General features: G+C 62.9%; 99 protein-coding genes and 1 tRNA gene (2 of these 100 cut by a window edge). 53 read left to right on the forward strand and 47 right to left on the reverse strand.

Annotation, left to right across the window (positions count from 1 at the left end; translation table 11 throughout):
• The 10 genes from glpR to ACK56M_RS23400 all read left to right on the forward strand — a co-directional run.
• Window positions 1-357: the final stretch of a DNA-binding transcriptional repressor GlpR gene (glpR, locus tag ACK56M_RS23355; RefSeq protein ID WP_015271570.1), read on the forward strand. The gene continues 399 nt to the left of window position 1, outside the view; the window shows 357 of its 756 coding nt (coding positions 400-756); its start codon lies beyond the left edge, outside the window; its stop codon occupies window positions 355-357.
• 252 nt (window positions 358-609) lie between these two features.
• Window positions 610-2,142 (forward strand): glycerol-3-phosphate dehydrogenase, encoded by a 1,533-nt coding sequence (gene glpD, locus ACK56M_RS23360; protein WP_100412734.1) that lies wholly within the window; start codon window positions 610-612, stop codon window positions 2,140-2,142.
• 98 nt (window positions 2,143-2,240) lie between these two features.
• Window positions 2,241-6,422, forward strand: a complete 4,182-nt coding sequence (locus ACK56M_RS23365) for an NEL-type E3 ubiquitin ligase domain-containing protein (protein WP_411959095.1) — start codon at window positions 2,241-2,243, stop codon at window positions 6,420-6,422.
• Window positions 6,423-6,743: 321 nt separating this feature from the next.
• Window positions 6,744-7,661 carry a glutamate/aspartate ABC transporter substrate-binding protein gene (locus ACK56M_RS23370; protein ID WP_015271573.1) on the forward strand — a complete coding sequence of 306 codons (918 nt, stop codon included), beginning with the start codon at window positions 6,744-6,746 and terminating at the stop codon, window positions 7,659-7,661.
• A gap of 141 nt (window positions 7,662-7,802) precedes the next feature.
• Window positions 7,803-8,549, forward strand: coding sequence for an amino acid ABC transporter permease (locus ACK56M_RS23375; protein ID WP_015271574.1), 747 nt, complete (start codon window positions 7,803-7,805; stop codon window positions 8,547-8,549).
• The gene (locus tag ACK56M_RS23380) at window positions 8,550-9,221 is read left to right on the forward strand and encodes an amino acid ABC transporter permease (RefSeq protein ID WP_013973970.1); all 672 of its coding nucleotides are present in this window, start codon (window positions 8,550-8,552) and stop codon (window positions 9,219-9,221) included.
• Window positions 9,218-9,952 carry an amino acid ABC transporter ATP-binding protein gene (locus ACK56M_RS23385; protein ID WP_015271575.1) on the forward strand — a complete coding sequence of 245 codons (735 nt, stop codon included), beginning with the start codon at window positions 9,218-9,220 and terminating at the stop codon, window positions 9,950-9,952. The genes ACK56M_RS23380 and ACK56M_RS23385 overlap by 4 nt, the downstream gene beginning before the upstream one ends.
• Before the next feature lie 72 nt (window positions 9,953-10,024).
• Window positions 10,025-11,929: a sensor histidine kinase gene (locus ACK56M_RS23390; RefSeq protein WP_015271576.1), complete on the forward strand. Its 1,905-nt coding sequence runs from the start codon at window positions 10,025-10,027 to the stop codon at window positions 11,927-11,929.
• Window positions 11,930-11,976: 47 nt separating this feature from the next.
• Window positions 11,977-13,254: a sigma-54-dependent transcriptional regulator gene (locus ACK56M_RS23395; RefSeq protein WP_243897564.1), complete on the forward strand. Its 1,278-nt coding sequence runs from the start codon at window positions 11,977-11,979 to the stop codon at window positions 13,252-13,254.
• Window positions 13,255-13,279: 25 nt separating this feature from the next.
• Complete coding sequence (locus tag ACK56M_RS23400) at window positions 13,280-13,615, forward strand: GlpM family protein (protein WP_015271577.1); 336 nt, start codon at window positions 13,280-13,282, stop codon at window positions 13,613-13,615.
• A 168-nt stretch (window positions 13,616-13,783) separates the two neighbouring features.
• Here the strand turns inward: ACK56M_RS23400 and ACK56M_RS23405 are convergent, their stop codons facing one another.
• A complete protein-coding gene (locus ACK56M_RS23405; RefSeq protein WP_024087669.1) occupies window positions 13,784-14,779 on the reverse strand; it encodes an alpha/beta fold hydrolase in 996 nt (331 codons plus the stop codon).
• Window positions 14,780-14,975: 196 nt separating this feature from the next.
• On the opposite strand from ACK56M_RS23405, the gene metR reads away from it, so the two are divergent.
• Window positions 14,976-15,893, forward strand: coding sequence for a transcriptional regulator MetR (metR, locus tag ACK56M_RS23410; RefSeq protein WP_003258025.1), 918 nt, complete (start codon window positions 14,976-14,978; stop codon window positions 15,891-15,893).
• Here the strand turns inward: metR and ACK56M_RS23415 are convergent.
• Complete coding sequence (locus ACK56M_RS23415; protein ID WP_054573736.1) at window positions 15,877-16,290, reverse strand: NUDIX hydrolase; 414 nt, start codon at window positions 16,288-16,290, stop codon at window positions 15,877-15,879. The genes metR and ACK56M_RS23415 overlap by 17 nt on opposite strands.
• Before the next feature lie 226 nt (window positions 16,291-16,516).
• On the opposite strand from ACK56M_RS23415, the gene ACK56M_RS23420 reads away from it, so the two are divergent.
• Together ACK56M_RS23420 and ACK56M_RS23425 are read left to right on the forward strand one after the other, a co-directional pair.
• Complete coding sequence (locus ACK56M_RS23420) at window positions 16,517-20,785, forward strand: DEAD/DEAH box helicase (RefSeq protein WP_411959096.1); 4,269 nt, start codon at window positions 16,517-16,519, stop codon at window positions 20,783-20,785.
• A gap of 277 nt (window positions 20,786-21,062) precedes the next feature.
• Window positions 21,063-22,682, forward strand: coding sequence for an FMN-binding glutamate synthase family protein (locus ACK56M_RS23425; protein ID WP_191472204.1), 1,620 nt, complete (start codon window positions 21,063-21,065; stop codon window positions 22,680-22,682).
• A 143-nt stretch (window positions 22,683-22,825) separates the two neighbouring features.
• Here ACK56M_RS23425 and ACK56M_RS23430 read toward each other — a convergent pair whose 3' ends face one another.
• Window positions 22,826-24,244 (reverse strand): amino acid permease, encoded by a 1,419-nt coding sequence (locus ACK56M_RS23430; protein WP_411959097.1) that lies wholly within the window; start codon window positions 24,242-24,244, stop codon window positions 22,826-22,828.
• Between the two features lie 476 nt (window positions 24,245-24,720).
• Here ACK56M_RS23430 and ACK56M_RS23435 point away from each other — a divergent pair, with 476 nt between their 5' ends.
• From ACK56M_RS23435 to ACK56M_RS23445, 3 genes are all read left to right on the forward strand, one after another.
• The gene (locus tag ACK56M_RS23435; RefSeq protein ID WP_054573738.1) at window positions 24,721-27,870 is read left to right on the forward strand and encodes a transglycosylase domain-containing protein; all 3,150 of its coding nucleotides are present in this window, start codon (window positions 24,721-24,723) and stop codon (window positions 27,868-27,870) included.
• Window positions 27,871-27,959: 89 nt separating this feature from the next.
• Window positions 27,960-28,505, forward strand: coding sequence for a PadR family transcriptional regulator (locus ACK56M_RS23440; RefSeq protein WP_054573739.1), 546 nt, complete (start codon window positions 27,960-27,962; stop codon window positions 28,503-28,505).
• A complete protein-coding gene (locus tag ACK56M_RS23445) occupies window positions 28,498-29,259 on the forward strand; it encodes a siderophore-interacting protein (protein WP_015271584.1) in 762 nt (253 codons plus the stop codon). Before ACK56M_RS23440 ends, ACK56M_RS23445 begins: the two co-directional genes overlap by 8 nt.
• 243 nt (window positions 29,260-29,502) lie before the next feature.
• Here the strand turns inward: ACK56M_RS23445 and ACK56M_RS23450 are convergent, their stop codons facing one another.
• Together ACK56M_RS23450 and ACK56M_RS23455 are read right to left on the reverse strand one after the other, a co-directional pair.
• Window positions 29,503-30,138 (reverse strand): Pr6Pr family membrane protein, encoded by a 636-nt coding sequence (locus ACK56M_RS23450; protein WP_015271585.1) that lies wholly within the window; start codon window positions 30,136-30,138, stop codon window positions 29,503-29,505.
• Window position 30,139: 1 nt separating this feature from the next.
• Entirely contained in the window at window positions 30,140-30,361 is a 222-nt protein-coding gene (locus ACK56M_RS23455) for a VF530 family DNA-binding protein (RefSeq protein WP_003252112.1), read from the reverse strand.
• A gap of 165 nt (window positions 30,362-30,526) precedes the next feature.
• Here ACK56M_RS23455 and ACK56M_RS23460 point away from each other — a divergent pair, with 165 nt between their 5' ends.
• The 7 genes from ACK56M_RS23460 (at window position 30,527) to cmoB (ending at window position 41,724) form a co-directional block, all read left to right on the forward strand.
• Complete coding sequence (locus ACK56M_RS23460; protein WP_100412742.1) at window positions 30,527-32,578, forward strand: TonB-dependent receptor; 2,052 nt, start codon at window positions 30,527-30,529, stop codon at window positions 32,576-32,578.
• Window positions 32,579-32,893: 315 nt separating this feature from the next.
• Entirely contained in the window at window positions 32,894-34,228 is a 1,335-nt protein-coding gene (locus ACK56M_RS23465) for a carbohydrate porin (protein ID WP_100412743.1), read from the forward strand.
• Between the two features lie 30 nt (window positions 34,229-34,258).
• On the forward strand, window positions 34,259-36,670 hold the full coding sequence (locus ACK56M_RS23470; RefSeq protein ID WP_013973985.1) for a glucose/quinate/shikimate family membrane-bound PQQ-dependent dehydrogenase: 2,412 nt from the start codon (window positions 34,259-34,261) through the stop codon (window positions 36,668-36,670).
• A 236-nt stretch (window positions 36,671-36,906) separates the two neighbouring features.
• A complete protein-coding gene (gene lon / locus ACK56M_RS23475; protein ID WP_054573742.1) occupies window positions 36,907-39,327 on the forward strand; it encodes an endopeptidase La in 2,421 nt (806 codons plus the stop codon).
• A gap of 160 nt (window positions 39,328-39,487) precedes the next feature.
• Window positions 39,488-39,880, forward strand: coding sequence for a protease inhibitor I42 family protein (locus ACK56M_RS23480; RefSeq protein ID WP_015271588.1), 393 nt, complete (start codon window positions 39,488-39,490; stop codon window positions 39,878-39,880).
• 147 nt (window positions 39,881-40,027) lie between these two features.
• Entirely contained in the window at window positions 40,028-40,771 is a 744-nt protein-coding gene (gene cmoA / locus ACK56M_RS23485) for a carboxy-S-adenosyl-L-methionine synthase CmoA (RefSeq protein ID WP_015271589.1), read from the forward strand.
• Window positions 40,768-41,724, forward strand: coding sequence for a tRNA 5-methoxyuridine(34)/uridine 5-oxyacetic acid(34) synthase CmoB (cmoB, locus tag ACK56M_RS23490; RefSeq protein WP_013973989.1), 957 nt, complete (start codon window positions 40,768-40,770; stop codon window positions 41,722-41,724). Before cmoA ends, cmoB begins: the two co-directional genes overlap by 4 nt.
• A 69-nt stretch (window positions 41,725-41,793) precedes the next feature.
• Here the strand turns inward: cmoB and ACK56M_RS23495 are convergent, their stop codons facing one another.
• Window positions 41,794-41,997, reverse strand: coding sequence for a hypothetical protein (locus ACK56M_RS23495; protein ID WP_015271591.1), 204 nt, complete (start codon window positions 41,995-41,997; stop codon window positions 41,794-41,796).
• A gap of 349 nt (window positions 41,998-42,346) precedes the next feature.
• Here ACK56M_RS23495 and ACK56M_RS23500 point away from each other — a divergent pair, with 349 nt between their 5' ends.
• Entirely contained in the window at window positions 42,347-43,021 is a 675-nt protein-coding gene (locus tag ACK56M_RS23500) for a heavy metal response regulator transcription factor (protein ID WP_411959098.1), read from the forward strand.
• Window positions 43,018-44,400, forward strand: coding sequence for a heavy metal sensor histidine kinase (locus ACK56M_RS23505; protein WP_015271592.1), 1,383 nt, complete (start codon window positions 43,018-43,020; stop codon window positions 44,398-44,400). The genes ACK56M_RS23500 and ACK56M_RS23505 overlap by 4 nt, the downstream gene beginning before the upstream one ends.
• Window positions 44,401-44,465: 65 nt before the next feature.
• Here the strand turns inward: ACK56M_RS23505 and pdxJ are convergent, their stop codons facing one another.
• From pdxJ to lepA, 6 genes are all read right to left on the reverse strand, one after another.
• Window positions 44,466-45,188, reverse strand: coding sequence for a pyridoxine 5'-phosphate synthase (gene pdxJ, locus ACK56M_RS23510; RefSeq protein WP_153670549.1), 723 nt, complete (start codon window positions 45,186-45,188; stop codon window positions 44,466-44,468).
• Window positions 45,189-45,249: 61 nt separating this feature from the next.
• The gene (gene recO, locus ACK56M_RS23515) at window positions 45,250-45,933 is read right to left on the reverse strand and encodes a DNA repair protein RecO (protein ID WP_015271594.1); all 684 of its coding nucleotides are present in this window, start codon (window positions 45,931-45,933) and stop codon (window positions 45,250-45,252) included.
• A gap of 170 nt (window positions 45,934-46,103) precedes the next feature.
• Window positions 46,104-47,006, reverse strand: a complete 903-nt coding sequence (gene era / locus ACK56M_RS23520) for a GTPase Era (protein WP_015271595.1) — start codon at window positions 47,004-47,006, stop codon at window positions 46,104-46,106.
• Window positions 46,999-47,688, reverse strand: a complete 690-nt coding sequence (gene rnc, locus ACK56M_RS23525) for a ribonuclease III (RefSeq protein WP_003258487.1) — start codon at window positions 47,686-47,688, stop codon at window positions 46,999-47,001. The genes era and rnc overlap by 8 nt, the downstream gene beginning before the upstream one ends.
• 161 nt (window positions 47,689-47,849) lie before the next feature.
• The gene (gene lepB / locus ACK56M_RS23530) at window positions 47,850-48,704 is read right to left on the reverse strand and encodes a signal peptidase I (RefSeq protein ID WP_003258486.1); all 855 of its coding nucleotides are present in this window, start codon (window positions 48,702-48,704) and stop codon (window positions 47,850-47,852) included.
• A 5-nt stretch (window positions 48,705-48,709) separates the two neighbouring features.
• On the reverse strand, window positions 48,710-50,509 hold the full coding sequence (lepA, locus tag ACK56M_RS23535; protein WP_013973995.1) for a translation elongation factor 4: 1,800 nt from the start codon (window positions 50,507-50,509) through the stop codon (window positions 48,710-48,712).
• A gap of 202 nt (window positions 50,510-50,711) precedes the next feature.
• Here lepA and ACK56M_RS23540 point away from each other — a divergent pair, with 202 nt between their 5' ends.
• Window positions 50,712-51,905 (forward strand): hypothetical protein, encoded by a 1,194-nt coding sequence (locus ACK56M_RS23540; protein WP_137109105.1) that lies wholly within the window; start codon window positions 50,712-50,714, stop codon window positions 51,903-51,905.
• A gap of 79 nt (window positions 51,906-51,984) precedes the next feature.
• Here the strand turns inward: ACK56M_RS23540 and ACK56M_RS23545 are convergent, their stop codons facing one another.
• The 4 genes from ACK56M_RS23545 to rpoE form a co-directional block, all read right to left on the reverse strand.
• Window positions 51,985-53,385: a DegQ family serine endoprotease gene (locus ACK56M_RS23545; RefSeq protein WP_370290353.1), complete on the reverse strand. Its 1,401-nt coding sequence runs from the start codon at window positions 53,383-53,385 to the stop codon at window positions 51,985-51,987.
• 222 nt (window positions 53,386-53,607) lie between these two features.
• Window positions 53,608-54,570 (reverse strand): MucB/RseB C-terminal domain-containing protein, encoded by a 963-nt coding sequence (locus ACK56M_RS23550; protein ID WP_015271599.1) that lies wholly within the window; start codon window positions 54,568-54,570, stop codon window positions 53,608-53,610.
• A 12-nt stretch (window positions 54,571-54,582) separates the two neighbouring features.
• Window positions 54,583-55,173, reverse strand: coding sequence for a sigma-E factor negative regulatory protein (locus tag ACK56M_RS23555; RefSeq protein ID WP_015271600.1), 591 nt, complete (start codon window positions 55,171-55,173; stop codon window positions 54,583-54,585).
• A 31-nt stretch (window positions 55,174-55,204) separates the two neighbouring features.
• Entirely contained in the window at window positions 55,205-55,786 is a 582-nt protein-coding gene (gene rpoE / locus ACK56M_RS23560; protein ID WP_003252049.1) for an RNA polymerase sigma factor RpoE, read from the reverse strand.
• Window positions 55,787-56,220: 434 nt separating this feature from the next.
• Between rpoE and nadB the strand changes: the two genes are divergently transcribed.
• Window positions 56,221-57,825 (forward strand): L-aspartate oxidase, encoded by a 1,605-nt coding sequence (gene nadB / locus ACK56M_RS23565; RefSeq protein ID WP_013974000.1) that lies wholly within the window; start codon window positions 56,221-56,223, stop codon window positions 57,823-57,825.
• Window positions 57,826-58,083: 258 nt separating this feature from the next.
• Here nadB and ACK56M_RS23570 read toward each other — a convergent pair whose 3' ends face one another.
• Entirely contained in the window at window positions 58,084-58,548 is a 465-nt protein-coding gene (locus ACK56M_RS23570; protein WP_015271601.1) for a protein YgfX, read from the reverse strand.
• Window positions 58,532-58,786, reverse strand: coding sequence for a succinate dehydrogenase assembly factor 2 (locus ACK56M_RS23575; protein WP_003252043.1), 255 nt, complete (start codon window positions 58,784-58,786; stop codon window positions 58,532-58,534). The genes ACK56M_RS23570 and ACK56M_RS23575 overlap by 17 nt, the downstream gene beginning before the upstream one ends.
• A gap of 133 nt (window positions 58,787-58,919) precedes the next feature.
• Between ACK56M_RS23575 and ACK56M_RS23580 the strand changes: the two genes are divergently transcribed.
• Both ACK56M_RS23580 and ACK56M_RS23585 read left to right on the forward strand, forming a co-directional pair.
• Window positions 58,920-59,861, forward strand: a complete 942-nt coding sequence (locus tag ACK56M_RS23580; RefSeq protein WP_054573505.1) for a YgfZ/GcvT domain-containing protein — start codon at window positions 58,920-58,922, stop codon at window positions 59,859-59,861.
• Between the two features lie 55 nt (window positions 59,862-59,916).
• Window positions 59,917-60,723, forward strand: coding sequence for an HDOD domain-containing protein (locus ACK56M_RS23585; RefSeq protein ID WP_015271603.1), 807 nt, complete (start codon window positions 59,917-59,919; stop codon window positions 60,721-60,723).
• Between the two features lie 126 nt (window positions 60,724-60,849).
• On the opposite strand, the gene ACK56M_RS23590 is transcribed toward ACK56M_RS23585, so the two are convergent.
• On the reverse strand, window positions 60,850-62,229 hold the full coding sequence (locus tag ACK56M_RS23590) for a sensor histidine kinase (protein WP_015271604.1): 1,380 nt from the start codon (window positions 62,227-62,229) through the stop codon (window positions 60,850-60,852).
• Window positions 62,222-62,893: a response regulator gene (locus ACK56M_RS23595; protein WP_013974005.1), complete on the reverse strand. Its 672-nt coding sequence runs from the start codon at window positions 62,891-62,893 to the stop codon at window positions 62,222-62,224. Before ACK56M_RS23595 ends, ACK56M_RS23590 begins: the two co-directional genes overlap by 8 nt.
• 200 nt (window positions 62,894-63,093) lie before the next feature.
• Between ACK56M_RS23595 and ACK56M_RS23600 the strand changes: the two genes are divergently transcribed.
• The 5 genes from ACK56M_RS23600 to ACK56M_RS23620 all read left to right on the forward strand — a co-directional run bounded on the left by ACK56M_RS23600 (window position 63,094) and on the right by ACK56M_RS23620 (window position 68,589).
• Window positions 63,094-64,383: an OprD family porin gene (locus tag ACK56M_RS23600; RefSeq protein ID WP_015271605.1), complete on the forward strand. Its 1,290-nt coding sequence runs from the start codon at window positions 63,094-63,096 to the stop codon at window positions 64,381-64,383.
• Window positions 64,384-64,429: 46 nt separating this feature from the next.
• Window positions 64,430-65,410: a Bug family tripartite tricarboxylate transporter substrate binding protein gene (locus ACK56M_RS23605; RefSeq protein ID WP_013974007.1), complete on the forward strand. Its 981-nt coding sequence runs from the start codon at window positions 64,430-64,432 to the stop codon at window positions 65,408-65,410.
• A gap of 178 nt (window positions 65,411-65,588) precedes the next feature.
• Window positions 65,589-66,047 carry a tripartite tricarboxylate transporter TctB family protein gene (locus ACK56M_RS23610; RefSeq protein ID WP_015271606.1) on the forward strand — a complete coding sequence of 153 codons (459 nt, stop codon included), beginning with the start codon at window positions 65,589-65,591 and terminating at the stop codon, window positions 66,045-66,047.
• A 3-nt stretch (window positions 66,048-66,050) separates the two neighbouring features.
• Entirely contained in the window at window positions 66,051-67,565 is a 1,515-nt protein-coding gene (locus ACK56M_RS23615) for a tripartite tricarboxylate transporter permease (RefSeq protein ID WP_013974009.1), read from the forward strand.
• A complete protein-coding gene (locus ACK56M_RS23620; RefSeq protein WP_015271607.1) occupies window positions 67,558-68,589 on the forward strand; it encodes an AbrB family transcriptional regulator in 1,032 nt (343 codons plus the stop codon). Before ACK56M_RS23615 ends, ACK56M_RS23620 begins: the two co-directional genes overlap by 8 nt.
• A gap of 120 nt (window positions 68,590-68,709) precedes the next feature.
• On the opposite strand, the gene ung is transcribed toward ACK56M_RS23620, so the two are convergent.
• Entirely contained in the window at window positions 68,710-69,402 is a 693-nt protein-coding gene (ung, locus tag ACK56M_RS23625) for a uracil-DNA glycosylase (protein WP_015271608.1), read from the reverse strand.
• Window positions 69,403-69,528: 126 nt separating this feature from the next.
• On the opposite strand from ung, the gene ACK56M_RS23630 reads away from it, so the two are divergent.
• The gene (locus ACK56M_RS23630; RefSeq protein WP_015271609.1) at window positions 69,529-70,635 is read left to right on the forward strand and encodes an enoyl-CoA hydratase/isomerase family protein; all 1,107 of its coding nucleotides are present in this window, start codon (window positions 69,529-69,531) and stop codon (window positions 70,633-70,635) included.
• Between the two features lie 147 nt (window positions 70,636-70,782).
• On the opposite strand, the gene ACK56M_RS23635 is transcribed toward ACK56M_RS23630, so the two are convergent.
• Window positions 70,783-71,235, reverse strand: a complete 453-nt coding sequence (locus tag ACK56M_RS23635) for a lipoprotein (RefSeq protein WP_015271610.1) — start codon at window positions 71,233-71,235, stop codon at window positions 70,783-70,785.
• Between the two features lie 143 nt (window positions 71,236-71,378).
• Between ACK56M_RS23635 and ACK56M_RS23640 the strand changes: the two genes are divergently transcribed.
• The 6 genes from ACK56M_RS23640 to ACK56M_RS23665 all read left to right on the forward strand — a co-directional run bounded on the left by ACK56M_RS23640 (window position 71,379) and on the right by ACK56M_RS23665 (window position 76,894).
• Window positions 71,379-71,591, forward strand: coding sequence for a cysteine-rich CWC family protein (locus ACK56M_RS23640; RefSeq protein WP_039613741.1), 213 nt, complete (start codon window positions 71,379-71,381; stop codon window positions 71,589-71,591).
• A gap of 9 nt (window positions 71,592-71,600) precedes the next feature.
• Window positions 71,601-72,293: a pseudouridine synthase gene (locus ACK56M_RS23645; RefSeq protein ID WP_015271612.1), complete on the forward strand. Its 693-nt coding sequence runs from the start codon at window positions 71,601-71,603 to the stop codon at window positions 72,291-72,293.
• 430 nt (window positions 72,294-72,723) lie between these two features.
• Window positions 72,724-73,611, forward strand: a complete 888-nt coding sequence (locus ACK56M_RS23650) for an alpha/beta fold hydrolase (protein ID WP_013974016.1) — start codon at window positions 72,724-72,726, stop codon at window positions 73,609-73,611.
• Between the two features lie 111 nt (window positions 73,612-73,722).
• Window positions 73,723-73,796: transfer RNA gene (locus ACK56M_RS23655), tRNA-Gly, on the forward strand.
• A 165-nt stretch (window positions 73,797-73,961) separates the two neighbouring features.
• Entirely contained in the window at window positions 73,962-75,668 is a 1,707-nt protein-coding gene (locus tag ACK56M_RS23660; RefSeq protein ID WP_054573857.1) for a SulP family inorganic anion transporter, read from the forward strand.
• Between the two features lie 215 nt (window positions 75,669-75,883).
• Window positions 75,884-76,894 carry a DUF4917 family protein gene (locus ACK56M_RS23665; protein ID WP_411959099.1) on the forward strand — a complete coding sequence of 337 codons (1,011 nt, stop codon included), beginning with the start codon at window positions 75,884-75,886 and terminating at the stop codon, window positions 76,892-76,894.
• A gap of 352 nt (window positions 76,895-77,246) precedes the next feature.
• Here the strand turns inward: ACK56M_RS23665 and ACK56M_RS23670 are convergent, their stop codons facing one another.
• From ACK56M_RS23670 to ACK56M_RS23735, 14 genes are all read right to left on the reverse strand, one after another.
• Window positions 77,247-78,290: a tetratricopeptide repeat protein gene (locus ACK56M_RS23670; protein WP_015271615.1), complete on the reverse strand. Its 1,044-nt coding sequence runs from the start codon at window positions 78,288-78,290 to the stop codon at window positions 77,247-77,249.
• 1 nt (window position 78,291) lies between these two features.
• The gene (locus tag ACK56M_RS23675) at window positions 78,292-79,260 is read right to left on the reverse strand and encodes a type II secretion system F family protein (protein WP_015271616.1); all 969 of its coding nucleotides are present in this window, start codon (window positions 79,258-79,260) and stop codon (window positions 78,292-78,294) included.
• A 26-nt stretch (window positions 79,261-79,286) separates the two neighbouring features.
• A complete protein-coding gene (locus tag ACK56M_RS23680) occupies window positions 79,287-80,273 on the reverse strand; it encodes a type II secretion system F family protein (RefSeq protein ID WP_015271617.1) in 987 nt (328 codons plus the stop codon).
• Window positions 80,270-81,712 carry a CpaF family protein gene (locus ACK56M_RS23685; protein WP_043935883.1) on the reverse strand — a complete coding sequence of 481 codons (1,443 nt, stop codon included), beginning with the start codon at window positions 81,710-81,712 and terminating at the stop codon, window positions 80,270-80,272. Before ACK56M_RS23685 ends, ACK56M_RS23680 begins: the two co-directional genes overlap by 4 nt.
• Before the next feature lie 3 nt (window positions 81,713-81,715).
• A complete protein-coding gene (locus ACK56M_RS23690; RefSeq protein WP_100412752.1) occupies window positions 81,716-82,933 on the reverse strand; it encodes an AAA family ATPase in 1,218 nt (405 codons plus the stop codon).
• Window positions 82,927-83,430, reverse strand: coding sequence for a TadE/TadG family type IV pilus assembly protein (locus tag ACK56M_RS23695; protein ID WP_015271620.1), 504 nt, complete (start codon window positions 83,428-83,430; stop codon window positions 82,927-82,929). Before ACK56M_RS23695 ends, ACK56M_RS23690 begins: the two co-directional genes overlap by 7 nt.
• Complete coding sequence (locus ACK56M_RS23700) at window positions 83,430-83,900, reverse strand: TadE/TadG family type IV pilus assembly protein (protein WP_015271621.1); 471 nt, start codon at window positions 83,898-83,900, stop codon at window positions 83,430-83,432. Before ACK56M_RS23700 ends, ACK56M_RS23695 begins: the two co-directional genes overlap by 1 nt.
• Before the next feature lie 9 nt (window positions 83,901-83,909).
• A complete protein-coding gene (locus ACK56M_RS23705) occupies window positions 83,910-85,232 on the reverse strand; it encodes a TadE/TadG family type IV pilus assembly protein (RefSeq protein ID WP_015271622.1) in 1,323 nt (440 codons plus the stop codon).
• A 31-nt stretch (window positions 85,233-85,263) separates the two neighbouring features.
• Complete coding sequence (locus ACK56M_RS23710) at window positions 85,264-85,539, reverse strand: hypothetical protein (RefSeq protein ID WP_043935887.1); 276 nt, start codon at window positions 85,537-85,539, stop codon at window positions 85,264-85,266.
• A gap of 15 nt (window positions 85,540-85,554) precedes the next feature.
• A complete protein-coding gene (locus ACK56M_RS23715) occupies window positions 85,555-87,042 on the reverse strand; it encodes a type II and III secretion system protein family protein (RefSeq protein ID WP_015271624.1) in 1,488 nt (495 codons plus the stop codon).
• 87 nt (window positions 87,043-87,129) lie between these two features.
• Window positions 87,130-87,942 (reverse strand): Flp pilus assembly protein CpaB, encoded by an 813-nt coding sequence (cpaB, locus tag ACK56M_RS23720; RefSeq protein WP_015271625.1) that lies wholly within the window; start codon window positions 87,940-87,942, stop codon window positions 87,130-87,132.
• A gap of 12 nt (window positions 87,943-87,954) precedes the next feature.
• Window positions 87,955-89,289: an ATP-binding protein gene (locus ACK56M_RS23725; RefSeq protein WP_015271626.1), complete on the reverse strand. Its 1,335-nt coding sequence runs from the start codon at window positions 89,287-89,289 to the stop codon at window positions 87,955-87,957.
• A 15-nt stretch (window positions 89,290-89,304) separates the two neighbouring features.
• Window positions 89,305-89,823 carry a prepilin peptidase gene (locus tag ACK56M_RS23730; RefSeq protein ID WP_015271627.1) on the reverse strand — a complete coding sequence of 173 codons (519 nt, stop codon included), beginning with the start codon at window positions 89,821-89,823 and terminating at the stop codon, window positions 89,305-89,307.
• A gap of 29 nt (window positions 89,824-89,852) precedes the next feature.
• Window positions 89,853-90,044 carry a Flp family type IVb pilin gene (locus ACK56M_RS23735; protein WP_015271628.1) on the reverse strand — a complete coding sequence of 64 codons (192 nt, stop codon included), beginning with the start codon at window positions 90,042-90,044 and terminating at the stop codon, window positions 89,853-89,855.
• An 82-nt stretch (window positions 90,045-90,126) separates the two neighbouring features.
• On the opposite strand from ACK56M_RS23735, the gene ACK56M_RS23740 reads away from it, so the two are divergent.
• Both ACK56M_RS23740 and ACK56M_RS23745 read left to right on the forward strand, forming a co-directional pair.
• A complete protein-coding gene (locus tag ACK56M_RS23740) occupies window positions 90,127-91,107 on the forward strand; it encodes an IS5-like element ISPpu18 family transposase (RefSeq protein WP_058178368.1) in 981 nt (326 codons plus the stop codon).
• Window positions 91,108-91,687: 580 nt separating this feature from the next.
• Window positions 91,688-92,566: a DNA-binding response regulator gene (locus tag ACK56M_RS23745; RefSeq protein WP_061303741.1), complete on the forward strand. Its 879-nt coding sequence runs from the start codon at window positions 91,688-91,690 to the stop codon at window positions 92,564-92,566.
• Here the strand turns inward: ACK56M_RS23745 and ACK56M_RS23750 are convergent.
• The 4 genes from ACK56M_RS23750 to ACK56M_RS23765 all read right to left on the reverse strand — a co-directional run bounded on the left by ACK56M_RS23750 (window position 92,551) and on the right by ACK56M_RS23765 (window position 95,617).
• The gene (locus ACK56M_RS23750) at window positions 92,551-93,051 is read right to left on the reverse strand and encodes a helix-turn-helix transcriptional regulator (RefSeq protein WP_015271630.1); all 501 of its coding nucleotides are present in this window, start codon (window positions 93,049-93,051) and stop codon (window positions 92,551-92,553) included. The genes ACK56M_RS23745 and ACK56M_RS23750 overlap by 16 nt on opposite strands.
• A 5-nt stretch (window positions 93,052-93,056) precedes the next feature.
• Window positions 93,057-93,332 (reverse strand): hypothetical protein, encoded by a 276-nt coding sequence (locus ACK56M_RS23755; RefSeq protein WP_080604900.1) that lies wholly within the window; start codon window positions 93,330-93,332, stop codon window positions 93,057-93,059.
• Window positions 93,333-93,526: 194 nt separating this feature from the next.
• Window positions 93,527-94,741, reverse strand: a complete 1,215-nt coding sequence (locus tag ACK56M_RS23760) for a class I SAM-dependent methyltransferase (RefSeq protein WP_015271631.1) — start codon at window positions 94,739-94,741, stop codon at window positions 93,527-93,529.
• Window positions 94,742-94,999: 258 nt separating this feature from the next.
• A complete protein-coding gene (locus ACK56M_RS23765; RefSeq protein ID WP_015271632.1) occupies window positions 95,000-95,617 on the reverse strand; it encodes a TPM domain-containing protein in 618 nt (205 codons plus the stop codon).
• A 186-nt stretch (window positions 95,618-95,803) separates the two neighbouring features.
• Here ACK56M_RS23765 and bglX point away from each other — a divergent pair, with 186 nt between their 5' ends.
• From bglX to ACK56M_RS23785, 4 genes are all read left to right on the forward strand, one after another.
• Window positions 95,804-98,095, forward strand: a complete 2,292-nt coding sequence (gene bglX / locus ACK56M_RS23770) for a beta-glucosidase BglX (protein ID WP_043935888.1) — start codon at window positions 95,804-95,806, stop codon at window positions 98,093-98,095.
• An 86-nt stretch (window positions 98,096-98,181) separates the two neighbouring features.
• Window positions 98,182-99,939, forward strand: a complete 1,758-nt coding sequence (locus tag ACK56M_RS23775; RefSeq protein WP_015271634.1) for a sensor histidine kinase — start codon at window positions 98,182-98,184, stop codon at window positions 99,937-99,939.
• Entirely contained in the window at window positions 99,933-101,267 is a 1,335-nt protein-coding gene (locus ACK56M_RS23780) for a sigma-54-dependent transcriptional regulator (RefSeq protein ID WP_054571986.1), read from the forward strand. Before ACK56M_RS23775 ends, ACK56M_RS23780 begins: the two co-directional genes overlap by 7 nt.
• 278 nt (window positions 101,268-101,545) lie before the next feature.
• Window positions 101,546-102,865 (forward strand): MFS transporter, encoded by a 1,320-nt coding sequence (locus tag ACK56M_RS23785; protein ID WP_182329017.1) that lies wholly within the window; start codon window positions 101,546-101,548, stop codon window positions 102,863-102,865.
• Between the two features lie 267 nt (window positions 102,866-103,132).
• Here ACK56M_RS23785 and ACK56M_RS23790 read toward each other — a convergent pair whose 3' ends face one another.
• Window positions 103,133-103,885, reverse strand: a complete 753-nt coding sequence (locus ACK56M_RS23790; protein WP_025340470.1) for a membrane protein — start codon at window positions 103,883-103,885, stop codon at window positions 103,133-103,135.
• 344 nt (window positions 103,886-104,229) lie between these two features.
• Here ACK56M_RS23790 and ACK56M_RS23795 point away from each other — a divergent pair, with 344 nt between their 5' ends.
• Both ACK56M_RS23795 and ACK56M_RS23800 read left to right on the forward strand, forming a co-directional pair.
• Window positions 104,230-104,634: a hypothetical protein gene (locus tag ACK56M_RS23795; protein ID WP_003258434.1), complete on the forward strand. Its 405-nt coding sequence runs from the start codon at window positions 104,230-104,232 to the stop codon at window positions 104,632-104,634.
• A 118-nt stretch (window positions 104,635-104,752) separates the two neighbouring features.
• Window positions 104,753-105,358, forward strand: coding sequence for a flavin reductase family protein (locus ACK56M_RS23800; protein WP_411959100.1), 606 nt, complete (start codon window positions 104,753-104,755; stop codon window positions 105,356-105,358).
• Here the strand turns inward: ACK56M_RS23800 and ACK56M_RS23805 are convergent, their stop codons facing one another.
• Together ACK56M_RS23805 and ACK56M_RS23810 are read right to left on the reverse strand one after the other, a co-directional pair.
• Window positions 105,359-105,625 (reverse strand): hypothetical protein, encoded by a 267-nt coding sequence (locus tag ACK56M_RS23805; protein ID WP_015271637.1) that lies wholly within the window; start codon window positions 105,623-105,625, stop codon window positions 105,359-105,361.
• Window positions 105,626-105,755: 130 nt separating this feature from the next.
• Entirely contained in the window at window positions 105,756-106,049 is a 294-nt protein-coding gene (locus ACK56M_RS23810; RefSeq protein WP_015271638.1) for a putative quinol monooxygenase, read from the reverse strand.
• Window positions 106,050-106,251: 202 nt separating this feature from the next.
• Between ACK56M_RS23810 and ACK56M_RS23815 the strand changes: the two genes are divergently transcribed.
• The gene (locus ACK56M_RS23815; RefSeq protein WP_003258430.1) at window positions 106,252-107,172 is read left to right on the forward strand and encodes an AraC family transcriptional regulator; all 921 of its coding nucleotides are present in this window, start codon (window positions 106,252-106,254) and stop codon (window positions 107,170-107,172) included.
• Window positions 107,173-107,307: 135 nt separating this feature from the next.
• On the opposite strand, the gene ACK56M_RS23820 is transcribed toward ACK56M_RS23815, so the two are convergent.
• Window positions 107,308-108,945 (reverse strand): 5-guanidino-2-oxopentanoate decarboxylase, encoded by a 1,638-nt coding sequence (locus tag ACK56M_RS23820; protein ID WP_100412759.1) that lies wholly within the window; start codon window positions 108,943-108,945, stop codon window positions 107,308-107,310.
• A 114-nt stretch (window positions 108,946-109,059) separates the two neighbouring features.
• On the opposite strand from ACK56M_RS23820, the gene ACK56M_RS23825 reads away from it, so the two are divergent.
• Window positions 109,060-109,935: a LysR substrate-binding domain-containing protein gene (locus tag ACK56M_RS23825; RefSeq protein WP_015271640.1), complete on the forward strand. Its 876-nt coding sequence runs from the start codon at window positions 109,060-109,062 to the stop codon at window positions 109,933-109,935.
• A 98-nt stretch (window positions 109,936-110,033) separates the two neighbouring features.
• Here ACK56M_RS23825 and ACK56M_RS23830 read toward each other — a convergent pair whose 3' ends face one another.
• Both ACK56M_RS23830 and ACK56M_RS23835 read right to left on the reverse strand, forming a co-directional pair.
• A complete protein-coding gene (locus tag ACK56M_RS23830; RefSeq protein ID WP_015271641.1) occupies window positions 110,034-110,648 on the reverse strand; it encodes an NAD(P)-dependent oxidoreductase in 615 nt (204 codons plus the stop codon).
• A 27-nt stretch (window positions 110,649-110,675) separates the two neighbouring features.
• On the reverse strand, window positions 110,676-111,551 hold the full coding sequence (locus ACK56M_RS23835) for an MBL fold metallo-hydrolase (RefSeq protein ID WP_054571989.1): 876 nt from the start codon (window positions 111,549-111,551) through the stop codon (window positions 110,676-110,678).
• Between the two features lie 103 nt (window positions 111,552-111,654).
• Between ACK56M_RS23835 and ACK56M_RS23840 the strand changes: the two genes are divergently transcribed.
• Window positions 111,655-112,560, forward strand: a complete 906-nt coding sequence (locus ACK56M_RS23840) for a LysR family transcriptional regulator (RefSeq protein ID WP_015271643.1) — start codon at window positions 111,655-111,657, stop codon at window positions 112,558-112,560.
• Window positions 112,561-112,585: 25 nt separating this feature from the next.
• Here the strand turns inward: ACK56M_RS23840 and ACK56M_RS23845 are convergent, their stop codons facing one another.
• Window positions 112,586-113,455, reverse strand: coding sequence for an oxaloacetate decarboxylase (locus ACK56M_RS23845; protein WP_411959101.1), 870 nt, complete (start codon window positions 113,453-113,455; stop codon window positions 112,586-112,588).
• A 440-nt stretch (window positions 113,456-113,895) separates the two neighbouring features.
• Here ACK56M_RS23845 and ACK56M_RS23850 point away from each other — a divergent pair, with 440 nt between their 5' ends.
• A protein-coding gene (locus ACK56M_RS23850; RefSeq protein ID WP_054571990.1) for an MDR family MFS transporter crosses the window boundary here: on the forward strand, window positions 113,896-115,343 show its 5' portion. The gene runs 4 nt beyond the window's last position; only the first 1,448 of its 1,452 coding nucleotides appear in the window; its start codon is at window positions 113,896-113,898; its stop codon lies beyond the right edge, outside the window.

The raw sequence follows: 115,343 nt of genomic DNA on the forward strand, positions 1-115,343 counted from the left end.
GATTTCGAAGTGCTGGTGGCAGGTGGCACGGTTCGCCGTGATGGCGGCGTCGTCGGCCAGGCCAGTGTCGACTTCATCAACCAGTTCAAGGTCGACTTCGCCCTGGTGGGCATCAGCGGCATCGACGAAGATGGCAGCCTGCTCGATTTCGATTACCAGGAAGTGCGGGTATCCCAGGCAATCATCGCCAATGCCCGACAAGTGATCCTTGCCGCCGACTCCAGCAAGTTCGGGCGCAACGCCATGGTGCGCATGGGCTCGATCAGCCTGGTCGACTGCCTGGTGACCGACCAGGCGCCAACTCCCACCCTCACCCAGCTGCTGAACCAGTACAAGATCCGGCTTGAGGTGGTTTGAGGGCTGACAGGCGCATGCCGCAAGGTTTGTCGCGCCTGTGAGATCGAGCGTCGCCCGCGCCGCGCTCGATCTCACAGGCGCGATACCTTTCAAACCGATCATCCAAAACTTTCGTAAATGTTCATTTCATTGTCATCTGATCAGTTTTTTCTATGAAGACTGACTGGCGACCAGCTTTCTGTTGCGCTAGTATTTTCGAAAACGAACATCAATGTTCATATTCGATGTGAACAGCCCCAGGAGGCCTTGCCCGTGTCCCAGCCCGTTTCGTCCCAGCCCCAAGTCGCCGACTGCTATGACCTCGCCGTGATCGGCGGCGGCATCAATGGCGTGGGCATCGCTGCCGACGCCGCCGGGCGTGGCCTCAAGGTATTCCTCTGCGAAAAGGACGACCTGGCCCAGCACACCTCGTCGGCCAGCAGCAAACTGATCCACGGCGGCCTGCGCTACCTGGAGCACTACGAGTTCCGCCTGGTGCGTGAAGCGCTGGCCGAGCGCGAAGTGCTGCTGGCCAAAGCCCCGCACATCGTCAAGCCGATGCGCTTCGTGCTGCCGCACCGCCCGCACTTGCGCCCTGCCTGGATGATTCGCGCTGGCCTGTTCCTCTACGATCACCTGGGCAAGCGCAAGCGCCTGGGTGCTTCGCGCAGCCTGCGCTTCGGCCCGGGATACCCGCTCAAGCCTGCGATCAGCCGTGGTTTCGAATACGCCGACTGCGCGGTGGACGATGCCCGCCTGGTAGTGCTGAATGCGATGGCCGCACGGGAAAAAGGTGCCCATATCCATACCCGCACCCGCTGCCTGCGCGCGGAGCGTGTGGATGGCCTGTGGCAAGTGGAGTTGCAGCACGCTGACGGCCGCCTGCAGACCATTCGCGCCCGTGCCCTGGTCAATGCCGCCGGGCCGTGGGTGGCCAGCTTCATCAAGGACGACCTCAAGCTCGATGCCCCCTACGGCATCCGCCTGATCCAGGGCAGCCACATCATTGTGCCGCGCATGTACGAAGGCGAACACGCTTACATCCTGCAGAACGAGGACCAGCGTATCGTCTTCTGCATCCCGTACCTGGAGCGTTTCACGCTGATCGGCACCACCGATCGCGAGTACAGCGGCGACCCCGCCAAAGTCGCGATCACCGAGCAGGAAACCGATTATCTGCTCAAAGTGGTCAACGCCCATTTCAACCACCAGATCAGCCGCAGCGACATCGTGCACACCTATTCCGGCGTGCGCCCACTGTGCAACGACGAATCGGACAATCCGTCCGCGGTCACCCGCGACTACACCCTGGCGCTGTCCGCCAGTGAAGGGCAAGCGCCGTTGCTGTCGGTATTCGGTGGCAAGCTGACCACCTACCGCAAACTGGCCGAATCGGCGATGGCCGAGCTCAAGCCGCACTTCCCACAGATGCGCGGCAGCTGGACCGCTGGCGCGCCGCTACCTGGTGGTGAGCAAATGACCACGGTGCAGGCTCTGGTAGATGCGGTGCTGGCGCGCTGTGGCTGGTTGCCGGTCGATATCGCCAGGCGCTGGGTGCTGACCTATGGCAGCCGTGTATGGCAGTTGCTGGAGGGCGTGCAAGGGCCGGAAGACCTGGGCCAGGCAATTGGTGGTGGGTTGTTCGCTCGAGAGGTGGACTACCTCGCCAGCAACGAATGGGCCTGCAGCGCTGAAGACATTCTCTGGCGCCGCACCAAGCTGGGCCTGTTCACCAGCGCGGGCGAACAACAGGTGCTTGCAGACTACCTGCAACAAGAGCAGCAGGCGCGCACCCAGGCAGCGTGACTCCCTGGCCCGCCCACACGCGCCAGGCGCAAGCGCCTGGCTGTCAAGCGGGCCATTCGGCGCAGCAGTAACTACCGCCAAACCACATTATCGGCGTGATGCTCTGGGGTCTTTCTAACCCCGGAGAACATCACGTGCCACCCACCGAATACAACCCGTCCTATTCAGTCGACGCCCTGATCGCCCAGCAACTGCCAGACTGGTTGACCGGCGCCGACACAACGCACCTGCAAGCCTACGGCAAGGCCTTGGGTGCACAACAACAGGCAGCGGACAGGCTTCGCCATCTGCTCGAAAGAATCCCTCGCCTCGAAGACTTCGCCCTGCCCCTGCTCGAACGCGCGCTACGTGAGCAGAGAGTGGGGCATATCGACGCGCGACGGGGTCACGTGGTCGTGAGCGAAGAGTTCCAACTACCTTCGGCCGCAGAGCATTTCTACAAGCCGACTGTAATCCATAGCACACGACAAACCCTGCTGGCTGCCGCCCTGCATAACTTCGAAGCACACGAAGCTGAACCGTGGCTGTTGCGTAAAGCGCATCTGGAAAACGAGAAAGGCGAAAAGCTGGCCATGACCTTCGAGCAATTCGTTCGCCTGTGCCGCTCGCTGGATCTGGGCGGCAAGTATCAGGTGCTGCTCAAGACAGTGCTCGAACCCAAGGCTGGGCGTGGCCAGCCGGGCGATCAGGCGCGCACGACAATAAGGCACCTGTTTGAAACCGGCGTACGAACGCGCATGCAAGCAGCGGTTTACGAGGCCAGGTTCAAGCGGCAACTGGATGAGCGGGATCTGCTTCGGCTGCGGTCGATGCTGGAAACCCCTGCGCTCACACCCTATGGCAAAGGCACGCTGACACCTCGCCAACTCTATCTGCTCGGCAAGTGCGTGACGGGGGTCATCACTCTCGAATGGCGCCCTGCCTTGGCTGCCGACATCGACGAGATCATCGTCTGGATACCCGATGCCCCCGGGCAAAGCCTGTGCTTTTACGACAGTTGGAACGATGTGTACAGCGACCTGGCCACTCGCCTCAAACAGCAGCCATTCCGCAGGTTTTTCAAGCGTTTCATCAAGGCGCGGGACACCAGCGCTTTCGACAAGGAACTTGCACAACGGCTGGTAGCGTCGCCTGGAAAGAAACTGCAGCTCGACGGGCGAAACCTGCCCATAGAGGGGGATGTGTTCGCACATGTACGAGCGCTTTTGCTCGGACGAATGTTCGATGATGCAGCCTACCTGGCTGTGCCCACGGACGTCGAAGACCGCCTGAGCAGACATCAGCGCTTGCAGGGCATGCTCAGCGCCGGGTTGGACCTGCTGGGGCTGGCAGCTCTGGTCGTACCGGTATTGGGAGACCTGCTGCTGGTCGTCAGCGCGGCGCAATTGCTCGATGAAGTCTACGAAGGCTACCAGGACTGGCAGCTAGGTGATCGCCAAGGTGCACTGGACCACTTGTTCAACGTAGCCCAGGGCCTGGCGACCACAGGCCTGACTGCAGGTGCGCTGCATACGCTGCGACGAATACCTTTTGTCGACAGGCTTGCGCCAACGGTGTTGCCCGGCCGCGGCGTAAGGCTGACCAGAAACCTCCGCTACCTGCCTGCCGAGGAAAATGTCTCGGTATTATTGGAAGGCCTGCAAGGGGAGCACTTTGCCGACACGTTGTCAGACCATGGCCGGATGCTTCTGCAGGTCACAGGCCTGTCCGTGGACCAACTGCGCCGACTTTGCCTGGAGAACGCTCCACCACCCGCGCGGCTGCTAGACATCCACGACCGGATCAAGCTGCACCAGCAGGATCCGACCCTGAAAGGGCTGGCCTTCGAGCAAAAACTTCAGGCATGGCAAACACCGCTATCCATCGACCAGGCCAAGCTGATCGGCGCCTTTCGGGGGCTGTCGCCAAGGGGCGCCCAGGAAGTCATCGACCATTGCAGTAGCGCCCAGATAGAACAGTTGCATGCTTCCGGGCGGATACCACTGAGCATGGCGCAACATGCACGATGGTATGAACATGCCAGCCGTATTGACCGAGCTTGTCTCGGCTTGCGCCTACAGAACCTGACCAACACCGATAGCGAAATACTGGCGCTACGCCTCATCGAGCGGGAAGCCCCGTGGCCAGACTCAGTACGGGTCGAATTACGCCACGGGGGCCTGGAGGGATTACAGATATTCGCCAGCCAGAGCGAGACCGCGCAGAAGGTGCGCACCATTGTCAAAAATGAGCAAGGCTACGCCTTGGCTGGCGAAGAAACCCAGGGCAAGTCCTTGCTGGCAGCGCTCCTGCGGTGCCTGGACGACGAGCAGAAAACCCGGTTGGGGAACCGCAACCTGCAGCTCAGGGAACTGCGCGACAAACTGGCCATGGCAGCCGAACAGGATCGCGACTCCACGGCTAGCCTGCTCGACCTGCCCGGCATCCGCGCAACTATCAGGCCGCCCCGGCGTTTCGCCGACGGCAGGCTGGCCTATACACTCAGCGGCGGTGGTGAAAGCAGCCAAAGCGCTATTCGCCGAGGGATCCATCAAATATTCCCCACACTCTCCGAACTGCAACTGGACGCTTACCTCGAAGCAGTCCGCCAGCGCGGGGAGAGCTTGTGGGACCATTACCAGGCGCTGCAACGCCAGCTTGCCGACCTGCGCGAAACACTTCGGGTCTGGCAGGCCGGTTGGCAATCTCCGATCGACGCCATTCGCAGACGCCGGGTAGCCGATACCCTTCGCCGCAGTTGGCGGCGCAAACTGGTGGACGGCAACGACCAATATGAACTGACCATAGACGGCGAGCACATCGATGCCTTGCCAGACCTGCCGGAGGGTGTGGAATACCGACACGTGCGCCGGCTGACGTTACGCAACATGCGCCTGCAGCAGATCGATGCGCGCTTCCTAAGGCTGTTCCCCAACGTCGTGGACCTGGACCTGAGCGGCAACCAGCTGACATTGGTTCCCGAGGGCATCGAGGGCCTCAGCCAGCTACGGCGCTTGAACCTGAGCAACAACCTGATTGCGATGGACGCAGCAGGTAGCAGCCGCCTGGCTCAGTTGCAGCGGCTGGATACCCTGATACTCAATTACAACCCCCTCAACGGCATGCCCGACCTCTCGGCCTTGCCACATGTGCGGGACCTGCGCCTGCGAGCAACGGGCCAGGCGGATATTGGCCTGGTCCACCAGAGCGTAGCGCTACGCACCCATATCGACTTGCGCGACAACAGAATCAGCGAGTTGCAGCGCGAGATGCGCGGCTTGCGCCTGCGCCTGCAAAGGCTGAACCTGCATGACAATCCATTGAGCGAAGGCAGCATCGAGTATCTGGACGAAGCACAGGGTGCCAGCGAAACAGGCGCCCGAGGCAGCGCGTCGTATGCCCACGAGCCAATAGATGAAGAAACCCGTGCAACCTGGGTAGCGTCCAGAAACGAGCTCCTCCGTGCAGAACGGGAGGCAGCCTGGGACCGCCTGAGCGAGGAGCCGGGCTCTGGAGGCCTGTTCAGATTCCTGGCCGACTTTGCCCAGAGCGAAGACTTCGAGGCCCATCCGCGGCATTTTCGACGCCGTCTCTGGCACATCCTCGAAGCCTGCGAAAACAATGAAGCGTTACGCGAGCAGTTGTTTCGCGAGGCCGACGGGCCGCGTACCTGCGAGGATCGCCTGTTGCTGCTGCTCAATCAGATGGAAGTGGGCGTGCTGGCCTTCCAGGGCATCGAAGGAGTACCAGCGGAAATGAGAGAGAGCCGCCTGCTGTATCTGGGCGGCCAGCTGCACCGCCTGGACCTGCTTGACGATATTGCCAACCGGCACATCCAGGCCCTGCGCGAAGCAGGACGCAGAGTAGATGAAATCGAAGTTCGGCTTTTCTATCGCCTGCGGCTGACAGGGCCACTTGACTTGCCAGCACCACCGGATGAGATGCACTTCGCATCATTCGCCCACGTGACAACGCGGGATCTGAATGCAGCAGAAATAGAAGTACTGCAAAGCTACAGCACCTTGTCGATGCTGGACGCGCTTGCAGGCCGCCCTTACTGGCAGAACTACCTGCGAGAAACCTATGCTGACCGTTTCGAGGCGACCGCAAGGCCTTATCACGAGCGAATGGAAGCGCTCGAGGCACGGGCCGTGGCCGGCCAGGAAGCGGGCTATGAAGACCAGGCCAGGGTTTTGATGCGCGAACTTGCCGCCGAGGAGTCAGTGCTGATACGCACCCTCACTACCGAGGCCTGGGCGCGCTGGAACCAGACGCCGAAAGAGCGGCTCATGCCCCACTGACCAGGCTGGCAGCACTGCGATCAGGCTCAGCATGGCAGCGGTCCTGATCGCTCGTGCATTGCGATGCAGGGCTGGCAATCCGTTCGGATTTCCGAACGATTAACCGCTATTCATTCGGTATGGCGAATGAAACTTACCGTCACACGATGAGTGCGAAAGGTTGATTCCCAATGAATTCGAGGCGTTATGATCAATGCCAGAGCTTGGCACGACTCATGCTCTACACTTGGTAGCCGAATGCAATCGTTTATTTCTGTATTCGTTGAACGAAGAGTCCGCCAACGGCTCCATAAAAAAAACAAACACGTCGAGGAAAATTTGATGCGCATCGTTCGTCAATTGCTGGGCGCCGCCATCGCGGCCGCCGTGATCGCTTCGCCGGCCATGGCCGAAGAACTGACCGGCACCCTGAAGAAGATCAAGGAGTCGGGCACCATCACCCTGGGCCACCGCGACTCCTCCATCCCGTTTTCCTACCTGGCCGGCAAGCCAGAGCCCGTGGGCTACTCGCATGACATCCAGCTGGCTGTCGTCGACGCCCTGAAGAAGCAGCTGGGCACGGACATCAAGGTCCGCTACAACCTCGTCACCTCCCAGACCCGCATCCCGCTGGTGCAGAACGGCACCGTAGACCTCGAGTGCGGCTCCACCACCAACAACGTCGAGCGCCAGCAGCAAGTCGGCTTCTCGGTCGGTATCTTCGAAGTCGGTACCCGCCTGCTGACCAAGGTCAAGGACGGTCAGCCGGCATACAAGGACTTCCCGGACCTGGCCGGCAAGAACGTGGTAACCACCGCAGGTACCACCTCCGAGCGCATCCTCAAGGCGATGAACGCCGACAAGCAGATGAAGATGAACGTGATTTCCGCCAAGGACCACGGTGAAGCCTTCAACATGCTCGAAAGCGGCCGCGCCGTGGCCTTCATGATGGACGACGCCCTGCTCGCCGGCGAAATGGCCAAGGCTCGCAAGCCGTCGGACTGGGTCATCACCGGTACCCCGCAGTCCTACGAGATCTACGGCTGCATGGTGCGCAAGGATGACGCGGCCTTCAAGAAAGCAGTCGATGACGCCATCGTCGGCTACTTCAAGTCGGGCGAAGTCAACAAGAGCTACGATAAATGGTTCCAACAGCCAATCCCGCCGAAGGGTCTGAACCTGCAGTTCCCGATGAGCGACGAGCTGAAGAAACTGATCGCCGAGCCGACCGACAAGGCTGCGGACGAGAAAAAGTCCTGACCACCAGCCCATGGCCTGTTGCGCTGCAAAGCGCGAATTAAACCTGCAGGCCACCCGTTAGTGTCTAACCTTTCATCCGAGGGCTTATGCCCTCGGATGTTGGAAGGTGCCCGTGAAACAACCGTCTGAGGGGAAATCCCGATGAATTACAACTGGGACTGGGGCGTGTTCTTCAAGTCCACCGGCGTGGGCAGCGAAACCTATCTGGACTGGTACGTCACCGGCCTGGGCTGGACCATCGCCATCGCCATCTCCGCCTGGGTCATCGCCTTGCTGCTGGGCTCGGTCCTCGGTGTCATGCGCACCGTGCCGAACCGTTTGGTATCGGGTATCGCCACCGCCTATGTGGAGCTGTTCCGCAACGTACCGCTGCTGGTGCAGCTGTTCATCTGGTACTTCCTGGTGCCAGACCTGCTGCCAGAAGGCCTGCAGGAATGGTTCAAGCAGGACCTCAACCCGACCACCTCGGCGCTGATCAGCGTGGTCATCTGCCTGGGCCTGTTCACTGCCGCCCGCGTGTGCGAGCAGGTGCGTACCGGCATCCAGGCGCTGCCCCGCGGCCAGGAAGCCGCCGCCCGCGCCATGGGCTTCAGCCTGTCGCAGATCTACACCAACGTGCTGCTGCCACAAGCCTACCGGATCATCATTCCGCCGCTCACCTCGGAATTCCTGAACGTGTTCAAGAACTCGTCGGTGGCGTCGCTGATCGGCCTGATGGAACTGCTGGCACAAACCAAGCAGACCGCTGAGTTCTCGGCGAACCTGTTCGAGGCCTTCACCTTGGCCACGCTGATCTACTTCACCCTGAACATGGGCCTGATGCTGCTGATGCGCATGGTCGAGAAAAAAGTCTCGGTGCCCGGCCTGATTTCCGTAGGGGGCAAATAAATGGACATGGATTTCAGCGAAATCATCCCGGCCCTGCCTGCCCTTTGGGAAGGCATGGTCATGACCCTGCAGCTGATGATAATGGGCGTGGTTGGCGGGATTGTACTGGGGACCATCCTGGCCCTGATGCGCCTGTCGTCGAGCAAGCTGCTGTCGAACGTGGCCGGCGCCTACGTCAACTACTTCCGCTCGATCCCGCTGCTGCTGGTAATCACCTGGTTCTACCTGGCAGTACCATTCGTGCTGCGCTGGATTACCGGCGAGGACACCCCGGTAGGTGCTTTCACCTCCTGCGTGGTGGCATTCATGATGTTCGAGGCCGCGTACTTCTGCGAAATCGTCCGCGCCGGCGTGCAGTCGATCTCCAAAGGCCAGATGGGCGCCGCCCAGGCCCTGGGCATGACCTACGGCCAGACCATGCGCCTGATCATCTTGCCCCAGGCCTTCCGCAAGATGACGCCGCTGCTTTTGCAGCAGAGCATCATCCTGTTCCAGGACACCTCGCTGGTCTACACCGTGGGCCTGGTGGACTTCCTCAACTCGGCACGCTCCAACGGCGACATCATCGGGCGCTCCCATGAGTTCCTGATCTTCGCCGGTGTCGTGTACTTCCTCATCAGCTTCTCCGCTTCGTGGCTGGTCAAGCGCCTGCAAAAAAGGATCGCCGTATGATTTCCATCAAGAACGTAAACAAGTGGTACGGGGACTTCCAGGTACTGACCGACTGCAGCACCGAGGTCAAGAAGGGTGAAGTGGTGGTGGTCTGCGGCCCGTCGGGCTCGGGCAAGTCCACCCTGATCAAGTGCGTCAACGCCCTGGAGCCGTTCCAGAAAGGTGACATCGTGGTCGACGGCACCTCCATCGCCGACCCCAAGACCAACCTGCCCAAGCTGCGTTCACGCGTTGGCATGGTGTTCCAGCACTTCGAGCTGTTCCCGCACCTGACCATCACCGAGAACCTGACCATTGCCCAGCGCAAGGTGCTTGGCCGTAGCGAAGCAGAAGCGACCAAGAAGGGCCTGGCCCTGCTCGACCGCGTCGGCCTCGGTGCCCACGCCAAGAAGCACCCCGGCCAGCTGTCCGGCGGCCAGCAGCAGCGCGTGGCCATCGCCCGCGCCCTGTCGATGGACCCGATCGTCATGCTGTTCGACGAACCGACCTCGGCCCTGGACCCGGAAATGGTCAACGAAGTACTGGACGTGATGGTCGAGCTGGCCCACGAAGGCATGACCATGATGTGCGTGACCCACGAAATGGGCTTCGCCCGCAAGGTGGCCAACCGCGTGATCTTCATGGACAAAGGCAACATCATCGAGGATTGCCAGAAGGAAGACTTCTTCGGCAACCCGAGTGCCCGCCACGAACGTACCCAGCACTTCCTCAGCAAGATCCTGCAACACTGATTTTGCTTCACTGAAGCGGTCGGCGCCGCTGCCCTTCGGGCAGCAGGCGCTGGCCGTGACAAGGCCACTGTGATGAAATGCGATCCTTCGCTTCTTCTCCCTGCCAAGCCTGCCGTGAAATCCCGCCTGCTCCGCCAATTGCTGTTACCGCCACTGATCATCCTGCTGATGGTCGGCCTGGGAATGGCTGGCTACCTGATCAGCGAGAGCAGCGGCATCCGCACCCTCAGCGAAAACGGCGAGCGCCAGCTGGAGCTGCACGCGCGCACGGTCGAGAGCGAAATCAGCAAGTACACCTACCTGCCGAGCCTGCTGGAGCTGGAAGACAGCGTCTCGCATCTGCTCACCGACCCTGACGGCGGCTCGCGGCAGACCGTCAACGAATACCTCGAAGGCCTGAACCGGCGCAGCCGCAGCCGGGCCATCTTCGTCCTCGACACCAACGGCCGTGTCCAGGCTACCAGCAACTGGCGCGATGCCGACTCGTTCCTCGGCGAGGACCTGTCGTTCCGGGCCTACTTCCAGACTGCCGTGCGCGGCGAACCCGGGCGTTTCTACGGTATCGGCAGTACAACCGGCGAGGCCGGCTATTACCTGGCCCACGGCCTGGAGGAGCATGGCAAGATCATTGGCGTGGCGGTGATCAAAGTGCGCCTGGACACCCTCGAGGAGCGCTGGCAGCGTGCCCGCCTGGAGGCGTTCGTCAGCGACGAGAACGGCATCATCATCCTCTCCAGCGACCCTGCCCGGCGCCTGAAGTCGGTACGCCCGCTGACCCCGCAGATCAAGGAGCGCCTGGCTCGCAGCCTGCAGTACTACTGGTGGCCGCTGAACGAACTGCAGCCCCTGGCACGGGAGACCCTGGCCGATGGTGTGGAAAAGCTGACCTTCCCGGCCAACAGCGAAACCGCACAGGGCAAGGCCCGCGAAATGGCCTACCTGGCCCAGACCCGGCGCCTGGTCGATACGCCCTGGCATTTCACCCTGCTGACCCCACTGCAGGACCTGCGCCGCGAATCCATGGTACAGGGCATCCTGGTGGGCGTGGCCTTCGCCTTGTTGGCGATCCTCGGCATCGCCTGGAACGAACGGCGCAAGGTCATCGCCACCCGCCTGGCAGCCCGCGAGGCCCTGCAGGAAGCCAACAGCCAGCTGGAACGACGGATTACCGAACGCACGGCCGACCTGCGTGCCAGCAACGAACGCCTGAAGGGCCAGATTCGCGAGCGCCGGCATGCCGAGCAGACCCTGCGCCACGCCCAGGACGAACTGGTACAGGCCGGCAAGCTGGCCGCCATCGGGCAGATGTCCACCAGCATTGCCCACGAACTGAACCAACCGCTGGCCGCGCTGCGTACGTTGTCCGGCAACACCGTGCGCTTCCTCGAACGCGGGGCGCTGGAAACCGCCAGCACCAACCTGCGTACCATGAACGACCTGATCGACCGCATGGGCCGAATCACCGCCAGCCTGCGCTCGTTCGCCCGACGCAGCGACGACAGTGGCCAGGCTTCGCTGGCCAAGGCGGTGGACGCTACCTTGCAGGTGCTGGCCAACCGCATCAGCGCCTGCCACCTGCAGTTGCACAATCAGTTCGAGGACCAGCAGCTTGCCATCGACCAGACCCGCCTGGAGCAGATCCTGGTCAACCTGATCGGCAACGCCCTGGATGCCATGGCCGCCCAACCGCTGCCGCAACTGTGGCTGGAGGGCGAGCTGCAGGGCGACAAGTACCGTTTGCAGGTGCGCGACAATGGCCACGGCATCGACGCCGAGGCGCGCAAGCACCTGTTCGAACCTTTCTTCACCACCAAGCCGGGCGAACACGGCCTGGGCCTGGGCCTGACCCTGTCGGCGAGCCTTGCCGCCGCCGCCAAGGGCAGCCTCAACGTCGAGCATCCCGCCAGCGGCGGTACGGCCTTCGTCCTGGCCCTGCCCCTGGTCTCACCCCCTAGCGAATCGGCAGAGCACCCATGAACCAAGCGCCTCTTACCGTCCTGATCGTCGAAGACGACCCGCATGTGCTGCTCGGCTGCCAACAGGCGCTGGCCCTGGAAGACATCGCCTGTGAAGGTGTGGGCAGCGCCGAGCAGGCGCTGGAGCGCATCGGCGACGACTTCGCCGGCATCGTCGTCAGCGATATACGCCTGCCGGGCATCGATGGCCTGGAGCTGCTCAACCGCCTCAAGGCCCGCGACCGCAGCCTGCCGGTGGTACTGATCACCGGCCACGGCGATATCGACATGGCGGTGGGCGCCATGCGCAATGGCGCCTACGACTTCATGGAAAAACCCTTCTCCCCGGAGCGCCTGGTCGACGTGGTGCGCCGCGCCCTCGAACAACGCGGGCTGTCGCGCGAAGTGGTGGCCCTGCGCCGCCAGTTGGCCGAGCAAAACAGCCTGGAGGGGCGCATCATTGGCCGTTCGCCGGCCATGGAGCATCTGCGCGAGCTGATCGCCAACGTCGCCGATACCTCGGCCAACGTGCTGATCGAAGGCGAAACCGGTACCGGCAAGGAACTGGTCGCCCGCTGCCTGCACGACTTCAGCCGTCGTCAGGGCCAGCCGTTCGTGGCACTTAACTGTGGCGGCTTGCCGGAAAACCTGTTCGAAAGCGAGATTTTCGGCCACGAGGCCAACGCCTTCACCGGTGCCGGCAAACGCCGCATCGGCAAGATCGAACACGCCAACGGCGGCACGCTGTTCCTCGACGAAGTGGAGAGCATGCCGATCAACCTGCAGATCAAGCTGTTGCGCGTGCTGCAGGAGCGCACCCTGGAGCGGCTGGGCTCGAACCAGAGCATTCCGGTGGACTGCCGGGTGATCGCCGCCACCAAGTCTGACCTGGATGCCATGGGCCAGAGTGGCCAGTTCCGCAGCGACCTGTATTACCGGCTGAACGTGGTGACACTGGAGCTGCCGCCGCTACGCGAGCGCCGCGAAGATATCCTGCAGCTGTTCGAACACTTCCTGCAGCAGTCGGCCCTGCGCTTCGACCGTGAAACACCTGCGCTGGACAGCCAGACCCTGTCGCGCCTGATGGCCCACGACTGGCCGGGCAACGTGCGTGAGCTGCGCAACGTCGCCGAACGCTATGCCCTCGGCCTGCCTGCGTTCAAGAAAGGCCCCAGCGGTGGTGCCAGCCAAGGCTTGGGCTTTGCCGAGGCGGTGGAAGCGTTCGAGCGCAACCTGCTCAGCGATGCCCTGCAACGTACTGGTGGCAACCTGAGCCAGGCCAGCCAGGAGCTGGGCATGGCCAAGACCACGTTGTTCGACAAAGTGAAGAAATACGGCCTCGGCTGACCTCAACCCAACCTGGAAAGACAACGTGGACCTGGTATTCAAAGCTGCCTTGGGTGCTGGTGTGGTGCTGCTGCTGGCGGTGCTGTCGAAGACACGCAATTACTACATCGCCGGGCTGGTGCCGCTGTTCCCCACCTTCGCCCTGATTGCCCACTACATTGTCGGCAAGGGGCGCAGCATTGCCGACCTGAAGACCACCATCCTGTTCGGCATGTGGTCGATCATTCCGTACTTCGTGTACCTGGCGACCTTGTATGTACTGGTCGACCGCATGCGCCTTGAGGCATCGCTGGCGCTGGCCACGGTGGCCTGGCTGATGGCTGCGACCGTGCTGGTGACCCTGTGGGTGCGGATGCACTGAGGCAGTCGGCTGACGCGGTCCGTGTAGGAGCGGCCTTGTGTCGCGATGGGGCGCGTAGCGGCCCCCGATTTCAGCTTCGCAACGAATATTGCCGGGGCCGCTTTGCGGCCCTTTCGCGACACAAGGCCGCTCCTACAGGGGATAGCATCAGCCTGGAAGCATGGAAATTCAGAGCCCTGCGATATGCGTGACATCCTGCCGATGTGCCTGCAGGTAGGGCAACACCGCCCCCAGCAGCGGCGCCTTGAACGGCTCCTGGAAGCGGTGCGCCAACCCCGGTATCAAACGCAGCTGGCTGCCCTGGATATGCGCCGCCAGGTGCACGCCATGCATCACCGGCAGCAACGGGTCGGCCGTGCCATGCACTACCAGGGTCGGCACCCGCAACTGGTTAAGCAACTCGACCCTGCTCGGTTCGGCCAGTATCGCCATGATCTGGCGCTTGGCCCCTTCAGGGTTGAACGCCCGGTCGTAGGCCACGGCCGCTTGCTGCAGCAAGGCCGCACGGTCGTCACGCACCTCGGGGCTACCCAGCGCCGCCAGCAGATCAGCCTGCTGCTCGATGGCCACTTCGCGGTTCGGCGCGCTGCGCCGGGCCAGCAACTGCACCAGCGCAGGATCCGGCGCCGGCAACCCCGCCGCCCCTGAACTGGACATGACCAGCGTCAGGCTGCGCACGCGCTCGGGCGCCATGGCAGCCAGGTGCTGGGCAATCATGCCGCCCATGCTCACCCCCAGCACATGAAACTGGCGCACGCCCAACGCATCCATCAAGCGCAGGCCATCGTCCGCCATGTCGGTCAGCGTATAGGGCGCAGCCACCGACAGGCCCAGCTTGTAGCGCAGCAGTTCGACCGTCAGGTTGGCCGTCGGTGGCAACTGGTTCCAGCGTGACAGGCCGACATCGCGGTTGTCATAGCGGATCACCCGAAAGCCCTGGCGGCACAACGCTTCGACCACGTCGTCCGGCCAGTGGATCAGCTGCCCTCCAAGGCCCATCACCAGCAGCAAGGCCGGGTCGCGTGGCGCACCGACGCTCTGGTAGACAAGGCTGACCGCGCCCAGCTCGGCACGCTGCACCGGCACGTGGGCGTCACAACGCTGTTCAGCGAAACTTGCAGGTACGCCGAATACAAAGAAAAGAAAAAGCCAAAAAGCCCGCATGAAAGAAACACCAGAATGCAGATCCCCAGTAGAGCGCGAGTCTGATGAATTCTGTTCGGGCGCGCTGCCACAGTTCAGTGACAGTTTGATGACTCCCGCCAGGCGGTGCGGCGGTACGCCCAGTCGACAGGCGCGGCAACATGAGGGAAACTCAACTCATTCCCTGTTTCCTCAAGTCCACTCACCGGAGTCAGCTGTGCTGGAGATCCGTCACCTGAAAACCCTTCATGCCCTGCGCGAGGCCGACAGCCTCGTGGAGGCTGCCGAGCGCCTGCACCTGACTCAGTCGGCGCTGTCGCACCAGTTCAAGGAACTGGAAGAACGCCTGGGCCTGCCGCTGTTCGTGCGCAAGACCAAGCCGATCCGCTTCACCAGCGCCGGGTTGCGTCTGCTGCAACTGGCCGATGCCACCCTGCCGCTGCTGCGCGGCGCCGAACGTGACATCGCGCGCCTGGCCGGCGGCACCGCCGGTCGTCTGCACATGGCCATCGAATGCCACAGCTGCTTCCAGTGGCTAATGCCGACCATCGACCAGTTCCGTGATGCCTGGCCGGAGGTGGAGCTGGACCTGGCCTCCGGCTTTGCCTTCGCACCACTGCCGGCCCTGGCCCGCGGCGACCTCGACCTGGTGGTGACCTCCGACCCGCTGGACCTGGCGGGCATCACCTACGTGCCGCTGTTCACCTACGAGGCAATGCTGGCGGTGGCCAACCAGCATCCGTTGGCCAGCAAGCCCTACATCGTGCCGCAGGACCTGCTCGACCAGACCCTCATCACCTACCCGGTGGAGCGCGACCGCCTGGACATCTTCACCCGCTTCCTGGAGCCAGCCGACATCGAGCCCGCCGCCGTGCGCACATCGGAGCTGACGGTGATGATGATGCAACTTGTGGCCAGTGGCCGTGGCGTGTGCGGCATGCCGCACTGGGCGCTGCACGAGTACAGTTCGCGCGGGTATGTGAAGGGCAAGCGCCTGGGTGAGAAAGGCCTGTTCGCCACGCTTTATGCCGCCGTGCGCACCGACATGCTCGATGCGCCATATATGCGCGACTTCTTGCTCACGGCCAAGGACACCTCGTTCGCCACCCTCGATGGCGTCAGCGCGGTGCGCTGACGGCCTGGCGGTATAGCGGCAGGATCAGGTCGCGGGTCAGGGGTGCAAGCTGCATGGCGGGTGCCTGGTCTGCGGCCAGCCACACCACCTCCTCGATCTCCGCGGCCGGCAGCACGGCTGCGGCGCTGTCGACACGGAACAGTTCGGCCTGTACCTCGAAGCCCGGCTCGTTGGCGGCCGGGGCGCTGAACCGGCCCAGGTGCACGGCCTGAGCTGGGTCGATGTGCAGGCCTAGTTCCTCATGCAGCTCGCGCACCAGCGCCTGCACCGGGGTTTCGCCAGCATCGATCTTGCCGCCGGGCTGCATGAAAGCCTGGGTGCCGCGCTTGCGTACCAGCAGGGTGCGGCCTTGGGAGTCGATCAACAGGGCCGCGGCTATGCGGATGGTGTTGGGCATGGGGGCTCACCTGAAACAATGGCCGGGGAGGATCCCATGGGGGTCCTTGCCCTGACAAGGCCAGTGTCTCATGTGCCGGCCTCTTCGCGGGTGAACCCGCTCCCACAGGTGCACCACAAGGCCAGAGAGCGGCGCAGTACCCGCGAAGAGGCCGACACAGGTCGTAGCCGATCCAGCAGACGAACGGCCCCTTGCCAACCCGCCCCACACCCTCCATAACCAACACATGAACCTGCCCGCCAAACACCACCCGGTGCTCGAGCTGTTCCACCCCGCCGTGCGCACCTGGTTCCGTCGCCACTTCGCTACGGTGACCGATGCCCAGGCCCAGGCCTGGCCGTTGATCCATGCGGGCCAGTCGATGCTGCTAGCCGCACCGACCGGCTCGGGCAAGACCCTCAGTGCGTTCCTGGCCGTGCTCGACGAACTGTTCCGCCAAGGCCTGGAGCACCAAGGCGAGCTACCAGCGCAAACCCAGGTGGTCTACGTTTCGCCACTCAAGGCGCTTTCCAACGATATCCGCCTGAACCTGCAAACCCCGCTCGAAGGCATCAGCCAGGCCATCGCGGACCAGGGCCTGAACGCCCCGCGCATCACCACGGCCGTGCGCAGCGGCGACACCCCGCAGAAGGAGCGTGCCGCCATGCGCAAGCTGGCGCCGCACATCCTGGTGACCACCCCCGAATCGCTCTACGTGCTGATGGGCTCGGCTTCTGGCCGTAAAGGCCTGGCCAGCGTGCACACGGTAATCGTCGACGAAATCCATGCCCTGGCAGGCAACAAGCGCGGCGCCCACCTGGCACTGACCCTGGAGCGCCTGCAGGCCCTGTGCAACCGGCCGTTGCGGCGCATCGGCCTGTCGGCCACGCAACGCCCGGTCGAGCGGGTGGCGCAATTTCTGGTCGGCAACGGCCGCCCCTGCGCAATCGTCGATGTCGGCCATGCTCGGCAGCGCGACCTGGCCATCGAGGTGCCGCCAGTGCCGCTGGGTGCAGTGATGTCCACCGATGTCTGGGGCCTGGTCTATGACCGCCTGGCCACCCTGGCGCGCGAACACCGCACCACCCTGGTGTTCGTCAACACCCGGCGCCTGGCCGAGCGCATCACCCGCCACCTCAGCGACCGGCTGGGCAAGGAGGCGGTTGCCGCGCACCACGGCAGCCTGGCCAAGGAACTACGCCTGGATGCCGAACAACGCCTGAAGAATGGCCAGTTGCAGGTGCTGGTGGCCACTGCATCGCTGGAGCTGGGCATCGATATCGGTGACATCGATCTGGTCTGCCAGATCGCCTCACCAGGTTCGATAGCGGCCTTTCTGCAGCGGGTCGGCCGCGCCAGCCACCAGGTCGATGGCGTGCCAAAGGGCCGCTTGTTCCCGACCTCGCGCGATGACCTGATCGAATGCGTGGCCCTGCTCGACTGCATACGCCGGGGGGAGCTGGACGAGCTGCACATTCCACGGGCGCCGCTGGACGTGCTGGCCCAGCAGATCGTCGCCGAAGCCAGCAACCAGCCCTGGCACGAACAAGCCCTGTTCGACTGCCTGCGCCAGGCCACGCCCTATGCCGAACTCGACCAGCAACATTACCAGGCCCTGCTGCGCATGCTCGCCGAGGGCTACAACGGCCGCCAGGGCGTGCGCAGTGCCTATCTGCACCGCGATGCGGTGAGCGGCACCCTGCGTGGCCGCCGCGGCAGCCAGCTGACCGCCCTGACCAGCGGCGGCACCATCCCCGACAACGCCGACTACGCCGTGCTGCTCGAACCGCAGGCGCTGAACATCGGCAGCGTCAACGAAGACTTCGCCGTGGAAAGCATCGCCGGCGACATCTTCCAGCTTGGCAATGCCTCCTATCGAATCCTGCGGGTCGAGCCGGGCCGGGTGCGGGTGGAGGATGCCCATGGCCTGCCACCGACCATTCCATTCTGGCTGGGCGAGGCGCCGGGGCGCAGCGACGAGCTGTCCGCCGCGGTGGCCCGGCTGCAGGCGCAGATCGACCAACAGCTGGCTGACAACAACCAGGCCGAGGTGCTGGCATGGTTGCAGGCCACCTTCGAACTGGGTGAAGACGCCGCCGGCCAGTTGCTCGACTACCTGGCCCGCACCCGCGAAGTGCTTGGTGCCCTGCCCTCGCAGGACACGCTGGTGATGGAGCGCTTCTTCGATGAGTCCGGCGGTACCCAGTTGATCATCCATTCGCCCTACGGCAGCCGCATCAACCGCGCCTGGGGCCTGGCCCTGCGCAAGCGCTTCTGCCGCACCTTCAACTTCGAGTTGCAGGCGGCGGCCAGCGAGGACGCCATCGTGCTGTCGCTGTCCTCCAGCCACAGCTTCGAACTGGACGACGTGTGGCGTTACCTGAATAGCCGCAACGCCGAGTCGATCCTTGTCCAGGCACTGCTCGATGCGCCGCTGTTCGGCGTGCGCTGGCGCTGGAACGCCAGCGTGACCATGGCCTTGCCGCGCTTTGTCGGCGGTCGCATGGTGGCGCCACAGATCCAGCGGATGAAGAGTGAAGACCTGATTGCCGCCGTGTTCCCCGACCAGATCGCCTGCCTGGAGAACATCGTCGGCGAGCGGCAGATTCCCGATCATCCGCTGGTCGAGCAAACCCTCGACGACTGCTTGCACGAGGCGATGGATAGCGAAGGCTGGCTAGCACTTTTGCGGCGCATGGAAAGCGGCACGGTACGCCTGCTGTGCCGCGATCTGCCCGCCCCTTCGCCGTTGGCGGCGGCCATCCTCAATGCACGGCCATATGCCTTCCTGGATGACGCGCCACTGGAAGAGCGTCGCACACAGGCAGTGCTCAACCGGCGCTGGAACGAGGTGCAGAACGGCGACGACCTGGGCGCGCTGGACGCCGATGCGATTGCCGCCGTGACGGCCGAGGCCTGGCCGCAACCGGGCAACGCCGACGAAATGCATGAAGCGTTGATGGGCCTGGGTGTCATCAGCCAGGACGAAGTGCAGGGCAATGCCGGCTGGGAGCTGCTGCTCAGACAATTGGCCAAGGCTGGCCGGGCCTTGCGCCTGGTGGATGAAAAACTGTGGCTGGCACGCGAGCGGTTGAGTCTGCTGCAGGTGCTGTATCCCGGCTCCCGGCTGGAACCTGCGTTGCAGGTACTGCCAGGCTTCGATCAGGCCATCGAGCCGGACATTGCGCTGGTCGAACTGTTGCGAGCCCGCCTGAGCGGCCATGGCCCGCTGACCCGTGCGCAGATTGCGGCAGCACTTGGCAAGCCGCTGCCGGCCATCGAACAGGCCCTGGCCCGCCTGGAGGCCGAAGGCTATGTGCTGCGTGGGCATTTCAGCCCCGGCGCAAGCGAACTGCAGTGGTGCGAGCGCCATTTGCTGGCGCGCATCCACCGCTACACAGTCAAACGCCTGCGCCGGGAGATCGAGCCGGTCAGCCTGCAGGACTTCGTGCGCTTTCTGTTCGACTGGCAGCACCTGGCTGACGACACGCGCCTGCGCGGCCCGCAAGCCGTGGCCGAGGTACTTGGCCAGTTGCAAGGGTTCCCGAGTGCAGCCGGAGCCTGGGAGGCCGAACTGCTGCCGGCACGTATCAAGGACTACAGCCCGCACTGGCTCGACGATGCCTGCCGTAGCGGGCAGTTTGCCTGGAGCCGGCTGGCGGCGACCGTGTCGAGCAACACCTTGTCGAGCACACCGCTGGTGCTGCTGCCACGCGAGCATCTTGGGTTGTGGCGCAGCCTTGCCCCCGTACCCGCCCTGGATAGCCTCGGCGCACGGGCGCAACGCGTCCACGAGGTGCTGAACGCACATGGCGCGCTGTTCTTCGACGAGCTGGCACACGACGCCCACCTGCTGCCCAGCGAACTGGAGACGGCGTTGCAGGAGCTGGTAGGCGCAGGGCTGGTAGGGGCCGACAGCTTCACCGGCCTGCGCAGCCTGATCACCCCGGCGGCGAAACGCACATCGCGCAACAGCCGACGCGGCCACCCACCGCTGTCCAGCAGCATGTCCCATGCCGGGCGCTGGGCGTTGCTGCGCAGGGGCGCTGTAGACGACAGCCAGCGCCTGGAGCACATCGCCCGGGCCCTGCTACGGCGCTATGGCGTGGTGTGCTGGCGCCTGCTGGAGCGCGAAAGCGATGTGTTGCCGCCCTGGCGCGAATTGCTGCGCTGCTATCACCGTCTGGAAGCGCGTGGCGAGATTCGTGGCGGGCGTTTCATTGCCGGGCTGGCTGGCGAACAGTTCGCCTTGCCGGAGGCGGTGGGGCTGCTGCGGCAGGTGCGGCGGCGTGAATTGGACGGGACTCTGGTGGTGGTGAGTGCCAGTGACCCGCTGAACCTGGTTGGGTCGTTGCTGCCGGGGGCGAAAGTGCCGGCGGTGAGTGGCAACCGCCTGCTGTACCGCGACGGGGTGCCAGTGGCGATGCGGGTGGCAGGGCACTATTCGTACCTGGTCGAAGCGCCGGCACAAGAGCAGGAAAGCTGGCGGCAGAAGCTGCTGCGCGACACTATCTGAATCCCTTGTTGCTGACTTCAGGGCATGCACAGCACCTGTAGGAGCAGCCTTGTGCTGCGAAGAGGCCATTATTGCCGAAGACAATCTGTTTCCCTACTGGCCTCTTCGCAGCATAAGGCTGCTCCTACAAAAGCCCGTGTTGGCCTGAAGACTATCGCCAGGCTCTGCGAGAATGATTTTCGCTACCCCGATTTTAATTTGCACAGCCGAGCAACTTGGCTATGGTCGGGGTTTGCCCCAGGCCCTGAGCCTGACCGCGCCATCGCAAGGACCCTGTATGAGCCTGTCACTTCTCAGTCGCTATGCCTTCTTCGCCACCTGTGTGCTGTTCACCCTGGCGAGCCTGCCGTTCACCCACCACGAATGGCTGTGGCCGTTCACCCTGAGCACCGGCATCCTCAGCCTCATCGGTCTGTTCGACCTGTTGCAGCAACGCCACGCAGTACGCCGCAACTATCCGATCCTGGGCAACATCCGCTATCTGGTCGAGGCCATTCGCCCGGAAATTCGCCAGTACCTGCTGGAGGCGGACAGCGACGCCCTGCCGTTCTCCCGCGCCCAGCGCTCGCTGGTTTACGCAAGGGCGAAGAACGAAGCCTCGGACAAACCCTTCGGCACCCTGATCGACGTGTACGAGTCCGGCTTCGAATTCATCGGCCACTCCATGCGCCCGGCGCCATTGGCCGACCCGGCAAGCTTCCGGGTCATCGTCGGCGGGCCGCAATGCAGCCAGCCATACTCGGCGTCGATCTTCAACATATCGGCGATGAGCTTTGGCTCGCTCAGCGCCAACGCCATCCGCGCCCTCAACCAGGGCGCCAAGCTGGGCAACTTCCACCATGACACCGGCGAAGGCAGCATCAGCCCCTATCACCGCGAGCATGGCGGCGACCTGGTCTGGGAACTGGGCAGCGGCTACTTCGGGTGCCGCACGCCAGACGGGCGCTTCGACCCCGAACGCTTTGCCGCCCAGGCACGCAGCCCGCAGGTGCGGATGATCGAAATCAAGATGAGCCAAGGCGCCAAGCCCGGCCATGGCGGCATCCTGCCCAAGCACAAGGTGACCCGGGAAATCGCCGAAACCCGTGGTGTGCTGATGGGCGAAGACTGCATATCGCCGTCGCGCCACAGCGCCTTCTCCACACCCATCGAGATGATGCAGTTCATCGCCCAGTTGCGTGAGCTGTCTGGCGGCAAACCGGTAGGTTTCAAGTTTTGCCTGGGCCACCCGTGGGAGTTCATGGGCATCGCCAAGGCCATGCTGGAAACCGGCATCCTGCCCGACTTCATCGTCGTCGACGGCAAGGAAGGCGGCACCGGCGCGGCGCCGGTGGAGTTCACCGACCACATTGGCGTACCGCTGCGCGAAGGGTTGCTGTTCGTGCACAACACCCTGGTTGGCCTGAACCTGCGCGACAAGATCAAGCTGGGCGCCAGCGGCAAGATCGTCAGCGCGTTCGACATTGCCAGCGTGCTGGCCATTGGCGCTGATTGGGCCAACTCGGCGCGCGGCTTCATGTTCGCCATCGGCTGCATTCAGTCGCAGAGCTGCCACACCAACAAGTGCCCGACCGGTGTGGCCACGCAAGACCCTCTGCGCCAGCGTGCGCTGGTGGTGCCGGACAAAGCCCAGCGGGTGTTGAACTTCCACCACAATACCTTGCGTGCCCTGGCCGAAATGCTTGCGGCAGCGGGCCTGGAGCACCCGGCGCAGCTGGAAGCCAAGCACCTGGTACGGCGCATCTCGGCCACCGAGATCAAACTGTTCTCGCAGATGCATGTGTTCTTGAAGCCGGGTGAACTGCTGACTGGCGAGGTGAACGGGCAGTTCTATTCGCGCATGTGGCAGCTGGCGCGGGCGGACAGCTTTGAACCGAACAGCGAAGTGGCGGCCTGATAGAACCCTGGGGCTGCTACGCAGCCCATCGCGACACAAGGCCGCTCCTACAGGCGACCGCGACCCATGCAGCTGGCTGCGGTCGCCTGTAGGAGCGGCCTTGTGTCGCGAAAGGGCCGCAAAGCGGCCCCAGCCATTTCAGATCAGAAAGCAGTACTGGCCACACCCTGCGCGTCTTTCGGCGCCAGGCGGAACGCGTAGTACAGCACCGTCAGCAGCACCAGGAACGCCGGGCCGATGTACAGCGCCACGCGGGTATCCTCGAAGTACGCCATCAGGCCGACCACCAGCACCAGGAAGGCCAGTGCCAGATACGAGCTCAACGGCCACAGCCACATGCGGTATTTCAGCGCCTTGCGTTCAGTGGAGCTCAGGCCGGCGCGGAACTTCAGTTGCGCCAGCAGGATCATCACCCAGGTCCAGATCGCGCCGAAGGTGGCGATCGAAGTCACCCAGACGAAGACCTTCTCCGGCACCAGGTAGTTGGCCAGCACGCCCAGCAGCAGCGCGCCGATCGACAGCAGCAGCGCGTTGCGCGGCACGCCGTTCTTCGACGTACGGGCGAAGGCCGCCGGGGCCTGGCCGTTCTGCGCCAGGCTGTAGAGCATGCGCCCGGTGCTGAAGATGCCGCCGTTGCACGACGACAGCGCTGCAGTGATGACCACGAAGTTGATGATGCCGGCGGCGGTCTTGATGCCCAGGCGCTCGAAGGTCATGACGAACGGGCTGCCCTGGCTGCCGATTTCGCTCCAAGGGTAGATCGACAGGATCACGAACAGCGCACCGACATAGAACAGCAGAATGCGCCAGAACACCGAGCCGATGGCCTGCGGGATGGTCTTTTGCGGGTTGCGTGCTTCGCCGGCAGTCAGGCCGATCATTTCCACGCCCAGGTAGGCGAACATGACCATTTGCAGCGACATCAGCACGCCGGTCACGCCATTGGGCATGAAGCCGCCGTTGCTCCAAAGGTTGGAAATACCCACTGCCACGCCGTCATTGCCGAAGCCAAAGGCAATGATGCCGATGCCGCCAAGGACCATGGCGATGATGGTGACGATCTTGATCAGGGCGAACCAGAACTCGAATTCACCAAAGGCCTTGACGGCCACCAGGTTGACCGCCCCCATGCTGCCCAGCGCCGCCAGGGCCCAGATCCAGCGTGGTACGTCAGGGAACCAGATACCCATGTAGATGGCCACCGCGGTGATTTCGGCAACGCAGGTCACCAGCCACAGGAACCAGTAGTTCCAGCCGGTAAGGAAGCCCGCCAGCGGGCCTAGATAGTCCTGGGCATAACGGCTGAACGAGCCAGCGACAGGGTTGTGCACGGCCATTTCGCCAAGGGCGCGCATGATCACCAGGATGGCCAGGCCGCCGATGATATAGGACAACATGATGGCGGGGCCGGCCATTTCGATGGCCTTGGCCGAACCGAGGAAAAGACCGACACCGATACAGGCGCCCAGCGCCATCAGGCGGATGTGCCGTTCGCCCAGTTCACGCTTGAGCGGGCCGCCTTCAGCGGCCTGGCCGTGGGCAGAGTGGTTGCCGACTGGCATAGCAATACAACCTCATTTTGTTATTGGATTTGACCTTCGTGCAGCTCCAGCCAGGCCGATAGGCGTGGCATTGGCTTGCCGAACTGGCCTTGTGGGCCGGCCCGAGTGCCGGAATAGAGCGCCCGGCGAGGCGAAGGGGGCGAGCAGTATAGGAAGACCCTTGCAGGTTTTTTCGCTGTATAAACAGGAATATTCAGCTAGATCTCTGGGGCCGCTTCGCACCCCATTCGCAGCACAAAGCTGCTCCTACAATGGATACGCATTCCCCTGTAGGAGCAGCCTTGTGCTGCGAATGGGGCGCGAAGCGGCCCCAAATCGCCCGGCCACCATAGCAACATCGCCGTATGAAGAAACCCACACCAAAGCCGCATAGCCCTACGCCACTCTTCTCCGTCTCTTACAAATTTTTCACCTGACCCGCTCAACGTCTAAGCTTCAGACAAGCAAGACGAAAATACCTGGCCGGATAGAAGACTATGGGCGCACTGTGGCAATCGGAACCAAGCAGAACGGAAGCACCCGAGATACCTCCGGCCGAGACGCCACAACCAAAGTCCCCCCGTCAGCGTCGGCTATGGTGGCGGCTGATCATCCTCATGCTGCTGGTGGCGCTGGTTGCCATCGGCTTCGCTGCATATGACGAATTCCGCACCTCCAACCTGCAGTCGCGGGAATTCAGCAAGCTGGCAAGCACCCTCACCTATTCGCTGCAACCAGGCCCCAGCGATGCCATCGTCTACCCCGGCGAAGGGCCGTTCGACAAACGCCTGGGCTACAGTGCCCTGGGCGAATTCCTGCCACGCCTGCTCAAGCGCGACTACCTGATCAGCGAGCAGGTGAAGTTCTCGCCGGCGTTGATGAACTACGTCGATCATGGGCTGTTCGCCCCCTATATCGAGAAAATCCAGGCTGGCCTGTCGATCACCGACTGCCGTGGCGACATGCTGTACCAGTACAACTACCCGCAACACTTGTACCCGGACTTTGCGGCGATCCCGCCGGTTATCGTCAACAGCCTGCTGTTCATCGAGAACCGCGACCTGCTCGACACCAAGGACCCGCGCAACAACCCGGCCGTGGACTGGCCGCGCTTCGCCAAGGCCGCCTACAGCCAGGTGGCCAAGTACCTGGCCCTGCCCGGCCAGTCCGCTGGCGGTAGCACCCTGGCCACGCAGCTTGAAAAGTACCGTCATTCACCGGACGGCCTGACCGTTTCCGGCGCCGAGAAGATCCGCCAGATGATTTCCGCCAGCGTGCGTGCCTATCAGGGCGGCCCTGATACAACCGAGGCGCGCCAGCGCATCGTGCGGGACTACCTCAACAGCGTGCCGCTGTCGGCAGTACCTGGGCATGGCGAAGTGCATGGCATGGCCGAAGGCCTGCGGGTGTGGTACGGCGCCGATTTCGACCAGGTCAACCAGGCCCTGAGTTCCACCGCCAGCGACCCTGAGAGCATGGCCGCACGCGGCCTGGCCCTGCGCCAGGTGCTGTCGCTGATGATTGCCCAGCGCCGGCCGTCGCACTACCTGTCCAAGGGGCGGCTCGAACTGGCCGAACTGACCGACGCGCACATCCGCGTGCTGGCCGCCAACAAGGTCATCGAGCGGCCACTGGCCGACGCTGCACTGGCCAGCAAGGCGGTATACCGCGACTGGGTGGCGCAACCGACCATCGTGCCGATCGTCACCAACAAGGGCATCAGCCTGGCACGCAACCGCCTGGCAGCCATGCTCAACCGCCCGCTGTACGATCTCGACCGGCTGGATCTGTCGGCCACCAGCACCCTGCAGTCCGACCTGCAACTGCAGGTCAGCCAGTACCTGAAAAACCTTTCCGACCCTGAATTCGCGGCGCAGATCGGCCTGATCGGCGAACGCCTGCTCACCGCCAAGACCACCGATCAGGTGAGCTACAGCTTCACCTTGTTCGAGCGCACCGCCGACGGCTCGCGGGTGCGGGTGCAGACCGACAGCACCGACCAGCCATTCGATATCAACGAAGGCAGCAAGCTGGAGCTGGGTTCAACCGCCAAGTTGCGGGTGCTCACCACCTACCTGGAGATCATCGCCGAACTGCACGACAAATACGCCGGCAAGCCAGCCGCCGAGTTGAAGAAAGTCGAAGTCGCCGAGCTAGACCGCATCAGCCAGTGGTCGCTGGAATGGCTGGCGCAGAACAGCAAGAACCAGAGCCTGGACGCCATGCTCGATGCCGCACTGGAACGCAAGTATTCGGCCAACACCGGCGAAGCCTTCTTCACCGGCGGCGGCATGCATGTGTTCAACAACTTCCGCAAGGAAGACAACAGCCGCAACCCAACCCTCAAGGATGCATTGCGCGAATCGATCAACCTGCCGTTCATCCGCCTGATGCGCGACCTGGTGCGCTACGTGACCTACCAGCAACCGTATAACCGCGTGCCGCTGCTCAAGGACGACTCCGACCCGCGCCGCCAGGAATACCTGGCCCGTTTCGCCGACAAGGAAGGCACCAACTACCTGATGCGTTTCTGGAAGAAATACCAGCGCAAGACCTCGCAGCAGCGCCTGGACACCTTCCTCGACAGCATGCGCGTGACCCCGCAACGGTTGGCGGCCGTGCACCGCTACCTGTTCCCCGAGGCTGGCCAGGAAACCTTCAACGCCTTCGTCCGCGCCCACCTCAAGGGTGACAAGATCGTCCTGGGCAAACTGACCGATGGCCGCCTGTCGGAGATGTACGACGCCTATGGCCCGGGCAAGTACGACCTACCCGACCAGGGCTATATCGCCAAGGTCCACCCGCTGGACTTGTGGCTGTTGGGTTACCTGCTGAAGAACCCCGGTTCGACCTTGACCGAAATGGTCAATGCCAGCCGCTTCGAGCGCCAGGAGGTTTACGGCTGGCTGTTCAAGAGCCGCCATCAGGGCGCCCGTGACAGCCGCATTCGCACCATGGTGGAGATCGAAGCGTTCCTCGACATTCACCAGCGCTGGAAGCGCGTGGGCTATCCATTCGACCACCTGGTACCCTCGCTGGCCACCGCCATCGGCAGCTCGGGCGACCGCCCCGCCGCCCTCTCCGAGCTGGTCGGCATCATTCAGAACGACGGTGTGCGCCTGCCGACCTTGCGGATCGACACCCTGCACTTCGCAGCCAATACGCCTTACGAGACCAAGCTGGTCACCGACCCGGACCGGGGTGTGCGGATTCTGCCGGTCGAAGTCGCGCGCGCCCTCAAAGGCGCCATGTCGCAGGTGGTGGATGCGGGCACCGCGCGGCGTATTTCCGGCAGTTTCAAGCTGCAGGACGGCACGCCACTGGTGATGGGCGGCAAAACCGGTACCGGTGACAACCGCATCGAAAGCTTTGGTGCTGGCGGCCGACTGATCGGCTCGCGCTCGCTGAACCGAACCGCCACCTTCGTGTTCTTCCTGGGCGACAACCATTTCGGCACCTTGACCGCATTCGTGCCGGGGCGCTCGGCAGAGGCCTTCAAGTTCACCTCGGCGCTGCCGGTGCAGGTGCTCAAGGGTATGGCTCCGATTCTCATGCCTTACCTGCAACCGGGCAATCCGAATGAGTGCAAAGCGCCGCAGGTGGCCATGCACACAGCCGCGCCGCAAGGGGATACATCGAACAACTAGATGATAATCATCTGCAATTAAGGGCTTGTCTTTAGATATATCTTGAGTAATATCTTACGATATATCGCAAACGACGGAGCCCTGCCCCCATGCGCGAACATACCCCCCATGACCCCTTCGAGCGGCGCCCAGGTCGTGGCGAACGCGGCCCGCGCGTCTTCGCTCCCGGCGACCTCAAGCTGCTGATGCTGGCCCTGCTCGCCGAGCAGCCAGGCCACGGCTACGACCTGATCCGCCAGATCGAAAACCTGTTCGACGGTAGCTACAGCCCAAGCCCCGGGGTGATCTACCCCACCCTCAACTTCCTTGAGGAAGCCGAACTGATCAGCGGCCAGGTGCAGGGCAGCAAACGCCTCTATGCCATCACACAAGCCGGCCGCACCGCCCTGGCCGAACAGGCCGTCGCACTGGACGGCGTGCGCATGCGCATCGAAGTCAGCAAGCGCGCCCTGCGCGGCCACGACCGCCCACCAGAGATTCATGAAGCGGTCGGCAACCTGCGCCACGCACTGCACATGCACAGCGGCCGCTGGACACCGGAAGAAATCGAGCGGGTCCGCGACCTGCTCAACCACGCCGCCAAGGCCATCGCCTCCTCGCCGGCTGAACCTGCCAGGGAGACACCCCATGAGTGACACCATTCACCGCGTCAACCACGAAATCCGCCAACGCCACCTGCAGGTGCTGCGGGTCACCGAACTGACCCCGCGCATGCGCCGCATCACTCTCGGGGGTGCCGAGCTGCAAGGTTTCACCAGCGTGGGCAGCGACGACCATATCAAGCTGTTGTTCGCCGAAACGCCGGAGCAACAGCAAGCCATCGAGGCTCGCAACCTGGGCCGAGAAGGTGGCGCACGGCCTACCATGCGCGAATACACGCCACGGCGCATCGACCTGGTGGCCAATGAACTGGATATCGACTTCGTGCTGCACGGCGATGGCCCTGCATCCACCTGGGCCGCCCAGGCGGCACCCGGGCAAACCCTGAACATCGCCGGGCCGCGGGCTTCGATGGTGGTGCCGGACATCTTCGACAGCTACCTGCTGATCGGTGACGAAACTGCCATCCCGGCCATTGGCCGCCGCCTGGAGGAGTTGCCTGCGGGCCGTCAGGTGCTGGCGGTTATCCAGATCGAAGACGAGCAGGAACGCCAGCCACTGCCGAGCAAGGCACAGGTGGAGGTGATCTGGGTACGTCGCCAACAGGAGGACTTGCTGGCACTGGTGAAGAACCTGACCTTGCCGCAGGGCCGGTTGTACGGCTGGGTGGCACTGGAAAAAGCCCTGAGCCGGCAGGCCAAGGCACTGTTGCTGGAGAAAGGCTTGCCTGAGGATGCGCTCAAGGCTGTGGCCTACTGGCGTGCCGACGGGACTGCGGACGACGAATGATTGTTTATTGCCTGCATTAGTCCTATCGGGCAAGCCAGCCACAGGAATCGCGCAGCCCCTGTGGGAGCGGCCTTGTGTCGCGAAAGGGCTGCAAAGCAGCCCCAGCAATTTCAACTATCGCGCATCAATCCTGGGGCCGCGTTGCGGCCCTATCGCGACACAAGGCCGCTCCTACAGGTACAGCGACAACCTCGAGAGTAACGCTGTACCTGTGTGGCTTGCCGGCGATAGGGCCAGTGCAGGTCAAGCCAATCTGTGCAGCCCCCGCCACCGATCCAGCCCCAGCAACACCAGCCCAATCCCCCAGAACCCCGCCAACACCCCCAGGGCATTGAGCACTACCTGCCCATACCCCAGGCTCGCCACGTCGATGAACGGGTAGGCATACACGCCAATCTCGCTCCCACGCCACAGCGCGTAGGCAAAATATGTCGCCGGGTAAACCGCCCAGACCAGCAGATGCCATAGCCGCAACCTACCTTTGGGCACCTCGCACCACCAGTACAAGGCATATAGCACGGGCATCACATCGTGCAGCAACTCGTCCGCCAGCCATTGCCAGCCCTGCGGTTGCCACAAGTGACGCAAAAGCACGCTGTAGGCCAATGCCACCAGCACGATGCTGGCAGCCACTGCGGAACTCACCGAAGGCGACAGGAAAAAGCGTTTGGCACGGCCTTCCCGGCCAAACGCCGCATAACTGAGCACCGTTGCCACCAGGGTGTTGGTCAACACGGTGAAATACCCGAACACATTGATCAGGCCACCCACCAGGCTGGCCTGCTCCTGCCAACGCGCCAGCAGCACCAGATACACCTGCACGGTCAGGCCGAACCAGCCCAGCACGGCCATGCCGGTCAGCCAGGGGCGACGCGGCATGTCAGGCCTGGCGCTGCAGCTTCACGTACAGCTGCTCGACCTTTTCCCGTGCCCACGGCGTCTTGCGCAGGAAGGTCAGGCTCGACTTGATGGTCGGGTTGCTTTTGAAGCAGCGCACATCGATGCGCTCGGCCAGGCCCTGCCATTGGTAGTGCGCCACCAGCTCGGTGAGGATCTGTTCGAGGGTCTTGCCGTGCAGCGCGTTGTGTTGGGCCGTGCTCATGCCAGTGCTCCGTAGGAAAGATGCGCACCTTACACGAGTGTAGTGGTGGGTGGGATCAGGTGAGTCAACAGAAAAACCGCTGGCCAGGCGCAAAACCTCTGTGCTGAAATAGAGATGTTATATTGTAACAATACAAAAGCATCTGCCAAGGAACGCCCCATCCCCATGCTGTACACACCGCTTCGCCTCTCTCCCCTCGCCGTCGCGCTCTGGCTTGCCACACCACCCAGCCAAGCGGTGGAGCTCGAGCCCCAGGTCATCACCGCCAACCCTTTGGGTAACAGCCAGCTGGCCGCCCCCAGCACCGTGCTCGAAGGCGACAACCTGCTGCAACAGCAGCACGGCAGCCTTGGTGAAACCCTGAACAAGCAGCCCGGAGTCGCCTCCACCTGGTTCGGCCCTGGCGCCAGTCGCCCGGTAATTCGTGGCCTGGACGGCGACCGCATTCGCATCCTGCGCAATGGCGTCGGCACCCTCGACGCTTCATCACTGTCCTACGACCACGCCGTGCCGCTGGACCCGGTGACCGTCGAGCGCGTCGAGATCGTCCGTGGCCCGGCTGCCCTGCTCTACGGCGGCAACGCCATCGGCGGCGTGGTCAATACCTTCGACAACCGCATCCCGGATGCCCCCATCGAGGGCATCCACGGTGCCGGTGAACTGCGCTACGGCGGCGCCGATACCACCCGCAGCAGCGCTGGCAAGCTGGAGGCCGGCAACGGTGCCTTCGCCCTGCACCTGGATGCCAACAGCCGCCAGTTCAACGACCTGCGCATCCCCGGTTACGCGCGCAGTTCCAAGGTGCGCGATGCCGACGAACCCGGCAGCAAGCACCGCCTGGAAAACAGCGATGGCCGCCAGGACGGTGGCGCCCTGGGTGGCGCCTACCATTGGGACCACGGTTACGCCGGCCTGTCGTACAGCCGCTACGACAGTAACTATGGCTCGGTGGCCGAGCCAGGTGTGCGCCTGGACATGAAGCAGGACCATTACGCCTTCGCCTCCGAGCTGCGTGACATGGACGGCCCGTTCACTTCGATCAAGGTCGATGCCGGCTACACCGACTACGAGCATCGTGAAATCGAAGAAGGCGAGGTCCACACCACCTTCAGGAACAAGGGCTATGAAGCACGTATCGAAGCTCGCCACCAACCGCTCGGGCCGGTAGAAGGCGTGATCGGCGCCCAGGTCAGCCGCAACGAATTCTCCGCGTTGGGCGAGGAAGCCTTCGTCCCGCACACCGACACCGACAGCCTGGCGCTGTTCATGCTGGAGCAGTGGCAAGCCACCGAGCGCCTCAACCTGAGCCTGGGTGCACGCATGGAGCACACCCGGGTCGATCCGGATGCCAAAGGCAACGAGAACTTCGCCGACGCCGACAGCGCCAGCAGTTTCAACACCTTCAGCCTGTCTTCCGGGGCGGTGTACCAGCTCGACCCGGTCTGGTCGCTGGCCGCCAACCTCGGCTACACCGAGCGCGCCCCGACCTTCTACGAGCTGTATGCCAATGGTGCCCACGTGGCCACCGGAGCCTTTGAAGTCGGCGATGCCAGCCTGAACAAGGAAAAAGCCGTTTCCGCCGACCTGGCCCTGCGTTTCGACAACGGCACCCACAAGGGCAGTTTCGGGGTGTTCTACAGCCACTTCCGCAACTACATCGGCCTGATCAGCACCGGCAACATCCGCGAGGGGCATGACCACGATCATGATGAGGATGACCACGACCATGATCACGATCATGACCACGGCGGTTTCCCGGAGTACCAGTATCAGGGCGTGCGGGCGCGATTCTATGGCATCGAGGCCCAGGATCGCTGGCAGCTGGCCGAGAACCGCTACGGCAGCTTCGCGTTGGAAGTGTCTGGTGACTACACCCGGGCCAAGAACCTGGACAGTGGCGAGCCGCTGCCCCGCATCGCCCCGCTGCGCCTGAACAGCGGCCTGGTCTGGGAGCTGGACCGCTGGCAGGCGCGGGTCGACGTGCAACACGCTGCGTCTCAGCATCGCAAACCGGCCAACGAAACCAGCACTGATGGCTATACCACGCTAGGGGCCAGCGTTGGTTACCGCTTCGAAGTTGGCCAGAGCCAGTGGCTGGCGTTTGTGCGCGGCGAAAACCTGACGGACCAGACCGTGCGCTATGCCAGCTCGATCCTGCGCGACATCGCCCCGGCGCCGGGGCGTAGTGTGGAAGTGGGTCTGCGTACCACCTTCTGAAATCGCGGGGGCGCTTCGCGCCCCTTTCGCCGGCAAGCCCCACCGGTATTGCTTCTGCCTCAAGTGCAACGCCATCCTGTGGGAGCTGGCTTGCCGGCGATTGGGCTGCAAAGCAGCCGCCTCTGCAGCCAATTATTACCTGTCGAACAACAATCCACTGCGACAATTTGTCTTTTTTTCTTACAACTTCCCCTATATCCTCCCCGCCGCAAGCTGAATCGCTTCATCGAAACCATCTTGTCGCCATTTCCATTGAAGGGCCCGCCCTTCGATGCGCTTGCCGTTTATTCAACAATCAGAAGATAGCGCTATCTCATGCTCCAACTGCCCAAAACCTGTTACATCGGCCTAGCCCTCAGCGCCCTGGCGGCTCCCAGCAGCGCCAGCGAGATGTTCGCCAGCGATTCGCCATGGATGCTCGGCGACTGGGGTGGCACCCGCAGCGAACTGCTGGAAAAAGGCTACGACTTCACCCTCGGCTACACCGGCGAGATGGGCAGCAACCTGCATGGTGGCTACGACCACGACCGCACCGCGCGCTACAGCGACCAGTTCACCTTCGGCAGCCACCTGGACCTGGAGAAGATCCTCGGCTGGAACGACACCGAATTCCAGCTGACCATTACCGAGCGCCACGGCGACAACATCAGCAACGACCGTATCAACGACCCGCGTGTCGGCGGCTTCACCTCGGCCCAGGAGGTCTGGGGCCGTGGCGAAACCTGGCGGCTGACGCAGATGTGGATCAAGCAGAAGTACTTCGATGGCGCACTGGATGTGAAATTCGGCCGTTTCGGCGAAGGCGAAGACTTCAACAGCTTCCCCTGCGACTTCCAGAACCTGGCCTTCTGCGGCTCGCAGGTAGGCAACTGGGTAGGTGGCATCTGGTACAACTGGCCGGTCAGCCAGTGGGCCCTGCGCGTCCGCTACAACCTCAGCGATGCGCTCTACGCCCAGGTCGGCGTGTACGAGCAGAACCCCTCCAACCTGGAGTCGGGCAACGGCTTCAAGCTCAGCGGCAGCGGCACCCAAGGCGCGGTAATGCCGATCGAACTGGTATGGAGCCCACAGGTCAATGGCCTGAAAGGGGAATATCGCGCCGGCTACTACTACAGTAATGCCAAGGCACAGGATGTTCTCAAGGACAGCAATGGCCAGCCGGCAGCCCTCAGCGGCGCCGCCTACCGCAGCAGTTCGAGCAAGCACGGCTTGTGGCTCGGCGCCCAGCAGCAGGTGACTTCGCTGGCGTCCGACCAGTCGCGTGGCCTGAACCTGTTCGCCAACGCCACGGTGCACGACAAGAAGACCAATGCCATCGACAACTATGTTCAGGCAGGACTGGTATACAAAGGGCCATTCGACGCCCGCGCCAAGGACGACATCGGTTTCGCCCTCGCCCGCGTGCACGTCAACCCTGCCTATCGCAAGAACGCGCGTCTGGTCAACCAGGCCGCCGGCATCGACGACTATGACAACCCCGGTTTCCTGCCGGTACAGGACACCGAGTACAGCGCCGAGCTGTATTACGGCATCCACTTGGCCGACTGGCTCACGGTACGCCCCAACCTGCAGTACATCCGCCACCCAGGCGGGGTGTCGCAAGTCGATGGCGCCCTGATCGGCGGCCTGAAGATCCAGAGCAGTTTCTAACCCCTTTCTTGACCTGACGGAGAACCTACGATGAGCACTGAAGGTGCCAACAATGGAAGCCGCTGGCTACCGCGCCTGATCGGCGCGCTGCTGTTGCTGATGGGCCTGGCCCTGCTGGCTGGCGGCATCAAGCTGAGCCAGCTGGGCGGATCGCTGTACTACCTGATCGCCGGAATCGGCTTTGCCCTGTCTGGTATCCTGCTGCTGGCCCAACGCCGCATCGCCCTGGGCCTGTACGGCCTGGTACTGCTGGGCAGCACCGCATGGGCCCTGTTCGAAGTGGGCCTGGACTGGTGGCAACTGGTGCCACGCCTGGCCATCTGGTTTGCCATCGGCGTGGTCCTGCTGCTGCCTTGGGCGCGTCGTCCACTGGTCGGCCCGGCCAGCAAGGCCAACACTGCGCTGCTCGGCGTTGCAGTGGTAGCATCTGGCGCTTGTGCCCTGGGCAGCCAGTTCACCCACCCCGGTGAAGTGTTTGGCGAACTGGGCCGCGACAGCAGCGAAATGGCCAGCGCCGCCCCGGCCATGCCCGACGGTGAATGGCAGGCCTACGGCCGCACCGAGCATGGCGACCGCTATTCGCCACTGCGCCAGATCACCCCGCAGAACGCCTACCGCCTCGAAGAAGCCTGGCGCATCCGCACCGGTGACCTGCCGACCGAAAACGACCCTGTGGAGCTGACCAACCAGAACACCCCACTGAAGGTCAACGGCATGCTCTATGCCTGCACCGCGCATAGCCGCTTGCTGGCCCTGGACCCGGACACCGGCGCGGAAATCTGGCGCTTTGATCCACAGGTCAAGAGCCCCGTCGGCACCTTCAAAGGCTTTGCCCACATGACCTGCCGTGGCGTTTCGTACTATGACGAAAACCGTTACGTCAGCCGCGACGGCAGCCCGGCACCGAAAATTACCGACGCCGGCCAAGCGGTGGCCCAGGCCTGCCCTCGCCGCCTCTACCTGCCGACTGCGGACGCCCGCCTGATCGCCATCAATGCCGACAACGGCAAGGTCTGCGAAGGCTTCGCCAACCAGGGCGTGATCGACCTCACCACCGGCATCGGCCCGTTCACCGCTGGCGGCTACTACTCCACCTCGCCAGCCGCAATCACCCGTGACCTGGTGATCATCGGTGGCCACGTCACCGACAACGAGTCGACCAACGAGCCATCCGGCGTGATCCGCGCTTACGATGTACACGATGGTCACCTGGTGTGGAACTGGGACAGCAACAACCCGGACGACACCCAGCCACTGGCCCCCGGCAAGATGTACAGCCGCAACTCGGCCAACATGTGGTCGATCGCCAGCGTCGATGAAGACCTCGGCATGATCTACCTGCCACTGGGCAACCAGACCCCGGACCAGTGGGGCGCCGACCGCACCCCGGGCGCCGAGAAGTACAGCGCCGGCGTGGTCGCACTCGACCTGGCCACCGGCAAGGCTCGCTGGAACTACCAGTTCACCCACCACGACCTGTGGGACATGGACGTCGGCAGCCAGCCGACCCTGGTCCACCTGAAGACCGACGATGGCGTGAAGCCGGCAATCATCGTGCCGACCAAGCAAGGCAGCCTGTACGTGCTCGACCGCCGCGACGGTACGCCGATCGTGCCGATCCGCGAGATCCCCACCCCTCAAGGTGCGGTGAAGGGTGACCACACCTCGCCGACCCAGGCCCGCTCCGACCTCAACCTGCTCGGCCCTGAGCTGACCGAACAGGCCATGTGGGGCGCCACGCCGTTCGACCAGATGCTGTGCCGCATCCAGTTCCGCGAACTGCGTTACGAAGGCCAATACACTCCACCGTCCGAGCAAGGCTCGCTGGTCTACCCGGGCAACGTCGGTGTGTTCAACTGGGGTAGCGTGTCGGTCGACCCGGTGCGCCAACTGCTGTTCACCTCGCCCAACTACATGGCCTTCGTGTCGAAGATGATCCCGCGTGAGCAGGTGGCCGAGGGCAGCAAGCGCGAAAGCGAGACCAGCGGCGTGCAGCCGAACACCGGCGCACCGTACGCAGTGACCATGCACCCGTTCATGTCGCCCCTGGGCGTACCGTGCCAGGCCCCGGCCTGGGGCTATGTCGCCGCCATCGACCTGTTCACCAACAAGGTGGTGTGGAAGCACAAGAACGGCACCACCCGCGACAGCACCCCGGTACCGATCGGCCTGCCGGTTGGCGTGCCGAGCATGGGCGGCTCGATCGTCACCGCTGGTGGCGTCGGTTTCCTCAGCGGCACCCTGGACCAGTACCTGCGCGCCTATGACGTGAACAACGGCAAGGAACTGTGGAAAGCCCGCCTGCCCGCGGGTGGCCAGGCCACGCCGATGACCTACACCGGCAAGGATGGCAAGCAGTACGTGCTGGTGACTGCCGGCGGGCATGGCTCGCTGGGCACCAGGATGGGCGACTACATCATCGCCTACAAACTGGCTGAGTAAAGTTGCCGAGCCCCGCCAGCGGGGCTCACTCGTTGTAGTGGCCTCATCGCCGGCAAGCCAGCTCCCACAGGTACTCCATTAGCCTTGAAAGCAGTGGGCCACCTGTGGGAGCTGGCTTGCCGGCGATAGGGCCAGAACAGGCCACCAACGATCCCCTCCCTACTGCCATCATCTACCATTGAAACCCATCCCCCCGCGCCCCATCTAAGCACCATAGTCATTCACGCAGGTGCCCCATGAGCGACCAGCAGGATTTCCCGGAACATCCCGACGAACACAGCGAAGTCGAACACACCACACCCCAGGCCGAAACCGGCCACGCCCTCGCCCTGCCCGGCCAGCAGCTGCCGGACAAGGTCTACGTGATCCCGATCCACAACCGTCCGTTCTTCCCGGCCCAGGTGCTGCCGGTCATCGTCAATGAAGACCCTTGGGCAGAAACCCTGGACCTGGTAGCCAAGTCGCCAGACCACAGCCTGGCCCTGTTCTTCATGGATACCCCGCCAGAAGACCACCGCCACTTCGATACCTCGGCGCTGCCGCAGTACGGCACGCTGGTAAAGGTGCACCACGCCAGCCGCGAAAACGGCAAGCTGCAGTTCGTCGCCCAGGGCCTGACCCGGGTACGCATCCGTACCTGGCTCAAGCACCACCGCCCGCCGTATCTTGTAGAGGTCGAATACCCGCGCCAGCACGCCGAGCCGACCGACGAGGTCAAGGCCTACGGCATGGCGCTGATCAACGCGATCAAGGAACTGCTGCCACTCAACCCGCTGTACAGCGAAGAGCTGAAGAACTACCTAAACCGCTTCAGCCCCAACGACCCGTCGCCGCTCACCGACTTCGCCGCCGCCCTCACTTCGGCCACCGGCAACCAGTTGCAGGAAGTGCTCGACTGCGTCCCCATGCTCAAACGCATGGAAAAGGTCCTGCCGATGCTGCGCAAAGAGGTCGAGGTCGCGCGCCTGCAGAACGAGATCTCGGCCGAAGTCAACCGGCAGATCGGCGAGCACCAGCGCGAGTTCTTCCTCAAGGAACAGCTCAAGGTCATCCAGCAGGAGCTGGGCCTGACCAAGGACGACCGCAGCGCCGACCTGGAGCAGTTCGAGCAGCGCCTCGAGGGCAAGACCCTGCCGGACCAGGCGCGCAAGCGCATCGACGAAGAGATGGGCAAGCTGGCCATCCTCGAAACCGGCTCGCCCGAATACGCCGTCACCCGCAACTACCTGGACTGGGCAACCGCCCTGCCCTGGGGTGTGTACGGCAAGGACAAGCTCGACCTCAACCACGCGCGCAAAGTCCTCGACCAGCACCACGCCGGCCTCGATGACATCAAGGAGCGCATTCTCGAGTTCCTTGCCGTGGGCGCCTGGAAAGGCGAGATCAGCGGCTCGATCGTGCTGCTGGTGGGCCCGCCTGGGGTAGGCAAGACCAGCATCGGCAAATCCATCGCCGAATCGCTCGGCCGGCCGTTCTACCGCTTCAGTGTCGGCGGCATGCGTGACGAGGCCGAGATCAAGGGCCATCGCCGCACCTACATCGGCGCCCAGCCCGGCAAGCTGGTGCAGGCCCTGAAGGACGTCGAAGTGATGAACCCGGTGATCATGCTCGACGAGATCGACAAGATGGGCCAGAGCTATCAGGGCGACCCGGCTTCAGCGCTGCTGGAAACCCTGGACCCAGAGCAGAACGTCGACTTCCTCGACCACTACCTCGACCTGCGCCTGGACCTGTCCAAGGTGCTGTTCGTGTGCACCGCCAACACCCTGGACTCGATCCCCGGGCCATTGCTCGACCGTATGGAAGTGATCCGCCTGTCCGGCTATATCACCGAAGAGAAACTGGCTATCGCCAAGCGCCACCTGTGGCCCAAGCAGCTGGAAAAGGCTGGCGTGGCCAAGACCAGCCTCGGCATCAGCGACAGCGCCCTGCGTGCGGTGATCGAAGGCTATGCCCGCGAAGCCGGGGTACGCCAATTGGAGAAACAACTGGGCAAGCTGGTGCGCAAGGCCGTGGTCAAGCTGCTGGACAACCCCGAAGCCAAGCTGAAGATCGGCACCAAGGACCTGGAAGCTGCGCTCGGCATGCCCGTGTTCCGCAGCGAGCAGGTGCTCGCCGGCAAAGGCGTGATCACTGGCCTGGCCTGGACCAGCATGGGCGGCGCCACGCTGCCGATCGAAGCCACCCGCATCCACAGCCTCAACCGCGGCTTCAAGCTGACCGGCAAGCTGGGTGAGGTGATGAAAGAGTCGGCCGAAATCGCCTATAGCTACGTCAGCTCCAACCTCAAGCAGTTTGGTGGTGACCCAGGTTTCTTCAACGAAGCGTTCATTCACCTGCACGTGCCCGAAGGCGCCACGCCCAAGGACGGCCCAAGTGCCGGTATCACCATGGCCAGCGCCCTGCTGTCGCTGGCCCGTGACCAGGCGCCGAAGAAAGGGGTGGCCATGACTGGCGAGCTGACCCTGACCGGGCAGGTACTGCCGATTGGCGGTGTGCGCGAGAAGGTGATTGCAGCACGGCGGCAGAAGATCTTCGAGCTGATCTTGCCGGAGCCTAACCGCGGGGACTATGAAGAACTGCCGGACTACCTGCGCGAAGGCCTGACCGTGCATTTCGCCAAGCGCTTTGCCGACGTGGCCAAAGTCCTGTTCTAGCCACTCTTCGCGGGTAAACCCGCTCCCACAGGGATAGCGCAGGGCTTGAGCTCAGTGAGATCCCCGTGGGCGGGTTTACCCGCGAAAGAGCCGGCACAGGCAACACAAATCTCCTCGATCATCGGTTATCCTCAGGCCATCGCCAGCCTCCGGAGCCAACATGACCGCCCCTCGTCTGCTCGTTCCCCTGAGCTTCGCCCTGATTTCCGCCTGCGCTCAACAGCCTACGCAACCCGTCGAACTGGACGCCGAAAGCGAATGCCCGACACGCCTGCAGGTTGGCCAGGTGCTGACACTGACCCTGCCCAGCAACCCATCCACCGGCTATCGCTGGCGCGTCGAAAAACCCGCCGCCAATGTACTGCGCAGCCTTGGCCCGGAGGTGTACAGCGCTCCCGAGGAGGAAGACCTGGTCGGCAATGCCGGTGTCTCCACCTGGCGCTACCAGGCCAGCGGTACCGGCGATGGCCAGTTGGTGCTTGTGTACCAGCAGCCGTGGGCCGCAGATATTGCGCCCGTACAAACCTTCGACTGCAAGATCATCGTCCGCTAAAGGCCGCAGCTCCGTCCCGGGCAACCTGAACGGCCACTTGTTAGGGGCAGAGGCCCCTCGGCGCCCCGCCCCTTGAGCGCCGCCATGGCAAGAATCGCGGCCTTTGGCTAAAATGCGTCTCCGTTTCACCCTGTATCGAGCCCTCCCGTGAGCAAACAACCCGACCGCCTTTTCGCCCAGCCCCTGGAGCAAGTGCCCGACTTCGCCTTCAACGAGGATGTGGTGCGCGTGTTCCCGGACATGATCAAGCGCTCGGTGCCAGGCTACCCGACCATCGTCGAGAACCTCGGCGTGCTGGCCGCGCGCTTCGCCCAGCCGCACACCGCGTTGTACGACCTCGGTGCCTCGTTGGGTGCCGTTACCCAGTCGCTGCGCCGCCATGTGCGCAGTGATGGCTGCCGGGTGATTGCCGTGGACAACTCCGCGGCGATGGTCGAGCGTTGCCGCCAATACCTCACTGCCCAGGACTCGATGTTCCAGGAACTGCTGCCGGTGCAGGTGCTGGAAGCCGACATCCTGGCCCTGCCATTCGAGCCCGCCTCGGTGGTGGCGATGAACTTCACCCTGCAATTCGTCGCCCCCGACCAGCGCCTGGAACTGCTTGGCCGCATCCGCCAGGCGCTTTTGCCCGGTGGTGCGCTGATCCTCTCGGAAAAACTGCGCTTCGCCGATGCGGAACAGCAGGACCTGCTCAATGAACTGCACCTGGACTTCAAACGTGCCAATGGCTACAGCGAACTGGAAATTGCCCAGAAGCGCAGCGCCATCGAGAACGTGATGAAGCCCGACACCCTCGAAGCCCACCAGGCGCGCCTGCGCGCAGCCGGTTTCTCGAAGGTGGTGCCCTGGTTCCAATGCCTTAACTTCGCCTCGTTGATTGCCCTGCCATGATCGATCTGTCCCCCCTAGTCCGCCGCCTGGCGGGCACGCCCCTGGCTTCCTGGTCGCAAGGCCTGCAAGCGCAACTGGAAGCCAAGCTGGAGAAGGGCCACGGTGACCTCGACCGCTGGCGCGGTGCGCTGGAAGCCCTGCCCGCCCTGCAGCCGAGCGAAGTCGACCTGGTCAACGGGCTGCGCCTGGACTGCGATTGCGACGACGCGACCCGCGCGCAGATGCATCAGGCACTAATGGGACTGTCGCCCTGGCGCAAAGGCCCCTTCGACCTGTTCGGCGTGCATGTGGACACCGAATGGCGTTCAGACTGGAAATGGTCGCGGGTTGGCCCGCACCTGGACCTCAAGGGCAAGCGCGTGCTCGACGTGGGCTGCGGCAACGGCTACTACCAGTGGCGCATGCTCGGTGCCGGTGCCGACATGGTGATTGGCGTCGATCCCAACTGGCTGTTCTTCTGCCAGTTCCAGGCCGTCCAGCAATACCTGCCAGAGCTGCCCGCCTGGCACCTGCCGTTCGCCCTGGAAGACCTGCCGGCCAACCTTGAAGGTTTCGACACGGTGTTTTCCATGGGGGTGTTCTATCACCGCCGCTCGCCCATCGAGCACCTGCTGGCGCTGAAGGACTGCCTGGTAAAAGGCGGGGAACTGGTGCTGGAAACCCTGGTGATCGAGGGTGACGAAAACCAGGTGCTGGTACCTGAGGACCGCTATGCACAGATGCGCAACGTCTGGTACCTGCCGTCGGTACCGGCCTTGGAGCGCTGGTTGCGCCGCGCCGGTTTCAGCGATGTGCGATGCGTCGACGTGAGCGTGACCAGCGTCGAGGAACAGCGCAGCACCGAGTGGATGCGCTACCAGTCGTTGGGCGACTTCCTTGACCCGAACGACCACAGCAAGACCATCGAAGGCCTGCCGGCTCCACGCCGCGCCACCCTGCTGGCACGCAAATGAAAAAGGCGCCCGGTTGGGCGCCTGAATACACCCGCGCCGAGGAGCTGTCGCGGCGCAGGTGTTGTTACCTCAATCCTTGGCCAACTCGCGGGCCTTCTCCTGTGCCTTGCGCTCACGCTCTGCGACGGCCTGTTGCTTGTCGCCGTACAGGCGCTGCTGGTCTTCGCGGAACGCTTGCCAGAATTGTTTCGAACGTTCCGCACCGCCCTCGGCGTGAACACTGGCGCTGCCCAGGGCAAGGGTGGCCAACAGCAGGAATTTGGTCAGGTTCATCGTGGTTGCCTCGTGATAGCCGATCAGATACGGCCATCCTAGCGAGGGCCAGCTAACGGCAAGGTGAGGCGGGGATTACAGTCTTGCAATGTGGCCTTGTTTTGCCTGTTCGGGCCCTATCGCCGGCAAGCCAGCTCCCACAGGATCACCACAGGTCTTGGAAACTGTGCAGTACCTGTGGGAGCTGGCTTGCCGGCGATAGGGCCCTAACAGACAGCCAGATAACGGCAGCATTACAAATCCGTTATCTGCGCCGCGCGCCCTTACTCATGCCGTAACATCCCGCTCCTTGACCCTGATGCCACTACAGGGTCGAGAATCGCCCCCTTTCATCACACCGAGCCCATCCATGCGTCTACTGATCATCGAGGACGAACTGCGCACCGCCGACTACCTGCAGCAGGGCCTGCGCGAGAACGGCTACGTGGTCGACTGCGCCCACACCGGCACCGATGGCCTGCACCTGGCCCGCCAGCAGCCCTACGACCTGGTCATTCTCGACGTCAACCTGCCCGAGCTCGATGGCTGGACCGTGCTGCAGCGGCTGCGCGCCGAATCGGCCACGCGCATCATGATGCTGACCGCCCATGGCCGCCTGGCCGACCGAGTCAAGGGCCTGGACCTGGGTGCCGACGATTACCTGCTCAAACCTTTCGAGTTCCCGGAACTGCTGGCCCGTATCCGCAGCCTGCTGCGCCGCAACGACCAGCAACTGCAGCCCAGCACCCTGCGCGTCGCCGATCTGGAGCTGGACCCCGGCCGCCACCGCGCCTACCGCGCCGGGCAGCGTATCGACCTGACCGCCAAGGAATTCGCCCTGCTGCACCTGCTGATGCGTCAGCCCGGCGAGGTGCTGTCGCGCACCCAGATCATCTCGCTGGTGTGGGACATGAATTTCGACTGCGACACCAATGTGGTCGAGGTTTCGATCCGGCGCCTGCGGGCCAAGATCGACGACCCGTTCGACAACAAGCTGATCCATACCCTGCGTGGCGTCGGCTACGTGCTCGAGGCACGCTTTTGAAAAACGCCAGTCTGTCACTGCGCCTGGGCCTGAGCGTGACGCTGATGGGCGCCGCACTGGTACTGCTGCTGGCCTGCCTGGCCGTGTTCGCCCTCGATCACGAACTGGACAGCCGCGCACGCAAGGACCTGGCGCGCAAGATGCTGCAGGTCGAGCACAACCTGCGCGTCGACCTGCGTAGCGAAGACCTGGGCAGCCGCGCCCATCCCTTGCTCGACCTGGTGATGGGGCACGATAACCTCAGCCTCAGCGTGCTGGCTCTCGAAGGCCGCCACCCGCACCTGCTCAGCCTCGGGCCGGCGCTGGAATCACAGGTAGGCGAGCTGCGCACCGATGCCCGTCTGGCCTTTCATGCGTGGCGCGACAGCAATGGCAACCAGATACTCACCGCGACCCGGCTGATGCGCCTGCGCGACGACACCCCGGTCAAGGTGATGATGTCGCTCAACCGCGCCGACGACAACGCCCTGCTGCAGGCCTATCTGCATTCCACCTTGCTCGCGCTGCCGTTGCTGCTGTTGCTGATCGGGGCCGGTGCCTGGTGGCTGATGCAGCGCGGCCTGAGGCCACTGCGGCACTTCCGGCGCATTGCCGGGCGGGTGTCGGCCCAGGACCTGCAACATCGCCTTCCCGCTACCGGCCTGCCGCTGGAGCTGGCAGAGCTGGCCAGCAGCATCAACGTGATGCTCGACCGCCTCGATCAGGGCGTCAGCCAGCTGTCGCAGTTTTCCGATGATCTGGCCCATGAACTGCGCACACCGTTGAGCAACCTGATGGGCAAGGCGCAAGTGACGCTGGCCCGCGAACGGGACAACGCGAATTACCGGGAAGTGCTGGAAGACAGCATCGAAGAACTGACCCGGCTCAACCGCATCATCAATGACATGCTGTTTCTCGCCCAGGTCAGCCAACCCCAGGCCCAGGTCGCGCTCAAGCCCATGGCATTGGCCGACGAGACGGCGCGGGTTGTCGAGCTGTTTGCGTTCAGTGCCGAGCTGAAAGGGGTTGAGTTGCGTGTGCAAGGCTGGGGGACGGCGCAGGGTGATCGGCTGATGTTTCAGCGGGCACTGTCGAACCTGTTGAGCAATGCCATTCGGCACTGTCCGGATGGCAAGCCTGTGGAACTGTGCATCGAGCGCGTGGGCAGCGAAGTCAGGCTTTCGGTGGAAAACCAGGGGCCTGGTATTGCTGAAAAGCACCAGTCGCGCTTGTTCGAGCGGTTTTACCGGGTGGGCTCGGGGCGCTCGCGGCTGGAGGGAGGGACCGGGTTGGGGCTGGCGATCGTGAAATCGATCATGCAGTTGCATGGTGGGCGGGTCGAGGTCAGCAGCAGGCCCTTGGGGCCGACCCGGTTTACCCTGGTATTTCCTGCCGAGTAATACATCGCTTGTGCCGGCCTCTTCGCGGGTTTACCCGCGAAGAGGCCGGTACAGGCGACCAGAGATTAGCGCGAAGCCGCCACGATCAGCGCCTTCATCTCGGCCACAGCGGCCTTGAAGCCGACGAACAGCGCATGCGCCACCAGCGCATGACCGATATTCAGCTCATTGATGCCCTTGATCGCCGCCACCGCCTCCACGTTGTGGTAGTGCAGCCCGTGGCCAGCATTGACGATCAACCCCTGCCCCACGCCAAACGCCACGCCATCGACGATACGCTTGAGCTCCTCGGCCACTTCGGTCGGGGTTTCGGCATCGGCGTAACGCCCGGTGTGCAGTTCGATGGCAGGCGCACCAACGCGACGCGACGCCTCGATCTGCCGCTCGTCGGCATCGATGAACAGCGACACTTCGGCACCGGTACGCGACAGCCGCTCAACCGCAGCCTTGATCCGTGCCTCCTGGCCCGCCACGTCAAGGCCGCCTTCGGTGGTCAGTTCCTGACGGGTTTCGGGTACCAGGCAGATGTGCGCCGGTCGGATCTTCTCGGCAAAGGCCATCATCTCTTCGGTGACGCCCATCTCGAAGTTCATGCGCGTCTGCAGCACGTCCTTCAGCAGCACCACATCACGCTCCTGGATGTGCCGACGGTCTTCACGCAGATGCACGGTGATGCCATCGGCGCCCGCTTCCTCGGCATCCAGGGCAGCCTTGACCGGATCGGGGTAACGCGTGCCCCGGGCCTGGCGCAGGGTCGCCACGTGGTCGATGTTTACGCCGAGAAGCATGCGGTTGCTGTGAGTCACGAAAGGCTCTCCTGAAGATTGAGCCCCACAGCATACGTCGTGATCAGCGCTTGCGAAACAGTTCCCGGCTGACCAGCGGTTTTGCCCCCAGATGAACCGCCAGTGCCTGGCGCATCAGGCGCTTGGCAGCGAGCAAGGCACCTGGCGCATCCCAGTCGGCTTCGGCCAGGGCCAGCAGTTCGGTGCCGCGGAACAGCCCGGGTTGCACCAGCTCGACCCGCTCCAGGCCGGCATCCACACGCAAGCGGTACAGGCCATCGACCGCGATCGCCTGGTCATTGACGTCGTGGTGCAACGAAAACGCGTAACCGAGCTCGTCCAGCAGCCGCCATTCGAAGGAGCGCAGCAGCGGCTCCAGCGGGCGACCGGCGGCCAAGGCCTGCAAGGTCAGGGTGTAGTGCTCGAACAGCGCCGGGAAAGGCGCTTCGGCGGGCAGCAGGCGCATGAGCAGTTCGTTGAGGTACAACCCGCTGAACAGGGCATCGCCATGCAGCCAGGCGGCGATGCCAGCGCTGTCCATGCGACCGACATTCTTCAGCTCGCCACGCCCGCGCAGCTCCAGTTCCAGCGGCACGAACGGCCGCACCAGGCTGCCACCCTTGCCACGCGCACGGCGCAGCACGGCACGCATGCGGCCCTGCGGGGTGAAGAAGTCCACCAGCGCGCTGGTTTCCTTGTAGGCACGACTGTGCAGCACGTAGGCTGGCTGGCCGACAGGTTGTTCCATGGAAGATCACTGGCTCCCTGTGGCTCGGTAAACTGCATATTGGGGCTGCTCTGCAGCCCATCGCCGGCAAGCCAGCTCCCACAGGTACGGCGCATGGCTTGAAGTCGATGCGATCGGGGTGGGAGCCGGCTTGCCGGCGATGGGCCGCACCGCGGCCCCAATAGTATTGCTTAGAGGTCGCCGTAGCCCAGCGAGCGGAGGGCGCGCTCGTCATCGGACCAGCCGCCTTTCACCTTGACCCACAGGTTGAGCATGACCTTGGAGTCGAACAGCACCTCCATGTCCTTGCGCGCCTCGGAGCCGATGCGCTTGATGCGCTCGCCCTTGTCGCCAATGATGATCTTCTTCTGGCCATCGCGCTCGACCAGGATCAGCGCGTGGATGTGCAGCACGTGGCCCTGCTGCTTGAATTCTTCAATTTCCACGGTGATCTGGTACGGCAATTCCGCACCCAGCTGGCGCATGATCTTTTCGCGCACCAGTTCGGCGGCCAGGAAGCGGCTGCTGCGGTCGGTGATCTGATCTTCGGGGAAGAAGTGCTCGTTCTCGGGCAGGTGCTTGGCGATCTGTGCTTCCAGCGCCTGCAGGTTGTGCCCCTGCTGCGCGGAAATAGGCATCACTTCGGCGTTCGGCAACTGCTCCTGGAGCCATTGCAGGTGCGGGATCAGTTCGGCCTTCTCTTCCATGCGGTCGGTCTTGTTGACCGCGATGATCAGTGGGCCCGTCACGTACTGCACGCGCTCCAGCACCAGTTGGTCCTCGTCGGTCCATTTGGTGCGGTCGACCACGAAGATCACCACGTCGACGTCCTTCAGGGCCGCCGAGGCATTGCGGTTCATGTAGCGGTTCAAGGCCTTGTCATTGGCCTTGTGCATACCGGGGGTATCGACGTAGATCGCCTGCACGTCACCCTCGGTCTTGATGCCGAGCATGTTGTGACGGGTGGTCTGCGGCTTGCGCGAGGTGATCGCCAGCTTCTGGCCGAGGATGTGGTTGAGCAGGGTCGACTTGCCCACGTTCGGGCGGCCGACAATGGCCACGTAGCCGCAGCGGGTCGGGTTGCTATCAGTCATTGCCATTCTCCACGCCCAGGGCGATCAGTGCAGACGCGGCGGCGACTTGCTCGGCGATACGCCGGCTAACGCCCTGGCCACGGCTCTTGTTGTTCAGCAGCACCACTTCGCATTCGACGAAGAAGGTCCGGCAGTGCGGTTCGCCCTGGATATCCACCACTTCGTAACGCGGCAGCTCACAGCTGCGCGACTGCAGGAACTCCTGCAGGCGGGTTTTCGGGTCCTTGTTGGTATCAACCAGGGTCAGGCCTTCGAATTCATCGGCCAGCCAGGCCAGCACGCGCTCCCGGGCCGTTTCCATGTCGGCGTCCAGGTAGATGGCGCCAATCAGCGCCTCCAGGGCGTCGGCCAGGATCGACTCGCGGCGGAAGCCACCGCTCTTGAGCTCCCCCGAGCCCAGGCGCAGGTGATCGCCCAGGTCGAAACCACGGGCCAGGCGGGCCAGGGTCTCACCCTTGACCAGGCGCGCGCGCAAGCGCGACAGCTGGCCTTCGCGGGCCTGCGGGAAGCGCTCGAACAGCGCTTCGCCGGCGACGAAGTTGAGAATGGCGTCACCGAGAAACTCCAGGCGCTCATTGTTGCGCCCGGCGTAGCTGCGATGGGTCAGTGCCAGGAGCATCTGGTCCTGGTTCTTGAAGGTATAACCGAGCTTTCGCTCCAGACGGGCAAGGGGAGCACTCATGCAGCCACCCGTTCGTTGTTCAACGCGTTGTTCAAATCAACATCCTGAAAGACTGTTTGGCTGTGGCCCGCCGCGATGTGCGACGAATCTCCCGATCCCTGAGAACACAGCCTATGTCAGAAATGCATTCGGCGCTGCCTGCAGGCCAGCGCCGATGGGTATCAATGGATCAGACCGACCCGCGACAGGTTGGGCAGGTGGCTGAGCTTGGGCTCTGGCCAGCTCATCCACACCGCGAAGGCCTTGCCGACGATGTTCCGGTCGGGAACCATGCCGTGCAGTTCCTTCGGGATGTTCGGGTCATCCCAGTAACGGCTGTCGTTGGAGTTGTCGCGGTTGTCGCCCATCATGAAGTAATGGCCTGCTGGCACGGTCCATTGCTGGTCCGGCGGCATGCGATAACGGCTCATTTCCTTGCGAATCAGGTGTTCGGCCTCGCCGAGCTTTTCCTTGTACAGCTCGGCGCTGCCCAAAGTGCCCGGCTCGGTGCCCACCAGTTGCTCGGCAATCGGCTGGCCGTTGACGAACAACCGCTTGTCGCTGGTGTAGCGCACCTGGTCGCCCGGCAGGCCGACCACACGCTTGATGTAGTTGACGTTCGGGTCGCTAGGGTAGCGGAACACCATCACATCACCGCGTTGCGGGTCACCCACCTCGATGACCTTCTTGTCGATCACCGGCAGGCGAATGCCGTACGAGAACTTGTTCACCAGGATGAAGTCGCCCACTTCCAGGGTCGGTTTCATCGACCCCGAAGGGATCTGGAACGGCTCGACCAGGAACGAACGCAGCACCAGCACGATGAACAGCACCGGGAAGAACGACTTGCCGTACTCGACCAGCAACGGCTCTTTGCCCAGGCGCTCGACCACCGCCATCTCGGGCTGGCTGACGCTGCCCTGGTAGTTGGCGATTGCCGCACGCCGGCGCGGGGCCAGGAACAGCAGGTCGATCAAGCCCAGCAGGCCGCAGACGAAGACGGCGATGACTAGCAACAGCGGGAAATTTAGCGACATAGGACCTAGCTATCCAACCTGAGCACGGCGAGGAAGGCTTCCTGTGGAATTTCCACGTTACCCACCTGTTTCATGCGTTTCTTACCGGCCTTCTGCTTCTCCAGCAGCTTCTTCTTACGGCTGACGTCGCCACCGTAGCACTTGGCCAGTACGTTCTTTCTGAGCGCCTTGACGGTTGTCCGCGCAATGATCTGGCCGCCGATAGCTGCCTGGATCGCCACGTCGAACATCTGCCGAGGGATCAGTTCCTTCATCTTTTCGGTCAACGCACGGCCCTTGTAGGCCGCGTTGTCGCGGTGCACGATCAATGCCAGGGCATCGACCTTGTCGCCGTTGATCAGTACGTCCAGCTTGACCAGATTGGCCGACTGGTAGCGATCGAAATGATAGTCCAGCGAAGCATAGCCGCGGCTGGTGGACTTGAGGCGGTCGAAGAAGTCCAGCACCACTTCGTTCATCGGCAGGTCGTAGCGCACCTGCACCTGGCTACCGAGGAACTGCATGTCGCGCTGCACGCCACGCTTCTCGATGCACAGGGTGATGACGTTGCCCAGGTGCTCCTGCGGCACCAGGATGGTGGCGGTGACGATCGGCTCGCGGAAATCGGCGACAGCCGAGACGTCTGGCAGCTTCGACGGGTTGTCGACGGTGATGGTCTCGCCGGTTTTCAGTTCCAGCTCATAGATCACGCTTGGCGCGGTGGTGATCAGGTCCAGGTCGTATTCGCGCTCCAGGCGCTCCTGGATGATCTCCATGTGCAGCATGCCGAGGAAGCCGCAACGGAAGCCGAAGCCAAGGGCGTCGGAGCTTTCCGGCATGTATTGCAGCGACGAGTCGTTCAGGGTCAGCTTCTGCAGCGCATCGCGGAAGTCCTCGAAGTCGTCGGAGCTGACCGGGAACAGGCCGGCGTAGACCTGCGGCTGAATCTTCTTGAAGCCTGGCAGCACTTCGACCTCAGGGGTCGCGGACAGGGTCAGGGTGTCACCGACCGGGGCACCGTGGATGTCCTTGATGCTGGCGATGATGAAGCCCACTTCGCCGGCCTTCAGGTCGGCGGTCTGGGTGTGCTTCGGGGTAAATACGCCCACGCTGTCGACCAGGTGCACCTTGCCGGTGGACTTGACCAGGATCTTGTCGCCTTTCTTGACGCGACCGTGTCGCACGCGCACCAGCGAGACCACACCCAGGTAGTTGTCGAACCAGGAGTCGATGATCAGCGCCTGCAGCGGCGCCTCGATATCGCCTTCCGGCGCGGGAATGGTCTGCACCAGGCGCTCGAGCACCTCGTCCACGCCCATGCCACTCTTGGCACTGCAGGCCACGGCGTCGGTGGCGTCGATGCCGATGATCTTCTCGATCTCGTCCTTGACGCGATCCGGATCGGCCTGGGGCAGGTCCATCTTGTTCAGTACCGGCATGACCTCAAGGCCCTGCTCGATGGCGGTATAGCAGTTAGCCACGGACTGGGCCTCGACGCCCTGGCCGGCATCCACCACCAGCAGCGCGCCCTCACAGGCCGCCAGCGAACGCGAGACTTCGTAGGTGAAGTCGACGTGGCCAGGAGTATCGATGAAGTTCAGCTGGTAGACCTTGCCGTCCTGCGCCTTGTAGTTGAGCGTGACGCTGTGGGCCTTGATGGTGATACCGCGCTCACGCTCCAGGTCCATGGAATCGAGCACCTGGGCTTCCATCTCGCGTGCCGACAGGCCACCGCACATCTGGATGAAACGGTCGGCCAGCGTCGACTTGCCATGGTCGATGTGGGCGATGATGGAGAAATTGCGGATATGACTCAAATCACTCACGGGTCAACACTCGAAAAGGCTGCGAGCCGGACGCCCGCCGAAAAATAGCCGGGAATTGTACCTTAAGCCGCAGCAGGCCGCCACGCCATCCGGCCGTTGGTGAACACGGTTGCCTGACAGAGGTGCTACCTGACATTTCTGCCAGTACTCACCGCATCGGGAGTCGACCATCCTTGCAAATCTCTCGACCAAGGTGACCAGCATGCCCGAACAACACATGACACCGGGGGATTACGACCCTGCATTTGGAATGAATGGCAGGGCCGAGCTCCCTTCGTTCCATGGCGCTTCAATAGGCCGAAACCTGACTGGCATGGCGCTACAAGGGAGCAGCCTGCTTGTCAGCGCGCTTGCCTTTGACTCCTCCGGGGGGCGTCATTTTGCCCTGACCCGCTTTACCGCAAACGGTTCAGTTGACAACGACTTTGCACAGGGCGGCGTAATAGTTGGCCGTTACGTGCTTGACGAGCATGCATCGACTGAAGCGCTAACGGTACTGGCTGACCAACGCTTCACAGTGCTGGGATGGAGTGCCCCTACCTCGAACCTGCTGGCAAAGCCCAGGCTCACCTGTTACGACCGCGATGGCCGAGGAGGTGAACACCAGCTCCTGAGCGTGCCGCCGGATATGGGCATGGTGATTGGTAGCGGTCGCCTTACAAGCGATGGGCCATACCTCATGGTTTCCCTGAACCTCCAAAAGGCTCAAGGCGCGCGTTCCACGATGGCCAGGGTGTACCTGCGGGAACACTCCGGCCAGCCAGCAGCAGGGCTTCAGGAATTCATCGATATTCTACCGGACGCAGGCCAAATTGCTGTCGCCGGAATCGTTCAGTTGCCTGACGGGTTCGTGGTCAGCGGAACCCGCTCGCAGCAGGGGCAGCCCGCAGAAAGCTTTCTCGCTCGCTACCGCCACGACGGCGAACTGGATTCAGCCTTCGGTGAAGGCGGCACAGTGTATTTCCGGGCTGCGGGTTTCACTACCGAACTCAACGCGCTGCTAGCCAGGCCGGAAGGACAGCTGCTGGTCGCCGGTAAAGCGACAACCGGAGACAATTCATCACAAGCATTGCTCTGGCAGTTCGATGCCAGTGGCGCGAAGGACCCGACATTTAACGGCGGTGCACCGATACTGGACGACTCAGGTCTGACAGATTGGTGTGCAGTGGCCATCGATGAGCAACATCGGCTGTTTGCGTTCGGCCTGGGCAGGAGCCTGGAAAACCGTCGCTTTCTTGCGGATGGCTCCATTGATACATCCTTCCGACCGATCAATGATCTCGTCGGCATACCCGATGCCATGACTTGCCTGGATAACGGGCAGCGCACTGTGATCGGTTTCAACTCAACCGCAGTTGCTGGATACCTCGGCACGTTGATGTCCATTTTCAACTGAGCCCCCCCTGAATGACAAAGCCCGGCGCTCACGCACCGGGCTTGTCAAGCCGGACAATGCCTGCGAAGGCAACTACACCTTATTCAGCCAGCTTGAAAGTAATGAAGCTTGCACGGCCCTGACGCAGTACGCGCATCGACACCGAACGGTTCTTCGGCAGTTCCTTGGCGATTTCGGTGAATTCCTTGGCCGAACCGATAGCCTGGTTGTTCAGGTGACTGATCACATCACCCGGACGCAGGCCGATCATCGCGGCCGGGCCATCCTGAACTTCCTTGATGACCACACCACCCTTGAGTTCGAGGGCTTTCTTCTGTTCGGCGGTCAGGTCGGCAACCGAGACGCCAAGGCGGTTGCTGCTACGCTCGGCGCTGCCTTCGGCGCCGGTACCGATGTCGGCATCTTCGTCGGGCAGTGCGCCAACGCTGATGTCGAGGTTCTGGCGCTTGCCGTTGCGGATGATCTCCAGTTTGGCCTTTTCGCCATCCTTGAGGCTGCCGACCAGATGCGGCAGGTCGGCCGACATGATGATCGGCTGGCCGTTCATGCTCAGGATCACGTCACCCACCTGCAGGCCGCCCTTGGCTGCAGGGCCGTTTTCCAGCACCTGTGCCACCAGGGCACCGGCCGGCTTGTCCAGGCCGAACGATTCAGCCAGGTCCTTGTTGACCTCCTGGATCACCACGCCCAGCCAGCCGCGGCTGACCTTGCCGTCTTTCTTCAGCTGGTTGGAGACATCGATCGCCACATCGATCGGGATGGCGAACGACAGGCCCATGAAACCGCCGGAACGGGTGAAGATCTGCGAGTTGATACCCACCACTTCGCCATTCATGTTGAACAGCGGGCCGCCGGAGTTGCCCGGATTGATGGCAACGTCCGTCTGGATGAACGGTACGTAGGTGTCGTTGGGCAGGGTGCGACCCTTGGCGCTGACGATACCTTTGGTCACCGAATGGTCGAAGCCGAACGGCGAACCGATGGCCAGTACCCACTCGCCCACCTTGAGCTTCTCGGAATCACCCAGTTTGACGGTCGGCAGGTTCTTGCCCTCGACCTTGAGCAGGGCCACGTCGGTGCGCGGGTCGGTGCCGACCAGTTTGGCCTGCAGCTCGCTGCGGTCCGACAGGCGGACGATGATCTCGTCGGCATCGGCTACCACGTGGTTGTTGGTCAGTACATAGCCATCACTGGAAATGATGAAGCCCGAACCCAGCGACTGGGCCTCGCGCTGGCGGTCGCCACGCGGTGAGCGCGGTTGCTGCGGCATGTTGCGCTCGAAGAACTCGCGGAACATCGGCGGCAGGCCTTCCAGGTCGGGCATCTGCCCGGCGGCCATGCGGCGGTCCGGCAGTTTCTGCTTGGTACTGATGTTGACCACGGCTGGCGAGGCCTGCTCGACCAGGGTAGTGAAGTCCGGCAGGGCTTCCTCGGCCTGGGCGCTGAGCACCTGGCCGAGCATCAGCACGGCGGCGAACATCGATAGGTAGGATTTCAAGCGTGGTATTGACATACGGCTCCCGTCACAACGAGCGGTAGTTTAGAAAGGCCCCTGCACAAAACAGGAAAGGCCAGACTCCTAGAAGCCTGACCTATAGAAAATTTGCCGATGGATTGCAAATGACAATGCTTTAATTTCATTTCAGCGGCATGTCCGCACGCCTTGGCATGGCCTGCACGCCATGCCCGCAAATGCACGCCATCACTGGCGCGCCTGGCCATCCTGGGGGCGCATCGACAGCGCCACACGCTCTGCGGTACCCAGCGGAATCTCGCCGACCACAGTGACCATGACCTTGCCTTTGGGCGTGTTCAGCCGACGCGAGACCGCCGAGGTCGGGCCAAGCTGGGTGCGCATGTCGGTCCCGCCCTCATCCTTTACCGGCTCGAGGAACACCGAGAAGCGCGCCAGGCCATCGTCATACATCAGGCTGCTGACCGTGCTGTCATTCTTGGGGTCGCGGCGTACCGAGCTGTTGACCAGCTCGAAGCCGGGCGGCAGCCAGTCCGAACGCCAGCCGGCGACCGTGTCATTGGCGGCAGCAGCCACATGCTGCACCGGCTTGCATGCAGCACTGGCGCGCAGGTCATCATCGCTGGGTGCGTCAGTATCGAGACGGGTCATCTGGAAGCGCTCCAGCAACTGCCCCTTGTCGTTGATCATCAACGAGCGCAGCGGCAGGCCAGTAGTGCGGTCCAGGTGCAATTCGAAGGCATAGCGGTGCTGGTCGCGCGGGGTGAGCGTCACGATCACGGCATCGCGTCCGGCGACCCGCGACCTGCCCGCCACGCTCAAGTCATACCAGCCCATCAGTTTCAGCGGATCAAGTACACGCTGCGTAGTGTTCGGGGGCGTCGTCACTCCACTGACCAAGGCCCCGCTGACGCACTCCACCTTGCCATCCACGCGCACGATCTCCTGAGCGGCACCATCGAGCTGCAACAGCCGCTCGCTGACCTTGCCGTCGTCGACCCTGTGCCAGATCTCGTGGGAAGAGAAACTGCCGTTCCGTTCGTAGACAAAAGAGCCTTGGTAGCTCTGCTTTTGCTCGGCCTGTGCCAGCTTGCTCAGCCACTCGCTCGCCTCGGGCGAAGAATTGGCCGCCAATGCTGGCACCGTCACGCAGCTGCCAATCAGCAGCGACAGGAGAGGTAGCGCGCGCATGATCCTCCTTACTTAACGGTTTTCCAGGCTGGCGGCGCGGGCATACGGCAATGCGGTTTCAGTGCCCTTGAGCGCAGATTCCTGGGCATGCTGGCGCAGGTAGCCTGGCAGACGCTGATCCCAGCCGGCCTGGTTCTGCAGCACGCCGTTGGCCATCGGCCCGGTCGGTTGCTCACTGCTCTCACTATAGCCTGCCAAAACGGCAGGGCCTTGTGCTTGTGGCACACTCAGGCCTTGCTGGGCAGGTTGCTGGGCAGCAAGCTCGGCGCCAGTGATCTCGTCCTGGTTGTACATGCGCACACCGGCCAGCACCGCTACGGTGACCGAAGCAGCTACCGCCAGGCGGCCAATGCTGCGCCATGGCCCTTTCTTGACCTTGGCCGGCACGGCTTCGTCAGCCAGCGCTGCAGACACCGCCGAGGCGATATCCAGGTTAGGCAGCAGCAGCTCCTTGTGCATGGCTGCGCGGGCTACCTGGTAACGCGACCAGGTGGCACGGGTTTCAGCATCGTCTACGGCGTTCAACACACGACGCAGTTCAAGCTCGTCCGCTTCGTTATCCATCACCGCGGACAGCGATTCCTGCAAAGCTTCACGACTCATGGCGGTTCCTCTCTTGGCTGTCGCCGCTGTCTCAGGTTTCCTGCAGCAAAGGTTGCAGGGCTTTGTCTATTGCCTCCCGAGCGCGGAAGATTCGAGAGCGCACGGTACCCACCGGACATTGCATGACACTGGCAATGTCTTCGTAACTCAGCCCGTCGAACTCGCGCAGGGTCAGCGCCGTGCGCAGGTCTTCAGGCAGTTGCTGGATGGTGCGATGGACAGTGCCTTCGATTTCATCCCGCAACAACGAGCGCTCTGGGGACTCGAGATCCTTGAGACCATGATCGCCGTCGTAAAACTCCGCATCCTCGGAGCTCACATCACTGTCTGGCGGCCGTCTTCCACGGGACACCAGGTAGTTCTTCGCCGTGTTGATGGCGATGCGGTACAGCCACGTATAGAACGCACTGTCTCCGCGGAAGTTGCCAAGCGCACGGTAGGCCTTGATGAAGGCTTCCTGTGCTACATCCTGGGCCTCGTGGGTGTCGTGAACGAACCGCACGATCAACCCGAGAATCTTGTGCTGATACTTCAGCACCAACAGATCGAACGCTCGCCTGTCACCACGCTGAACGCGCTCGACAAGCTGCTGATCCTCTTCCTGGGTTAGCATGAACACTCCTCAGTGAACTCGAAGGAGCGTTGCATCAGCCATCGTTCAGGCTTGCAACCATAGACTCGGGCTTTGCGCAAAAGTTCTCCCCTCCAAGCAAGTTTCCTGCAGCCCTTGGTCGGCTTGCACGAAAGACGCGGCACGGTCACGGCCGGCTACGTCGATAATCAGGTTTCGAGTACGCAGGGACAGCCCGGACAGGCCTGCCGCCCTGCGTCGCCGCGGCAAGTTGTGGCGCGTGGGCAGCCTTCATAGGATTTCCGGCCATGTCGGAAAGTTCCCACAAAGGTTGTCGCGACCAGGCAAGTGGCATGGAAATTGGCCACCCGGGGCTGCTATAAAGGCAACCCGGCCAGCTTTTACGATAGTTTCACAATGCCATCGGCGCGTGACTATTGTGCCGCGCCCCTTCCAAAGAATACTAGTGTCCCGACATGAGCCAACAATTCCAACATGATGTCCTGGTGATCGGCAGCGGTGCCGCCGGTCTCAGCCTGGCACTGAACCTCCCCAGCCACCTTCGAGTCGCCGTACTCAGCAAGGGCGACCTGGCCAACGGCTCGACCTTCTGGGCCCAGGGCGGTGTCGCGGCGGTGCTGGACAATACCGATACCGTGCAGTCGCATGTCGAGGACACCCTCAATGCCGGCGGCGGCCTTTGCCATGAAGACGCCGTGCGCTTTACCGTCGAGCACAGCCGCGAGGCCATCGAGTGGCTGATCGAGCAAGGCGTGCCCTTTACCCGCGACGAGCACTACAGCGTCGACGACGGCGGCTTCGAGTTCCACCTGACCCGCGAAGGCGGCCATAGCCACCGGCGCATCATCCACGCCGCCGACGCCACCGGCGCAGCCATCTTCACCACGCTGCTGGAGCAGGCCCGCAAACGCCCGAATATCCAGTTGCTGGAGCAACGCGTGGCGGTCGACCTGATCACCGAACGCCGCCTCGGCCTGCCCGGCGAGCGCTGCCTGGGTGCCTACGTGCTCGACCGCAACACCGGCGAGGTGGACACCTTCGGTGCGCGCTTCACCGTGCTGGCCACTGGCGGTGCGGCCAAGGTGTACCTGTATACCAGCAATCCCGACGGTGCCTGCGGCGACGGCATCGCCATGGCTTGGCGGGCTGGCTGCCGGGTGGCGAACCTGGAGTTCAACCAGTTTCACCCGACTTGCCTGTACCACCCACAGGCCAAGAGCTTCCTGATCACCGAAGCCCTGCGTGGCGAAGGTGCCCTGCTGCGCCTGCCCAATGGCGAACGCTTCATGCCACGCTTCGACCCGCGCGAAGAACTGGCGCCGCGCGACATCGTGGCCCGCGCCATCGACCACGAGATGAAGCGCCTGGGCGTGGACTGCGTATACCTGGATATCACCCACAAGCCGGTCGACTTCATCAAGAGCCACTTTCCCACCGTGTATGAGCGCTGCCTGGCCTTCGGCATCGACATCACCCGTCAGCCGATCCCGGTGGTGCCAGCGGCGCACTACACCTGCGGAGGGGTGATGGTCGACGACCGCGGCCACACCGACGTGCCGGGCCTGTATGCCATTGGCGAAACCAGCTTCACCGGCCTGCACGGCGCCAACCGCATGGCCAGCAACTCGCTGCTGGAATGCTTCGTCTATGGCCGTGCCGCCGCCGCCGACATCCAGGCGCACCTGGATGAGGTGACCATGCCCAAGGCCTTGCCCGGCTGGGACGCCAGCCAGGTCACCGACTCGGACGAGGACGTGATCATTGCGCACAACTGGGACGAACTGCGGCGCTTCATGTGGGACTACGTAGGCATCGTGCGAACCAGCAAGCGCCTGCAGCGAGCGCAGCATCGCATTCGCCTGCTGCTGGACGAAATCGACGAGTTCTACAGCAACTACAAGGTCAGCCGCGACCTGATCGAATTGCGCAACCTGGCGCAGGTGGCCGAGTTGATGATCCTGTCGGCCATGCAGCGCAAGGAAAGCCGCGGACTGCATTACACACTGGATTACCCGGGGATGCTGGACGAGGCCAAGGACACCATCCTTAGTCCGATCTAAGTCCGGCCCCTGGCGCGGCAATTTCAGCGCCTGCGAGATCGAGCGCCGCCCGCGCGGCGCTCCGCAGCACAAGGCTGCTCCTACATCTGTTTCGGGCCAGTAACGCCTGTGCCTGCGCACGCGACCGCCAGGGGCCGCGTGCCGCGCTCACAGGAATAACTGGCCCGAAACAAACGGTAGGAGCAGCCTTGTGCTGCGAAGCGCCGCGCGGGCGGCGCTCGATCTTGCAGGCGCTGAAGTTGCCACGACGAACACCTGTCAGCCCTGACTCGCCCCCACCCCTGCCCACCTGCGCCGGCTGAACTTCAACCGCACCCGCAAACGCCGGTGCTCATCAGCCCCCAGCGCATCACGCGGCACACATTGGCTCTCCCCCAACCAGCGCCCCGCCCGCACAAAGCGCAACACCACCAGCGCCGGCAACGCCACGCTGTCCCGGCACAAGCGCACCGGCTGCCAGCCACGGGCACGGCTGAACACCTGCCAGCCGCGCACATCACGGCGCAGGCCGACAACGGCATGCTCATGCGTCAGCAGAATACGTCGGGGAATGGCCCAGCCAGCGTGGGCAATACAGGCGGCGACAACTGCAAGGGCCGACCACCCGGGCAGCGGGCTCGCCCATACGGCGAACCACGCCAGTACCTGGCAACCCAGGTAGACCGCCAGCAGCAGGCGCGAGCCTTGCCAGCGGCACTCGAAGCACTCACTTGGGCTGGACACGATCCAGGATGATGCGGACCATGCGCTGCAGCTCCGGGTCTTCGGACTCGGTGCGCTCCATGAACCAGCCGAACATGTCCTGATCCTCGCAGCTCAACAGACGCACGTAGAGTTCGCGGTCGGTTTCGTTGAGCGTGGGGTAGACTTCCTGGGTGAAAGGCACCAGCAGTACGTCCAGTTCCAGCATGCCGCGGCGGCTGTGCCAGAAAAGCCGGTTGAGTTCAGTTTGTTCGACCATGGGGCCCTCCTCGAATGGCCCGCCAGTATACAGCCAGGCGAGCGAAGCGACACCGGGCGTTGGTCTAGTCAACTACCTATTTTGTTACCGGCGTTCTATGATGGCCGCCAGTCTTTAGCCACCGCGATGACCCATGGCCGATTCCGCTTTCTTCTGCCCCCTGTCCCACGAGGGCATCCTCGCCGTCCGCGGCTCCGATGCAGGCAAGTTCCTGCAAGGCCAGCTGACCTGCAACATCAACTACCTCAGCCCGGAACACGCCAGCCTCGGCGCCCGCTGCATGGTCAAGGGGCGCATGCAGTCGAGTTTCCGCATCCTGCCCGAAGGCAACGGCTACCTGCTGGCCATGGCCAGCGAGCTGCTCGACGCCCAGCTGGTCGACCTCAAGAAGTACGCCGTGTTCTCCAAGGCCACGCTGACCGATGAAAGCGCTGCCTGGGCACGCTTCGGCCTGCAAGGCGGCGATGCGGCGCTGCAGGCCCTGGGGCTCGATGTGCCTGCGGCAGCCGGTAGCACCGTGCGCCACGACGGGTTGATCGCCATCGCCGTGTCCGCCGACCGCGTGGAACTGTGGGTACCGGCAGACAACGCCGACCGCGTTCGCCAGGCGCTGGCCACCGCGCTGCCCGAAGGCAGCCTGGACGACTGGCTGCTGGGTCAGATTCGCGCCGGTATAGGCCAGGTCATGGGGCCGACCCGCGAGCTGTTCATCCCGCAGATGATCAACCTGCAGGCCGTCGACGGCGTCAGCTTCAAGAAAGGCTGCTACACCGGTCAGGAAATCGTTGCCCGCATGCAGTACCTGGGCAAGCTCAAGCGCCGCCAGTACCGCCTGGCACTGGACCAGCAGGCCATTCCGGCCCCGGGCGTCGAGATTTTCTCGCCCACCCATGGTTCGTCGGTCGGTGAAGTGGTCATTGCTGCCAGCAACGGCACAGGCTGCGAACTGCTCGCGGTGCTCAGCGCCGAAGCGGTGGAAGACGACAACCTGCACCTGGGCAGCCTCGATGGCCCACGCCTGCAGGTGTTGACCCTGCCCTACGAACTGGACCGCGACCGGGAAATCCAGCGCTGACCAGCCTGCCCCGCCTACATGGCGGGGCCGCACCACCACTGCGGTAGACACGCCCATGAACAAGCTGGCCGAGATGGTTCAAGCACAGTTGCTCGATGCCATCGAAAAGGATGACCTGGTCCTGCCGACCCTGCCGGAGGTTGCCTTGAGCATCCGCGAGGCGGCGGAAGACAGCGAGATCAGCGTAGCGGCCCTGAGCAAGGTGATCGGTCGCGATGCGGCCCTTTCAGCGCGCCTGATCAAAGTCGTCAACAGCCCGCTGCTGCGCGCGGCGGTCGAGGTCACCGACCTGCACACCGCCATCACGCGGCTGGGCATCAACTACAGCTGCAACCTAGCCATTGGCCTGGTGATCGAGCAGATTTTCCACGCACGGGCGCCGGCTGTGGAGCAGAAGTTACGCGATATCTGGGCCAACAGCCTGGATGTGGCGGGCATCAGCTACGAAATCTGCCGACGCTTTACACAACTCAAACCCGACCAGGCCACCCTCGGCGGGCTGGTCAACCAGATTGGCGCGCTGCCGGTACTGATCTACGCCGAAGAGCACAACGAACTGCTGTCGGACCCAGTGTGCCTGCATTATGTGATCGAGCAGATCCAGCCAGTGCTGGGCGACAAGATCCTCAAGGCCTGGGAGTTTCCGGAGCAACTGGTCAACCTGCCGAGCCAGGTGCAGGACCTGGACCGGCAGACTGACAAGATCGACTACATCGACATCGTGCAGATCGCCCGCTGCATCAGCCAGCGAGGCCGCCACCGGCCGCTGGCGGCACTGCCGGCATACCGCCACCTGGGCCTGCCGTACGGCACCGAGCTTGAAGTGGGTGAACTGATCGAGGCGCGGAGCATGTTGCGCTGACCGGTGTCAGCCTGTTCGGCCCTATCGCCGGCAAACCAGCTCCCACAGGGATAGCACATGACTTGAGGTCAATGCAGTCGAGGTGGGAGCTGGCTTGCCGGCGATAGGGCCGGTACAGGCAACACATCAATCCGCGATAAAACTCACCCGCACCCGCAACCCGCCCTTCGCACCGTCATGCAGGCTCACCTGTGCCAGGTGCGCCCGGCAGATCTCGCCGACAATCGCCAAGCCAAGCCCACTGCCCTGCGCACTGCGCCGGTAGAAGCGCTCGAACACCCGCTCACGCTCGGCCTCGGGAATCCCCGGTCCGTCATCCTCCACCTCCAGTACCGCCGGCGTCAGCACTCGCAAGATCACGTTGCCGCCAGTCGGCGTATGCGCCAAGGCATTGTCCACCAGGTTGCTCAACAGCTCGTTGAGCAGCGTCGGCTCCCCCTTCAGCCACACCGGCGCCTCGGCCTCCAGGGCCAGCGCCACCCCGCGTTTGTGCGCCAGCGGTGCCATGGCCATGCCCAGCTCACGAGCCAACTGACTCAGGTCCAGGCGCTGCGCGCCGCCTTCTGCAATCGCCCGCGCACCGTTCTCGACCCGCGCCAGCGACAGCAGCTGGTTGGCCAGATGGGTCAGCCGGTCGGTGCCCTGGGCCGCGGACTCCAGTGTCTGCCGCCACTCCTGCGGCTCGGCCGAGCGCAGGCCCAGCTCGACACGTGCCTTCAGCGCTGCCAGTGGCGTGCGCAACTCGTGGGCAGCGTCCGCGATGAACTGCGCTTGGCGCTCGAACTGGCCGCGCAAACGCTCAGTGAAATGGTTCAAAGCCCGCACCAGTGGGCCCAGCTCACGCTGCACCTGCACCACCGGCAAGGCCCTCAGGTCGTCCGGCTGGCGCTCTTCCACCGCCGTGCGCAGGCGCTCCAGCGGTCGCAACGCGGCACTCACGGCAAACCACACCATCACCAGCGCGCCCAGCGCCAGCATCCCCAGGCGCAGCAGGGTATCGGCCATCAGGCCACGGGCCATGCGCACCCGCGCTTCCTCGGTCTCGGCCACACGGATTTCCGCCATGCCGTTCATGTTCGGCTCGCTCACCGGCTTCAACAGGCTGACCACGCGCACGTCCTGGCCCAGGTAGGTGGCGTTGTAGAACCGCGCCAGCGCCGGGTAATCGTCGGTACGCGGCGTGCCCGGCGGCGGCGCTGGCAGGTTCTCGTAGCCGGAAATCAGCCGCTGCTGGATGTCCAGCACCTGGTAGTAGATTCGCCCGGCACTGTCGTAGGCGAAGGTGTCCAGGGCCACGTAGGGCACATCCGCGCTCAGCGAACCGTCACGCTGGGACAGGCCTGCGGCAATGGTCCTTGCCGAGGCCAGCAGGGTCCGATCGTAGGCGGTGTCGGCGGCCTCACGGCCGTTCCAGTAGGCGCTCAGGCCGCTGGCCAGCATCAACACCACCAGCAGCAAGGCCAGGTTGCCGAGCAAGCGCCCACGCAGGCTGCCGTTGTCACGCATCGCGGTGCTCGAGCAGGTAGCCCAGGCCACGGAAGGTGACAATCGCCACCGGGTGGCCGTCAAGCTTCTTGCGCAGGCGGTGGATGTAGATTTCGATGGCATCAGGGCTGGCTTCTTCGTCCAGGCCAAACACCTGGGCGGCCAGTTGCTCCTTGCTCATCACCCGGCCCGGCCGGGCGATCAGCGCTTCCAGTACGCTTTGTTCGCGAGAAGTCAGGGTCAGGTTGTCGCCACCCAAGGTGAAGCGCCGGGTATCCAGATCGTATACCAACGGCCCGCAGCGTTGCTGGCGCTCGCCACCGAGCACGCTGCGCCGCAACAGGGCCTTGACCCGTGCTTCCAGCTCGGTCAGCTCGAACGGCTTGGCCAGGTAGTCGTCGGCGCCCAGGTTCAGCCCATGAACCCGGTCCTTGACGTCGCTGCGCGCGGTCAGCATCAGCACCGGCAGGGTCTTGCCACGGCCGCGCAGACGCGCCAGCACCTCGAAGCCGTCCATGCGCGGCAAGCCGACATCCAGCACGGCCACGGCGTACTCCTCGCTGGCCAGGGCCAGGTCGGCGGCCACGCCGTCATGCAGCACATCCACGGTCAGGCCATGGCTTTTCAAGGCCTGGGCCACGCTTTCAGCCAGTTGCAGGTGGTCTTCGACCAGCAGCACACGCATCGGATTCTCCCTGCTCGGGTGGGACGGTGGCGCGGAGTGTACCGCTGTCGGCAGGCCTGTGAAGCCCTGTCGACAAACCTTTCACGCTGAAAGGTTAGCGAAAGGTTGGTTACCTAGCATCGCACCACGGTCGCCCTACGCGCCGAAAAAAAGCACCAGCAAGGTGCAACGAATAAGAACAATAAACGGAGCCATCAGTGATGCTGTCATCGCAGCCGCAGGCGTTCGCGCCTACCCGTTCCTTTGCCGCACGCCCTTCCGCCATCGTCAGTGCCCTTGCGCTTGCCGGTGTCGCGCCGATGAGCCAGGCCGCCTTCTTCGAAGACAGCACGGCCACCTTCGAAACCCGCAACATGTACTTCAACCGCGATTTCCGCGACGGCACCAGTGCACAGCAATCCAAGCGCGACGAGTGGGCCCAGGGCTTCATGCTCAACTTCGAGTCTGGCTACACCGATGGCACCGTGGGTTTCGGCCTGGATGCGCTGGGCATGCTCGGCATCAAGCTCGACTCCAGCCCAGACCGCACCGACACCGGCCTGCTGCCGACGCACGATGACGGCAAGGCCGCCGACGAGTACTCCAAGCTCGGCCTGACCGGCAAGGTGAAGGTGTCGCAGACCGAACTGAAGATCGGCACTCTGATCCCCGAACTGCCGACCCTGCAGCCCAACGATGGCCGCATCCTGCCGCAAACCTTCGAAGGCGGCCTGCTCACCTCGAAGGAGGTCAAGGGCCTGACCTTCACCGGAGGCCGACTGGACAAGGCCAAGGACCGCAACGACACCAACTGGGAAGACCTGGCCCTGAACAACAAGAACGGCCGCTTCGGTGGCTCGTTCAGCGCCGACAACCTGGACCTGGCCGGCCTCGACTACCAGTTCACCGATCGCATCACCGGCAGCTACCACTTTGCCCAGCTCGACGATATCTACCGCCAGCACTTCATCGGCATGGTCGCCACCCAGCCATGGGGCCCCGGCACCTTGGGCGCCGACCTGCGCCTGGCCGTGAGTGACGACGCCGGCGCCGCCAAGGCCGGCAACATCGACAACACCACCTTCAATGGCATGCTCAGCTACGCCCTGGGCGGGCACAAGGTCAGCGCCGCCTGGCAGCAATTGTCAGGCGACAGCGCCTTCCCGTACGTCGATGGTGCCGACCCGTACCTGGTCAACTTCGTCCAGATCAACGACTTCGCAGGCGCCGACGAACGCTCCTGGCAGGCGCGCTACGACTACAACTTCGCCGCGCTCGGCGTGCCCGGCCTGACCTTCATGACCCGCTACATCAGCGGCGACAACGTCAGCCGCGCCGCCGGTGGCGAGGGCAAGGAGTGGGAACGCGATACCGAGATGAAGTACGTGGTACAAAGCGGCCCGTTGAAGAACGTCGCCGTGCGCCTGCGCAACGCCACCTTCCGCTCCAACTTCGCCCGCGACGCGGACGAGGTGCGGCTGCTGGTGAGCTACAGCGTGGCGCTGTGGTAACCCCATAGCGATAACTTGATAACAACAACGCTCACGGAGAAAGACGATGACCTACTCACTGCGCCGCCTCGTCCTCGCTACCGGCTGCCTGCTGTTGGCCGGCAACGCCCTCGCTGCCGAACCGAAACGCCCCGAATGCATTGCTCCCGCCTCGCCCGGCGGCGGCTTCGACCTGACCTGCAAGCTGGTGCAGAGCGCCCTGGTGCAGGAAAAAATCCTCACCAAGCCGATGCGCGTCACCTACATGCCCGGCGGTGTCGGTGCGGTGGCCTACAACGCCGTGGTCGCCCAGCGCCCGGCCGATGCCGGCACCCTGGTGGCCTGGTCCAGCGGTTCGCTGCTGAACCTGGCCCAGGGCAAGTTCGGCCGCTTCGACGAGAACGCGGTGAAATGGCTGGCCGCCGTCGGCACCAGCTATGGCGCCATCGCAGTGAAAAGCGACTCGCCCTACAAGACCCTCGACGACCTGGTCGCAGCGTTGAAGAAAGACCCGAGCAAGGTGGTAATCGGCTCCGGCGGTACCGTCGGCAGCCAGGACTGGATGCAGACCGCCCTGATTGCCAAGGCCGCCGGCATCAACCCGCGTGACCTGCGTTACGTCGCCCTGGAAGGTGGCGGCGAGATCGCCACGGCGTTGCTGGGCGGGCATATCCAGGTAGGCTCGACCGACATCTCCGACTCCATGCCGCACATTCAGAGCGGCAACATGCGCATCCTCGCGGTGTTCTCGGAAAAGCGCCTGGACGAGCCCGAGATGAAAGACATCCCCACCGCCAAGGAACAGGGTTACGACATCGTCTGGCCAGTGGTACGCGGCTTCTACCTGGGGCCAAAGGTGAGCGACGAGGAATACGCCTGGTGGAAGCAGTCATTCGACAAGATGCTGGCTTCGGAAGACTTCGCCAAGTTGCGTGACCAGCGCGAACTGTTCCCGTTCGCCATGACCGGTGCAGAGCTGGACGGCTATGTGAAGAAGCAAGTGGCTGACTACAAGACACTGGCCAGGGAGTTTGGCCTGATCCAGTAACACGCCAACGCCGTTCGCTCCATGTAGGAGCGGCCTTGTGTCGCGAAAGGGCTGCGAAGCAGCCCCAGCGATTTGTGCAGCGATGCTGAAATCCTGGGGCCGCCTTGCGACCCATCGCGACACAAGGCCGCTCCTACAAAGGATCTGCGTCTTGCCGATGAACAACGAGGATTCCTTCATGATCCTGCAACGCATCTTCGCCCTGGCCCTGCTGGCGGTGTGCGCCGCCCTGGCCGTGATGGCCTGGCCTTACCAGGCGGCGTTTTCCTATGAACCGGTGGGCCCGCGCGCCTACCCGCTGTTGACGCTCGGCCTGCTCGGCCTGGGCCTGCTGTACCTGGTGTTCCGCCCCACCCCCATCGTGCGCAAGGACGACGAACCGGAACTGGACCGCGAGACCCTGATCAAGATCGCCGCCTGCGTCGGCCTGCTGATCGTGTTCGCCAGCACCTTCGAAGCCCTGGGCTTCATCCTCAGCGCCATCCTGGTCGGCGTGCCCATGGCCCGCCTGTACGGCGGCCGCTGGCTGCACAGCGCCATCGTGGTGGCGGGCATGAGCCTGTTTCTCTACTGGCTGTTCGACCGCGTGATGGACGTGCCCCTGCCCCTTGGCCTGCTGAGCGTACTGGAGAACTGACACATGGATACCTTGAGCTACCTGGGCCAGGGCTTCGGCGTCGCCCTGTCCCCTTACAACCTGGTCACCGCCCTCACCGGCACGCTGATCGGTACCGTGGTCGGCCTGCTGCCGGGCCTGGGCCCGATCAACGGCGTGGCCTTGCTGATCCCCATCGCCTTCGCCCTCGGCCTGCCGCCGGAATCGGCGCTGATCCTGCTGGCAGCGGTGTACCTGGGCTGCGAGTACGGCGGACGCATCAGTTCGATCCTGCTGAACATCCCCGGCGAAGCCTCGACCGTGATGACCACTCTCGATGGCTACCCGATGGCCCGCAATGGTCTGGCTGGCGTAGCGCTGTCGCTGTCGGCCTGGAGTTCGTTCATCGGTGCGCTGATCGCCACCTGCGGCATGGTGCTGTTCGCACCGCTGCTGGCGAAATGGGCAATCGCCTTCGGCCCGGCGGAGTACTTCGTGCTGATGGTGTTCGCCATCGTCGCCCTCGGCGGCATGGCCGGCGACAAGCCGCTGAAAACCTTCATTGCCGCTTTGATCGGCCTGTTCCTGTCGGCAGTCGGCATCGATGCCAACAGTGGCGTGTACCGCTTCACCGGCGACAGCGTGCACCTGGCCGACGGCATCCAGTTCGTGGTACTGGTGCTGGGCCTGTTCTCCATCAGCGAAATCCTCCTGCTGCTGGAAAAGACCCACCATGGCCACCAGGCAGTCAAAGCCACCGGCCGCATGCTGTTCAACTTCAAGGAAGCGGCCTCGGTGTTCGTGGTCAATATCCGCTGCGGCTTGCTTGGCTTCATCATGGGTGTGCTGCCTGGTGCCGGTGCAACACTGGCGAGCGCCGTGGCCTACATGACCGAAAAACGCCTGGCGGGCGACAAGGGCAAGTTCGGCAAGGGCGACGCCCGCGGCCTGGCCGCACCGGAAACCGCCATCGGCGCCTCCTGCTGTGGCGCCCTGGTACCGATGCTGACCCTGGGCGTACCTGGCTCGGGCACCACCGCGGTGATGATCGGCGCGCTGACCTTGTACAACATCACCCCAGGCCCGCTGTTGTTCGAACAGCAGCCAGACATCGTCTGGGGCCTGATCGCCTCGCTGTTCGTCGCCAACATCATGCTGGTGATCCTCAACATCCCGATGATCCGCATCTTCACCCGCATCCTCGCCGTGCCAAACTGGGCGCTGGTACCGGTGATCGCCATCATCACCGCGATCGGCGTTTACGCCGTGCATGCCACTACCTTCGACCTGTTCCTGATGGTCGGTATCGGCATCATGGGCTATATCCTGCGCAAGCTGGACTTCCCGCTGTCGCCGATCCTGCTCGGTTTCATCCTCGGTGGGTTGATGGAGCAGAACCTGCGCCGGGCGCTGTCGATCTCCAACGGCGAACTGGGCATCCTCTGGTCGAGCCCGATCAGCATGTCGGTATGGGTACTGACCATTTGCATGCTGACCCTGCCGCTGCTGCGCATCTGGCGCAAACGCAGCCTGCAGCGCCGGGCGATGGCCGATGCCTGATCGCTCGTTGCCGTTGTTTGTCGCGACCGGGCTGGTCGGCCTTGCTGGCGGTTTTGCCGCCAGCAAGGTCGGCTGGCCTTTGCCGTGGATGGTCGGCTCGTTGCTGGCGATCATCCTGGTGCGCTGCCTGACACCCTGGCAGCTGCCGGAAATCCCCAATGGCCGCAAATGCGGGCAATGCATCATCGGTATCGGCATTGGCCTGCACTTCACCCCGGCGGTGATCGAGCAGGTGGCCAGCCATTTCGCACTGATCTTCTTCGGCGCGCTGTTCACCACCTTGTCCAGCGTGATCAGCGTATGGCTGCTGCGGCGCACCGGTGAAGACCGTGCCACGGCGTTCTTCGCCAGCATGCCGGGCGGTTCGGGGGAGATGGTCAACCTTGGCGCCCGCAATGGCGCAGTGCTCAGCCAGGTGGCGGCGGCGCAAAGCCTGCGCGTACTGGCGGTGGTACTGTGCGTGCCGGCGCTGTTCAAGTTCCTGCTGGGTGACGGGGTACCGCTGAATCACACCGGCAGTGTGAGCTGGGGCTGGCTGGCGCTGACTGCACCGCTGGGCGTTGCCGTCGCCCTGCTGTGGCAGCGCTTGCGCCAGCCCAACCCGTGGTTGTTCGGGCCATTGTTGGTCGCAGCCACCGTGAGCCTGGCGGGCGACCTGCAGATAACCCTGCCCAATGGCGCCAGCCAGATCGGCCAGTGGTTGATCGGCAGCGGCCTGGCCTGCCACTTCAACCGCGCGTTCTTCCGCCGCGCACCGTCGTTCCTTTGCCGCACCCTGGTGGCCACGGCGTTGTGCATGGCGATTGCCGGCAGTGCCGCATGGGTGCTGAGCATGATGACCGCGCTGGATCTGCGTTCGCTGACATTGGGGATGATGCCGGGCGGAATTGCCGAGATGAGCCTGACGGCGGAGACCCTGCAGCTGTCGGTGCCGCTGGTGACGGCGCTGCAGGTGATGCGCTTGTTGTTTGTGCTGTTTCTGGCAGAGCCGTTGTTCCGGGTGTGGAACGCCAACCCGGAATAATCGCGTCGCCTGCTTCGCGGGCTTGCCCGCTCCCACAGGTACTGCATCGCCCTCAAGGCAGGTGCTATCCCTGTGGGAGCGGGCAAGCCCGCGAAGCAGGCGACGCGTTCTTTCAGGTGATCACAGCGGTGGCAATGCCCAGTTGATCGGCGCCAGCCCGCGCTGCTGGAGGAAACTGTTGGCCCGGCTGAAATGCCCGCACCCCAGGAACCCACGGTAAGCCGACAACGGTGATGGATGCACCGATTTCAGCACCAGGTGCTTGGTCCCGTCGATCAGCTTCTGCTTGCTTTGCGCATGCGAGCCCCACAGCAGGAACACCACGTTCGGGCACTGCTCGCTAACCACCTGGATGATCCGGTCGGTAAAGAACTCCCAGCCCTTCTTGGCATGCGACGCGGCATTGGCACGCTCCACGGTCATGGTCGTGTTGAGCAAAAGCACGCCCTGCTCGGCCCAGCTCTGCAGGTAGCCATGACTGGCAATCGGGATGTTCAGGTCGCGCTGCAGCTCCTTGTAGATGTTGACCAGCGAAGGTGGCGTGGCCACGCCCGGTTGCACCGAGAAGCACAGGCCATGCGCCTGACCCGGCCCGTGGTAAGGGTCCTGGCCAAGGATGACCACCTTCACCTGCTCCAGCGGCGTCGAGTTGAGCGCGTTGAAGATCAACGGCCCTGGCGGGTAGATCTCTTTGCCGGCGGCGTACTCGCTGCGCAGGAACTCGCGCAACTGATGCATGTAGGGCTGGTCGAATTCCGCGCGCAAGGCGGCCTTCCAGCTGGGTTCGAGTTTGATGCGATCGTCGTCAGTCATGGGGCCTTCCATAAACAATGGCGCGACACTAGGTAAGCCCTTCCCGCTTGTCAAACGATCCGACCGACGACCGGCATGTTCGGCCAGGCAAGCCATACTTGGGCGATGACTTGCGCGAGGTAGTCCATGGCCATTCATTGCGAGGTACTCACCGGCGCCGATGGCGCCCGCATCGGCATCGCCACCCTGGATGCGCCCAAGGCGCTCAATGCGCTGAGCCTGCCGATGATCGAGGTATTGGGCGAACAGTTGCACGCCTGGGCTCGCGACCCGGGAATCGTCTGCGTGCTGCTGCGCGGCAACGGTGCCAAGGCCTTCTGTGCCGGCGGTGATGTGCGTGCGCTGGTACAAGCCTGCCGCGACCACCCTGGTAGCGTGCCCCCGCTGGCCGCCACCTTCTTCGCCGCCGAATACCGCCTGGACTTTGCCCTGCACACCTATCCCAAGCCGTTGCTGTGCTGGGGGCACGGGCATGTGCTGGGTGGTGGCATGGGCCTGCTGCAGGGCGCCAATGTGCGTATTGTCACCCCCAGCAGTCGGCTGGCCATGCCGGAAATCAGCATCGGCCTGTACCCGGACGTGGGCGCCAGCTGGTTCCTTGCCCGCCTGCCGGGCAAGCTGGGGTTGTTCCTCGGCCTGACAGGCGCGCCGATCAATGCCCACGACGCCCTGGACCTGGGCCTGGCCGACCGCTTTCTGGGTGAGCACCAGCAAGAGGCGCTGATCGAGGAACTGCTGCAGCTGAACTGGCAGGAACAAACTACCCTGCAACTGAACAGCCTGCTCAAGGCCGAACAGCACCGCGCCTGCGCCGAGTTGCCCCAGGCCCAGTGGCTGCCGCGGCGACAGGTAATCGATCAGTTACTCGACGTGGCCGACGCAGCAGCCGCCTGGCGTGCGCTGGAGGGGCTCAAGCACCACGACGACCCGCTGCTGGCAGATGCCGGCCAACGGTTGCATGAAGGTTGCCCGCTGACCGCACACCTGGTGTGGGAACAGATCCGCCGGGCACGGCAGCTGTCGTTGGCGCAGGTGTTTCAGATGGAATACAGCATGAGCCTGAACTGCTGCCGCCACCCGGAATTCAGCGAAGGCGTGCGTGCGCGCTTGCTGGACAAGGACAACCAGCCGCACTGGCACTGGCCCGATGTGGCGCAAGTGCCGGCGGCGGTGGTGGAGGCGCATTTTGCCAAGGTGTGGGAGGGGCGGCATCCGCTGGCGGATCTCGGGTAGCTTCGAGAAGTTGGGGCTGCATTGCAGCCCATCGCGACACAAGGCCGCTCCCACAGGTACAGCGATGGTTTCCAATGCTGCGCCGTACCTGTGGGAGCGGCCTTGCGTCGCGAAAGGGGCGCAACGCGCCCCCGGTTTTCAATTCACCTACCGCTGCCAGTTCCCCCCTTGCCCGTGCCCACGCCGCCCGTCCCCGCGTCGGTCACTATCCCCCCGCCCGCTAGAGTGCCAACGGTCATTCTGCTGGTAGCGCTGGCTGCCACCGCGATAATCATGACGGTCCCGGTCGCGCCCATAGTCATACCGCTGGCGGTTGCCATAGTCGTTTCGTGGGTTGCCATACCATTGCTTCATCCCCGGCTGCGGATGAGACCGGTAGTGAGGCGCGGGCGCCGAGCGGTAGTAGTAGCGTGGCGCAGGCTGATAGTAATAACGGGGCTGCGGCGCTACGTAATAGCGGTCATAGCGGTAATAATCCGGTGACACATAACGGTCGGAGTAGTAGTGGTCCGATCGGTAATAGCCCCCGCTCTCGTAGTACGGAACGCAGGCGGAAGTCATCAGCCCCAGCAGGGCGATCAACAGGATTCGATAGGACATGGCGGCCTCCTGGACCGCTGGAGTGCCCGAACAGCGGCGCTGGCGAGCATCGATGCGAAATGCGATCATCGACGTTGAATAAGACAGTGCCGCCAAGGTGCAGTGCCATTTCTGCAACAATTTGATACAGGTGAGCGGCAGCCATGCCCGACAACCAGCACTGCCCCGCTTGTGGCGCCCTCAACCAGTGCAGCTTGGCCGATCCGCGCCGGGCCACCCAGGCCTGCTGGTGTTACAGCGTGACCATCGACCCTGCCGTGCTCAAGGCCCTGCCCGCCGAGCTGCGCGACAAAGCCTGCCTGTGCCCGCGCTGCGCCGCCGTCGAAGAACAACTTCGCTCCCCCGCTTCCGACTGACCGTTTGCCATGCGCCTCGACCGTTTCCTCGCCAACCTGCCCAGCCACAACCGCCAGCAAGTCCGTCTGATGCTGGCGCAACGCCGCGTGCGGGTGGATGGCCAAGTGGTCAGCGACCCACTGGCCGAAGTGCGCGAATTCAGCCGCGTGGAGCTGGACGACCAACTGCTGCAGGCTGGCCGCCCGGCACGCTACCTGATGTTGCACAAGCCCGCAGGCTGCGTCAGCGCCACCCAGGACCCGCAACACCGCACCGTGCTCGACTTGCTGCCAGCCGGTTTGCGTGAGGACCTGCATATTGCCGGGCGCCTGGACTTCAACACCACGGGCTTGATGATCCTGACCAACGATGGCCAATGGTCACGCCGGCTTACCCAGCCCGCGACCAAGCTGCCCAAGCACTACCTGGTGCAAACCGAGGACGAGATTGGCGAGCACTATGTGGCCAAGTTCCTCGAGGGCTTCTACTTCGCTTTCGAAGACCTCACCACCCTGCCCGCCCAGCTGGACATCCTCGGGCCGCGCCAGGCACGGCTGTCGATCGTCGAAGGGCGCTATCACCAGGTGAAGCGCATGTTCGGCCATTTCGACAACAAGGTGGTGGGGTTGCATCGGGAGAGCATGGGGGCGATCCGGCTGGACCCGGGGTTGGCGCCAGGGGCGTTTCGTGAGCTGACGGCGGATGAAATAGCGACGGTCTAGGTTGGCTGTTCCGGCCTCTTCGCGGGCTCGCCCGCTCCCACAGGGGCCGCGTAGCACGCAAAGCCTGACTCGAAACGTGGAAAGGGCCGGACCAGACAGATCAGGGTCGTCATACGACCGCTCAGCGACAAAAGTCACATTTTCCCCCGAACGGCACTTGCGGGATTCCCGACCCACTGCTTGAATCCAAATCGTCAGTCTGCATGTGACTACCAAGTCACGACCGCAGTCGCAGACACTTTTTGCCGGCCACCCAAGGCCTCGATGCCTTGGGGCACGGCGAATTGCCCGCCAAAAACAATACCGTCGACGCACGTGCCAAGGATCGACACAGGGCCCCCCGGTTTCTCTTCAGGCAAATGCCTACCTGTCATAAAGAACGTGCACCCTAGGTGACGCGAATACCCTTTTTGCGCCAGGAGTCGATGACATGAGGCCAGAAATCGCTGTACTTGATATCCAAGGTCAGTATCGGGTTTACACGGAGTTCTATCGCGCGGATGCGGCCGAGAATACGATCATCCTGATCAATGGCTCGCTTGCCACCACGGCCTCGTTCGCCCAGACGGTACGTAACCTGCACCCGCAGTTCAACGTTGTACTGTTCGACCAGCCATACGCGGGCAAATCCAAGCCGCACAATCGCCAGGAACGCTTTATCAGCAAGGAGACCGAAGCGCATATTCTCCTCGAGCTGATCGAGCACTTCCAGGCAGACCACGTGATGTCGTTCTCGTGGGGTGGCGCAAGTACGCTGCTGGCGCTGGCGCACCAGCCGCGGGGCGTGAAGAAGGCAGTGGTGAGTTCGTTCTCACCGGTGATCAACGAACCGATGCGCGACTACCTGGACCGTGGTTGCCAGTACCTGGCCGCCTGCGACCGTTATCAGGTCGGCAACCTGATCAACGACACCATCGGCAAGCACCTGCCGTCACTGTTCAAGCGCTTCAACTACCGCCATGTCAGCAGCCTGGACAGCCACGAGTATGCGCAGATGCACTTCCACATCAACGAGGTGCTGCAACATGACCTGGGGCGGGCGCTGGATGGTGCACGCAATATCGACATCCCGGTACTTTTCATCAATGGTGACCGCGACGAGTACACCACGGTCGAAGATGCGCGGCAGTTCAGCAAGCACGTGGGACGCAGCCACTTCAGCGTGATCCGCGATGCAGGCCACTTCCTGGATATGGAACACAAGGCCGCTTGCGAGGACACTCGCAGTGTCATGCTGGGGTTCCTGAAGCCAACCGTGCGTGAACCTCGTCAACGTTACCAGCCTGTAAAACAGGAGCAGCATGCATTGGCCATCTGAGCAACTCGGCGTCGTGTGGCTCAAACCCGCAAACCATGGGGCGCCGACAAGCTTTTTAATAACTTGGGCTTCTAATTCGTTGAGGGTTCTGGTAAAAAGTGCTGCGCAAACGCGGGTATAGTTTAGTGGTAAAACGAAAGCTTCCCAAGCTTTAGTTGAGGGTTCGATTCCCTCTACCCGCTCCACATCGCATTCCCGCATGGCGTTCCAGCAACGTCATCGCTGTCAAAAGGAGCCCAGGCTCCTTTTTTCGTTTCTCCCCCCTCCCTTTGACCTGCCCCATGGCCATTTGCCTGCCGATCCGCTTCAATGCGTGGATGGATTCGTGAAGCATTTCGAAAGGACGACGCATGTTTCTCTCCCGCTGGCTACCGGGCCTTGCCAACCTGCTGCACTACCGCCGCGAGTGGTTCCACGCCGACCTGCAGGCCGGCCTCTCGGTGGCGGCGATCCAGATTCCCATTGCCATCGCCTACGCGCAGATCGTCGGCCTACCGCCGCAGTACGGCCTGTATGCCTGTGTGCTGCCGATGATGGTCTATGCCCTGATCGGAAGCTCGCGCCAGCTGATGGTCGGCCCAGACGCCGCCACTTGCGCGATGATCGCCGGCGCCGTGGCGCCGTTGGCCATGGGCGAACCGCACCGGATTGCCGAGCTGTCGGTGATCGTCACCTTGCTGGTCGGGGTAATGCTGATCGCGGCCGGGGTGGCCCGGGCCGGGTTCATCGCCAGCTTCTTCTCGCGGCCGATCCTGATCGGCTATCTCAACGGTATCGGCCTGAGCCTGATCGCCGGGCAGTTGTCCAAGGTGGTGGGGTTCAAGATCGAGGGCGACGGTTTCATCCTCAGCCTGATCAACTTCTTCCAGCGCCTGGGCGAAATCCACTGGGTGACGCTGCTCATCGGCATCGCCGCACTGGGCCTGCTGATCTGGCTGCCACGACGCTACCCCCATCTGCCTGCGGCGCTAACTGTAGTGGCGCTGTTCATGCTGCTGGTCGGCCTGCTCGGCCTCGACCGCTTTGGCGTCGCCATTCTCGGCCCGGTACCTGCCGGCATCCCGCAGCTGGCCTGGCCACACAGTAACCTGGCAGAAATGAAAAGCCTGCTGCGCGACGCCCTGGGTATCGCCACCGTCAGCTTCTGCAGCGCCATGCTCACCGCACGCAGCTTTGCCGCCCGGCACGGCTACGCGATCAACGCCAACCACGAATTCGTCGCCCTGGGCGTAAGCAATCTGGCTGCCGGGGTTTCCCAGGGCTTTGCCATCAGCGGTGCAGACTCGCGCACTGCGGTCAACGACATGGTCGGTGGCAAGAGCCAACTGGTGGGCATCATCGCAGCACTGGTCATCGCCCTGATCCTGCTGTTCTTCACCGCGCCGATGGCGTGGATCCCGCAGGCCGCGCTGGGTGCCGTGCTGCTGATGGCAGGCTGGGGGCTGATCGACATCAAGTCGCTGAAGCATATCCGCCGCCTGAGCCGCTTCGAGTTCTGGCTGTGCCTGCTGACCACGGTCGGTGTGCTGAGCCTGGGCGTGCTTCCCGGCATCGTGTTTGCCGTGACCCTGGCGATCCTGCGCCTGCTGTACAGCATCTATCAGCCCACCGACGCGGTGCTTGGCTGGCTGCCCGGCACCGAAGGCCAGGTGGACATCCGCAAACACAAGGATGCCCGCACCGTGCCAGGCCTTGTGGTGTACCGCTTCGACGACGCGATCCTGTTCTTCAACGCCGACTACTTCAAGATGCGCCTGCTCGAAGCGGTGCAGAGCCAGGAACGGCCCAGGGCCGTGCTGTTCGATGCCGAAGCGGTAACCAGCATCGACGTCAGCGGCATCGCCGCCCTGCGCGAAGTGCGCGACACCCTGGCCGCGCAGGGCATCTTCTTCGCCATCGCCCGCGCCCGCGGCACATTCCTGCGCATGCTGGTGCGTTCGGGGATGGCCCGGGAGATGGAAGACAAACTGCTGTTCGGCTCGGTGCGGGCGGGCATTCGCGCCTATCGGGTTTGGCGTAACAGGAGTCGCGTTGAGCAACGGGCTGAACAAGGTTGAAGCATTGCGTCGTTGCTACTGGCCATATCGCCAGCAAGCCGGCTCCCACAGGTACTGCACTGCTCTCAAGGCCTGTGGCGAACCGTGGGAGCTGGCTTGCCGGCGATAGGGCCAGTACAGGCTGCACAAAGCAGTTGCCTGGACACCAACCCTCGCACACTTTGCATGACATGCTAAAGTCGCCCCCGTTCCCGCTCCACCCAACGGACCCCAGCATGCCCGCACTAGACGCCACCCTCCCCCCCTGGCCGGAACTCGCCGCCCGCCACCCTTGCGACGCCCTGCTGCTGGGCAACGGCGCCAGCCGCGTGCTGTGGAAGCCGTTCGGCTACTTCTCGCTGTTCGAGGAAGCGCAACGTGCCGGGCGCAAGAAAGGCCTGGCCGTCAGCGACCAGGCACTGTTCAAGTCACTGGGTACGGAACTGTTCGAGCCGGTGCTCAGCGCCCTCAACACCACCGTGCGCACCAACGCCGCGCTGGCCATCAACTCCACCGCGCCGCTGAATCGCTACTACTCGATCAAGGAAGCGCTGATCCACGCCGTACGCACGGTGCACCTGCCGTGGCCACTCATGCCGGCCACGACCCTGGCAACCCTCAACCAGGCGCTGCGTGGCTACCGCAGCGTCTACACCAGCAACTATGACCTGCTGCTACCGTGGGCCGTGCAACACGCCCCGCAGGGTTTCGCCGAACTGTTCGACGAGCAAGGCTTCTTCGACGTGCGCCGCACCAACGGCGAAGGCACGCGGGTACTGCACCTGCATGGCGGCCTGCACCTGCTCAAGCTGCCCGACGGCACCACCCGCCAACGCAGTGCCGACAGCGCCGAACTGCTCGATGGTTTTGCCGTGAACATCCCGGGCGAAGTGCCGCTGTTCGTCAACGAAGACCGCAGCGACGAGAAGCTGCGCGCCATCCGCAACTCTGACTACCTGGGCTGGTGCCTGGGGCAACTGGCGCGGGAAAGCCAGGGGCTATGCCTGTTCGGGCTGCACCTGGACAGCAGTGACCAGCATCTGCTCGAAGCCATCCGACAGGCCCGGCCGAAGCATCTGTCGATTGCCATACGGCCGTTGAGCGAGGCATCGGTGATCAACCAGAAGCAGCATTTTGTCGACAGGTTCGGGGATATGCCGGGGACGGTGCTGCACTTCTTTGATGCCAGTACGCACCCGTTGGGGCAAGCAGCGTTGGCTATTGAAGCACCGCTCACCCACAGGTGAAGTGGACCGCCGGCAAGCCAGCTCCCATAGAACAACACATGACTCATTGGTTCTGCGAGATTCTGTAGGAGCAGCCTTGTGCTGCGAAGAGGCCGGTACTGACAAAGCCTGTCTGTTGCTTGTACCGGCCTCTTCGCAGCACAAGGCTGCTCCTACAAAGGACGCGTCAGACGAGCGAAATATGTTCTCTGCGCGACAGCGCAGCCCAAAAGGGCTGGGCAATCTCCCACAGGGATCGCGCAACTCCTGAATTCTGCGCGGTACCTGTGGGAGCCGGCTTGCCGGCGATGGGCTGCGTAGCAGCCCCGTTTACGCTATCTGACAGGCATCAGCGCTTGCCCGCGGAACCCCATCAAGGCGCCGACGCGGTTGTCACCTGCACGGCCGGGCCAACTGCAACCGGCTCGGGCATCGCGACATCGCCGCCCAGCTGGCGGATTTGCCGAATCTGCTGGACCCTGTTCAGGTTTTCCCAGGCGACGGGGTAGTGCCCCGGCGACAACTCGATCGCGCTGCGGAAAAACTGCTCGGCCACATCCAGCTTGCCTTCCACCAGGCAGACATAGCCGACATCATTGCTGGCCTCGGCACGCTTTTCGACCTGTTCGAAGGCAGACACAGCCTCCTCATAGCGCCCCATGCGAGCCAGCAGCAGTCCATAGTTGCGCCACAGCGGCTTGTAGGTGCCGTCGTAGCTCACCCCTCGCTTGTACCTGAGTTCAGCTTCAGACCATTGCCCGGCCATGTAGTAGGAATACCCCAGGCTGTTCTGCACCAACGCCGAACGTGGATCGATGAGTTCGGCCAGGCGGTAGTAGGTTTGCGCCTCGGCGAAGTTGTCGGCCAGATCCGCCAACACCCCCAGCCCGTTATAGGCCTTGAGCGGTGACTTGCTGTCGACCCTGAGCGCAGCCGCCCCTGTCTGGCTGTTGGCCGGGTCCTTGACGAAGCGTTTCTGATCCACGGCAACTGCTTTCAACAGCATTACCTTGGCCTGCTCATGTTTACGCATGGACAGATTCAGCAGGCCCATTTCCGTCAGGGCATCGGGGTTTTCAGGTGCCTTGCCCAGTACCTCGGTGAAGGCCATCTCGGCAAGCTGGTTATTGCCCCGTTCGCGGTGGATACGGCCAACCCAGACCAAGGCCTCATAACGTTCGGGCGCCAGCTCGAGGACGCGCAGGTACTGGTACAGTGCCTGGTCCAGGTCACCGGCCTGGTAAGCCATCGCGGCCATCTGCATTGCCTGGTCGGGCGAGTTGCTCTGCGACTGCACCTGGTAGAGCACCGAATTGCCACCGGAGTAGACAGAACGCACCCCGTTCAGGTCAGGCCCTGTGCTCTGGCACCCCGAAAGCACGGCTATCATGGTCAACAGCAAGCTGATCCTGTTCATGTCATAGCTTCCCGAACATTCTAAGTATCCCGATGATCACCGGGCCGATGGCAACCAGAAAAAAGCTTGGCCACAGACAGAAAATTAGCGGAAAAACTAGCTTTGTTCCGATTTTCGCGCCCATTTCCTCCGCGGCCTGCATGCGCCGGTCACGAAACTCCTCGGCATAGATGCGCAAGGTGGCCGCTACGCTGGTGCCGAAGCGGATGCTCTGTGCCAACAGGCTGACCAGGCCCTGAATGTCTTCAAGACCGGTGCGCTCCGCCAGTTGCCTGAGCGCTTCAGTACTGGAAACACCGGCGCGGATCTGCGCATTGACCAAGGCCAGTTCCTCAGCCAACTCGGCCTGGCTGACTGACATTTCTTCAGCCACCCGCTCGATAGCCTGTGGCAACGCCAGGCCCGACTCCACGCAAACCACCATCAAATCCAGCGCATCAGGAAAGGCCGCACGCAACCGCTCTTGACGAGCCTTCTTGCGCTTGTCGACATACACTGCCGGCAGCAGCCATCCGACAGCAGCCCCCATCACCACCACGACGATAATCTTGGTCGAGGAAAAGTTGGGAACCAGTGGTAGTGTCAACAGCGAGACACCAACAAGTATCAGCGGCAACAGCAAACGCACCGCCCAATACACCTGTACCGCTGACGCCGAGCCATACCCCGCGTGGGTCAACAGGGTTCGGGTGGTTGATACCTCCCCTTCCGCAGCAGGGCCAAGGCGCCGACCGACCCGCTCCAGTAGAAGCTGCAGGTTGCCTGGTGCCTCCCGCCCAGTCGCAGCGCTAGCGTGGCCACGTTTGATCAATGCAAGACGACGTTGAAGAGGGCTCTGCAGCCCCAGCACCAGTAACGTCACAGTGATCACCGCAATGACCGTGCTCATCCCGATCGCACCAATGAGCAGCATGCGAGTCAGTGCCTCGTTGTCCGTGACCTGGCTCAACAAACCGATCAAATAATCCATGACCTACGCCCTCATGCGAGAACTGCCTAAACCTGGATACGAATGATTTTACGAATCCAGAAAATCCCCACCAACATGGAGCCAAAAGCCCCAATGATCAGCTTTTGCCCAACGGGATCCTTGACCAGCAACGTCAAGTACGCGGGGTTCATGACAACGATCGCAGCCGCCAATACAAAGGGTATGGCTATCAACACCCAGGCTGACATTCGCCCCTCGGCCGACATTGTCTTGATCTTGCGCTGAAACCGGAAACGCCCGCGTATCAAATTGCTCAGCCGTTCCAGTACTTCCGTCAGGTTGCCGCCAGTCTCACGGTGAATGAGGATCGAGGTGACCAGCATCATCACCGTCATGCTTGGCATCCGCTCCAGAAGGCCAAGCATGGCCCTGCGTACATCATTACCGTAATTGATATCGGCGAAAGTCAGACCGAATTCATGCGCAACAGGTCCCTTGTGTTCATCTGCCACCAAACGCAGGGTTTCATTGAAGGGGTGCCCGGCGCGCAACGCCCGGCACATGGCTTCCAGCGCATCGGGCAAGCCCTCCTCGAACTTGGCGAAACGCCTGCCACGGTCATGGGAGATTTTCAGCAGTGGCAGCCAGAACGCCACGAACGCTGCCGCCAGCGCCAGCCACCAGTAAGGGAAGAACATCCAGGCCAGCATCCCGGCAGCCGCTGCCAGAGCCAACCCCAGCAGCAGTACCCGATAGGCCCGGTACTCATGGCCGGCCTGCTCGATCAGTTGCGTCAGCGTCGCCATGAAGGGCAATTGCTCGAGCCGCGCCTCCAGCGGCGACAAGCGCGTCAGGTATTTCTGCCGCAGCACGGTCTGCATGTTCGGCAGATGGCTTGCCCGCTCCAGGAGCACAAGTCGGCTGCGGATACGCTTGCGTACCTTGCCCGCCTCGCCGAACACCGGGACCACCAGGCCTTGGCTGAGAAGAAACACGGCAACGAACACCATGCCAAGAAATATCAGGATGTATTCACCAGGTATCTGGCTCATGATTGACGAGCCTCCATCCATTCAGGCCTGAACATCGACAAAGGCAACTCGATCCCGCGCTTGGCCAAGGCATCGCGAAAAGCCGGGACCATGCCACTTGGCCGAAAGTCACCAAGCACCTGGCCCTGCTCGCCCACGCCACTGCGAACAAAAGAGAAGATCTCGGTCATGGTGATGATTTCACCCTCCATGCCGTTGATCTCCTGCACACTGACCAACCGCCGCTTGCCGTCTTCCTGCCGCTCCAGCTGGATCACCACATCGATGGCCGAGGCGATCTGCTGGCGCATGGCCTTGATCGGGAATGTAGCGCCAGACATCAAGACCATGTTCTCGACCCGGCCCAACGCATCGCGCGCGGTGTTGGCGTGGATGGTAGTCAGTGAGCCATCGTGCCCGGTGTTCATCGCCGTCAGCATGTCCAGCGCCTCGGCGCCACGCACCTCACCGATCACGATACGGTCTGGGCGCATCCGCAGGCTGTTGCGCACCAGCTCACGCTGGCCCACCTCGCCACGCCCCTCGATGTTCGCAGGCCGTGTTTCCAGGCGCACCACATGTGGCTGCTGCAGCTGCAGTTCGGCCGAGTCCTCGATGGTGACGATGCGCTCGTTATGCGGAATGAAACTGGACAGCACATTGAGCATGGTGGTCTTGCCGCAGCCGGTGCCGCCGGAGATCAGCACGTTCAGCCGGCCCCGCACGATCGCCTTGAGCAGCAAGGCGATGGCCGGCGTCAGCGCGCCCGCCTGGATCAGGCTGTCGGTATTGAGCAGGTCCACCGCAAAGCGGCGTATCGAGATACTTGGCCCGTCGATGGCAAGCGGCGGGATGATCGCATTGACCCGTGAACCGTCTTTGAGGCGTGCATCGACCAACGGCGAAGACTCGTCGATACGCCGGCCGAGGCTGGAGACGATGCGGTCGATAATGTTCAGCAGGTGCTGATCATCGCGAAAACGCACATCGGTGCGCTGCAACTTGCCGAACCGTTCGACGTACACAGAGTCATGCCCGTTGACCAGGATATCGGACACCGTGTGGTCGGCCAGCAGTGGCTCCAGCGGGCCAAGGCCAAGCACTTCGTCGGTGATCTGCTTGATGATCAACTGGCGACTGGCTGAGCTTACCGGCGCCGAATGCTCATCGAGCAGACGCTGGCAGATATCACGGATCTGCCGCACGGCCTCGGCCTGCTCGAGCGAGTCGAGCAAGGAAAGGTCCATGACCTTGAGCAGTTGCTGATAGGTTTTCTCCCGCCACTCGGCTTCCACCGATGTGACCTGGCTTTTCGTTTCAAACAGAACATCCGGTGCCGAATGTTCCCACGCCATCAGCGCCTCTGCCGGGTCCTTAGCGCCGCCACCCTGCTTCGACGGCGTCGATGCCTCGGAGGTGACTGCCTGTTTGCGCAAACGGTTACGGAAATCGCTAAGCATGGTTCACCCCCGAAAAACACGTTTGAAGGCGCGTTTGAACAGTCCGCTGTCTGTGGCCACCTGCTTGCCCACCAATTCCTCGGCCAGCCCACGCAGCGCTTGGGTGATCGCGGAGCGAGGTGCTTGCAGGCCTAATGGCACACCTGTGTTCTGGCTCTGATTGATAACGCTGAAGTCATTCGGCAGTTTCACGATATTGGTGCAACGCAGCGCCTCGCCGATATCCTTGAGGCTGACCGGCGCCGCCTTGTCGTAGCGGTTGACCACCACCTCCAGCTGGTTGCCGCGTACGCCCAGGTCATCGCGCAGAATGCGCGCCAGGGAACTGGCGTCGCGCAAGTGGTTGACGCTCTGCTGCACCACGACATACACCCGGTCGGCCTGCTCCAGCACCGAAGCGGTGATATGGTCGATCTGCCGTGGCAAGTCCGCCACAACCCAGTCATAGTTGGCCCGGGCCAGCTGCAGCAGCGCATCGAGCTGTTCGGCCTGGACATCCTGCGGCAGGCACAGCTCATTGGCGCGGCTGCCAAGCACATGCAAGGACGGGCTGAAATGGCTGCAGAAGCCGCGAAGTGCAACACCATCCATTTCTTTTATCTGCTGCAACACGTCCAGTTGACTGTGCGACTGCGCCACATCCAGATGATGCGACACGCTGCCAAACTGCAGGTCCAGGTCAAGCAACAGGGTGTTGCCCTTGAGGCTGAGCTGATGCGCCAGGTTGCAGGCCAGCACCGTGCCGCCGGAGCCACCCTTGGCATTTATCACCGCGACCAGTTTGCCTGTTGCCGTGCTGTTGGTCTGGGTTTCCATGACCATACGGTTCAAGGCAGCGATAAGCTCCGTGGCAACGATGGGCTCCGGCAGAAAGTCGCGCGCACCGGCCTGCATCGCCAGGCGCATGCCTTCCCGATCGTCCAGCAGGCCACACACCAACAGCGGCGGGCGCTCATGGGCCGGGCGTTGCAACAGGGCCGCCAGTTCCTCACGCCACAGCTGACCAACGCGCAGCAGCAGGAAATCGGGCATCCGGTCCAGCCCGTACAACGGGTCGCAATGCCCATTGCTGACCTGGCGAACATTCACCTCCAGACCGGCGATGCGCTGACAGATTTCTTGCAGCTGGCGCAAGGCCAAGGCGTCAGAGCTGCTGATCAACAGACGCATCCCGGGTTTGATGGAGGTAGCGGATACGGAAGATTCCCTAAGATTCAGCATGGCGTGATCTCCGGTACGACATCCGCCTCGGTATGACGCCCGAGGCTCTCGCGAGGTAAGGTCGCCTTGAATACTGGCAGGGTAATGGGCACCCCAAAACCTGGAATAAACAGGCTGAATTGAAAGTTCTGCAGCGTCAGCTGCACATAGCGGACGGCGGCAAACCCGGTTGCACTTACCAGATCACCGGGGTTGGCGACCTGTGCACCGTTCTTGTCCAGGTAACGCAGGGTCAGGTCCGAGGTGTCCAGGCCGGCCAGCAGGGTGCTGGCACCACTGTCGCCCGCACTGTTGAATATGGCCCTGCGCAGCACCACTGGATCGCTGATATTGCACACCGCAGCCAGGCGTGCGCCACGCCGCACGGACTCATTCAAGACGTTCACGGTGTAGTACAGCCGGCCTATTTCCAGCACCCCGAACAGCAGCGTGAACATCAACGCACTGACAATGGCGAACTCCACCACGTAAACGCCCTGCATGCTTCTGCGCTTCATCACAGTGCCCTCATCACGGTGGTAGCGACCAACGGGAAGTTCAGCGCCGTGCCGTTGCCGATAAATGCCGGAATACCGCTGGCGATCAGCGGGGAAAAGACCGCGCTGATGGTCACCTGCACGTGGTCGTTGGTACCCGCCACCTTGGCAACCTGCACGGTAGTGTTGGCGGGCATCCCGGTCAGGCTGCAGGGCGGCGTGGAAGGCGCACCATGCACCGCCACGTACTTGGTCATGCACTCGAGATCGGCGCTCACCTCGACCTTGCCAAGGGTCGAGCTCCAGGCCTGGCTGGCGACGAAGCGCGCGGCATCACGGCTGCCCTGCAGCAGGCTGTTGTACTGGTAAAGCATTCGGCCGAATTCGCCGAAGGCCAGCAAGGTCAGGAGCATCAGCGGCAGGGTGATGGTGAATTCGACGATTGCCACCCCTTGCTGGCGCTGCGCACGCTTGAGCCGATGAAGTTCCATGACGCGCTCCTAGGAGTCGGTGCTCGGTGTGCCACTGCCACTGATAAAGGTTTTGTACAGCTGGATGATCTGCGGGCCGGAATCGTCCTGCGGCGTAGGCCCGGGCACACCGTCGCCTTCACATTGCTTGACGAACTGGCCGAAGATCTGCGAATCCCCACCCGAGTTGTCGGCCGGCTGCACCACAAAGAAACAACCGAAACCGATGACCGGAATCGACGAGGCTCCCGAGTTCTTGCCGGAGCAGTCCCCCACCACGATCTTCAACATGCGCCGCTCGAAAACCCCGTTCGACTGGCACCCCGCCCCCCCGCCGGCGACACATGCGGCGGTCTGCGCGGCATAGTCGTTGTAGTCGAACAGCGGTGTACCGCCAGCAGACAGGTTGCCATTGCTCGACGTGACAAGTTGCCCCTGCTGCTCCACCTGGTGAGGCGTGGTCTTGTCGTTGTACTTCATCACCGGGTTGCTATAGGTCGTCACCAGGTCGGGTGGATAATCCGAACTCTTCAACGACCCGGAGTACTCGCCGAATCGGGTATTCAGACCTTTGACGGACGGGCCAACCGTGTTGCCAGGCTTGGTGTCCGCGTTGTCACCGACATTGCGGCAAACCGAACCGCCGCCGGCCATCAGGTCGCCAACGGTCTTGCCACCAGCGCCGAAATCGAGCAGCTGGAAGTTGCCCGGGCCAATCGGGTCGCTGTTCTTGGCAGCCGATTTCAAGACCTCCAGGTCACCAAAGCGATACCCCCAGAACATGCCTGCATCCGGGTTGTATTGAGCCGGGTTGCCACAGACCAGCAGTGGTGCAAGATCACAGGGGCTGGTCGGACTCGGTCCGGCGGTGGCAATTGCCGTCACACTCTTGGTAGTAGCGGCGCCCTCGGTGAATGACTGGGCAAAGTTCCAGAAAAATCCCGCCAGTGAATAATTCGCCACCGAGACCCGTACGTAGGTGGCATTGGCCGGTCCCGGGTAGGAGAAAGGCCCATAAACATTGTCTGCCAACTCCACCACCGCGAATCCGCCAGGGTTGCCGCCGATTGCCGCCGCCAGCTCCTGGTTGCCGGTGGCACTGGCATTTTTTTGCAGAGTGGAGAGCGCGGCATCACGCGTGGTACTGGCAGCATTGCCAGTGCCCATCACCTGACTAAGGGTTTTTGCGCCACTGAGAGCAGCGGCATCCACGGCATTTTGCAGCCGGGTCTTGTTCAACAACATGTGACCGCCATCGAGCACCAACGCGGCCATCATCAAAATCGCAACCAGAGCGATCACGATGATGACAGTCACTGCCCCCCGCTGTTGACCTGGCGGCGCGGTGAACATCCGTTGAGCTCGAGGAGTCATGGTCACGCCCTCAATCATTACTCAGTTGGATCTGAATCGGCTGACCGACCTGCTGGGCATCGCCGGTCGTCCCCCGATAACTATTCATCACCTTCTCCAGCAATGGCCCATCGGCGCCCACAGCGGGCAGTTCGATACCTGGGTTTGCAGCTACCTCTTTATCGGCAATTTGCTGGTAGGTGGTCTGGTAGACGCTGTAGCCCAGCGGGCCAACGCGCCCTTCGTCGTAGGACATGCAACCCGACAACCCCGACAGCAGCGCGCAACACACGATCATGCTTCTCATGCTGGTTCTCTCCGATCAGTTCAGGTCATGGCCAAAGTTGCCACCGCTGACCCCTAGGCTGACGGGCACCGCGCGCCCGGGCTCGCTGCCCTTGGTCTTGCCGAGCAGGTAGAAGTCCAGGTCACTGGGCTCGACGAATTTCTCGGTGGGCAGGCGCACCGCCTTGGCATCCACGGGCTTGGCGAGGTGCGGCGTCACCAGGATCACCAGTTCGGTTTCACCGTTGATGAACGACTGGCTGCGGAACAGGTGCCCGAGTATCGGCAGGTCCCCCAGCCCAGGGAAACGGCTGACGAAATCGCGGGTGTTTTCGCTGATAAGACCGGCAATGGCGATGGTCTGGCCATTGCCAAGTTCGACCGTGGACTCGGCGCTGCGCTTGGTCAGCGACGGAATGACCTGGGTAACACCATCGCCCAGAATACTGTTCAGGCCAGTGTCGAGTACCAGCGAGTTGACGTTGGAAAGCTCGCTCACCGAGACATTCAGGTTGAGGTTGATACGACCGGAGTCGAGCACCACCGGCAGGAACTTCACGCCGACACCGAATTCCTTGTACTCGATGGTGATGCCATCATCCTCGGTGATCGGGATCGGGAACTCGCCACCGGAAATGAACTCCGCCTGCTGGCCGGTAAGAGTGGTGAGCGTTGGCTCGGCCAGCACCTTGGCCGAACCATTGTCCTTGGACGCTTCCAGCACCACATTGAAGAGGAAATCGTCGGACAGGAACTGGGCGAACAAGCCTTTGCCGCCACCAATCAGCGAACCTGGCGAAAGGATCGACCCGCCGCCCGGAGTCAGGCCCAGTCCTTGACCATTGTTGAACCCGCCACCGCTCCAGTTGCCGGATGAGCCAAGGGCATTGAAGCGCACGTTGAGGTTCTTGATCAGGCTGCGCTGCATCTCTGCCACTTTCACTTCCAGCATCACCTGCTGGCTGCCACCGACGCTGAGCAGGTTGATCACCTCCAGCGACTGGGCTGGTGCCGCCTCGGCGGCTTCACCCTTGCCTTGCACCACACTCGAGGTCTGCGCGGCATAGGTCTTGGCCACTTTCATCGCTGTGTCCATGGCCGCGGCGCTGCGCACCTGACCACGCAGTACCAACGCGCCTTGTGCGCTGAACACCTCGATGTTCTCCTCGGGCAGCAGCTGGTGCAGTTTGGTCTTGAGCCCGGTGAGGTCATGCACGACCTCCACATCCATGGTCTCGATCAAGCGGTTGTTGCTGTCCCACAGCAATACGTTGGTAGTGCCGAGGGAACGGCCGAGCAGGTAGAGCTGGGTCGGGCTGGTGATCAGGATATCGGCGATATCCGGGTTGCCGACCGAGATTTTCCTCACCGGCGTACGAGCGCTGATCGTCCGCGACTTGTAGATGGGCACCTGGACCATATTGGTGCTGGCCGCCGACATGGCGCTGTATCCCGATCCCGGTTCTGCAGCCTGCGTCACACCGACGAACAGCAGTTGCGTACCCAGCCCGCACAACAGGTACATCCCTAGTCTCTGCAAAGTATTCATGCACAACTCCTTGCGAGGTATTCTTGTTCCTGCCGAACGTTAGCCATTCGGACGCCTGCCGCCTTAAAACCTTGCTTTCGCTACTTCAACTTCAGTCCCCCGGATAATGGTGACCGCGCCTACTCCACCGTTACCCTTTGCCACCGGTTTTGGTTGGGGTTTGGCTACTGGCGGCGCAGCCTGGACCGGTGCGGCAGCGGCAACGGCTTGCGGTTGCTTCTGAGCATCCAGCGGGTTACGCAGGGCCAGTTGCAACTTCCCTTCCGATTGCGCCTTGACCAGTACCTCGGCCTCTTTGGCCGACATTTCCAGGGTCACGGCACGCACCACTACAGGTTGTGTCTTGTCCGTCCCCGCCGTCTGGTCCACTGCCAGCACGCGCAAGTCCTGGAGAATGGTCCTGGACTCTGAGTCATTACTGCTACCGTCGCTGCGCTTGGTCGCCAGTACATCGACCCGGTTGCCCGGCAACAGGAACCCCCCCACCCCGACCACGTCATCCACACGCACCGAAATGGCTCGTTTGTCCGGGGCGATCAGCGAAGCCAGGGTACTGCCACCCAGGTGCTCAGCCACACGTGCGCTGCGCAGCACGTCGCCGCGCAGCAGGGCGAAGGTGGCGATCTTGCCAATCACCTTTTCATTGCTGTCGAAGGCATCGTCAGGCACCGCATCCTTGGGCATGCGCACAATGGCGACCTGCTGGGCCTCGATCATCTGCCCGAATGGAATTTCCACCGCGGCGACCACCACGTTCTTCATCTTGTCATCCGGGGCCGCGTTGAGCCGGCCATCAAGCCAGTTGTTGGCCATCAAGGCGGCACCGAGCCCCAGGGTCAGGGAAACGGCAATGAGGATCAGCGTACGGGCACTCATGTCTGCATCTCCTTATCCAAGAAAGTCGATCTGGACGAAGTAGCTACGCCAGGCCCAATCCAGCTCCTGCGGCGACAGCGCCCCCTCGCCCCCCAGGTAACGCTGGCGGTCGAGCGCCATGCTCAGCAGGTCGCGCGGGTGGCAGGGCACCAGCGGCACGCCTTCGGCCTCGTACAGCGCCTGTAGCGCATGGCGCAACAGCAGTGGGTCGTAAGCCAGGCCCAGGCGCTCGCACTCCTGGCGCCAGATACGTTCGTATTCATCGACCTTCAGGTAGCTGAACTGCAGCTTGTAGCCGATGCGCCGCAAGAAGGCTTCGTCGGCCAGCTCCAGGGGATTCAGGTTGGTGGAGAACACCAGCACCAGATCGAACGGCAGTTCGCAATGGCGCCCGCCACCCAGGTTGAGGAAGTCGCGCTTCTCTTCCATCGGCACGATCCAGCGGTTGAGCAGTTCGGCCGGGGCCATGCGCTGGCGCCCCATGTCGTCGATGATGAACAGGCCGTTGCTGGCCTTGAGTTGCAAGGAGGCCTGGTACTGACGGGTACTGGGATCGAAGCGGACGTCCAGTTGCTCCATGCCCAACTCACCGCCAGTGATCACAACCGGGCGTTTGCAGCGCACCAGACGGCGATCGATGCCTTCGTTCAGCAACAGGCTGGTGGGTTGACTCTCCTCCTCCAGGCGTTGATGCACCTGGGGGTCATACACCTCGATGACCGACTCGTTGATCTCGATGGCATGGGGTACCCAGATGGACTCGACGAACAGTCGAATCAACCGGCTGCTGACGTAGGTCTTGCCGGTGCCTGCGGGGCCGTAAATCATGATCGCGCGCCCGGAGTTCAACGCTACGCCCAGTTGATCGAGCATGCTCTCCGAGAGCACTACGCCAGCGAACGCCGCGTGCATGTCCTGCGTACTGATGCGGCCATGGTGAATGGTCTGCAGCTTGAGCAGGTCACGGTAGGCACTTACCGGGAAGGGCGCCGCGCCGATGTAGCCGCTGCGCGCCAGTGCATCCCGGGCGGTACCGCGGCCGCGCTCGGTCAAGCCGTATCGCAGCACCTGCCCCCCCGTTTGCACACCGACCTGGCCCAGTACTTCGACGCGGCCATCCTTGCGCAGAAAGGCCAGCACTTCTTCTACCACCGCACCGGTCAGTGCCAGGCGCTCGACCAGGCGCGACAGGTCCAGCGTACCTGCGTCGTGCAGGTGCTTGCACAGCAAATCACCGAGAAAGCTTTCCGTCAGGCCAGTCTCATGGACGGTCCGCGGCTGTGGTGCAAGGCGCTGTACCGTTTCCCGATCATTGAAGTAGGTACTGCTGTCGCTGATCGCATACATGGCTAGCCTCCTAGGCTACCGACCGATATAAAGCCAATAGCCACTGGCCAGAGTTCCGAGCAAAATTGCCACGGAGTAAGGGAACGGCTTGCCGGCTACTTCATTTGCCGCCGGTGCCAAGTAAGCTCGTGCACTTGCTATCAGCCAATAGCGCGCCAAGGTTTGCTTTAGTTGGCCGCGAAACAGGACAATCAGCACACCGCACAGCGCACCGGCCATCAAACTGAAAAAAACAGCCCACAACGCGCTGAATGGGGTCAGGAAACTACCGACCATGGCCATTAACTTAACATCGCCGGCAGCCATCCCGCCCAGAGCGTACATGGGCAACAAAACCGCAAAGCCGATCAGGGTGGCCAATGCAGCATTACCAAGCCCGTCGACCCCGCTTGCATAGGCCTGGCTTATCAGGCCCAAAGCCAGTCCAACAACAATCAGTAGATTGGGAATGCGGTGGCAACGAAGGTCGCTCACCACCGCAATACCGAGCAGCACTAACAACATGATTGAAGTAGACATCTGCTCTATGGACATCGCCCCATCCCCCAATTGCGTCAGGCTTGTTAGCAGGCATTACCGGCCATGCAAGTCGACAACCTACCGAGAGCAGTGGTTATGGCACCCGCCAAAGTATCGAATGAGGCGGCAACAGCCAGAGTTACCAGGCCACCTGCCACGGCATATTCCACGATGGTCAGACCATCCTCATCTTTGACGAACTTCATAACCGAAGCCTTGATTGTTTGCAGAGTCATTTCGCTCACCTCGCTAAGGAAGGTCTGAAAAAGACTTCCTGAATCTGGTGAAATACGCCGATCCCGCCAGCCGAGTTTTTCCATGAAGCAGATGACCTTCGCCGACGCCGAGTACGCCGGCAAGCGCAAGCAGACCCGTAAGGAATTGTTCCTGATCGAGATGGATCAGGTGGTGCCGTGGAAGGGATTGATTGCCCTGATCGAGCCACACTACCCAAAGGGTGAAGGTGGTCGTCCAGCCTATCCGCTGATGGCCATGTTACGTATCCATCTGATGCAGAACTGGTTCGGCTACAGCGACCCGGCCATGGAAGAAGCGCTCTACGAGACGACCATCCTGCGTCAGTTCGCCGGGCTGAGCCTCGAGCGTATTCCCGACGAAACCACCATCCTCAAGTTCCGTCGCTTGCTGGAGAAACATGAGCTGGCAGCCGGCATCCTCGGCGTAATCAATGGCTACCTGGGGGATCGCGGCCTGTCGCTGCGCCAGGGCACTATCGTCGATGCCACACTGATCCACGCGCCCAGCTCGACCAAGAACCAGGACGGCAAGCGCGACCCGGAAATGCACCAGAGCAAGAAAGGGAACCAGTATTACTTTGGCATGAAGGCGCACATCGGCGTGGATGATGAGTCGGGGCTGGTACACAGCGTGGTAGGCACGGCAGCCAACGTGGCGGATATCACCCAGGTCGAAAAACTGCTGCACGGTGACGAGAACGTCGTCTGCGCCGATGCCGGCTACACCGGCGTCGAAAAGCGCCCCGAACATGCTGGCCGCGAAGTGATCTGGCAGGTCGCAGCACGCCGCAGCACCTACAAGAAGCTCGATAAACGCAGCGCCCTGTACAAAGCCAAGCGCAAGATCGAGAAGGCCAAGGCACAAGTGCGAGCGAAGGTCGAGCACCCGTTTCGAGTGATCAAGCGCCAGTTCGGTTACGTGAAGGTGCGCTTCCGTGGCCTGGCCAAGAACACCGCTCAGCTGGTGACGCTGTTCGCGCTGTCGAACCTATGGATGGCGCGCCGACATTTGCTGACTACCGCAGGAAAGGTGCACCTGTAATGCGGAAAATGGCTGCTGCGAGGTGCTCGCGGCGGCCAAAAACGGAGAACTGAGCGGGTTACCTGGTCGAATTTGATCGACGGCCCGCTTTCAAAAGCAGCGAGGGCTGAAGTCGACCGGAAATACAGGGCTACTTCAGACCTTCCCTAAGGACAATTTTTTCTTTCTCGGTAGCGGCGTTTGCACTACCTGTTGGGAATCCTAGTCAGGGGTGAACCGTAGACGTTAGGAGATTTTTGCGAATCGCTAGGACTTTTTTGCGGCCATTGGCCAGCATCGAAAAGGTGGGCAAGCCCATCAATAAAACAGACAGGAATCCCGAATATGAGAAGCACTTTCGTACGCATTTGCAGCCGACTCAGGAAAAGTTCCGGCACGTTAGTCCAAAGCCGACAAACGGTCGTCATACATCAGAACCAGACAAAAAACGGAACCTGTCTAACATCAGGGTTTTACGAAGTGCTTAGATCGCCTTAATCAAAAAAGATCTAAAGTAATAACCAAATTGCTCGGCGAGTTAATAGTGTTTTGACAATACTGCTGCTCGTAGGGAAACTCCCCAGCATAAGGTTAAGTCACGATGTCTAACCCGGGCACAAAGCCGCTGCTGTTGTGGTTCGATCTGACACGCGATCATTCCACCGAAGCGCTTATGGCACAGTTCAGTCATGTCTGCGATTGCAAACTGGCGAAGGCCGTGGCGCATTCCGAACGCCAGCAGGCAGACATGATCTGCATGCATTTCGATCGTCCCGACACGCTCAACCTCAACCTGCTGCTGGAAGTGAAACGCAACTCACCGTCCATACCGATCACCATGTTCACCGTGCAGCACTCCGAAGAGCTGGCTGTCTGGGCCATGCGTTCGCGGGTCTGGGAGTATCTGGTATTGCCGCTGACAAGCGGTGAGAAAAGTCGCTACATCGATGTCCTCAAGCAGCTTTGCGACATACGCCGCGCCAGCAAGACCTCAGGCAATGCGCAGCGCATCGACCACCTTCCCTCTTTGCCGGACAGCATTCGCCTGACCGGCGAACACCACAAGCACCAGGCGCTCAGCAAGGTCATGCCATACATCGACCAGCATTTTCGCGAATGCATCGACCAAAAGGACATCGCACAGCGCTGCGGCATGACCACGGCCCGCTTCAGCCGCCTGTTCAAGGAAGTCAACGGCGTTGGGTTTCTGGATTACATCCTGAGCAAGCGCATGAACCTGGCCATGGACCTGCTCGTCAACAGCCAGATGCCGATTACCAGCATCGGCTATGAGGCCGGCTTCAAGGACCCATCCTACTTCGCCCGTGCCTTCAAGCAGGTCAGCAACTGCACGCCCAGCGAATACCGCCAGGCCCGCCAGCTCGAAGCGACGGCCAGCGAAACCGAGCCCTTGAAAGATACCAATGCAGCCGTGGCAGACAATTTGTTGCAGGGTGCGGGGACTCAAAAGTATCGCTGAAGCACTACCCGTTCATATGCGCTTGAAATATTGACTGCCATCGCTATGCGAGCCAGTTCAAGGGTGCCCTGGCCAATTGAGTAACTACCCCGCGCCTGCAACCAAACCAGAATGTCGGCAAGATGCCAGAGAGCAGTGCTGCCATCGTGCACGGGGGCAGGGAAGTTATGTGAATGCGCCAACATTAATTTCCGCATGTTTTGCCGAGATACGCCTATGATTTCAGCCACATCGGATAGCCCTACAAGATCGGGGGTCGCTTCGATAAGGCGAGCGCCTGGCACCACTCTGCAAACATCTCTCAAAGCGCTCTCGATAGCCTCTTTCGCAGTAGGGGACTCGCGGATGAAGGCAAGCGCCAAGCGGCCCGGTTGACCTACGCCAACCACCGCATCATCGCATCCGCCTTCAGCCAGACGCTCCAGTAGCGCATCGGTGTCTTCGTTTTCGCTCAATTGATACTTGAGGGTGAACTCATATTCCACTGCTTCTACTCCTCTCCGGCATTTGGTGCGCCTAAGGCAACTTTGCTGCCCGAACAGTTATCAACCACACGCCTCAGCTGACGCGCCAAATTGCCAGGGCTCCTCGGGGTGCTCCAGATACTGGTAATGCAAAACTCCCCACACCGACAATGGGCATCGTTCCACGGGCAGTACATTTTCCCCCAACAATGCCCCCCACCCACCACTACTCTCCATCCCTTTGACTCAGCGTGCCTCAAGGCCTGCTCAACCTCCTTCCTGGCGTGACTGGGGCGTGACATCAGATTTTCTCCAGTGTGGACTTGCATGCCAAAGGTTGTCAAATGACAACCACCCAATCGGCAAGCGTGCACGCCACACTACAGAATTGATGATGCTGGGAGTCGCTGTAAGTAACTGTTGGGAATTTTCCTACGCGGAATCGAGACTTCGACCCGAAGAATGTTTTAGAGGCCCGTAGAAGCAAGCAGTGCTATCAGAGCAACCCGTCCGCCTGCAACAACGTCTCCAGGCAATGCTCCTGCACCCCGTAAAACGCCTTGAGCTGTCCGATCTTCTCCAGCAACGCGCCGTTGTCCCCTGCCTGGCGCCGCTTCACCGCAAGAATCATCTTGTTCTTGTTGGTGTGCTCCAGCGAAATGAACTCGAACACCTTGGTCTCGTACCCGCAAGCTTCCAGGTACAGCGCGCGCAGGCTGTCGGTCAGCATTTCGGCCTGCTGGCCCATGTGCAGGCCGTACTGCAGCATCGGTTGCAACAACCCCGGGCTGTGCAGTTGCGGGCGGATCTGCTTGTGGCAGCACGGCGAGCACATGATGATCGCGGCGTTGCAGCGGATGCCGGTGTGGATGGCGTAGTCGGTGGCGATGTCGCAGGCATGCAGGGCAATCATCACTTCGATGGCCTCGGGCACCACGCTACGCACGTCACCACACTGGAACTCCAGGCCCGGGTGCTCCAGACGCAAGGCGGCGGCGTTGCACAGATCGACCATGTCCTGGCGCAGCTCGACGCCGGTTACCTGTGCTTCGCGGCCCAGGCTATTGTGCAGGTAGTCGTGCATGGCAAAGGTCAGGTAGCCCTTGCCTGAGCCGAAGTCGGCCACCCGTAGCGCCTGCTCCGCCGGCACCGGTGCACTGGCCAGGGCGTGGTCGAAGACTTCGATGAACTTGTTGATCTGCTTCCACTTGCGCGACATCGACGGTATCAGCGCGCCTTGTGCGTCAGTCACGCCGAGGTCCCGCAGGAACGGCCGTGAAAGCTCCAGATAGCGCTTCTTCTCGCGGTCATGGCCGCTGCGACTGGCAGCTTCGCGTGGCGCCTGTGCGCCGTGGCGCTGGAGCATGGGCTTGCCCTTCTTGCTGAAGGTCAACTGCACTTCACCGTCGGCATCGAACAGGTGCGCGTTGCGGAAGCTGTCCGGTAGCAGCTCGGCGACCAGCGCCTGGGCCTGCTCCAGCGCCAGATTGCGGGTGATGTCGCGGGTCTGGTGGCGATAGACCAGCGACAGGCACGGCTGGCCCTTGACCTGCAGCGGCTTGGCAATGATCCGTTGCAGGGTCTGGTCGGCACCGACATGGCGCGCCAATACCAGTTTGACCAGGGTATTGCCATGCAGGGCGGCGGTCAACAGGTCGAGAAACTGGGTGCGCGCATCCGGCGCGGATGGGGCAGAAGAACTGGCGGACATGGAAAAACGGTGCCTCGGATAGCGGGGAGCGCATGGCGCAATGCACGCATTCTACAGGGTGGCTAACTTCCTGTGGGAGATCGCCCAGTCCTTTGGGCTGCGCTGTCGCGTAGGGAACTGAATTCGCAAGCGGTACGCGTACCCTGTGGGAGCGGCTTTAGCCGCGAAGAATCCAACGCGGTGCATGGCCCCGGCTGCGCCGGTGTTCGCGGCTAAAGCCGCTCCTACAGGGGGCGCGTCAAGCCATCGGGGTTCGGCTCAATCGAGAATCACCAACCGGTTGGGCAACTCGTTACGTGCATGGGTAGGCGGCACATGTTCGCTGAGCAGTTCGCCGCATGCCTCGATGCACTCGACAAACCCCTGCAAGGTGCGGCCCTGGCGTACCTGTTCAGCAAGGCGGGCGACGATGGCCGCGCGGGCGGTGGCATCCAGATGGCGCTCGATACCGCGGTCGACCAGGATCTCCACATGCCGCTCCGCCTCGCTGACGAAGATCAGTACGCCCGTGGCACCGGCAGTGCGCTGCAGGTTCTGTTCGCGAAACTGCTGGCGGGCCAGGCGCGAAGCACGCCAGCGGCGCAGGGCCCGGGGGATCACCCAGCCGGCCAGGCGTGGGCTGCGCAACAGCAGACACAAGCCTACGAACAGCAGCACATTGGCCACCAGCAAGCCACGCACTCCGGGCCAACCCAGCAGCCAGTGCAACAGGGCCGGCACGGCCAGCGCCAGCACGGCGGCCCAGAACAACGGCCAGTAGGCATAATCGTCGGCCCGGCGGGCCAGCACCGTCACCAGCTCGGCATCGGTGCGCCGTTCGGCACGGGCAATGGCTTCGGCGATCTGGCGCTGATGGTATTCATCGAGGGGGGTCATGCCATCGGTCTCTTGAGCGTTCTTATAGTTGTTCTCCCGGCATTCGGGGCTTCATCCGCAGGCGACATATTCAGGCATAATCCGCCGCTGGAAGAAATGCCTGCAAATCGTACAACAATAGCCGCCTGAAAACTTCGGCCGCGCGCGTATCACCGTGGATACGGCACAGGCCTCACAACGGAATTGATGATGAAACTGTCTTTGCTGGGCCTGGCCATGGGCCTTGCCAGTCAGGCGGCACTCGCCGCCCCCTCCGCCCCGCCCCTGCAGGACAAGCAGGCGTTCATCGACCATCTGATCAGCCAGATGACCGAAGCCGAGAAGATCGGCCAACTGCGCCTGATCAGTATCGGGCCGGAAATGCCCAAGGATAAGATCCGCGAGGAAATTGCCGCCGGGCGCATCGGCGGTACCTTCAACTCACGCACGGCCCCCGAGAACCGCCCCATGCAGGACGCGGCGATGCGTAGCCGGCTGAAGATTCCGATGTTCTTCGCCTACGACACCGTCCACGGCGAACGCACCATTTTCCCGATCGGCCTGGGCATGGCCGCGACCTGGGACATGGACGCCGTCGCCAAGGTCGGCCGCACCGCCGCCATCGAAGCCGCGGCGGACGCCCTGGACATGACCTTCGCACCGATGGTCGACATCGCCCGCGACCCGCGCTGGGGCCGCACCAGTGAAGGCTTCGGCGAGGACACCTACCTGACCTCGAAGATCGGCCAGGTGATGGTCCGCTCGTTCCAGGGCAGCAGCCCGGCCAACCCCGACAGCATCATGGCCATCGTCAAGCACTTCGCCCTGTATGGCGCGGTGGAAGGCGGGCGCGACTACAACACGGTCGATATGAGCCTGCCGAAAATGTACAACGACTACCTGCCACCCTATCGCGCCGCGCTCGACGCTGGTGCCGGCGGAGTGATGGTGGCGCTGAACTCGATCAACGGCGTGCCGGCCACCTCCAACACCTGGCTGATGAACGACCTGCTGCGCAAGGAGTGGGGCTTCAAGGGCGTGACCATCAGCGACCACGGTGCCATCCAGGAACTGATCCGCCATGGCGTCGCCCGCGACGGGCGCGAAGCCGCCAAGCTGGCGATCAAGGCCGGCATCGACATGAGCATGAACGACACCCTGTACGGCGAAGAGCTGCCAGGCCTGCTGAAGTCTGGCGAAGTGACCCAGGCCGAACTGGACCAGGCAGTGCGCGAAGTGCTGGGTGCCAAGTACGACATGGGCCTGTTCAAGGACCCGTACGTGCGCATCGGCAAGGCCGAAACCGACCTGAAGGACTACTACGGCAACGACCGCCTGCACCGCGACGCCGCACGTGACGTGGCGCGCCGCAGCCTGGTGCTGCTGGAAAACCGCAACCAGACGCTGCCGCTGAAAAAGGCCGGCACCATCGCCTTGGTCGGCCCACTGGCCGATGCCCCGATCGACATGATGGGCAGCTGGGCTGCCGACGGCAAACCGATGCACTCGGTGACCGTGCGCGAAGGCCTGCGCCGCGCCGTGGAGGGCAAGGCCAAGCTGGTCTACGCCAAAGGCTCCAATGTCACCGGCGACAAGGCGATGTTCGATTACCTGAACTTCCTCAACTTCGATGCTCCGGAAATCGTCGACGACCCGCGCCCGCCTGCGGTGCTGATCGACGAGGCGGTGAAGGCGGCGAAGCAGTCCGATGTGGTGGTGGCAGTGGTCGGCGAATCCCGCGGCATGTCCCACGAGTCGTCGAGCCGCACCACCCTGGAAATCCCGGCCAGCCAGCGGGAGCTGATCAAGGCCCTGAAGGCCACCGGCAAGCCGCTGGTGCTGGTGCTGATGAACGGCCGCCCACTGTCGATTGCCTGGGAACGCGAGCAGGCCGACGCCATTCTGGAAACCTGGTTTGCCGGTACCGAAGGCGGCAACGCGATCGCCGACGTACTGTTCGGCGATTACAACCCGTCCGGCAAGCTGGCCATCACCTTCCCGCGTTCGGTCGGGCAGATCCCGATGTACTACAACCACACCCGTATCGGCCGGCCCTTCACACCGGGCAAGCCGGGCAACTACACCTCGCAGTACTTCGAAGAGCCCAATGGCCCGCTGTACCCGTTCGGCTATGGCCTGAGCTACAGCAGCTTCGAGCTGTCGGGGCTGAAGCTGTCGAACAAGGACCTCAAGCGTGGCGACACGCTGGAAGCCAAGGTGACGGTGAAGAACACCGGCAAGGTGGCAGGCGAGACCGTGGTGCAGCTGTACCTGCAGGATGTATCGGCATCGATGAGCCGCCCGGTGAAGGAACTGAAGAACTTCCAGAAGCTGATGCTCAAGCCTGGCGAGTCGCGCACGTTGAGCTTCCGCATCAGCGAGGAAGACCTGAAGTTCTACAATGGCCAACTGCAGCGAGTTGCCGAGCCGGGGGAATTCAATGTACAGGTCGGGCTGGATTCCCAGGCGGTACAGCAGCAGAGCTTTGAACTGCTGTAACTGACTGGTTTTGCCTGTACCGGCCTCTTCGCGGGCTTGCCCGCGAAGAGGCCGGCCCTGATATCCCATTCATCCGGATCCGCCCCATGCCCTTTTCCGTTCGCGCCCTGCGTCTGGGGCTGATCTCCCTGCTGATCGTGCTGGGCACCGCCCTCAGCGCCGGCTGGGCCATGCACCAGGCCAAGCGCCAGGCCATGGAAGCCGACGCCCAGCGTGCCAGCCAGCAGTTGGGCCTGTATGCCAATGCCCTGCACACGCTGATCGACCGCTACCGCGCCCTGCCCGCCGTGCTGGCGCTGGACCCGGAACTGATCGCCGCCCTGCGCGGCCCGGTCAGCGAACCGGTGCAGGACGCCTTGAACCGCAAACTCGAACGCATCAACGGCGCTGCCAACTCCTCCACCCTCGAACTGCTCGACCGCACCGGCCTGGCCATCGCCGCCAGCAACTGGCGGCTGCCCAGCAGCTATGTGGGCTCCAACTACGGTTTCCGCCCCTACTTCAAGCAAACCCGCAGCCAAGGCAGTGGCCGCTTCTACGCCGTGGGCGTGACCAGTGGCGTGCCGGGCTACTTCCTCGCCAGCGCGGTGAACGACGAGCATGGCCGCTTCCTCGGCGCCATGGTGGTTAAGCTGGAGTTCCCCGAACTGGAGCGCGAGTGGCGCCAGGGCAGCGACATCCTGCTGGTCAGCGATGCCCGTGGCATCACCTTCATCGCCAACCAGGACGGCTGGCGCTACCGCGAGCTGCAGCCGCTCAATGGTGCCGACCGTGCCGAACTGGCCGAAACCCGTCAGTACGACAAGCAACCGCTGGTGCCGCTGCAGCACCAGGTGCTGACCCGCTTTGCCGCCAACAGCACCCTCAGCCGCGTGCAAGGCCCGGAGGGTAGCGCCGAGTACCTGTGGGAAAGCCTGCCGCTGGAAAGTGAAAACTGGACCTTGCATCTGCTGCGCAAGCCGCAGGTGGCCGCCGACGGTCGCAATGCCGCCCTCGGCGCCGCCGCCGTATGGCTGAGCCTGGTGTTCGCTGCGCTGTTCGTCAGCCAGCGCCTGCGCCTTGCCCGCCTGCGCCAGCGTAGCCGGGAGGAGCTCAAGCGCCAGGTCGAGGAACGCACCCGTGAGCTGCGCACCGCCCAGGAGGGGCTGGTGCAATCGGCCAAGCTGGCGGCGCTTGGGCAAATGTCGGCGGCCATGGCCCATGAAATCAACCAGCCGCTGACCACCCAGCGCATGCAGCTGGAAACCCTGCGTCTGCTGCTCGACCATGGCCGATATGACGAAGCACGCCAGGCACTGGAGCCGCTGGAGCAGATGCTCACGCGCATGGCCGCGCTCACCAGTCACCTGAAAACCTTCGCCCGCAACAGCCCGGTCGGCCTGCGCGAACGCCTCGACCTGGCCACCGTGGTCGACCAGGCACTGCACCTGCTGGAGGCGCGTATTCGCAGCGAAGAAGTGGAGGTAGCCCTGTACCTGGCGCGCCCGGCCTGGGTGCGCGGCGATGCCATTCGCCTGGAGCAGGTGCTGATCAACCTGCTGCGCAATGCCCTCGACGCCATGGCCGACAAGCGCTACAAACGCCTGGAGATCCGCATCGAGCCCGACGGCGAGCTATGGCGCCTGAGCGTGCTGGATTCGGGTGGCGGCATTGCCGAGGCCAACCTGGCCAAGGTCTTCGACCCATTCTTCACCACAAAGCCGGTGGGTGAAGGCCTTGGGCTGGGGCTAGCCATTTCCTACGGCATCGTCCACGAGGCCGGCGGCAAGCTGCAGGCCGAAAACCTGCCTGGCGGCGCGCGCCTTAGCCTTACCCTGCCCCGTGACCTGGAGCCTGCATGTTGAATTCAGTGATCGTCGTCGATGATGAAGCCAGTATCCGCACCGCGGTCGAGCAATGGCTGAGCCTGTCGGGCTTCAGCGTGCAACTGTTCGCCCGCGCCGAAGAATGCCTGGCACACCTGCCACGGCACTTTCCCGGGGTGATCATCAGCGATGTACGCATGCCGGGCATGGATGGCCTGCAGTTGCTCGAACGCCTGCTGGCGGACGACCCCGACTTGCCGGTGATCCTGCTGACCGGCCACGGCGATGTGCCCATGGCAGTGGAAGCCATGCGCAGCGGGGCCTACGACTTCCTGGAAAAACCCTTTACCCCGCAGCACCTGCTGGGCAGCCTGCGCAGGGCCCTGGAAAAGCGCCAGCTGGTCTTGGAAAACCGCCGGCTGCACGAGCAGGCCGATCTCAAGTCACGCCTGGAAGGCACACTGCTGGGTATGTCCCAGGGTCTGCAACAGCTGCGTCGGCAAGTGCTGGACCTGGCCAGCCTGCCGGTCAATGTGCTGATCCGCGGCGAAACCGGCAGTGGCAAAGAGCGCGTGGCCCGCTGCCTGCACGATTTTGGCCCGCGCGCCGACAAGCCGTTCGTCGCCCTCAATTGTGCAGCCATCCCCGAGTCGCTGTTCGAGGCCGAGCTGTTCGGCCATGAAAGCGGCGCCTTTACCGGCGCCCAGGGCAAGCGCATCGGCAAGCTTGAGTACGCCAACGGTGGCACGGTGTTCCTCGACGAAATCGAAAGCATGCCACTGGCCCAACAGGCCAAGCTGCTGCGGGTGATCCAGGAACAGAAGCTGGAACGCCTGGGTGCCAACCAGAGCATCAGCGTCGACCTGCGCATCATTGCCGCGACCAAGCCCGACCTGCTCGAAGAAGCCCGCGCCGGGCGCTTTCGCGAAGACCTTGCCTATCGCCTGAACGTGGCCGAGTTGCGCCTGGCGCCATTGCGTGAACGGCGTGAGGACATTCCACTGCTGTTCGAGCACTTTGCCCGTGCCGCCGGCGAAAAGCTTGGTCGCGCAGCCCCGCCCCTGTCGGGCGCGCAACTGGCGCAGCTGCTGTCGCATGACTGGCCGGGCAACGTGCGTGAGCTGGCCAACGCGGCGGAGCGGCATGCATTGGGGCTGGGCTCGCCGAACATCGAGGTGACGCCTGCCGGGCAGTCGTTGAGCGAACAGATGGAAGCGTTCGAGGCGCAATGCCTGCGCGCGGCGCTGCGCCAGCACGGCGGCGAAATCAAGGCGGTGATGGAGGCCTTGCAGCTGCCGCGGCGCACGCTGAACGAAAAGATGCAGCGGCATGGGTTGGTGCGCGAGGACTTCATCGGGCGGGAATGAGCGGAAATCCGCTTATCTCGCTCAATCAGCAAGCAAAAAACCGCTCATTAATCTGATTTTCCTGGGCTGCTTTGCAGCCCTTCGCGGGCACGCCCGCTCCCACAAGGAAATGCTCCACGTCAGGAATAACGCGGCTTCTGTGGGAGCGGGCGTGCCCGCGAAGGGGCGCACAGCGCCCCCATTTGAAGCCCAATGCACCCATTTGGCACACCTTCTGCAATCACCTGTGCAAGCTGCGCCACGGCGCGCTCCACAAAAACAACGAGAAGGTATCCCTGATGGATAATGCCACCTCCCTGCCAGCCGGGGCGTCCACCGCGCCTGCCACAGAAAAAACCACCGCCAGCCGCCTGAAGTCGATCTTCAGCGGGTCCATCGGCAACATGGTCGAATGGTACGACTGGTACGTCTACGCCGCATTCTCGCTGTACTTCGCCAAGGCCTTCTTCCCGGCCGGCGACTCCACCGCACAATTGCTCAATACCGCCGCGATCTTCGCAGTGGGCTTCCTCATGCGCCCGATCGGTGGCTGGCTGATGGGCCTGTACGCCGACCGCAAAGGCCGCAAGGCCGCATTGATGGCCTCGGTGCTGCTGATGTGCGCCGGCTCGCTGGTCATCGCCCTGACCCCAGGCTACGAAACCATCGGCGTCGCCGCGCCAATCCTGCTGGTCATCGCACGCCTGCTGCAGGGCTTGTCGGTGGGTGGTGAATACGGCACCTCGGCCACCTACCTCAGCGAAATGGCCAGCAAGGACCGCCGTGGCTTCTTCTCCAGCTTCCAGTACGTGACCCTGATCTCCGGCCAGCTCATCGCCCTGGCGGTACTGATCGTCCTGCAACAGACCCTGACCACCGAGCAGCTGTATGCCTGGGGCTGGCGCGTACCGTTCGTGATCGGTGCACTGTGCGCCGTGGTGGCCCTGTACCTGCGTCGCGGCATGGAAGAAACCGCCTCCTTCACCAAGAAGGAAAAGGCCAAGGAAAGCCTGATGCGCACCCTGCTGCGCCACCCCAAGGAGCTGATGACCGTGGTCGGGCTGACCATGGGCGGCACCCTGGCCTTCTACACCTACACCACCTACATGCAGAAGTACCTGGTCAACACCGTTGGCATGAGCATCAGCGACTCGACCACCATCTCGGCCGCCACGCTGTTCCTGTTCATGTGCCTGCAGCCGGTGATCGGCGGCCTGTCCGACAAGATCGGTCGACGCCCGATCCTGATCGCCTTCGGCGTGCTCGGCACCCTGTTCACCGTACCGATCCTCAGCACCCTGCACACCATCCAGACCTGGTGGGGCGCGTTCTTCCTGATCATGGCGGCGCTGATCATCGTCAGCGGCTACACCTCGATCAACGCCGTGGTCAAAGCCGAGCTGTTCCCTACCGAAATCCGCGCCCTGGGCGTGGGCCTGCCGTACGCGCTGACCGTGTCGATCTTCGGCGGCACCGCCGAGTACGTGGCCCTGTGGTTCAAGAGCGCCGGCATGGAGAGTGGCTTCTACTGGTACGTGACCGCCTGCATCGCCTGCTCGCTGCTGGTTTACGCAACCATGAAGGACACCAAGCAGCACTCGCGGATTACCACTGAGTGAGTGTGAGCTTGCGGTAATCAAGAAGGGCGCCCCGTTGTCGGGGCGCCTTTTTTCATACATGCGAATGCGTCATGCAATCCAGGTGTACGGTTTGAGGGCTCCAGCGCATGCGAGACGCACCGCGCGGACGGCGCTTGATTTGAGCAACAGCGCAAACATCAAGCCATACCTCCGAAGCCTTCTGATGAGCCGATTAGAAATCCTATTCGGCTCACCATGTGAGCCGAATAGCCCAATTAATCGGCTTACTGGTATCGGAAAGCAGGCTCAGGACATCTCCAACGCCTGACGCGGCTCACGGCGCTGGTACCAGGTGGCCATCAGCACCAGTACCAGCAACACCCCGCCCAGCACCGCCGAAGAGCCGACCGTGCCGAAGTCCAGGCCGCCCTTCTCGTGGGGCTTGGTGAGGAAGTCGCCCAAGGTGGCGCCGAACGGGCGGGTAAGCACGAACGCGACCCAGAACAACACCACGCCAGGGATGCGTGTCCAGTAGCGGGCCACCACTACCAAGGCGATGGCACTGCCTATCAACAGTGCGCCACCGGCAAAACCGAGCCCCGAGTCATCGGCCAGGTAATCGCCCAGCGCCGTGCCGAGGGTGTTGGAAAACAGGATCGCCACCCAGTAGAACAATTCGCCCGTGCGGTTCTTGATGCGGGTGACATCCAGCGGGTTGCCGCTCAGGCGCCATACCAGGAAGGTCAGCAGCAGGATGCCGATGAGGATGGCCGAACCCGCGGCGTAGCCCAGGCCAAGGGTGCGGTCCATGAAGTCGGACATGGTGGTGCCGGCGGTGCTGGTGGAGAGGATCACCAGCCAGTACAGCATCGGGTGGTAGCGGCGCGAGTACAGCTGGCCGAGCAAGGTCAGCAGGAACACGCTGATAAGCAGCAACGAACTGAGGGCATAGCCGATGTTCAGGGTCATCGACAGCAAATCCCCCGCCGTTTCGCCAAGGGTGGTAGCGCAGATCTTCATGACCCAGAAGGCCAAGGTGATTTGCGGAAGTTTGTTCATTGTTGTGCCGCTCCGGTTTGAGGTGCGGCGATGGTGCTGAGCAGCATTTGAAAAATCGGTTGGTGATGTATGAAAAATGCGTTCAGCAGCCTTCAATGACAGATTTTTCATCCTTAACGCCCCATTAATTCCACCGCCTCAAGCTGAAATGGCTGGCAGAACGTCGGCGCATGGGCGGACACATCCTGAGCCAGAACCGCTGCCCGAGCCACAAGATGCACGTCAAAACATATCGAATTATTCGATTTTTAAGCACTACTATTTGCGCTTTTTAATCAAATTAATCGGAGTAGGATTAAACCCATAGAAACAAAACAACCTCAAAAACCCCTGGAGCAACGACCATGAAAAACAAACTGATCCTTACCCTGGCCCTCTCGGTTTTCGCTGCTGGCGCTTTCGCCGAAGATGGCTTCAACCGCACCAACGCCCACACCTTCGCAGCGACCCAGAGCCAATCCGCTGCCTACGCTGAAGATGGTTTCGACCGTACTGGCGGCCAGCGCTTCGCTGAAGATGGCTTCGACCGCACTGGTGGCCAGCGCTTCGCCGAAGACGGCTTCGACCGCACCGGTGGCCAGCGCTTCGCCGAAGACGGCTTCGACCGCACCGGTGGCCAGCGCTTCGCCGAAGACGGCTTCGACCGCACTGGTGGTCAACGCTTCGCCGAAGACGGCTTCGACCGCACTGGTGGCCAGCGCTTCGCCGAAGACGGCTTCAACCGCACCAACGCCCACCGCATCAGCTGATCCCTGATGCGAGCACCCAGCCCGGCTTCGGCCGGGCTTGATCATTTTCAGGCGGGCACAGGCTTGGCACACTAGGCGCCTTGTCCACCAGGAGGTAGGGCCAGCAAGCCCAGCACAGATGTATTACTACGAACCCGCAAAAGGCCACGGCCTGCCCCACGACCCGTTCAACGCCATCGTCGGCCCCCGCCCTATCGGCTGGATCTCCTCACAGGACCGCGAAGGCCGCCTGAACCTGGCGCCCTACAGCTTCTTCAACGCCTTCAACTACATCCCGCCAATCATCGGTTTCTGCAGCGTCGGGCGCAAAGACAGCCTGAACAACATCGAGCAGACCGGCGAGTTCGTCTGGAACCTGGCCACTCGCCCGTTGGCCGAGCAGATGAACCAGAGCTGCGCACCGGTTGCCGCCGAGGTAAGCGAATTCGAATTGAGCGGCCTCACCGCCACGCCATCGAGCATCGTCAATGTGCCGCGTGTCGGCGAAACCCCAGTGGCCTTCGAGTGCAAGGTCAGCCAGCTCGTCCAGCTCAAGCGGGCCGACCAGGAACTGGTGCCCAGCTGGTTGATCCTGGGTGAAGTGGTGGCGGTGCACATTGCCGAGCACCTGTTGAAGAACGGTATCTACGATACCGCTGCCGCCGAGCCGATCCTGCGTGGTGGTGGCCCGGCAGACTATTTCGAGCTGGGCAACCTGTTCAAGATGGCCCGCCCACCGGCCTGATCACCAGATCAACTCACCCTCTTCGCTGACGCCCTGCAGGCGTTGCAGCTCGGCCGTGGCCGCTTCATCGGCGGCCACGGCGCCCTTGAACACCTGGCCGTCGAGAATCTTGTGAAAGCGCGGCGCGCCGCCCATGCCCAGGGCCTTGACTGCGATGGCCGCGTTGTAGCCGCCACCTTCCACCGGGACCATCGCCGAAACCGCTTCGAAATGCGGGAATTCCCTACGTGCCATGTTGCTATCTACCTGGTTGATCAAGGGCAGCATCTTACCCTATTCACCTGTACCGGCCCTATCGCCGGCAAGCCAGCTCCCACAGGTGCTGCACCGCTCTCGAAACCTGCGATAAACCTGTGGGAGCTGGCTTGCCGGCGATGAGGCCAGAATAGGCAACACCTCAATCAAAGGTATGCAGATCCAGGCTGCTGACCACCTGCGCCTGTACCAACTCACCAAACACTTCCAGCGTTGGCGAAGCAAAATAGCCACTCATCGCCTGCTGGTCTTGCCAGCTGCCACTGAGCAACCATAAATCGGCATCAGCCTGCGAACGCTGCACCGAAAAACTCAGGCAGCCCGGTGCCCGCAACGAGGGCTCGAGCAGGTCACGCAGGCGCGCGCCCAGCTCCGCCGAGCGCCCGCTGCTGGCACGGATGAAAGCAAGGTGGGTGACCGGTTGTGTCGGGGTCATTGCACAATCTCCTTGAAGCAGGCGGACGAAAAAGCCAGGCTGCCAAGGTTAGGGCCTCGCCCGCGCGACGCGTTAGGCCATTACTGCACGCCGATTGCCTGATCCTGCAGCGCGGCAGGATCAGGCAATCGGCGTGCAGCTTTTGACTAGCGCCCGCCATTGCCCAAACCTATGCTGCGTCGGTCAGCAGAGGAAAGCCATCATGACTATCGCCACGTCCATCGACCCAAGCCTGGAACTGCAACGCCAGGAGCTGGCCGAGCTGATCCGCCGCCACGCCGGGGAGCCTCATGGCCCGGCATCGGCCATCGATGACCTGTACCTGGTGCGCTACACCGAAAACGTGCGCTCGGTACCGACCCTGGCGCAACCCGCGCTGTGCATCCTCGCCCAGGGCAGCAAAAGCCTGTTCCTGGGTGACGAGCAGTACGCCTACGACCCGCTGCACTACATGGTGGTCTCGGTAACCTTGCCGCTTAGCGGCGTAAAGCTCGACGCCAGCCCCGAGCACCCGAGCCTTGGCCTGCGCATGGACCTGGACCCAGCCGAAATAAGCCAACTGATCGCCGAAAGCGGGCCGATGCTGGTGCCCAACCGGCCTTCCGGTCGTGGCTTGTATGTGGAGAGAACCGACGCCGCGTTGCTCGACGCCTTGCTGCGGCTGATACGCCTGCTGGACACCCCGCGCGACATCGCGATGCTGGCGCCGCTGTTCCGCCGGGAGATTCTGTACCGTCTGCTGCGAGGGCCGCAGGGCTATCGGTTGTACGAAATTGCCTTGGCCAACAGCCAGACCCACCGCGTTTGTCAGGCCATCACCTGGCTCAACCAGAACTACCAGCGGCCTTTGCGCATCGAGGATCTGGCGCGTGAAGTCAACCTCAGCACCTCGACCTTGCACCACCGGTTCAAGGCCGTGACGTCGATGAGCCCGTTGCAGTACCAGAAGCAACTGCGCCTGCAGGAGGCGCGGCGATTGATGCTCAATGACGGCCTCGAGGCAGCGGTGGCGGCCTACCGGGTGGGGTATGAAAGCCCGTCACAGTTCAGCCGTGAATACAGCCGGCTGTATGGCGCGCCGCCGATTCGTGATGTGGCCAGATTGCGGGCGACTGCTGGCTGAAGTTTTGAACGGCAGTACCGGCCCTTTCGCGGGCTCGCCCGCTCCCACAGGTACAGCACAATACTCAAAGCCTGTGCAAAAACCTGTGGGAGCGGGCAAGCCCGCGAAAGGGCCGATACTGGCAATAGATTTACTTCAACCCGACACAGCCCCCTGCCACTGATTCTGGTCAACCTGGATCAAGGTCGGCCCCTTGCGCTCCACTGCCTGCCCCAACGCCACCTGCAGCTGCGCCACATCTGCCACCTGCTCCGCCGCCGCGCCCAGGGCCCGCGCCACACCGATGAAGTCCGGCGTATGTATATCCACCCCGACCGGCTCGATAGCCCGGTTGACCATGTACTTCTTGATTTCCTCGTACCCCTGGTTGTTCCACAGCAGCACGATCAGCGGCACCTGCGCTTCCACCGCGCTGGCCAGCTCCGGCAAGGTGAACTGCAAACCGCCATCACCAATCAGGCACACCGCAGGGGCACGCTCACCGACCTGCTCCGCGCTGCCCAGCCAGGCGCCCATGGCCGCCGGCAATGCGTAACCCAAGGTGCCGTAGCCGGTCGATGCGTTAAACCAACGGCGTGGCTGGTCCATGTCCAGGGTCAGGTTGCCGGTGTACACCGGCTGGGTCGAATCGCCCACCAGAATGGCATTGGGCAGACGCTCGAGAATCGCACTCAGCAGACGCGTCTGGCTCAAGGTCGGCTGGTCCCAACCCGCCGCCAGTGCCTGGCGCAGCTTGGCCACCCGGGCCTCGCCCCACGTGCTCTCACGCACGGATTGCGGCAGCGCCTGCAAGGCACCGAGCAGCGCCTCGGCGGCCAGTTCGGCATCGGCCACCAGCGACAGCGCCGGCAGGTAATTGCGCACGGTCTGGTCCGGGTCGATGTCGATGCGCAACAGGCTGCCCGGGATCTCGAAACCACCTTTGAAGGTGACGTCATAGTCTGTTTCGGCCAGTTCGGTGCCGATCGCCAGCACCACATCGGCCTCGGCCACCAGCGCCCGTGTGGCTGGCAGTGACTGGGTCGAGCCGATCTGCAGGGGGTGGCTGGCCGGCAGCAGCCCCTTGGCATTGATGGTCAGCGCCACCGGCGCCTGCAGCTGTTCGGCCAGGCGCGCCAGCGCAGCGCCCGCGGCCAATGCACCGCCCCCGGCCAGGATCAATGGCCGCCTTGCATTGGCCAGGCGCTCGGCCATCTGCGCCACGGCCTGCGGCGCTGCCCCTGCCCGGGTACTGCGCACCACGCGCCCCGGCAGCAGGTGATCGGCCGGTTCGACCAGCACGTCGAGCGGGATCTCGATATGCACCGGGCGCGGTCGGGCGCCTTCGAACACGGCGAATGCCCGAGCCAGCACCTGCGGCAGGTCATCGGCACTCATCAGGGTATGGGAAAACGCCGCCACACCCGACACCAGCGCGGCCTGGTTGGGCAACTCATGCAGCTTGCCACGGCCACCGCCCAGCTGGTCGCGGGATTGCACGCTGGAAATCACCAGCATCGGGATCGAGTCGGCATAGGCCTGGCCCATGGCGGTGGTGATGTTGGTCATCCCCGGGCCGGTGATGATGAAGCACACCCCCGGTTTACCGCGGGTCCGCGCATAGCCGTCGGCCATGAACCCGGCACCCTGCTCGTGGCGCGGGGTGACATGGCGGATGGACGAACCCGCCAGGCCGCGGTAGAGCTCCACGGTATGTACACCAGGAATGCCGAAGACATGGTCAACACCATAGCCTTCAAGGAGTTTTACCAGTACTTCGCCGCAGGTCGCCATTGGGTTTCACCGTGAATCTTGGTTGGGTTATGCCCCTATTGGACCCAGCCACGGCTATCGCCACAATGCAAAAAAACACATACTAGCCATGTCCTGCAATCATGGCTCAGCACAATGAAACGCCTCCCGCCCCTGCCCGCCCTGCATACCTTCCTGGTCACTGCCCAGCACTGCAATTTCACCCGTGCCGGGCAGCAGTTGCATATCACCCAGGGCGCCGTCAGCCGGCAGATCGCGGCCCTCGAAGAGCATCTGGGCTATGCCTTGTTCCAGCGCCAGGCCCGTGGGTTGAGCCTGACCCGTGAAGGCCAGGACTGGCTGCCAAGGGTGCAACAGGTATTTGCGCTGATTGAACAAGGGGTGCGCGAGGTGGGTGGGCGCAGCACTACCTTGCAGCTCAAGGCACCGACCTGCGTGATGCGCTGGCTGCTGCCACGCCTGATGGAATGGCAGGCGCTACGCCCGGATGTACCGGTGGAGCTGACCACCACGGTGCAACATGGAGTTGACTTTCGCCGCGAGGGTTTCGATGCGGCGGTGGTGTATGGCGATGCGCCGAACCACGGGCTGCGCGTGCGCAAGCTGTTCGATGAGCAGCTGACGCCGGTTTGCGCGCCGTCACTGCGCGAGGGGCCGGTGCCGTTGCAGCAGGTCGAGGACCTGGCGCGACACATGCTGCTGCACCCCTCGCGGAATGAGCATGACTGGCGGTTGTGGCTGCAGGCAGCCGGGGCAACGCTGGCCATTCAAGGCCCGAAGCAGCATTTCGAGACGCTGGACATGGCAATGGCCATGGCCTCGCAGGGCACCGGTGTGGCCATCGGCGACTGGTCGCTGATCGGCGATGACTTGCGCGGGGGGCGGTTGTGCATGCCGTTTGCGCTGAAGGTGATGACCGGCAAGGGGTATTACCTGGTGAGCCAGGCCAAGAGCTTGCCGGCGGGGTTGGGGGAGTTGCTGGATTGGCTGGAACACCAGGCCAGCCAGTGAGGGCCTCTTCGCGGGCACGCCCGCTCCCACAGGTACAGCACAGATTCCAAGACCTTTGCTTTACCTGTGGGAGCGGGCGTGCCCGCGAAGCAGGCGACTCAATAGCCGACAGTGAAACGCTGCCGCGAATGCGCCGGCTTTTCCAGTTCGTCGAGCATGGCAATCGCGTAATCGGCAAAGGTGATCCAGCTCTTGCCATCCGCGCCGATCAACAGATGATCCTTGCCCAGCTTGTAATGCCCGCTGCGCTCACCTTCAACGAACTCCGCCGACGGCGACAGGAAGGTCCAGTCCAGGTTCGGCTCCCGTTGCAACGCTTCCAGAAAACGCACCCCGGCAGTGGCCTCGGCCTTGTATGCCTCGGGGAAGTCCGGGCTGTCGATCACCCGATGCCCAGACGGCAGCAACAGGCTGCCGGCCCCACCTACCACCAGCAGGCGCCTGACCCTGGCCCGCTTGACCGGCTCGATGATGGCGTGTGGCTCGATGGTCGAGAAATGCGCCGCACTCAGCACCGCATCCACACCCGCGACCGCCGCTTGCAGGGCTGCGCTGTCCTTGGCATCCAGCGCCTTGACGGTCACCCCCTCCCGCCCCTGCAACCGCGACGGGTCGCGGGCGATGGCCAGCACACTGTGACCACGGCGTAGGGCCTCCTCCAGCAACTGGCTGCCAGCGCGGCCGGTGGCACCGATGATTGCAATCTTGCTCATGGGATACTCTCCATCAGTTGAACGGAACTACCACTTCATCTCGCCCTTGGCGACCTTGGCCCCCAGCTCCAGCGAGCTTTCATCGGCCAGGCTCGGGTAACGTCGCTTCATCGCCGCGATCAACGCACCGGCGTCTTTCGCCTGGGCGGTCTCGGCATCGAAGTCACGAATGTAGTTCGCCGTGAAATGCACGGCCTCCAGCGATCGACTGCTGCCCCCCAGGTAATGTCCGGGGATGACCGTACGCGGCGCCAGCGCTTCGATGTGCGCCAGGGTGCCGAGCCAGTCGGCGTGGGACTTGGTCGTTTGCGTGTCGGCCATCCACACATGAATGTTCTCCGACACCACCACGCCACCGACCACCGCCTTGATCGACGGGATCCACACAAAACTGCGGTCAGGTTGCGAGCCGTCGAGGCCGACCACCTCAAGGTCCTGCCCTTCCAGCGTCAGGCGGTTGCCTTCGAGCACCTGTGGCAGCACCAGCCGCGCCGGCTTGTCCGCGCCCATCTGCGGGCCCCAGTAGGCCAGCTTGGCATCCTTGGTCTGGCGGATATGGGCAACCGTGGCGGCCGACGCCAGCACCTTGGCGTCCGGGAAGGCCTGGGTCAGGGTATCCAGGCCGAAGTAGTAGTCCGGGTCGCCATGGCTGATGTAGATAGTGGTCAGCTGCTTGCCGCCTGCCCGCAGGCGCTGCACCAGCTGCTCGGCCTGGGCCTTGCCGAACTGGGCATCGACGAGGATGGCGTCGTGCTCGCCGCTGACGATCACCGAACTGACCGGGAAGATCGCCTCATGCCCGGGGTTGTAAACCTCCAGCCGCAAGGGGTCGGCAGCCAGCGCCGGGCCGGCCAGGGTCACACAGGCCAGCAGCAGGCCACGCAGAGGAGTGAAAAGAGACATCGCAAACGCCCGTCAGATGAACAATGCCCAACAGCTTAGTTGCCTAATCCGTGACAAAAAATGCGATGCTCGAACATAGTTTGTTTCTGAAACCGGGCAAATCATGGACCGTCTCAACGCCATGCGCGTTTTCGTCACCGTCGTCGACCTGGGCAGCCAGTCGGCGGCGGCGGATCATCTGCAACTGTCCCGGCCGGTGGTTTCGCGCTACCTGGCAGAGCTGGAAGACTGGGTTGGCGCACGGCTGATGCAGCGCACCACACGCAAGCTCAGCCTCACCGCCGCCGGCCAGGAAACCCTGCCCCGCTGCCGGCAATTGCTGGAATTGGCTGGCGACCTGCAGGCCGCGGTGCAGCAGCCGGATGACGCGCCCAAGGGCGCGCTGCGCATCAGCGTCAGCACCTCATTCGGCCAGGCCCAACTGGTGGATGCTGTGGCCGATTACGTCCGACGCTACCCTGGGGTGAAGGTGGAACTACAGATGCTCGATCGCACGGTCAACCTGGTGGACGAGCGCATCGACCTGGCCATACGCACCAGCAATGACCTGGACCCCAACCTGATCGCCCGGCGCCTGAGCGTATGCCGCTCGGCTGTGTGTGCGGCACCGGCCTACCTGCGCGAGCACGGCACGCCGCAACGGGTCGAGGAACTGAGCCGGCACAACTGCCTGACACATGCCTACTTCGGCCACAGCCTGTGGCATTTCGAGGTAGCCGGCCAGCAAGTCGCCGTGCCAGTGGCGGGGAACATCAGTGCCAACGAGGCGATGACACTGCAGAAGGCGGCGCTGGCCGGCGCAGGTATCGCCATGCTGCCGACCTACCAGGCCGCGCAGGCCCTGCGCCGGGGTGAACTGGTGCGCCTGCTGCCCGAAGCCAGGCCACGCGAGCTGAACCTGAATGCGGTATACACCTCACGCAAGCACATGCCGGCGACCTTGCGCAGCATGCTGGATTTTCTTGTGCAGCGGTTCAAGGACGAACCGGAGTGGGATCAGGACTTGTAAGGCCGCTCCTACAGGAATGGCACTGTCACTCCTCGACGCTCATGTACTCCTTGGCCCAGCGGATGTAGTCCTCGGGCTGGGTGTAGGTGTGCGAGAGTTCGGTGGCGCTGAGGTTTTCCGACTTGTTCTGCTGGCCGCGCTGCAGCCGCAGGCAATCGTAGGTGGCCTTGATGGCGGCAAAGTAGGCCGCGTGACCATCGACGACGATGCGCACGCCCATGCGTGCCAGGCGCTCGTCGTCACGCAGGTTCGGGTTGCCGTAGGTCACCAGCATCAATGGCACCGTCAGGTGCTCGGCAATCTGCTCGAGTTGCTCGAAGTCCTTCACCCCCACCATGCAGATGCCATCGGCTCCGGCCTTCTGGTAGCTCTGGGTACGCACGATGATTTCTTCGGTGGTGAGCACGCCAGCGTTGGTCCGGGCAATGATCGACAGCGACGAATCGACCCGTGCCTCCAGCGCCGCACGGATCTTGCCTACGCCCTCTTCAACCGGGATCAGGTCGGTGGACTTGCGCCCGAACTGGGCAGGCAGCAGGGTGTCCTCGATGGTCAGCGCAGCCACGCCGGCGCGCTCCAGTTCGATGACCGTGCGCATGACGTTCAGCGCGTTGCCATAGCCATGGTCGGCGTCAGCCAGCACCGGCAGTTGTGCCACACGACCAATACGGGTGGCCTGCTCGACGAACTCGCTGAGGGTGATCAGGGCGAAGTCCGGTGCAGCCAGTACCTGCAGCGAAGCGACGGAGCCACCGAGGATGCCGACCTCGAAGCCCAGGTCTGCGGCAATGCGTGCCGACATCGGGTCGAACACCGATGCGGTGTGATAACAGGAACCTGAAGCGAGCAGCTCGCGGAAGGCAAAACGCAGATCTTGATGGGAAGCCTTGGGCATGATCACTCCGCAAAATAAGTTGAAATTCGAACGGTAACTACCGACCCCTGTAATCGGGTCTACCTGGCCTGTTCCAACCGTCGCCATCTGGGCGGTCATGCTCGACATGCAGGCAGAGGAATAAAAGGTGTGGGAGACAGCGGCGCAAAAACCTGCGGCATAATGTTGCACCAAGGTGGTGCAAAGCCCCGATTTTCAGCCTCTGTGGCATACCAACGATATCACGCAGCCATGCAGCACTGAACGAATGCGCCAATGCCGATCTTGCATAGGGGATGCAGATAGTGGATAGGAAGCTACCTAACTCAGGTTACAATTTCGGGGCCCCTTCGCGGGCACGCCCGCTCCCACAGGTACACCACAGCCTTCAAGCCCTGTGTTGTACCTGTGGGAGCGGGCGTGCCCGCGAAGAGGCCTCAACCGATAAACAAGGTATCCCCGTGACCGCCGCCCTGCCCCCCACCACCCTGCGCAACGTGCTCACCGCCCTGATGCTGGCGATCTTCCTCGGCGCCCTGGACCAGACCATCGTTGCCGTCTCCCTGCCGGCGATCTCGGCGCAGTTCAACGATGTCGGCCTGCTGGCCTGGGTCATCTCCGGCTACATGGTGGCGATGACCGTGGCCGTGCCGATCTACGGCAAGCTGGGCGACCTGTACGGGCGGCGCAGGATGATCCTCACCGGCATCAGCCTGTTCACCCTGGCCTCGATCGCCTGCGCCCTGGCCCAGGACATGCAACAGCTGGTGCTGGCCCGGGTACTGCAGGGCATCGGTGCCGGTGGCATGGTCTCGGTGAGCCAGGCGATCATCGGCGACTTCGTACCCCCACGAGAGCGCGGCCGCTACCAGGGATACTTCAGCAGCATGTACGCGGTGGCCAGTGTCGCCGGCCCGGTGCTGGGCGGCTGGTTGACCGAATACCTGTCATGGCGCTGGGTGTTCTGGATCAACCTGCCGCTGGGGCTGGTTGCACTGTGGGCGATCCGCCGCGCCCTCGGCGGCATGCCGGTGCAGCGCCGCGAGGCGCAGGTGGATTACCTGGGTGCCGTTTTGCTGATTCTCGGCCTGGGTAGCCTGTTGCTGGGCATTACCCTGGTCGGCCAGGGCCACGCCTGGGTCGACCAGGCCGTGCTGGCCTTGTTCGCCTGCGCCGCGCTGGGCTTGATGCTGTTCATCGCCCATGAGCGCCGCTGCCCGGAGCCGCTGCTGCCGCTCGGCCTGTTCGGCAATCGCGTGGCGGTGCTGTGCTGGGGCGTGATCTTCTTCGCAAGCTTCCAGTCGATCTCCCTGACCATGCTTATGCCGTTGCGCTACCAGGGCATCACCGGTGCCGGCGCCGACAGTGCTGCCCTGCACCTCCTGCCGCTGGTGATGGGGCTGCCCATGGGTGCCTTCACCGGCGGGCGCATGACTAGTCTGACCGGGCGCTACAAGCCGCAGATTCTGGCCGGCGCACTGCTGATGCCACTGGCCATTTTCGCCATGGCGCTGACCCCGCCGCAGTCGGTCTTGCTCAGTGCACTGTTCATGCTGCTGACCGGCATCGCTTGCGGGCTGCAGTTTCCGACCTCGCTGGTAGGCACACAAAGCGCGGTGGACAGCAAGGACATCGGCGTGGCCACCAGCACCACCAACCTGTTCCGCTCGCTAGGTGGGGCCATGGGGGTGGCGTGCATGTCCAGCCTGCTGCTGGCGCTGCTGCACCAGGGCGGGTTCGAGTCGCTGGGTAATCCGTTGCTGGGGAGCCTGAAGGCCGGTGAAGTGGACCTGGTGACACAGGGGCGGTTGCTCGAGACGTTCCGGCAGTTGTTGATGGGGAGTGCCGGGGTAGCCGTGCTGGGACTGTTTGCAGCGTTTGCATTGCCCGACCGGCAACTGCGCGGACG

The organism is Pseudomonas sp. s4, from assembly GCF_046764235.1.
GTDB lineage: Bacteria > Pseudomonadota > Gammaproteobacteria > Pseudomonadales > Pseudomonadaceae > Aquipseudomonas > Aquipseudomonas asiatica.

Bases quoted from the DNA above. Each gene is read 5' to 3' on its own strand.
- ACK56M_RS23365 (WP_411959095.1), top strand. From the start codon at position 2,241: ATGCTCTGGGGTCTTTCTAACCCCGGAGAACATCACGTGCCACCCACC.
- ACK56M_RS23370 (WP_015271573.1), top strand. From the start codon at position 6,744: ATGCGCATCGTTCGTCAATTGCTGGGCGCCGCCATCGCGGCCGCCGTG.
- ACK56M_RS23375 (WP_015271574.1), top strand. From the start codon at position 7,803: ATGAATTACAACTGGGACTGGGGCGTGTTCTTCAAGTCCACCGGCGTG.
- ACK56M_RS23380 (WP_013973970.1), top strand. From the start codon at position 8,550: ATGGACATGGATTTCAGCGAAATCATCCCGGCCCTGCCTGCCCTTTGG.
- ACK56M_RS23385 (WP_015271575.1), top strand. From the start codon at position 9,218: ATGATTTCCATCAAGAACGTAAACAAGTGGTACGGGGACTTCCAGGTA.
- ACK56M_RS23390 (WP_015271576.1), top strand. From the start codon at position 10,025: ATGAAATGCGATCCTTCGCTTCTTCTCCCTGCCAAGCCTGCCGTGAAA.
- ACK56M_RS23405 (WP_024087669.1), bottom strand. From the start codon at position 14,779: ATGCGGGCTTTTTGGCTTTTTCTTTTCTTTGTATTCGGCGTACCTGCA.
- ACK56M_RS23415 (WP_054573736.1), bottom strand. From the start codon at position 16,290: ATGCCCAACACCATCCGCATAGCCGCGGCCCTGTTGATCGACTCCCAA.
- ACK56M_RS23420 (WP_411959096.1), top strand. From the start codon at position 16,517: ATGAACCTGCCCGCCAAACACCACCCGGTGCTCGAGCTGTTCCACCCC.
- ACK56M_RS23425 (WP_191472204.1), top strand. From the start codon at position 21,063: ATGAGCCTGTCACTTCTCAGTCGCTATGCCTTCTTCGCCACCTGTGTG.
- ACK56M_RS23430 (WP_411959097.1), bottom strand. From the start codon at position 24,244: ATGCCAGTCGGCAACCACTCTGCCCACGGCCAGGCCGCTGAAGGCGGC.
- ACK56M_RS23435 (WP_054573738.1), top strand. From the start codon at position 24,721: ATGGGCGCACTGTGGCAATCGGAACCAAGCAGAACGGAAGCACCCGAG.
- ACK56M_RS23440 (WP_054573739.1), top strand. From the start codon at position 27,960: ATGCGCGAACATACCCCCCATGACCCCTTCGAGCGGCGCCCAGGTCGT.
- ACK56M_RS23445 (WP_015271584.1), top strand. From the start codon at position 28,498: ATGAGTGACACCATTCACCGCGTCAACCACGAAATCCGCCAACGCCAC.
- ACK56M_RS23450 (WP_015271585.1), bottom strand. From the start codon at position 30,138: ATGCCGCGTCGCCCCTGGCTGACCGGCATGGCCGTGCTGGGCTGGTTC.
- ACK56M_RS23455 (WP_003252112.1), bottom strand. From the start codon at position 30,361: ATGAGCACGGCCCAACACAACGCGCTGCACGGCAAGACCCTCGAACAG.
- ACK56M_RS23460 (WP_100412742.1), top strand. From the start codon at position 30,527: ATGCTGTACACACCGCTTCGCCTCTCTCCCCTCGCCGTCGCGCTCTGG.
- ACK56M_RS23465 (WP_100412743.1), top strand. From the start codon at position 32,894: ATGCTCCAACTGCCCAAAACCTGTTACATCGGCCTAGCCCTCAGCGCC.
- ACK56M_RS23470 (WP_013973985.1), top strand. From the start codon at position 34,259: ATGAGCACTGAAGGTGCCAACAATGGAAGCCGCTGGCTACCGCGCCTG.
- lon (WP_054573742.1), top strand. From the start codon at position 36,907: ATGAGCGACCAGCAGGATTTCCCGGAACATCCCGACGAACACAGCGAA.
- ACK56M_RS23480 (WP_015271588.1), top strand. From the start codon at position 39,488: ATGACCGCCCCTCGTCTGCTCGTTCCCCTGAGCTTCGCCCTGATTTCC.
- cmoB (WP_013973989.1), top strand. From the start codon at position 40,768: ATGATCGATCTGTCCCCCCTAGTCCGCCGCCTGGCGGGCACGCCCCTG.
- ACK56M_RS23495 (WP_015271591.1), bottom strand. From the start codon at position 41,997: ATGAACCTGACCAAATTCCTGCTGTTGGCCACCCTTGCCCTGGGCAGC.
- ACK56M_RS23500 (WP_411959098.1), top strand. From the start codon at position 42,347: ATGCGTCTACTGATCATCGAGGACGAACTGCGCACCGCCGACTACCTG.
- pdxJ (WP_153670549.1), bottom strand. From the start codon at position 45,188: ATGCTTCTCGGCGTAAACATCGACCACGTGGCGACCCTGCGCCAGGCC.
- recO (WP_015271594.1), bottom strand. From the start codon at position 45,933: ATGGAACAACCTGTCGGCCAGCCAGCCTACGTGCTGCACAGTCGTGCC.
- era (WP_015271595.1), bottom strand. From the start codon at position 47,006: ATGACTGATAGCAACCCGACCCGCTGCGGCTACGTGGCCATTGTCGGC.
- rnc (WP_003258487.1), bottom strand. From the start codon at position 47,688: ATGAGTGCTCCCCTTGCCCGTCTGGAGCGAAAGCTCGGTTATACCTTC.
- lepB (WP_003258486.1), bottom strand. From the start codon at position 48,704: ATGTCGCTAAATTTCCCGCTGTTGCTAGTCATCGCCGTCTTCGTCTGC.
- ACK56M_RS23540 (WP_137109105.1), top strand. From the start codon at position 50,712: ATGCCCGAACAACACATGACACCGGGGGATTACGACCCTGCATTTGGA.
- ACK56M_RS23545 (WP_370290353.1), bottom strand. From the start codon at position 53,385: ATGTTCGCCGCCGTGCTGATGCTCGGCCAGGTGCTCAGCGCCCAGGCC.
- ACK56M_RS23550 (WP_015271599.1), bottom strand. From the start codon at position 54,570: ATGCGCGCGCTACCTCTCCTGTCGCTGCTGATTGGCAGCTGCGTGACG.
- ACK56M_RS23555 (WP_015271600.1), bottom strand. From the start codon at position 55,173: ATGAGTCGTGAAGCTTTGCAGGAATCGCTGTCCGCGGTGATGGATAAC.
- rpoE (WP_003252049.1), bottom strand. From the start codon at position 55,786: ATGCTAACCCAGGAAGAGGATCAGCAGCTTGTCGAGCGCGTTCAGCGT.
- nadB (WP_013974000.1), top strand. From the start codon at position 56,221: ATGAGCCAACAATTCCAACATGATGTCCTGGTGATCGGCAGCGGTGCC.
- ACK56M_RS23575 (WP_003252043.1), bottom strand. From the start codon at position 58,786: ATGGTCGAACAAACTGAACTCAACCGGCTTTTCTGGCACAGCCGCCGC.
- ACK56M_RS23580 (WP_054573505.1), top strand. From the start codon at position 58,920: ATGGCCGATTCCGCTTTCTTCTGCCCCCTGTCCCACGAGGGCATCCTC.
- ACK56M_RS23585 (WP_015271603.1), top strand. From the start codon at position 59,917: ATGAACAAGCTGGCCGAGATGGTTCAAGCACAGTTGCTCGATGCCATC.
- ACK56M_RS23590 (WP_015271604.1), bottom strand. From the start codon at position 62,229: ATGCGTGACAACGGCAGCCTGCGTGGGCGCTTGCTCGGCAACCTGGCC.
- ACK56M_RS23595 (WP_013974005.1), bottom strand. From the start codon at position 62,893: ATGCGTGTGCTGCTGGTCGAAGACCACCTGCAACTGGCTGAAAGCGTG.
- ACK56M_RS23600 (WP_015271605.1), top strand. From the start codon at position 63,094: ATGCTGTCATCGCAGCCGCAGGCGTTCGCGCCTACCCGTTCCTTTGCC.
- ACK56M_RS23605 (WP_013974007.1), top strand. From the start codon at position 64,430: ATGACCTACTCACTGCGCCGCCTCGTCCTCGCTACCGGCTGCCTGCTG.
- ACK56M_RS23610 (WP_015271606.1), top strand. From the start codon at position 65,589: ATGATCCTGCAACGCATCTTCGCCCTGGCCCTGCTGGCGGTGTGCGCC.
- ACK56M_RS23615 (WP_013974009.1), top strand. From the start codon at position 66,051: ATGGATACCTTGAGCTACCTGGGCCAGGGCTTCGGCGTCGCCCTGTCC.
- ACK56M_RS23620 (WP_015271607.1), top strand. From the start codon at position 67,558: ATGCCTGATCGCTCGTTGCCGTTGTTTGTCGCGACCGGGCTGGTCGGC.
- ung (WP_015271608.1), bottom strand. From the start codon at position 69,402: ATGACTGACGACGATCGCATCAAACTCGAACCCAGCTGGAAGGCCGCC.
- ACK56M_RS23630 (WP_015271609.1), top strand. From the start codon at position 69,529: ATGGCCATTCATTGCGAGGTACTCACCGGCGCCGATGGCGCCCGCATC.
- ACK56M_RS23635 (WP_015271610.1), bottom strand. From the start codon at position 71,235: ATGTCCTATCGAATCCTGTTGATCGCCCTGCTGGGGCTGATGACTTCC.
- ACK56M_RS23640 (WP_039613741.1), top strand. From the start codon at position 71,379: ATGCCCGACAACCAGCACTGCCCCGCTTGTGGCGCCCTCAACCAGTGC.
- ACK56M_RS23645 (WP_015271612.1), top strand. From the start codon at position 71,601: ATGCGCCTCGACCGTTTCCTCGCCAACCTGCCCAGCCACAACCGCCAG.
- ACK56M_RS23650 (WP_013974016.1), top strand. From the start codon at position 72,724: ATGAGGCCAGAAATCGCTGTACTTGATATCCAAGGTCAGTATCGGGTT.
- ACK56M_RS23660 (WP_054573857.1), top strand. From the start codon at position 73,962: ATGTTTCTCTCCCGCTGGCTACCGGGCCTTGCCAACCTGCTGCACTAC.
- ACK56M_RS23665 (WP_411959099.1), top strand. From the start codon at position 75,884: ATGCCCGCACTAGACGCCACCCTCCCCCCCTGGCCGGAACTCGCCGCC.
- ACK56M_RS23670 (WP_015271615.1), bottom strand. From the start codon at position 78,290: ATGAACAGGATCAGCTTGCTGTTGACCATGATAGCCGTGCTTTCGGGG.
- ACK56M_RS23675 (WP_015271616.1), bottom strand. From the start codon at position 79,260: ATGGATTATTTGATCGGTTTGTTGAGCCAGGTCACGGACAACGAGGCA.
- ACK56M_RS23680 (WP_015271617.1), bottom strand. From the start codon at position 80,273: ATGAGCCAGATACCTGGTGAATACATCCTGATATTTCTTGGCATGGTG.
- ACK56M_RS23685 (WP_043935883.1), bottom strand. From the start codon at position 81,712: ATGCTTAGCGATTTCCGTAACCGTTTGCGCAAACAGGCAGTCACCTCC.
- ACK56M_RS23690 (WP_100412752.1), bottom strand. From the start codon at position 82,933: ATGCTGAATCTTAGGGAATCTTCCGTATCCGCTACCTCCATCAAACCC.
- ACK56M_RS23695 (WP_015271620.1), bottom strand. From the start codon at position 83,430: ATGAAGCGCAGAAGCATGCAGGGCGTTTACGTGGTGGAGTTCGCCATT.
- ACK56M_RS23700 (WP_015271621.1), bottom strand. From the start codon at position 83,900: ATGGAACTTCATCGGCTCAAGCGTGCGCAGCGCCAGCAAGGGGTGGCA.
- ACK56M_RS23705 (WP_015271622.1), bottom strand. From the start codon at position 85,232: ATGTTCACCGCGCCGCCAGGTCAACAGCGGGGGGCAGTGACTGTCATC.
- ACK56M_RS23710 (WP_043935887.1), bottom strand. From the start codon at position 85,539: ATGAGAAGCATGATCGTGTGTTGCGCGCTGCTGTCGGGGTTGTCGGGT.
- ACK56M_RS23715 (WP_015271624.1), bottom strand. From the start codon at position 87,042: ATGTACCTGTTGTGCGGGCTGGGTACGCAACTGCTGTTCGTCGGTGTG.
- cpaB (WP_015271625.1), bottom strand. From the start codon at position 87,942: ATGAGTGCCCGTACGCTGATCCTCATTGCCGTTTCCCTGACCCTGGGG.
- ACK56M_RS23725 (WP_015271626.1), bottom strand. From the start codon at position 89,289: ATGTATGCGATCAGCGACAGCAGTACCTACTTCAATGATCGGGAAACG.
- ACK56M_RS23730 (WP_015271627.1), bottom strand. From the start codon at position 89,823: ATGTCCATAGAGCAGATGTCTACTTCAATCATGTTGTTAGTGCTGCTC.
- ACK56M_RS23735 (WP_015271628.1), bottom strand. From the start codon at position 90,044: ATGACTCTGCAAACAATCAAGGCTTCGGTTATGAAGTTCGTCAAAGAT.
- ACK56M_RS23740 (WP_058178368.1), top strand. From the start codon at position 90,127: ATGAAGCAGATGACCTTCGCCGACGCCGAGTACGCCGGCAAGCGCAAG.
- ACK56M_RS23745 (WP_061303741.1), top strand. From the start codon at position 91,688: ATGTCTAACCCGGGCACAAAGCCGCTGCTGTTGTGGTTCGATCTGACA.
- ACK56M_RS23755 (WP_080604900.1), bottom strand. From the start codon at position 93,332: ATGTCACGCCCCAGTCACGCCAGGAAGGAGGTTGAGCAGGCCTTGAGG.
- ACK56M_RS23760 (WP_015271631.1), bottom strand. From the start codon at position 94,741: ATGTCCGCCAGTTCTTCTGCCCCATCCGCGCCGGATGCGCGCACCCAG.
- ACK56M_RS23765 (WP_015271632.1), bottom strand. From the start codon at position 95,617: ATGACCCCCCTCGATGAATACCATCAGCGCCAGATCGCCGAAGCCATT.
- bglX (WP_043935888.1), top strand. From the start codon at position 95,804: ATGATGAAACTGTCTTTGCTGGGCCTGGCCATGGGCCTTGCCAGTCAG.
- ACK56M_RS23775 (WP_015271634.1), top strand. From the start codon at position 98,182: ATGCCCTTTTCCGTTCGCGCCCTGCGTCTGGGGCTGATCTCCCTGCTG.
- ACK56M_RS23780 (WP_054571986.1), top strand. From the start codon at position 99,933: ATGTTGAATTCAGTGATCGTCGTCGATGATGAAGCCAGTATCCGCACC.
- ACK56M_RS23785 (WP_182329017.1), top strand. From the start codon at position 101,546: ATGGATAATGCCACCTCCCTGCCAGCCGGGGCGTCCACCGCGCCTGCC.
- ACK56M_RS23790 (WP_025340470.1), bottom strand. From the start codon at position 103,885: ATGAACAAACTTCCGCAAATCACCTTGGCCTTCTGGGTCATGAAGATC.
- ACK56M_RS23795 (WP_003258434.1), top strand. From the start codon at position 104,230: ATGAAAAACAAACTGATCCTTACCCTGGCCCTCTCGGTTTTCGCTGCT.
- ACK56M_RS23800 (WP_411959100.1), top strand. From the start codon at position 104,753: ATGTATTACTACGAACCCGCAAAAGGCCACGGCCTGCCCCACGACCCG.
- ACK56M_RS23805 (WP_015271637.1), bottom strand. From the start codon at position 105,625: ATGCTGCCCTTGATCAACCAGGTAGATAGCAACATGGCACGTAGGGAA.
- ACK56M_RS23810 (WP_015271638.1), bottom strand. From the start codon at position 106,049: ATGACCCCGACACAACCGGTCACCCACCTTGCTTTCATCCGTGCCAGC.
- ACK56M_RS23815 (WP_003258430.1), top strand. From the start codon at position 106,252: ATGACTATCGCCACGTCCATCGACCCAAGCCTGGAACTGCAACGCCAG.
- ACK56M_RS23820 (WP_100412759.1), bottom strand. From the start codon at position 108,945: ATGGCGACCTGCGGCGAAGTACTGGTAAAACTCCTTGAAGGCTATGGT.
- ACK56M_RS23825 (WP_015271640.1), top strand. From the start codon at position 109,060: ATGAAACGCCTCCCGCCCCTGCCCGCCCTGCATACCTTCCTGGTCACT.
- ACK56M_RS23830 (WP_015271641.1), bottom strand. From the start codon at position 110,648: ATGAGCAAGATTGCAATCATCGGTGCCACCGGCCGCGCTGGCAGCCAG.
- ACK56M_RS23835 (WP_054571989.1), bottom strand. From the start codon at position 111,551: ATGTCTCTTTTCACTCCTCTGCGTGGCCTGCTGCTGGCCTGTGTGACC.
- ACK56M_RS23840 (WP_015271643.1), top strand. From the start codon at position 111,655: ATGGACCGTCTCAACGCCATGCGCGTTTTCGTCACCGTCGTCGACCTG.
- ACK56M_RS23845 (WP_411959101.1), bottom strand. From the start codon at position 113,455: ATGCCCAAGGCTTCCCATCAAGATCTGCGTTTTGCCTTCCGCGAGCTG.